General features: G+C 67.4%; 90 protein-coding genes, 2 tRNA genes and 1 pseudogene. 46 read left to right on the forward strand and 47 right to left on the reverse strand.

The features are described from left to right. Positions 1 to 337 (reverse strand): GNAT family N-acetyltransferase (locus tag A7X97_RS04165; protein ID WP_146260229.1); only part of this gene is annotated, 337 nt, incomplete at its 3' end. A 127-nt stretch (positions 338 to 464) separates the two neighbouring features. On the opposite strand from A7X97_RS04165, the gene A7X97_RS04170 reads away from it, so the two are divergent. Next, entirely contained in the window at positions 465 to 875 is a 411-nt protein-coding gene (locus tag A7X97_RS04170) for a DUF3592 domain-containing protein (protein WP_269777698.1), read from the forward strand. Between the two features lie 137 nt (positions 876 to 1,012). Here the strand turns inward: A7X97_RS04170 and A7X97_RS04175 are convergent. Next, positions 1,013 to 1,105, reverse strand: a tRNA-Ser gene (locus A7X97_RS04175). A gap of 143 nt (positions 1,106 to 1,248) precedes the next feature. Between A7X97_RS04175 and dnaX the strand changes: the two genes are divergently transcribed. The 4 genes from dnaX (at position 1,249) to A7X97_RS04195 (ending at position 4,733) form a co-directional block, all read left to right on the forward strand. After that, entirely contained in the window at positions 1,249 to 3,297 is a 2,049-nt protein-coding gene (gene dnaX, locus A7X97_RS04180; protein WP_088497824.1) for a DNA polymerase III subunit gamma/tau, read from the forward strand. Positions 3,298 to 3,303: 6 nt separating this feature from the next. Next, complete coding sequence (locus A7X97_RS04185) at positions 3,304 to 3,624, forward strand: YbaB/EbfC family nucleoid-associated protein (protein WP_019659509.1); 321 nt, start codon at positions 3,304 to 3,306, stop codon at positions 3,622 to 3,624. A gap of 82 nt (positions 3,625 to 3,706) precedes the next feature. Next, positions 3,707 to 4,306 carry a recombination mediator RecR gene (recR, locus tag A7X97_RS04190; protein WP_005415496.1) on the forward strand — a complete coding sequence of 200 codons (600 nt, stop codon included), beginning with the start codon at positions 3,707 to 3,709 and terminating at the stop codon, positions 4,304 to 4,306. A 67-nt stretch (positions 4,307 to 4,373) separates the two neighbouring features. Next, positions 4,374 to 4,733: a histidine triad nucleotide-binding protein gene (locus A7X97_RS04195; RefSeq protein ID WP_088497817.1), complete on the forward strand. Its 360-nt coding sequence runs from the start codon at positions 4,374 to 4,376 to the stop codon at positions 4,731 to 4,733. Between the two features lie 76 nt (positions 4,734 to 4,809). Here the strand turns inward: A7X97_RS04195 and A7X97_RS04200 are convergent, their stop codons facing one another. Genes A7X97_RS04200 through A7X97_RS04215 form a run of 4 tightly spaced genes read right to left on the reverse strand, consistent with a single transcriptional unit; the run spans position 4,810 to position 9,176 of the window. Beyond that, positions 4,810 to 5,337 (reverse strand): Slp family lipoprotein, encoded by a 528-nt coding sequence (locus A7X97_RS04200; protein ID WP_088497816.1) that lies wholly within the window; start codon positions 5,335 to 5,337, stop codon positions 4,810 to 4,812. Then, on the reverse strand, positions 5,334 to 7,283 hold the full coding sequence (locus A7X97_RS04205) for a transglutaminase TgpA family protein (protein WP_088497815.1): 1,950 nt from the start codon (positions 7,281 to 7,283) through the stop codon (positions 5,334 to 5,336). Before A7X97_RS04205 ends, A7X97_RS04200 begins: the two co-directional genes overlap by 4 nt. Further along, a complete protein-coding gene (locus tag A7X97_RS04210; protein ID WP_061480523.1) occupies positions 7,276 to 8,199 on the reverse strand; it encodes a DUF58 domain-containing protein in 924 nt (307 codons plus the stop codon). The genes A7X97_RS04205 and A7X97_RS04210 overlap by 8 nt, the downstream gene beginning before the upstream one ends. Positions 8,200 to 8,222: 23 nt before the next feature. Next, on the reverse strand, positions 8,223 to 9,176 hold the full coding sequence (locus tag A7X97_RS04215; RefSeq protein ID WP_072168236.1) for an AAA family ATPase: 954 nt from the start codon (positions 9,174 to 9,176) through the stop codon (positions 8,223 to 8,225). Between the two features lie 42 nt (positions 9,177 to 9,218). Between A7X97_RS04215 and A7X97_RS04220 the strand changes: the two genes are divergently transcribed. Then, positions 9,219 to 11,054, forward strand: coding sequence for a glycosyltransferase family 39 protein (locus tag A7X97_RS04220; RefSeq protein ID WP_111007627.1), 1,836 nt, complete (start codon positions 9,219 to 9,221; stop codon positions 11,052 to 11,054). A gap of 102 nt (positions 11,055 to 11,156) precedes the next feature. Here the strand turns inward: A7X97_RS04220 and A7X97_RS04225 are convergent, their stop codons facing one another. Beyond that, entirely contained in the window at positions 11,157 to 11,726 is a 570-nt protein-coding gene (locus tag A7X97_RS04225) for a Maf family protein (RefSeq protein WP_088497812.1), read from the reverse strand. A gap of 113 nt (positions 11,727 to 11,839) precedes the next feature. On the opposite strand from A7X97_RS04225, the gene A7X97_RS04230 reads away from it, so the two are divergent. The 14 genes from A7X97_RS04230 (at position 11,840) to A7X97_RS04295 (ending at position 23,263) form a co-directional block, all read left to right on the forward strand. Further along, positions 11,840 to 12,349, forward strand: a complete 510-nt coding sequence (locus A7X97_RS04230) for a YceD family protein (RefSeq protein WP_049404889.1) — start codon at positions 11,840 to 11,842, stop codon at positions 12,347 to 12,349. 107 nt (positions 12,350 to 12,456) lie between these two features. After that, on the forward strand, positions 12,457 to 12,651 hold the full coding sequence (gene rpmF, locus A7X97_RS04235) for a 50S ribosomal protein L32 (RefSeq protein ID WP_005408308.1): 195 nt from the start codon (positions 12,457 to 12,459) through the stop codon (positions 12,649 to 12,651). A 91-nt stretch (positions 12,652 to 12,742) separates the two neighbouring features. Next, positions 12,743 to 13,720: a beta-ketoacyl-ACP synthase III gene (locus tag A7X97_RS04240; RefSeq protein WP_005415505.1), complete on the forward strand. Its 978-nt coding sequence runs from the start codon at positions 12,743 to 12,745 to the stop codon at positions 13,718 to 13,720. Between the two features lie 76 nt (positions 13,721 to 13,796). Beyond that, positions 13,797 to 14,579, forward strand: coding sequence for a BUD32 family EKC/KEOPS complex subunit (locus tag A7X97_RS04245; protein ID WP_072168233.1), 783 nt, complete (start codon positions 13,797 to 13,799; stop codon positions 14,577 to 14,579). Between the two features lie 147 nt (positions 14,580 to 14,726). After that, positions 14,727 to 15,671, forward strand: a complete 945-nt coding sequence (gene fabD, locus A7X97_RS04250; protein WP_072168232.1) for an ACP S-malonyltransferase — start codon at positions 14,727 to 14,729, stop codon at positions 15,669 to 15,671. Positions 15,672 to 15,752: 81 nt separating this feature from the next. After that, on the forward strand, positions 15,753 to 16,496 hold the full coding sequence (fabG, locus tag A7X97_RS04255) for a 3-oxoacyl-ACP reductase FabG (protein ID WP_005408312.1): 744 nt from the start codon (positions 15,753 to 15,755) through the stop codon (positions 16,494 to 16,496). Positions 16,497 to 16,648: 152 nt separating this feature from the next. Further along, positions 16,649 to 16,888 (forward strand): acyl carrier protein, encoded by a 240-nt coding sequence (gene acpP, locus A7X97_RS04260; protein ID WP_061480516.1) that lies wholly within the window; start codon positions 16,649 to 16,651, stop codon positions 16,886 to 16,888. 140 nt (positions 16,889 to 17,028) lie between these two features. After that, complete coding sequence (gene fabF / locus A7X97_RS04265) at positions 17,029 to 18,291, forward strand: beta-ketoacyl-ACP synthase II (RefSeq protein WP_061480515.1); 1,263 nt, start codon at positions 17,029 to 17,031, stop codon at positions 18,289 to 18,291. Positions 18,292 to 18,392: 101 nt separating this feature from the next. Beyond that, positions 18,393 to 19,757, forward strand: coding sequence for an aminodeoxychorismate synthase component I (locus tag A7X97_RS04270; protein WP_088497811.1), 1,365 nt, complete (start codon positions 18,393 to 18,395; stop codon positions 19,755 to 19,757). Positions 19,758 to 19,989: 232 nt separating this feature from the next. Then, positions 19,990 to 21,051 (forward strand): endolytic transglycosylase MltG, encoded by a 1,062-nt coding sequence (mltG, locus tag A7X97_RS04275; RefSeq protein WP_072168230.1) that lies wholly within the window; start codon positions 19,990 to 19,992, stop codon positions 21,049 to 21,051. Continuing rightward, positions 21,048 to 21,713, forward strand: a complete 666-nt coding sequence (gene tmk, locus A7X97_RS04280; RefSeq protein WP_072168229.1) for a dTMP kinase — start codon at positions 21,048 to 21,050, stop codon at positions 21,711 to 21,713. The genes mltG and tmk overlap by 4 nt, the downstream gene beginning before the upstream one ends. After that, positions 21,710 to 22,666, forward strand: a complete 957-nt coding sequence (locus tag A7X97_RS04285; protein ID WP_072168228.1) for a DNA polymerase III subunit delta' — start codon at positions 21,710 to 21,712, stop codon at positions 22,664 to 22,666. Before tmk ends, A7X97_RS04285 begins: the two co-directional genes overlap by 4 nt. Further along, on the forward strand, positions 22,663 to 23,016 hold the full coding sequence (locus A7X97_RS04290) for a PilZ domain-containing protein (protein WP_005412452.1): 354 nt from the start codon (positions 22,663 to 22,665) through the stop codon (positions 23,014 to 23,016). The genes A7X97_RS04285 and A7X97_RS04290 overlap by 4 nt, the downstream gene beginning before the upstream one ends. 172 nt (positions 23,017 to 23,188) lie before the next feature. After that, positions 23,189 to 23,263 (forward strand) — tRNA-Val (locus tag A7X97_RS04295). Positions 23,264 to 23,348: 85 nt separating this feature from the next. Here the strand turns inward: A7X97_RS04295 and A7X97_RS04300 are convergent. Together A7X97_RS04300 and A7X97_RS04305 are read right to left on the reverse strand one after the other, a co-directional pair. Then, a complete protein-coding gene (locus A7X97_RS04300; RefSeq protein ID WP_005415515.1) occupies positions 23,349 to 23,912 on the reverse strand; it encodes a hypothetical protein in 564 nt (187 codons plus the stop codon). A 52-nt stretch (positions 23,913 to 23,964) separates the two neighbouring features. Continuing rightward, entirely contained in the window at positions 23,965 to 24,372 is a 408-nt protein-coding gene (locus A7X97_RS04305) for a hypothetical protein (RefSeq protein ID WP_111007628.1), read from the reverse strand. 566 nt (positions 24,373 to 24,938) lie between these two features. Between A7X97_RS04305 and A7X97_RS04310 the strand changes: the two genes are divergently transcribed. Beyond that, positions 24,939 to 25,319 (forward strand): tautomerase family protein, encoded by a 381-nt coding sequence (locus tag A7X97_RS04310; RefSeq protein WP_005415517.1) that lies wholly within the window; start codon positions 24,939 to 24,941, stop codon positions 25,317 to 25,319. A gap of 34 nt (positions 25,320 to 25,353) precedes the next feature. On the opposite strand, the gene A7X97_RS04315 is transcribed toward A7X97_RS04310, so the two are convergent. Beyond that, positions 25,354 to 26,451 carry an XVIPCD domain-containing protein gene (locus tag A7X97_RS04315; RefSeq protein ID WP_088497805.1) on the reverse strand — a complete coding sequence of 366 codons (1,098 nt, stop codon included), beginning with the start codon at positions 26,449 to 26,451 and terminating at the stop codon, positions 25,354 to 25,356. Between the two features lie 40 nt (positions 26,452 to 26,491). Continuing rightward, positions 26,492 to 27,067: a hypothetical protein gene (locus A7X97_RS04320; protein ID WP_111007629.1), complete on the reverse strand. Its 576-nt coding sequence runs from the start codon at positions 27,065 to 27,067 to the stop codon at positions 26,492 to 26,494. Between the two features lie 241 nt (positions 27,068 to 27,308). On the opposite strand from A7X97_RS04320, the gene A7X97_RS04325 reads away from it, so the two are divergent. The 3 genes from A7X97_RS04325 to A7X97_RS04335 all read left to right on the forward strand — a co-directional run bounded on the left by A7X97_RS04325 (position 27,309) and on the right by A7X97_RS04335 (position 31,489). Then, entirely contained in the window at positions 27,309 to 27,704 is a 396-nt protein-coding gene (locus tag A7X97_RS04325) for a DUF2946 family protein (protein ID WP_072168223.1), read from the forward strand. A 129-nt stretch (positions 27,705 to 27,833) separates the two neighbouring features. Beyond that, positions 27,834 to 29,972: a TonB-dependent receptor gene (locus tag A7X97_RS04330; protein ID WP_072168222.1), complete on the forward strand. Its 2,139-nt coding sequence runs from the start codon at positions 27,834 to 27,836 to the stop codon at positions 29,970 to 29,972. Positions 29,973 to 29,983: 11 nt separating this feature from the next. Further along, positions 29,984 to 31,489 carry a PepSY domain-containing protein gene (locus A7X97_RS04335; protein ID WP_072168221.1) on the forward strand — a complete coding sequence of 502 codons (1,506 nt, stop codon included), beginning with the start codon at positions 29,984 to 29,986 and terminating at the stop codon, positions 31,487 to 31,489. Positions 31,490 to 31,498: 9 nt separating this feature from the next. Here the strand turns inward: A7X97_RS04335 and A7X97_RS04340 are convergent, their stop codons facing one another. Then, the gene (locus A7X97_RS04340) at positions 31,499 to 32,632 is read right to left on the reverse strand and encodes an MFS transporter (RefSeq protein WP_111007630.1); all 1,134 of its coding nucleotides are present in this window, start codon (positions 32,630 to 32,632) and stop codon (positions 31,499 to 31,501) included. A gap of 11 nt (positions 32,633 to 32,643) precedes the next feature. After that, the gene (locus A7X97_RS04345; protein ID WP_111007631.1) at positions 32,644 to 33,420 is read right to left on the reverse strand and encodes a DeoR/GlpR family DNA-binding transcription regulator; all 777 of its coding nucleotides are present in this window, start codon (positions 33,418 to 33,420) and stop codon (positions 32,644 to 32,646) included. Positions 33,421 to 33,576: 156 nt separating this feature from the next. Between A7X97_RS04345 and smqnr the strand changes: the two genes are divergently transcribed. Continuing rightward, positions 33,577 to 34,227, forward strand: a complete 651-nt coding sequence (smqnr, locus tag A7X97_RS04350) for a SmQnr family pentapeptide repeat protein (RefSeq protein WP_409349629.1) — start codon at positions 33,577 to 33,579, stop codon at positions 34,225 to 34,227. Between the two features lie 3 nt (positions 34,228 to 34,230). On the opposite strand, the gene A7X97_RS04355 is transcribed toward smqnr, so the two are convergent. Together A7X97_RS04355 and A7X97_RS04360 are read right to left on the reverse strand one after the other, a co-directional pair. Further along, positions 34,231 to 34,905: a class I SAM-dependent methyltransferase gene (locus tag A7X97_RS04355; RefSeq protein ID WP_111007633.1), complete on the reverse strand. Its 675-nt coding sequence runs from the start codon at positions 34,903 to 34,905 to the stop codon at positions 34,231 to 34,233. Between the two features lie 87 nt (positions 34,906 to 34,992). Further along, positions 34,993 to 35,691, reverse strand: a complete 699-nt coding sequence (locus A7X97_RS04360) for a glutathione S-transferase family protein (protein WP_111007634.1) — start codon at positions 35,689 to 35,691, stop codon at positions 34,993 to 34,995. 115 nt (positions 35,692 to 35,806) lie between these two features. On the opposite strand from A7X97_RS04360, the gene A7X97_RS04365 reads away from it, so the two are divergent. Beyond that, positions 35,807 to 36,736, forward strand: a complete 930-nt coding sequence (locus A7X97_RS04365) for a LysR substrate-binding domain-containing protein (protein WP_111007635.1) — start codon at positions 35,807 to 35,809, stop codon at positions 36,734 to 36,736. 25 nt (positions 36,737 to 36,761) lie between these two features. Here the strand turns inward: A7X97_RS04365 and A7X97_RS04370 are convergent. After that, positions 36,762 to 37,686: pseudogene (locus A7X97_RS04370) on the reverse strand (LysR family transcriptional regulator). Positions 37,687 to 37,793: 107 nt separating this feature from the next. On the opposite strand from A7X97_RS04370, the gene A7X97_RS04375 reads away from it, so the two are divergent. Continuing rightward, entirely contained in the window at positions 37,794 to 39,311 is a 1,518-nt protein-coding gene (locus A7X97_RS04375) for an MFS transporter (RefSeq protein ID WP_088497794.1), read from the forward strand. A 278-nt stretch (positions 39,312 to 39,589) separates the two neighbouring features. On the opposite strand, the gene A7X97_RS04380 is transcribed toward A7X97_RS04375, so the two are convergent. Then, on the reverse strand, positions 39,590 to 39,994 hold the full coding sequence (locus tag A7X97_RS04380) for a GFA family protein (protein WP_072168213.1): 405 nt from the start codon (positions 39,992 to 39,994) through the stop codon (positions 39,590 to 39,592). Between the two features lie 170 nt (positions 39,995 to 40,164). Between A7X97_RS04380 and A7X97_RS04385 the strand changes: the two genes are divergently transcribed. Next, the gene (locus A7X97_RS04385) at positions 40,165 to 41,139 is read left to right on the forward strand and encodes an Lnb N-terminal periplasmic domain-containing protein (RefSeq protein WP_111007636.1); all 975 of its coding nucleotides are present in this window, start codon (positions 40,165 to 40,167) and stop codon (positions 41,137 to 41,139) included. Then, entirely contained in the window at positions 41,139 to 43,160 is a 2,022-nt protein-coding gene (locus A7X97_RS04390; protein ID WP_072168211.1) for an esterase/lipase family protein, read from the forward strand. The genes A7X97_RS04385 and A7X97_RS04390 overlap by 1 nt, the downstream gene beginning before the upstream one ends. 87 nt (positions 43,161 to 43,247) lie before the next feature. Here the strand turns inward: A7X97_RS04390 and A7X97_RS04395 are convergent, their stop codons facing one another. Then, positions 43,248 to 44,669 carry an MFS transporter gene (locus A7X97_RS04395; protein ID WP_111007637.1) on the reverse strand — a complete coding sequence of 474 codons (1,422 nt, stop codon included), beginning with the start codon at positions 44,667 to 44,669 and terminating at the stop codon, positions 43,248 to 43,250. Positions 44,670 to 44,698: 29 nt separating this feature from the next. Here A7X97_RS04395 and soxR point away from each other — a divergent pair, with 29 nt between their 5' ends. Further along, a complete protein-coding gene (gene soxR, locus A7X97_RS04400) occupies positions 44,699 to 45,133 on the forward strand; it encodes a redox-sensitive transcriptional activator SoxR (RefSeq protein WP_005415534.1) in 435 nt (144 codons plus the stop codon). 78 nt (positions 45,134 to 45,211) lie between these two features. Here the strand turns inward: soxR and A7X97_RS04405 are convergent, their stop codons facing one another. After that, positions 45,212 to 45,814, reverse strand: a complete 603-nt coding sequence (locus tag A7X97_RS04405; RefSeq protein WP_072168209.1) for a short chain dehydrogenase — start codon at positions 45,812 to 45,814, stop codon at positions 45,212 to 45,214. A 98-nt stretch (positions 45,815 to 45,912) separates the two neighbouring features. Here A7X97_RS04405 and A7X97_RS04410 point away from each other — a divergent pair, with 98 nt between their 5' ends. Further along, positions 45,913 to 46,788: a LysR family transcriptional regulator gene (locus A7X97_RS04410; RefSeq protein ID WP_072168208.1), complete on the forward strand. Its 876-nt coding sequence runs from the start codon at positions 45,913 to 45,915 to the stop codon at positions 46,786 to 46,788. Between the two features lie 60 nt (positions 46,789 to 46,848). Here A7X97_RS04410 and proC read toward each other — a convergent pair whose 3' ends face one another. Together proC and A7X97_RS04420 are read right to left on the reverse strand one after the other, a co-directional pair. Next, positions 46,849 to 47,670, reverse strand: coding sequence for a pyrroline-5-carboxylate reductase (gene proC / locus A7X97_RS04415; RefSeq protein ID WP_072168207.1), 822 nt, complete (start codon positions 47,668 to 47,670; stop codon positions 46,849 to 46,851). Between the two features lie 18 nt (positions 47,671 to 47,688). Beyond that, on the reverse strand, positions 47,689 to 48,366 hold the full coding sequence (locus A7X97_RS04420; RefSeq protein ID WP_005415538.1) for a YggS family pyridoxal phosphate-dependent enzyme: 678 nt from the start codon (positions 48,364 to 48,366) through the stop codon (positions 47,689 to 47,691). Positions 48,367 to 48,453: 87 nt separating this feature from the next. On the opposite strand from A7X97_RS04420, the gene A7X97_RS04425 reads away from it, so the two are divergent. The 3 genes from A7X97_RS04425 (at position 48,454) to A7X97_RS04435 (ending at position 51,837) form a co-directional block, all read left to right on the forward strand. After that, complete coding sequence (locus A7X97_RS04425; protein WP_004147099.1) at positions 48,454 to 49,491, forward strand: type IV pilus twitching motility protein PilT; 1,038 nt, start codon at positions 48,454 to 48,456, stop codon at positions 49,489 to 49,491. A 98-nt stretch (positions 49,492 to 49,589) separates the two neighbouring features. Beyond that, complete coding sequence (locus tag A7X97_RS04430) at positions 49,590 to 50,732, forward strand: PilT/PilU family type 4a pilus ATPase (protein WP_005415539.1); 1,143 nt, start codon at positions 49,590 to 49,592, stop codon at positions 50,730 to 50,732. A 121-nt stretch (positions 50,733 to 50,853) separates the two neighbouring features. Next, complete coding sequence (locus A7X97_RS04435) at positions 50,854 to 51,837, forward strand: aldo/keto reductase (protein WP_049411038.1); 984 nt, start codon at positions 50,854 to 50,856, stop codon at positions 51,835 to 51,837. Positions 51,838 to 51,892: 55 nt separating this feature from the next. Here A7X97_RS04435 and A7X97_RS04440 read toward each other — a convergent pair whose 3' ends face one another. Continuing rightward, positions 51,893 to 52,792, reverse strand: a complete 900-nt coding sequence (locus A7X97_RS04440; protein WP_111007638.1) for a LysR family transcriptional regulator — start codon at positions 52,790 to 52,792, stop codon at positions 51,893 to 51,895. 397 nt (positions 52,793 to 53,189) lie between these two features. Between A7X97_RS04440 and A7X97_RS04445 the strand changes: the two genes are divergently transcribed. Further along, positions 53,190 to 53,402 (forward strand): DUF4287 domain-containing protein, encoded by a 213-nt coding sequence (locus tag A7X97_RS04445; RefSeq protein ID WP_014646220.1) that lies wholly within the window; start codon positions 53,190 to 53,192, stop codon positions 53,400 to 53,402. Positions 53,403 to 53,511: 109 nt separating this feature from the next. Then, complete coding sequence (locus A7X97_RS04450; RefSeq protein ID WP_005415543.1) at positions 53,512 to 54,219, forward strand: YitT family protein; 708 nt, start codon at positions 53,512 to 53,514, stop codon at positions 54,217 to 54,219. An 82-nt stretch (positions 54,220 to 54,301) separates the two neighbouring features. Here A7X97_RS04450 and A7X97_RS04455 read toward each other — a convergent pair whose 3' ends face one another. Together A7X97_RS04455 and A7X97_RS04460 are read right to left on the reverse strand one after the other, a co-directional pair. Beyond that, positions 54,302 to 54,847 carry a DNA-3-methyladenine glycosylase I gene (locus A7X97_RS04455; protein ID WP_072168202.1) on the reverse strand — a complete coding sequence of 182 codons (546 nt, stop codon included), beginning with the start codon at positions 54,845 to 54,847 and terminating at the stop codon, positions 54,302 to 54,304. Continuing rightward, positions 54,844 to 56,637 carry a DUF4153 domain-containing protein gene (locus A7X97_RS04460; RefSeq protein ID WP_088497787.1) on the reverse strand — a complete coding sequence of 598 codons (1,794 nt, stop codon included), beginning with the start codon at positions 56,635 to 56,637 and terminating at the stop codon, positions 54,844 to 54,846. The genes A7X97_RS04455 and A7X97_RS04460 overlap by 4 nt, the downstream gene beginning before the upstream one ends. A gap of 91 nt (positions 56,638 to 56,728) precedes the next feature. On the opposite strand from A7X97_RS04460, the gene A7X97_RS04465 reads away from it, so the two are divergent. From A7X97_RS04465 to A7X97_RS04480, 4 genes are all read left to right on the forward strand, one after another. Beyond that, positions 56,729 to 57,295, forward strand: a complete 567-nt coding sequence (locus A7X97_RS04465) for a YqgE/AlgH family protein (protein ID WP_072168200.1) — start codon at positions 56,729 to 56,731, stop codon at positions 57,293 to 57,295. Beyond that, on the forward strand, positions 57,288 to 57,782 hold the full coding sequence (gene ruvX, locus A7X97_RS04470) for a Holliday junction resolvase RuvX (RefSeq protein WP_088497786.1): 495 nt from the start codon (positions 57,288 to 57,290) through the stop codon (positions 57,780 to 57,782). The genes A7X97_RS04465 and ruvX overlap by 8 nt, the downstream gene beginning before the upstream one ends. A 16-nt stretch (positions 57,783 to 57,798) precedes the next feature. After that, a complete protein-coding gene (locus A7X97_RS04475; protein WP_111007639.1) occupies positions 57,799 to 58,749 on the forward strand; it encodes an aspartate carbamoyltransferase catalytic subunit in 951 nt (316 codons plus the stop codon). Between the two features lie 145 nt (positions 58,750 to 58,894). Continuing rightward, the gene (locus tag A7X97_RS04480; RefSeq protein ID WP_111007640.1) at positions 58,895 to 59,386 is read left to right on the forward strand and encodes an REP-associated tyrosine transposase; all 492 of its coding nucleotides are present in this window, start codon (positions 58,895 to 58,897) and stop codon (positions 59,384 to 59,386) included. A 120-nt stretch (positions 59,387 to 59,506) separates the two neighbouring features. On the opposite strand, the gene A7X97_RS04485 is transcribed toward A7X97_RS04480, so the two are convergent. The 16 genes from A7X97_RS04485 to A7X97_RS04560 form a co-directional block, all read right to left on the reverse strand. Further along, complete coding sequence (locus A7X97_RS04485) at positions 59,507 to 60,304, reverse strand: carboxylesterase family protein (RefSeq protein ID WP_111007641.1); 798 nt, start codon at positions 60,302 to 60,304, stop codon at positions 59,507 to 59,509. Between the two features lie 71 nt (positions 60,305 to 60,375). Then, complete coding sequence (locus A7X97_RS04490; protein ID WP_061479786.1) at positions 60,376 to 60,642, reverse strand: hypothetical protein; 267 nt, start codon at positions 60,640 to 60,642, stop codon at positions 60,376 to 60,378. A gap of 105 nt (positions 60,643 to 60,747) precedes the next feature. Beyond that, positions 60,748 to 62,109 (reverse strand): magnesium transporter, encoded by a 1,362-nt coding sequence (gene mgtE, locus A7X97_RS04495; RefSeq protein ID WP_049410631.1) that lies wholly within the window; start codon positions 62,107 to 62,109, stop codon positions 60,748 to 60,750. A 126-nt stretch (positions 62,110 to 62,235) separates the two neighbouring features. Next, entirely contained in the window at positions 62,236 to 64,005 is a 1,770-nt protein-coding gene (gene ptsP / locus A7X97_RS04500; RefSeq protein ID WP_111007642.1) for a phosphoenolpyruvate--protein phosphotransferase, read from the reverse strand. A 2-nt stretch (positions 64,006 to 64,007) separates the two neighbouring features. Continuing rightward, complete coding sequence (locus A7X97_RS04505; protein WP_005408385.1) at positions 64,008 to 64,277, reverse strand: HPr family phosphocarrier protein; 270 nt, start codon at positions 64,275 to 64,277, stop codon at positions 64,008 to 64,010. Continuing rightward, positions 64,270 to 64,662: a PTS sugar transporter subunit IIA gene (locus A7X97_RS04510; protein ID WP_111007643.1), complete on the reverse strand. Its 393-nt coding sequence runs from the start codon at positions 64,660 to 64,662 to the stop codon at positions 64,270 to 64,272. The genes A7X97_RS04505 and A7X97_RS04510 overlap by 8 nt, the downstream gene beginning before the upstream one ends. Positions 64,663 to 64,967: 305 nt before the next feature. Continuing rightward, complete coding sequence (rapZ, locus tag A7X97_RS04515) at positions 64,968 to 65,852, reverse strand: RNase adapter RapZ (RefSeq protein WP_005415554.1); 885 nt, start codon at positions 65,850 to 65,852, stop codon at positions 64,968 to 64,970. Positions 65,853 to 65,879: 27 nt separating this feature from the next. After that, a complete protein-coding gene (hprK, locus tag A7X97_RS04520) occupies positions 65,880 to 66,830 on the reverse strand; it encodes an HPr(Ser) kinase/phosphatase (RefSeq protein ID WP_005408388.1) in 951 nt (316 codons plus the stop codon). Beyond that, positions 66,827 to 67,279: a PTS sugar transporter subunit IIA gene (locus tag A7X97_RS04525; protein WP_072168192.1), complete on the reverse strand. Its 453-nt coding sequence runs from the start codon at positions 67,277 to 67,279 to the stop codon at positions 66,827 to 66,829. The genes hprK and A7X97_RS04525 overlap by 4 nt, the downstream gene beginning before the upstream one ends. A gap of 21 nt (positions 67,280 to 67,300) precedes the next feature. Then, positions 67,301 to 67,618: a ribosome hibernation-promoting factor, HPF/YfiA family gene (gene hpf / locus A7X97_RS04530; protein WP_005415556.1), complete on the reverse strand. Its 318-nt coding sequence runs from the start codon at positions 67,616 to 67,618 to the stop codon at positions 67,301 to 67,303. 58 nt (positions 67,619 to 67,676) lie between these two features. Continuing rightward, on the reverse strand, positions 67,677 to 69,098 hold the full coding sequence (locus tag A7X97_RS04535) for an RNA polymerase factor sigma-54 (RefSeq protein WP_111007644.1): 1,422 nt from the start codon (positions 69,096 to 69,098) through the stop codon (positions 67,677 to 67,679). A gap of 40 nt (positions 69,099 to 69,138) precedes the next feature. After that, positions 69,139 to 69,858: an LPS export ABC transporter ATP-binding protein gene (lptB, locus tag A7X97_RS04540; RefSeq protein ID WP_005415558.1), complete on the reverse strand. Its 720-nt coding sequence runs from the start codon at positions 69,856 to 69,858 to the stop codon at positions 69,139 to 69,141. Then, positions 69,858 to 70,424: a lipopolysaccharide transport periplasmic protein LptA gene (lptA, locus tag A7X97_RS04545; RefSeq protein ID WP_088497781.1), complete on the reverse strand. Its 567-nt coding sequence runs from the start codon at positions 70,422 to 70,424 to the stop codon at positions 69,858 to 69,860. The genes lptB and lptA overlap by 1 nt, the downstream gene beginning before the upstream one ends. Positions 70,425 to 70,525: 101 nt before the next feature. Continuing rightward, positions 70,526 to 71,101, reverse strand: a complete 576-nt coding sequence (gene lptC / locus A7X97_RS04550; RefSeq protein ID WP_005415560.1) for an LPS export ABC transporter periplasmic protein LptC — start codon at positions 71,099 to 71,101, stop codon at positions 70,526 to 70,528. Further along, positions 71,098 to 71,646, reverse strand: a complete 549-nt coding sequence (locus A7X97_RS04555; protein WP_049415164.1) for a KdsC family phosphatase — start codon at positions 71,644 to 71,646, stop codon at positions 71,098 to 71,100. Before A7X97_RS04555 ends, lptC begins: the two co-directional genes overlap by 4 nt. Before the next feature lie 66 nt (positions 71,647 to 71,712). Further along, positions 71,713 to 72,714, reverse strand: coding sequence for a KpsF/GutQ family sugar-phosphate isomerase (locus tag A7X97_RS04560; RefSeq protein ID WP_061479792.1), 1,002 nt, complete (start codon positions 72,712 to 72,714; stop codon positions 71,713 to 71,715). Between the two features lie 54 nt (positions 72,715 to 72,768). Between A7X97_RS04560 and A7X97_RS04565 the strand changes: the two genes are divergently transcribed. Genes A7X97_RS04565 through A7X97_RS04575 form a run of 3 tightly spaced genes read left to right on the forward strand, consistent with a single transcriptional unit; the run spans position 72,769 to position 74,606 of the window. Next, positions 72,769 to 72,999: a BolA family protein gene (locus tag A7X97_RS04565; protein WP_005408396.1), complete on the forward strand. Its 231-nt coding sequence runs from the start codon at positions 72,769 to 72,771 to the stop codon at positions 72,997 to 72,999. Positions 73,000 to 73,020: 21 nt separating this feature from the next. Further along, positions 73,021 to 74,292, forward strand: a complete 1,272-nt coding sequence (murA, locus tag A7X97_RS04570; RefSeq protein WP_088497780.1) for a UDP-N-acetylglucosamine 1-carboxyvinyltransferase — start codon at positions 73,021 to 73,023, stop codon at positions 74,290 to 74,292. Continuing rightward, a complete protein-coding gene (locus tag A7X97_RS04575) occupies positions 74,289 to 74,606 on the forward strand; it encodes a hypothetical protein (protein ID WP_032957609.1) in 318 nt (105 codons plus the stop codon). The genes murA and A7X97_RS04575 overlap by 4 nt, the downstream gene beginning before the upstream one ends. A 122-nt stretch (positions 74,607 to 74,728) precedes the next feature. Here A7X97_RS04575 and A7X97_RS04580 read toward each other — a convergent pair whose 3' ends face one another. From A7X97_RS04580 to purM, 7 genes are all read right to left on the reverse strand, one after another. Further along, positions 74,729 to 75,412, reverse strand: a complete 684-nt coding sequence (locus A7X97_RS04580; RefSeq protein ID WP_005415565.1) for a DUF3108 domain-containing protein — start codon at positions 75,410 to 75,412, stop codon at positions 74,729 to 74,731. Positions 75,413 to 75,414: 2 nt separating this feature from the next. Next, entirely contained in the window at positions 75,415 to 76,236 is an 822-nt protein-coding gene (locus A7X97_RS04585; protein ID WP_072168187.1) for a DUF3108 domain-containing protein, read from the reverse strand. Positions 76,237 to 76,304: 68 nt separating this feature from the next. Further along, complete coding sequence (gene purN / locus A7X97_RS04590) at positions 76,305 to 76,964, reverse strand: phosphoribosylglycinamide formyltransferase (protein ID WP_111007645.1); 660 nt, start codon at positions 76,962 to 76,964, stop codon at positions 76,305 to 76,307. Beyond that, on the reverse strand, positions 76,961 to 77,623 hold the full coding sequence (locus A7X97_RS04595) for a DUF2238 domain-containing protein (RefSeq protein ID WP_111007646.1): 663 nt from the start codon (positions 77,621 to 77,623) through the stop codon (positions 76,961 to 76,963). The genes purN and A7X97_RS04595 overlap by 4 nt, the downstream gene beginning before the upstream one ends. Before the next feature lie 39 nt (positions 77,624 to 77,662). Further along, positions 77,663 to 78,085, reverse strand: a complete 423-nt coding sequence (locus A7X97_RS04600) for a hypothetical protein (RefSeq protein WP_005415569.1) — start codon at positions 78,083 to 78,085, stop codon at positions 77,663 to 77,665. Continuing rightward, complete coding sequence (locus tag A7X97_RS04605) at positions 78,082 to 78,570, reverse strand: hypothetical protein (protein WP_111007647.1); 489 nt, start codon at positions 78,568 to 78,570, stop codon at positions 78,082 to 78,084. Before A7X97_RS04605 ends, A7X97_RS04600 begins: the two co-directional genes overlap by 4 nt. A 21-nt stretch (positions 78,571 to 78,591) precedes the next feature. Further along, positions 78,592 to 79,650: a phosphoribosylformylglycinamidine cyclo-ligase gene (gene purM, locus A7X97_RS04610; protein WP_111007648.1), complete on the reverse strand. Its 1,059-nt coding sequence runs from the start codon at positions 79,648 to 79,650 to the stop codon at positions 78,592 to 78,594. A gap of 99 nt (positions 79,651 to 79,749) precedes the next feature. On the opposite strand from purM, the gene A7X97_RS04615 reads away from it, so the two are divergent. From A7X97_RS04615 to hda, 3 genes are read left to right on the forward strand one after another with little or no spacing between them, the layout of a single operon-like run. Next, positions 79,750 to 80,889 carry a DUF2066 domain-containing protein gene (locus tag A7X97_RS04615; protein ID WP_111007649.1) on the forward strand — a complete coding sequence of 380 codons (1,140 nt, stop codon included), beginning with the start codon at positions 79,750 to 79,752 and terminating at the stop codon, positions 80,887 to 80,889. After that, the gene (locus A7X97_RS04620; protein ID WP_005415573.1) at positions 80,886 to 82,055 is read left to right on the forward strand and encodes an AI-2E family transporter; all 1,170 of its coding nucleotides are present in this window, start codon (positions 80,886 to 80,888) and stop codon (positions 82,053 to 82,055) included. The genes A7X97_RS04615 and A7X97_RS04620 overlap by 4 nt, the downstream gene beginning before the upstream one ends. Beyond that, entirely contained in the window at positions 82,055 to 82,762 is a 708-nt protein-coding gene (gene hda, locus A7X97_RS04625; RefSeq protein WP_053500213.1) for a DnaA regulatory inactivator Hda, read from the forward strand. Before A7X97_RS04620 ends, hda begins: the two co-directional genes overlap by 1 nt. Positions 82,763 to 83,180: the final 418 nt, after the last annotated feature.

An 83,180-nucleotide genomic window follows, 5' to 3' on the forward strand; every position in this document is an offset into this window, starting at 1 on the left:
TATCGGGCGGCACGGCGATGCGCTTGATCGAGGGATCCGCTTCGGCCTGGCGCAGGCGCGCGAGTGCCAGTGTGCGGCCCAGCCCCTGGCGGTGCAGCGCGCGCTGCACCATGCCCCAGCAGAAGCCGGCGCTGCCGTCGCCACGGCGCGAGAGGCCACCACAGGCGACGACGTTTCCATCGCGCTCGATCACCTGGAATGCACAGCCCGTGGCCTGCTCGCGCAGGAAGCGTTCGAAGTCGCTGCGCTCTTCGGGCGCGAAGTAGGTGGGTACGTTGCTGTCGAAGATCGACAGGCAGGCGCGTGCGTCGGCGGGTTGGTAGACACGAAGGTTCATGCAGCCACCATAGCGTGCGGAGGGGGCTGGGTGGCCTCTGGGTTATGCTGTCGGGCAACGGGAGTGACCGCGCGGCAGGATCCGCCGGCCCCATTCGTCTTCCCGCCTGCAACGGAGCTGCCCAGCGATGCCCGACCCTTCTTTTTTCCGGACTGCCCAGTTGATGCGCGGTCTGCTGTTTGGCGTGGTGGGTCTGTTGATCCTTGCCGTGGCCGCCTTCGAGGTGACACATCGTCTTGAGTTCCTGGAGGTCGCGCAGGCCGTTGATGGCCAGGTTGAGCGCCTGAACGCCGGCGGATCGCATCCGCAGGTCGCGTTCACCACCGCGACCGGCCAACGCGTCTCGTACCCGCAGGGCGGCATGATCTTCGGCTATGAGCCTGGGCAGCCGGTACGCGTGCTTTACGACCCGGCGCAACCGCGGCTGGAGCCGGTCCTGGATACGTTCGGTGCGCTGTGGGGAATGACGGTCGTGTGGGTGCTGCTGGGGCTGGCGTTCGTCGGCGCCTGCGTGCGGAGACTGCTCCGGCGCAGATGACCTGCGGCGGATCGCGCGCCGTCGGCGGGCCGGCCGTTGGACCGGCCACGACGGCAGGGCCTGTTCAGTCCGGTAGCACCTGCGGCGATTCCCGCCAGCCAAAAAAAGCCGCCCACTGGGCGGCTTCTTCATTTATCTGGCGGAGAGAGGGGGATTCGAACCCCCGAAGCGCGGTTTAGACGCTTACACACTTTCCAGGCGTGCTCCTTCAACCACTCGGACACCTCTCCGGATCCTGCCATCGGCAAACGCCTCAGCAGGGGCGCAGATTCTAGCGGGCGGCGCGGCCGGACACAAGCACCCCGGCCAGGCAACACATACGGGGGCGATGTTGGCGAAGGGGCTGGACAGGCATGGCACAATGGAACTTCCGATGGAAAACGGTGGCCTGATGTCCTATCTCGTCCTTGCCCGCAAGTGGCGTCCGAAGCGTTTTGCCGAGTTGGTGGGCCAGGAACACGTGGTCCGTGCGCTCAGCAATGCGTTGGACAGCGGCCGTGTCCACCACGCGTTCCTGTTCACCGGTACCCGTGGCGTGGGCAAGACCACCATCGCGCGCATCTTCGCCAAGTCGCTCAACTGCGAGCAGGGCACCAGTGCCGACCCGTGCGGCCAGTGCGCCGCCTGCCTGGACATCGACGCCGGTCGCTACATCGACCTGCTGGAAATCGACGCCGCGTCCAACACCGGCGTGGACGACGTGCGCGAGGTGATCGAGAACGCGCAGTACATGCCTTCGCGCGGCAAGTACAAGGTCTACCTGATCGACGAAGTGCACATGCTGTCCAAGGCGGCGTTCAACGCACTGCTGAAGACGCTGGAAGAGCCGCCGGAGCACGTGAAGTTCCTGCTGGCCACCACCGACCCGCAGAAGCTGCCGGTCACCGTGCTCAGCCGCTGCCTGCAGTTCAATCTCAAGCGCCTGGACGAAGACCAGATCCAGGGCCAGATGACCCGCATCCTGGCGGCGGAAGAGATCGAGGCCGACGGCAGCGCCATCGTGCAGTTGGCCAAGGCCGCTGACGGCAGCCTGCGTGACGGCCTGTCACTGCTGGACCAGGCGATCGCCTATGCCGGCGGCGCGCTGCGCGAGGATGTGGTGCGCACCATGCTGGGCACTGTGGATCGCACCCAGGTGGCGGCGATGCTCGATGCGCTGGCCGAGGGCGATGGCCCGCGCCTGCTGCAGGTGGTGGTCGCGTTGGCCGAATTCTCGCCGGACTGGAGTGGCGTGCTGGAAGCGCTCGCCGAAGGCCTGCACCGCATCCAGGTGCAGCAGCTGGTGCCGGGTGCCGCCGTCGCGGAAGGCCTGGATGTCGCATCATTCGCCGAGCGCCTGCGCCCGGAAGTGGTGCAGCTCTGGTACCAGATGGCCTTGAATGGCCGTCGCGACCTGCCACTGGCACCGAGCCCGCGCGCCGGCTTTGAAATGGCGGTGCTGCGCATGCTGGCGTTCCGCCCGGCCGCAGCGGTACCGCCGGTGCCGAAGGCCGTCGACGGTGCGGTGGGAGGCACGCCGGGTGGCAACGCTGCCGGTGGTGGCGCCCATGCCGGAAGCCATGAAGCGACGCCGGCTGCTGCCGTCGCTTCGGCCAGCCCGGCCGTGGCGGCGCAGGTGGCCGCTCCGGCGGCTGCACCGCGCGAACCTGAACCCGAACCCGAGCCGGCCCCGCAACCGGAGCCGGATCCGACGCCTGAACCCGAGCCGGTTCCGGTGGAAGAACCCGTGTCACCGCCGCCGGTGAAGGCCGAGGCGCTGGCGCCTGCCATCGCTGCAGAGGCAAGCGATGACCTGCCGCCGTGGGCCACCGACGAAGCCGAGGCGCGGGATGGGGCTCTGGCGGCCGAGATGGCCGGCCCGGATGCCGCCATGGTCGCGCCCTGGCATGAACCGCCGGCTCCCGCCGCGGATCCAGGCGAGCCTGCGCCGCCGGAGCGTTTGTTCCGCGCCGAAGGTATTGCCATTGCGCCGGCCGAACCGGCTCCGGCGCGTGAGGCCGCACCGCAGGAAGGTGTCAGCGAGCTGGCCACTGCCGAAGACTGGCTGGACCTGGTCGCCAACAGCGGTCTCAGCGGCCCCTCGCGGCAGCTGGCTGCCAACGCCGCCTTCATCAGCTGCCAGCACGGGACCTTGAAACTGGGCCTTTCGCCCGGATTTGAGTACCTGCGCTCGGAGCGCGCGCTGGCTGCCCTGGGCGAGATGCTGGAGAAGGCCCTTGGCCAGGCGCCGAAGATCGTGGTCGAGACCGTGGAAACCGAACACGTTCCGGCCGAGACCCTGCATCAGCGTGCCGACCGCCAGCGTGGCGAGCGGCAGCAGGTGGCAGAGGCCGTTTTCATGGACGACCCGGAAGTGCAGGTGCTGATCCAACAGCACGGTGCCCGGGTTGTTTCCGATTCCATCCGTTCTTTTGACGAGTAAGACACTATGCGCGGCAATATCGCCCAACTGATGCAGCAGGCCCAGAAGATGCAGGAAAACCTGCAGAAGGCCCAGGAAGAAATCGCCAGGATCGAAGTGACCGGCAGTGCCGGCGGCGGCATGGTCAGCGTGACCCTGACCGGCGCCAAGGAATGCCGCAAGGTGCGCATCGACCCGTCGCTGACCAGCGACCCGGAGATGCTGGAAGACCTGATCGCCGCCGCCTTCAACGATGCCTCGAACAAGATCGATGCCGAGTCGAAGTCGAAGATGGGTTCGGCCACCGCCGGCATGCAGCTGCCGCCGGGCATGAAGCTGCCGTTCTGATTGCCAGCGTGGCATCCGTGCAAGCGGGTGCCACAGAATCTGTAGCCGTCGAGCTCGCTCGGCGCCATCAAAGCATGCCGCCGTGTCCGCACCCCTGCTTGAACAACTGATCGACGCACTGCGGGTGCTGCCTGGCGTAGGCCAGAAGACGGCGCAGCGCATGGCCTACCACCTGCTAGAGCGCGAGCGCGAAGGCGGCCAGCGCCTGGCCGAAACGCTGGCCTTGGCGGTGGAGCGTATCGGCCACTGCGCGCAGTGCCGCGACTTCAGCGAAACCGAGCTGTGCCCGACCTGTGCCAACAGCAGCCGCGAGCGCAGCCAGCTGTGCGTGGTCGAATCGCCGGCCGATCGTCTCGCGATCGAGAACGCGACGGGTTTTCGCGGTGTCTACTTCGTGCTGCAGGGCCGGCTGTCGCCGCTCGATGGCGTCGGCCCGCGCGAGCTGGGCCTGGAGCAGCTGGAGCAGCGGCTGGCCGAAGGTGAGGTACAGGAGCTGATCATCGCCACCAGTGCCACCGTCGAAGGCGAAGCCACCGCGCATTACCTTGCGCAGCTGGCGCGCGCGCGCAAGGTGCAGCCCAGCCGGCTGGCACAGGGCCTGCCGCTTGGCGGCGAGCTTGAATACGTTGACCGCGGCACGCTGTCGCACGCGTTCGGGACGCGCAGCGAATTCCGCGATTGAGTACCACCCGGGCATCACCCGGCGCGGCCGGCCTACAATGCGGAAGACACTCCCGCCGAGGCCGACCATGAGCAACGATACCCTCTTCAGCAAGATCATCCGTCGCGAGATCCCGGCCACCATCGTCTATGAGGATGACGAGGTGCTGGGCTTCAAGGACATCGCACCGCAGGCGCCGGTGCACGTACTGTTCATTCCGAAGAACGAGATCATCCCGACCCTGGACGACCTGCAGCCGTCGCAGGCGCACCTGGTCGGCAAGCTGGCCCTGGCCGCTGCCGAATACGCGCGCCGCGAGGGTTTCGCGCAGGACGGCTACCGCATTGTGATGAACTGCCGCGAACATGCCGGGCAGACCGTGTTCCACATCCACATGCACCTGCTGGCCGGCGCGCCGCTGGGGCATTTCGGTACGCCGGGGCGTTGAAGCCCTGTCCATGCATGCGTGGATGAAAAAGGCCGCCCGAAGGCGGCCTTTTCCGATCATGCAGGGTGGGTGGCGATCACCACCAGCCCCAACGGCCGTAGCCACCCCAGTACGGGCCCCACGGACCGGGGCCCCACGGGCCATAGGGGTAGGGCACCACATCGACCTGGCGCTGTTCCGGCCACAGGTAGATCACATCGGCCGACAGCTTCGGCAGGCGGTAGTCGTAGTCCCCGATGCGGGTGTTCTGGTAGCCGTCGATCTTGCCGATGAAGGTCACGTCACGCCCGGCTTCAAACACGGCCGGGTCGTAGAAACCGGCGCGGCAGGCAATGAAGCGGCCGTCGCTGGCGTCGGACGAGGTGGTGTTCGGGCGGCCACTGGCGTTGAGCGGGCGCGAGATCATCTGGAAGCAGGTCTCGCCCTGGCCGGGCTTGGTCTCGATGATGCGGCCGCCCCATCGGACCGGCGTGCCGACCTGCTGGGTGGCGACCGAGTCGCGCGGGGAAATAAGGCTGAACTGTCCCTGCAGCGGCTTGGGTGCCGTGGCACAGGCCGACAGGGCCAGCGTGGCCACAGCGGTGAGGAGGAACTTGGTGTTCATGGGGAGGCTCCGGAAGTCGGGCGATGCCTGCGCAGGTCCCGCAATAATGAAGCGAGGTCGGTGCAAGTTCCAGCGTAGCGCGCGTCGGCGAAACGCTGGCTGAGCGCGAGCAGGGTCGGGGCGGGTCGCTGCCGGTGAACCCGCTGTGCCCAGTCCTGTGCGGTTTCGTGCGGTTCGCGGGCCAGGCCAAGGCGCGCATACTGCCGCCCGAGCCGGTGCCAGGCGCGCAGCAGCGGGTCGCGCTCGCGCTCGCCGCGGGCCAGCAGCCAGGCCATCCACGCCAGTGCCAGCAGGGCGGCGACCACGAATCCGGTCACCAGCTGCGCCGGCCCGAGGTCATCCAGCCCGAACGGCTTGAGCAGTTGCTGCTGGCGGCGTGCATCGAAGGACAGCACCAGGTCGTTCCAGCCGCGGCGCAGCCAGTCACCCATCTGCCCCAGCTGCAGCCAGCGCTGTTGCAGTGGGGTATCGGTGCCGGCCTGCAGGCGGTCGTCCAGGGTGTCCAGGATGCGTTCGGGTGCCACGGCGGCAGTCGGGTCGACCCGCACCCAGCCGCGTTGCGGCAGCCAGACTTCGGCCCAGGCGTGGGCATCCATGCGACGCACCACCCAGTAGTCGCCGATGCGGTTGCGGGTGCCGCCTGCGAAGCCGGTCACCACCCGGGCCGGAATGCCGGCGTTGCGCATCAGCACTACGAAGGCCGAGCTGAAGTGCTGGCAGAAGCCGGCCTTGTAGTTGAACAGGAAATCGTCGACCGGATCGCGCCCCGCCACCGGTGTATCCAGCGTGTAGGAGAAGTCGCGGGTGATCCATTGCAGCGCACGGCGGACGATGGCCTCGTCATCGCTGCCGGCCTCCTGCCGCCATTGCCGCGCGAGCTGGGCGGTGCGCGGATTGAAGCCGGGCGGAAGCTGCAGCGCCGCGCGGCGCAGGTAGGGCGACAGATCGGTGTCGAACCGTTGCGGCGGCGCCGAATGCAACCGCCAGCGGCTGAGCGCGGACAGCGTGCGGTCGCTGCGCAGGCTCATGTCGGCATCGAAGCTGCTGCCCTCCGGTGCGCGGCTGGGCAGGTCCAGTGCCACCAGCAGGCGACGGTCGGTGGGCTCGTAGTCGATCTGGTAGTCCCAACCCTGTGCGGCGGTTTCGACTACCGGTGCGGGGCGCCCGGCCGTCGCGCGATCGCGGCTCCAGCGGTGGCCGTCGAACGACGTCAGCACCGGGCCGCGCCAATAGCGCTGCGCAGGCTCGGGCACCGCGCCGAAAAACTGCACGCGCAACGCCGGGGTGTCGTCGGCCATCAGGTCCAGCCACTGGTCCGGCGCCATGCTGTCAGCCAGGCCCGGTGTGCCCACCGCTCGCTCGGGTACGCCCCACAGCGGCGTGGACAAGCGCGGGAACAGCCAGAAGCAGGCCAGCGCGAGTGGCAGGCCGATCCCCAGCAGGCGGCCGACGCCACGCAGTTGTCCGCGCAGCGGCAGGCGAGGGCTGTGGCCCTCGTCCAGGGCCAGGCGTTGCAGGGCCAGCAGTGCGGCAACTGCGGCCAGCGCTGCCAGCCCGGTGGTCAGCGGCCCCTGGTCGAGCAGGAAGGCCGCGAACGGCGAGAACAACGCGAAGCCCAGCAGGCTGCGCGCATCGCGCAGGTTGCGCAGCTCGCTGGACTTGATCGCCAGCATCGCTGCCAGCAATGCGCAGCCGGTATCGCGGCCCGGCCGCACCATGCCCATCTGCCAGACGATGGCGGCAAGCATGGCCAGCACCAGCAACAGGCGGACCGGCATCGGCAGCAGCCGCCGCCATGAAAGCGCAGCGGTCAGCACGGCGGCGATCGCGATCACGCTGGCCAGCACCGGCGGCAGCTGCAGCAGCAGTGGCAGCAGCGCCAGCGCTGCGCTGGCCAGGGTCCAGCTGCGGGCGTTGCGGTCGAGCAGGACGGCAGGCTCAGTCATGGGGCATCAATGCCAGTGCGCGCAGGCACAGGTGGTGGTGGCTGGCACCCTGGCCGGGCCCCAACGGCGGATGGGCCGGAAGCAGCAGCGTATAGCGACGGCCTTCGCGTTCGGCCATGTCGACCCAGCGTGCCAGGCGTGCGATGCGCGCTTCATGGCCCAGCGCTGCCAGCGTGCGCCAATCCAGCACCACTTCGATGCCGATCGGCTTCTCGTACTCGCGTACCAGCAGGCTGTCGCGGCGCGCCGAGTGTTTCCAGGCAATGCTGCGCGGAGCATCGCCGGCACGATAGGGGCGCAGCTGATGCAGCTCTTCGCCCGTGGCGTGGGCGCGGGTGTGCAGGGGATCGCTGCCACTTTCAGGGAGGGGCGGTGCCTGGGCCTCGGCCAGCGGGTAGACCAGCAGCGGTTGCTCCGGCCACACCCACGACCATGCCCGCACCAGTCCCAGCGGCTGCGTGCTCGACAGGCGGATGCGGGGCAGTTCCAGCCAGCCGCGGCGCTCGCTGGGAACATCCAGCTCCACTTCGCCGCGACCGTGTGCAGGCAGTGCAACCCAGGCCTCGCTTGCGCCCAGCTGCAGGTGCAGCCCGTGGCGCGCGCGCGGGTCGCGCAACGAAAGGTCCACGCGCAGGCGCAGGGGATGCCCGGCCGGTACTGGTTCGGCGGAGATTGCATCGATCTGTATGCCGGACAGTTGCAGGTGCGCGGCGATGGCGCTGGCGATCGCTGCCGCGGCCAGCAGCAGCGCCAGCAGCAGGGCCGGGTTGTTGTTGTAGTTCAATGCGCCCAGCAGCATCGCCGACAGCAGGGTGGCGACGAACAGGCCGAAGCGTGTCGGTAATACGTAGATGCGATGACGGTCCAGGCGCTGCGGCAGGGCTTCGGGCCTGCGGGGGCGTGCCAGCAGCTGCATGCGTGCCCAGCGTGTGGCCACCTTCAGTCCACCGCGACGGTCTGCAGGATCGCCCGCGCCAGCGCCGGCCCGGAGCTGGATTCGGCTTCGGCCACCAGGCGATGGCCGGCCACCGCCACGAACAGGGTCTGCACGTCTTCGGGCATCACATGCCCGCGGCCGAGCAGCAGCGCATGTGCCCTGGCGGCACGCAGCAGGGCCAGTCCCGCGCGCGGTGACAGGCCTACGCGCACGCCGGCATGGTGTCGGCTGCGGGTCAGCAGCGCCTGCACATAGTCGATCAGCGCGTCGCTGGCATGCACCTGGCCAACCGCTTCACGCAATGCACGCACCTGGGTGTCGTCCAGCTTTGGCACCGCGCGTGCGATCAGGTCGCGGCGATCACTGCCGCGCAGCAGCTCGCGCTCGGCCTGCGCGCTGGGGTAGCCCATCGCCAGCCGCAGCAGGAAACGATCCAGCTGCGAGTCCGGCAACGGGAAGGTGCCGGACAGGTCGACCGGGTTCTGCGTGGCGATGACGAAGAACGGGTCGGGCAGTGGATGTGTCTGTCCATCCAGTGTGACCTGCTGCTCGGCCATCGCTTCCAGCAGCGCACTCTGTGTCCGCGGCGGTGCACGGTTGATCTCATCGGCCAGCAGCACGTGGGTGAACACCGGGCCGGGATGGAACTGGAACTGGCGGCTGCCGGCCTCGTACACCGAAACGCCAAGTACGTCCGCCGGCAACAGGTCGGAGGTGAACTGCACGCGCTGGAAGCTGAGACCGAGGCTGCTGGCCAATGCGTGCGCCAACGTGGTCTTGCCCAGCCCGGGCAGATCCTCGATGAGCAGGTGGCCGCCAGAAAGCAGGGCGACAAAGGCCAGCCTGACTTCCGGCACCTTGCCCAGCACCAGTGCGTTCACCTGATCCTGTGCCTCCCGCAGGGCCTGGCGCAGTTGATCGGTTAGCATGCTGGGATTGGGGGACGAGGCTGGCATGATCGTCTCAGGTCTGGAATCCATTCGATTATCCATAGAGCAATGCAAGGCGAACAGCGCGCGCGGGCGATTTTTCTCTGGTTGTGGACGCTGATCACAGCGGCCAAGCTGGTGGTGGCCGCGCGCCTGCCGCTGTTCGTCGATGAGGCGTTCTATTGGCAGGAAGGCCAGCACCTGGCCGCTGCCTATTCCGACCTGCCGGGGCTGACCGCCTGGCTTGCACGCCTGGGCGTGGAGATCGGTGGCCATCACGTACTCGCATTGCGCCTGCCGTTCCTGGCCATCGGCGCGCTGCTGCCGATGCTGGTGGTGCGCATCGCCACGCGCTGGTTTGGCAACGTGGCCGGGTGGCAGGCGGGCAGCCTGACCCTGCTGATGCCGTTGTCGGCCACGCTGGGCCTGCTGGCCGTGCCGGACGTACCGATGGCGCTGGCGGCGGTGATCTGCCTGCACGCCGGCGCGCGCCTGCTGCACAGCGTGGATGCGTCCTCGGCGATGAAGCTGGCGCTGGGCCTGCTGATCGGTGCGCTCAGCCACTACCGTTTCATTGGTGTCATCGGTGTCGGCTTCATTGCGCTGCTGGCGTTGCCGCAGGGCCGTCGCATGCTGGCCGATCCGCGCGTATGGGTGGCGCTGGCGGTGGGCGTGCTGGCCTGGCTGCCGTTGCTGGCGTGGAATGCCGACAACCACGATGCCGGCCTGAAGTTCCAGGTGGTCGAGCGCCACCCGTGGGCGTTCGAGTGGGAGGGGCTGTGGTTCCTGGTGATCCAGCCGATGCTGGTGACGCCGATCCTGTGCATCGCGATGTGGAAGGTCGCCCTGGCGGGTACCCGCAGTGGCGGTGGGGCGCGGGTGCAGTGGCGCTATTTCGGCCTGGTGGGCGGGGTGTCGACGCTGGGCATCTTCCTGCTGGGCTTCTTCACCGATGTCGAGCGGATCAGTTTCCACTGGCCCTTGCCAGGCTACCTGGCGTTGCTGGTGGCCGTGCCGGTGGTCCTCAACGGTTGGCCGCGCTGGTTGCGCCGTACCGGCTGGTGGCTGGCCGCTGCAGGTACCGTGCTGGCGTTCGGCTACTACCTGATGGCGTCCACGCCGGCACTGCGCGAGCAGATGGCCGGCAGCAAGTACTACCCGCGCAACTTTGCCGGCTGGCAGCCACTGGCCGTGGCGGTGCGTGACGAACTGCGGCAGATGCCACCGGGTACGCGTGTCCTGGCGGGCAACTTCAAGGTCGGTGCCGAACTGGGCTTCCAGCTGGGCAATGGCGATATCGAGGTGCTGCCACATCCGCTCAACGACAAGCATGGGCGCACCGCACAGCTGGCGCAGTGGGACCTGCTGCACGAAAGCCCGCGCAGTGTGCCGATGCTGCTGGTGCTTTCACCCAGTGACCAGCGCTACCGCGACCTGCTGGCGCGCTATCACACCATCTGCGAGCAGGTGGGGCCGCTGCCTGCGCCGCGGGTGGTCAGCAGCGATCATGGTTTCCAGCGGTTCCTGCTGTTCCGGCTGCCGGCCAAGCGTGCACAGGGGCCCTGCGTAACACCCGCGATGGCCTGGCTGGATGCGCCGTCCAACGGTGAGAAGGTCTCCGGAACGCTCGCCATCAAGGGCTGGGCATTCAAGGATGGGGTCGGGCTGGCGCGGGTTGAAGCGCTGGTTGATGGCCGCTCGATCGGTGACGCGCGTTACGGGCGCGTGTTCGACGTTCGCCCCGCCTGGCCGGACAGTACCGATCCGCAGCATCCGGCGGTGGGCTTCGACGCGTCGCTGGACACCACCACGCTGGCGCCGGGCCGGCACTGGCTCGGCCTGCGCCTGCACGGGCGCGATGGCAGCGTGGAGGCGTGGCAGGAGCAACCGTTCGAGGTTCGTTGAGGTCCTCTGGTCCTGTGGAGCGGAGCCGATGCTTGGCTGCTTCCGAATCAGATGGCAGGCAGCCTCGAAAAAGGCAGCCGGGCATGGGCTCGGCTCTACCGTTCAGGGCACCGCGAATCCGGCCCTGCGCAGCAGGCCGCACAGCGCGATCAGTGGCAGGCCGACCAGCGCGGTCGGGTCGCGGTTGTCGATCGCCTCGAACAGGCTGATGCCCAGGCCCTCGCACTTGAAGCTGCCGGCGCAGTCCAGGGGTTGCTCGGTGGCGACGTAGCGGGCGATCTCCCGCGAGTCCAGCGCGCGGAAGTGCACTTCGGTCAGATCCAGGGCGGCGAGGGATTCTCCATCCCGCCTGAGACTGATTGCCGTGTGAAAGCGTACCGTCTGCCCGGACATCGCCACCAGCTGCGCACAGGCCGCCTCGACCGTGCCCGGCTTGCCCAGCGGCTGGCCGTTCAGGTCGGCGACCTGGTCCGAGCCGATCACCCAGGCACCCGGATGGCGCGTGGCGACATCGGCCGCCTTGGCGGCGGCCAGGCGCGTGGCCAGGGCCAGCGGCCCCTCGCCGTTCAACGGCGTTTCATCCACCTCCGGGCGTGCGCAGTCGAAGGGCAGGCCCAGCCGTTGCAGCAGTTCGCGACGGTAGCGGGAGGTGGAGGCCAGGACCAGTGACATGCGAGAATACCGGGGCAGGGTGCGGCAGTCTGGCCCGCCGGCAACGCCAGCAGCAAGTCCTGTATGGCGGGCATTTGACAGCGGGCGGTGCGATCCTTAGTATTCAGCGGCTTATGTCCGCGAACGTGCCCGAAACGCTGGATGCCTGGCGGATGGTTGTAGCGCGAAGGCGCTTCGACGGTCAGGTCTCCCTGGCTGAATTGACCCGCCTGCAGGGGTTGGTCGCAGATACCGACGGCGAGTGTGTCTACTCGCTTGAATTCGGTCGCGACGACGTCTTGCGGGTATCCTATGTGGAACTGACCATCGACACCGCGTTGCCGCTGACCTGTCAGCGCAGCATGCAGCGATTCCTGTTGCCGGTGAAGGTGACCCAGAGGCTTGGCCTGATCCGCGACGAGGACGAGGAATCGTCCCTGCCGGAGGAATACGAGGCGTTGCTGGTGCCGGAAGACGGCCAGCTGCGTCCGCTGGACCTGGTCGAGGACGAGCTGGTGCTGGCGGTGCCTGTGGTGCCGCTGTCGCCCGACGGTGAAGCAGTCGACAAGGACTGGGCACCGAGCGAAGAAGAAACAAAGAAGGCCAACCCGTTTGCGGCGTTGGCGGCATTGAAGAAACAATAGCAGCCGGTTGTCGTCGGCGGCTGCGGCGAAAGCGAAAAGTGTGCTGGGCGCTGGCGTCCTGTGCGACGAAACGACGAAGCAAAACGAACCGAGTTTGGAGCAATCCCATGGCTGTCCAGAAATCCCGTGTTACCCCGTCCCGCCGCGGCCAGCGCCGTTCGCATGACGCCCTGAGCGCCAAGCAGCTGTCGACCGACCCGACCACCGGCGAAGTGCACCTGCGTCACCACATCACTGCTGACGGTTTCTACCGCGGCAAGAAGGTCATCCAGACCAAGACCTCGGCCGTCGAAGAAGATTGATGTGCCGGGAAGGCCGCTGCCCCCGGGCAGCGGCCTTTGCCTTCTTTCCCGGGCGTGCCGGTGATCGGCGGCCCGCGCAACAGGAAACATGATGAGCAAGCGGATCTATTCGAGGATCGCGGGCACCGGCAGCTATTTGCCGGAGAAAGTCCTGACCAACGCCGACCTGGAAAAAATGGTCGAAACCTCGGATGAGTGGATCCAGTCGCGCACCGGAATTCGTGAACGGCACATCGCGGCCGAAGGCGAGACCACCAGCGACCTTGGCTACAACGCCGCCCTGCGCGCGCTTGAAGCCGCAGGCATCGATGCCTCGCAGCTCGACATGATCGTGGTCGGCACGACCACGCCTGACCTTATTTTCCCGTCCACCGCGTGCCTGATCCAGGCCAAGCTCGGTGTGGCCGGGTGCCCCGCCTTCGACGTCAACGCAGCCTGTTCCGGCTTCGTGTTCGCGCTGGGCGTGGCCGACAAATTCATCCGCTCCGGCGACTGCAAGCACGTGCTGGTGATCGGCACCGAAACGTTGACCCGCATGGTCGACTGGAACGATCGCACCACCTGCGTGCTGTTCGGTGATGGCGCCGGCGCCGTCGTGCTCAAGGCCGACGAAGAGACCGGCATCCTCAGCACCCACCTGCATGCCGATGGCAGCAAGAAGGAACTGCTGTGGAACCCGGTCGGCGTTTCGACCGGCTTCAAGGATGGCGCCAATGGTGGCGGCACCATCAACATGAAGGGCAACGACGTGTTCAAGTACGCCGTCAAGGCGCTGGACTCGGTCGTGGACGAGACCCTGGCCGCCAACGGCCTGGACAAGTCCGACCTGGATTGGCTGATCCCGCACCAGGCCAACCTGCGCATCATCGAAGCCACCGCCAAGCGCCTGGACATGTCGATGGACCAGGTCGTGGTGACCGTCGACAAGCACGGCAACACCTCGTCCGGTTCGGTGCCGCTGGCGCTGGACGCCGCCGTGCGTTCGGGCAGGGTCGAGCGCGGCCAGCTGCTGCTGCTGGAAGCCTTTGGTGGCGGCTTCACCTGGGGTTCGGCCCTGCTGCGCTATTGATAGTGCAAGTTACGACAATGTGAAGTCTTGTCGTTACGGCCCTTCGGGGCCGTAACGCGTTTAAGGAGGACCTGTCATGGTTGAGCCCATCGTCATCGAAGGGCAACGTGCCTGGCTGAAGCAGTACGGCAAGGGAAGCCGGGCGCTGGCCCTGGGCCTGCTCAATTTTGTTGCCCGTCGTTTCCATCTCGACGCCCTTCGTCCTCCTCCGCACCGTGGCGGCGACGCCGCGCGCGAAACCGAGGCCCGCCGCCTTGCAGAGCTGCAGGCCCAAGGCGTGAACGTGCCGAACGTGCTGGGCACCGGCCATGCCGCGCTGGTAATCGGCGACAACGGCAGCTCGTTCAATACCTGCCTGCGCGAAGCCGACGAAGCAGGTCGTGATCGGCTGGTGATGGCGGCGATGCAGGCCATTGCCCAAGCGCATGCGCGCGGCGCCTATTTTGGCCAGCCGCTGCCGCGCAATCTCACCTGGGATGGGCAGCAGGTCGGCTTCATCGATTTCGAGGAAGATCCGCTGGAAGTGATGGACCTGTCCGAAGCGCAGGCCCGCGACTGGCTGATGTTCGGCTATGGCGTGGCCAAGTACTACGCTGATCGCCCCGAACATCTGCAGGCGATGATGGCCGAGGCGATGGGCGAGGCCCAGGCGCCGGTGCGCGAGCACGTGCATGCGGTCAGTGGCCGCCTGCGCAGCCTGGCCAGGGTCTGCATGAAGCTGGGCCGCTCAGCGCGCGCGCTGGCCCATTCGATCTTCATCACCCACGGTGCCAGCACTGCTGGCGTGCTGATGCTGGTGGGCCTGTGCGTGGATTTCCTCGCCGACGGCGATCTGGACGTGCTGCAGCTGTTCTGCTGATCGTTGGCCGGGGTCAGATCCCATTTCCCGTGGAAAAGGGATCTGACCCTGTCATTGCTCCATACGCCTGCATACGCGCACGTACAGACGACACAGCGGATTCCCCCTTATCATGGCCCGCTTCGATTGCAACAAGCGGATGACCGCGTGACCGTATCCACCCTCGCTTTTGTCTTCCCCGGCCAGGGCTCGCAGTCTGTGGGCATGGTGGCCGAGCTGGCCGAACTGCACCCGCAGGTGCGTGAAGCCTTCACCGAGGCATCCGATGGTGCCGGCGTCGACCTGTGGGCGCTGTCCCAGGGCGGCCCGGAGGAAATGCTCAACCGTACCGAATACACGCAGCCGGCCCTGCTGGCCGCGAGTATCGGCGTGTGGCGTGCCTGGAACGCCGTGGGCGGTCCGCGCCCGTCGGTGCTGTCCGGCCACAGCCTGGGCGAGTACACCGCCCTGGTTGCCGCCGGCGCGCTGAGCCTGCATGACGGTGCGCACCTGGTGCGCCTGCGTGGCCAGCTGATGCAGGAAGCGGCGCCGGCCGGTGTCGGCGCCATGGCCGCCGTGCTCGGTGCCGAAGACCAGCTGGTGCTGGATGTCTGCGCCGAAGCCGCAGGCAGCCAGGTAGTGGTGCCGGCCAACTTCAATTCGCCGGGCCAGATCGTGATCGGTGGCGACGCCGATGCGGTCGACCGTGCGCTGGCGCTGCTGGCCGAGAAGGGCGTGCGCAAGGCGGTCAAGCTGGCCGTCAGCGTGCCCTCGCACACCCCGTTGATGCGCGAAGCGGCCAACCGCCTGGCCGAAGTGATGGCCGGCCTGTCCTGGCAGGCGCCGCAGCTGCCGGTGGTGCAGAACGTCGATGCCCAGGTGCACGACGGCGTGGACGCCATCCGCACTGCGCTGGTCCAGCAGCTGTATCAGCCGGTGCAGTGGACCGGTTGCGTGCAGGCGTTGGCCGCCCGCGGCATCACCCAGATCGCCGAGTGCGGCCCAGGCAAGGTGCTGACCGGCCTGGTCAAGCGCATCGACAAGGCCATCGACGGCCGTCCGCTGGCCACGCCGGGCGACTTCGAAGGCGCCCGCGAGGCATGGTCGGCCTGACCTTCCCTGTTCCTGCCGACCGTACCGGTGGCCGCTGCAAGCGGCACGGTGCGGCGGCCGCTCCCGTCTGAGGAAAACATCATGAGCAAGCCCCTGCAGGGTGAAATCGCACTGGTCACCGGTGCCAGCCGTGGCATTGGCGCCGCCATCGCCGATCTGCTGGCCGCCCAGGGCGCCACCGTCATCGGCACCGCCACCACCGAATCCGGCGCCGCCGCGATCGGTGAGCGCCTGGCCGCCCACGGCGGTCACGGCCGCGCGCTGAACGTCACCGACGCCGCCGCGCTGGACAGCGTGCTCGATGGCATCGCCAAGGAATTCGGCCCGATCTCGATCCTGGTCAACAATGCCGGCATCACCCGCGACAACCTGCTGATGCGCATGAAGGACGAGGACTGGGCGTCGATCATCGACACCAACCTGACCAGCGTGTTCCGTACCAGCAAGGCGGTGATGCGCGGCATGATGAAGGCGCGCAAGGGCCGCATCATCAACATCGCATCGGTGGTGGGCGTGACCGGCAATGCCGGGCAGGCCAACTACGCGGCCGCCAAGGCCGGCATCATCGGCTTCAGCAAGTCGCTGGCCAAGGAAATCGGCTCGCGCGGCGTCACCGTCAATGTTGTCGCACCCGGCTTCATCGACACCGACATGACCAAGGCGTTGCCGGAAGAAGCGCGTACCGCGCTGATCAACGACATCGCCCTCGAACGCCTGGGTTCGCCGGAGGACATCGCCCATGCGGTGGCGTTCCTGGCCAGCCCGGCTGCCGGTTACATCACCGGCGAAACCCTCCATGTGAACGGCGGCATGTACATGCCGTAAGCAAGGGGCGCAGGGATTGCGCCGCAAGTGGTTGATCTGCTGAGGTTTTTGCTGCAATGCAAGGCCGCGCCGGTTTCCACTACACTATCCCACGGCCATCGCCCTTGATGGCGACCACTTTTGAACCACAACTCCATCTGGAGCGAGATCCCATGAGCACCATCGAAGAACGCGTCAAGAAAATCGTCGTCGAACAGCTTGGCGTCAAGGAAGATGAAGTCACCAACAGCGCATCGTTCGTCGATGACCTGGGCGCTGACTCGCTGGACACCGTCGAGCTGGTGATGGCCCTGGAAGAAGAATTCGAGTGCGAGATCCCGGACGAAGAAGCCGAGAAGATCAGCACCGTGCAGGCCGCCATCGACTACATCACGGCGCACGTCAAGGCCTGATGTCAGACGGCAGTGCGCGCGGGTCTCCGCTCGCCGCGCACCGCACCCCATGGGGCCGCAGTTGCGGCCCCGTGTGTTTGAGCATCACACCGAAGCAAACCGTGTTACCCGATTGAACCTTCGGGTCAGGAGAATCAGCAATGAAGCGTCGCGTCGTCGTAACCGGCCTGGGTATCGTCTCGCCGTTGGGCAATGATCTGGCCAGCAGCTGGGAAGGCATCACCCAGGGTCGTTCGGGCATCGGTCCGCTGACCAACGTTTCTGATGCCTACCTGGACCGGTTCACCACCAAGATTGCAGGTGAGGTCAAGGGCTTTGACATCACCGCCGACAACGAACTGTTCGGCAAGTACCGGGTCAGCGGCAAGGATGCCAAGAAGATGGACCCGTTCATCCATTATGGCCTCGGTGCCTCGTTCATGGCCCTGCACGACTCGGGCCTGGAGATCACCGACGCCAATGCCGAGCGCATCGGCGCCATTGTCGGCGCCGGCATTGGCGGCCTGCTCGGTATCGAAGAGCAGACCATCGAGTTCCATGAGGGCAAGAAGATCTCGCCCTTCTACGTGCCCAAGACCATCATCAACATGCTGCCGGGCCAGCTGAGCATCATCGCCGGCCTGAAGGGGCCGTCGTTCTCGGCGGTGTCGGCGTGCGCGACCTCGAACCATTCGATCGGCACCGCGATGCGTATGATCCAGTACGGCGACGCCGACGTGATGGTGGTGGGTGGTGCCGAACGTGGCTCGTCGCCGACCGCCGTGGGTGGCTTCTGCGCGATGAAGGCGATGAGCACCCGCAACGACGCCCCGGAACAGGCCTCGCGCCCGTGGGACAAGGACCGTGACGGCTTCGTGCTGGGCGACGGCGCCGGCATCCTGATCCTGGAAGAGTACGAGCACGCCAAGGCCCGTGGCGCGAAGATCTACTGCGAACTGGCCGGCTTCGGCGCCAGCTCCGACGCGTACCACATGACCGCCCCGAGCGAGAACGGCGAAGGTGCCGCGCGCTGCATGGTCATGGCGATGAAAGACGCCGGCGTGACCCCCGAACAGGTGGGTTACCTCAACGCGCATGGCACGTCCACGCCGCTGGGTGACCTGGGCGAGACCATGGCGATGAAGACCGCTTTCGGCGACCACGCCTACAAGATGATGGTCAGCTCCACCAAGTCGATGACCGGCCACCTGCTGGGCGCGGCCGGCGGCGTGGAAGCGATCTTCTCGGTGATGGCGCTGCAGGACAACGTCATTCCGCCGACCATCAACCTGCAGCAGCCGGGCGAAGGCTGCGACCTGGACTACGTGCCCAACGAAGCACGCCAGGCCAAGGTTGACGTGGTGATGTCCAATGGCTTCGGCTTCGGCGGCACCAACGGCACGCTGATCTTCAAGCGCGTCTGACCGGGTTGTAGCGTCGGGCCATGCTCGACTGAACGTGCATTACGCACGAGGAGGCCGCCGCAAGGCGGCTTCCGTGCATCTGAATCCCTGAACTGGCCATCATGACCCACGCACCGCTGATCCACCCGCTGCCGCACCCGATCGATCTGCTGGCCCTGCAGCAGCACGACCCGGCACGCTTCCCGCTGCTGATGGAATCCACCGCCTCGGGCACCGCCCAGGGCCGCTGGAGCCTGCTGCTGGCCGCGCAGGGCGATTGCCTGCGGCTGGATGCCGATGGCCAGGTGCGCGACCTGCAGGGTGCCGCGCAGCCCGGCACGTTCCTGCAGGCGCTGGATCGCGCCTGGCAGCACGAACGCCTGCCGCACGACGGCAGCCACAGCCTGCCGTTCCGTGGCGGCTGGGCGTTGATGCTGGACTACGAAGTGGCCAGCCAGATCGAACCGGTGCTGCCGGCGCGCGCGCGCGAGGACGGCCGCCCGACCGCGCTGGCGCTGCGCTGCCCGGCCGCCGTGCTGCATGACCACCAGAACGACGCCAGTTTCATCATCGCCGAAGCCGGTGAGCAGGCCCTGCTGGAGGCGCTGGTGACCTTGGCGTCGCAGGCGCTGCCGGAGGCCGGGCAGGGCTGGCAGCCGCCGCAGTCGGTGGGCGAGGATGCGCCGCAGCGCTTCACCGACGGCGTGCGCCGGGTGATCGACTACCTGCGTGCCGGCGATGTGTTCCAGGTGAACCTGTCGCGGCGCTGGAGCGCGCAGTTCGCCGCGCCGGTCAGCCCGCAGGCGCTGTACGCGCAGCTGCGCCGTGCCAACCCGGCACCGTTCGCCGGTTTGTTCAGCGCGCACGGCCGCCACGTGGTCAGCTCCTCGCCGGAGCGGCTGGTGTCGGTGCATGCCGGCCACGCGCAGACGCGTCCGATTGCCGGCACGCGTCCGCGCTTCGAGGGCGACGATGATGCCGCGCGCATCCAGGAGCTGGTCGGCCACCCGAAGGAGCGTGCCGAGCACGTGATGCTGATCGACCTGGAGCGCAACGACCTGGGCCGTATCTGTCTGCCCGGCACCGTGGTGGTCGATGAGCTGATGACCGTGGAGAGCTACGCGCATGTGCACCACATCGTCAGCAACGTCAGCGGCCACCTGCGTCCGGAGGTCACGCCCGGCGAGGTGATCGCCGCCACGTTCCCGGGCGGCACCATCACCGGCTGCCCCAAGGTGCGCTGCATGCAGATCATCAGCGAGCTGGAGCAGGTGCCGCGCGGTGCCTACACCGGCGCGTTCGGCTGGCTGAACCGCGATGGCGACCTGGACCTGAACATCCTGATCCGTACCGCCGAAGTGGATGGCCACGAGGTGAGCTTCCGCACCGGTGCCGGCATCGTGGTTGATTCGGACCCGGACAAGGAACTGGACGAGACCCGCGCGAAGGCCCGCGGCCTGCTGCGCGCGCTCGGCCAGCAGGGGTAGTGCCGGGCGCTGGCCGGCAACGCCATTCCCCCACGGTGGGTGCCGACCGTTGGTCGGCACGGAGTCCTCCATGGCCATTCATCCACGCATGGCGTGGATCTACTGATCGCCGCGCCAGGCATGGATTGTGGTGGGTGCCGACCGTTGGTCGGCACGGCGACGCCACCCCGGTCATGACCCCAATCCACCGGCACGGTATCCTGCACGACGGAATCGAGTTCAGAGGTAGTCCATGGCGGGAGCCAAGCGCGGGTGTCTGTTCGTGGTAACGCTGGTGGTGGTGCTGGCCGCCGTCGTGGCCGGCGCGGGCGCGTGGTTCTTCTACCAGCAGACCCGCTTCGCCGATGCCCCGATCACCCCGTCCGCCGAGAGCGTGGTCATCGCCAGCGGCGATGGCATGAACAGCGTGCTGCGCAAGCTGCGCGATGCCGGCGTGGACGAGGGCCAGGACGCCCAGTGGCAGCTGCTGGCGCGCCAGCTCGATGCCGCCGGCAAGCTGAAGGTGGGCGAGTATGCGCTCAGTGGCGAGCTGACCCCGCGCGAGCTGCTGCTGCGCATGCGCGCCGGCAAGGTGCTGCAGCACCGCGTCACGATTGTCGAGGGCTGGAACATCCGCCAGCTGCGTGCCGCACTCAAGCGTGCCGAACCGCTGCTGCACACCACTGACACGCTTGATGACGCCGCGTTGATGCAGCGCCTCGGCTTCGGTGGCCAGCATCCGGAAGGCCGCTTCCTGCCGGAGACCTACGTCTACCAGCGCGGCGACAGCGATCTGGACGTGCTCAAGCGCGCCCACGCCGCAATGGAAAAGGCGCTGGACGAGGCCTGGGAAAGCCGCGCGCCGGACCTGCCGATCAACACGCCCTACGAACTGCTGACGCTGGCCTCGATCATCGAAAAGGAAACCGCGCTGGCCAGCGAGCGCCCGCAGATTGCCGGGGTGTTCATGCGCCGCCTGAAGATCGGCATGCGCCTGCAGACCGACCCGACCGTGATCTACGGCCTCGGTGCTGCGTATGACGGCAACATCCGCCGTCGCGACCTGACCACCGACACCCCCTACAACACCTACACCCGTGCCGGCCTGACCCCGACCCCGATCGCCATGCCCAGCCGTGACGCGCTGATGGCGGCCGCACAGCCGGCGCCGGGCGACGCGCTGTACTTCGTCGCCGTGGGCGATGGCAGCGGCGCGCACGTGTTCTCGCCCAGCCTGGACCAGCACAACGCCGCCGTGGCGCGCTACCTGCAGCAGCTGCGCCAGCAACGTACCCAGGAGACCCCGGCGCAATGAGTCCCGCGCTGCTTCGCCACCCGCGTTTCGTCAGCCTGGAAGGCGGCGAGGGCGCGGGCAAGACCACCGCCATCAATGCCATCCGTGAGTGCCTGCGCGGCCACGGCCACGAGGTGGTGCTGACCCGTGAACCCGGCGGCACGCCACTGGCCGAGCGCATCCGCGGCCTGGTGCTGAAACCCGATGCCGAGATCGCCGCCGAACCGCTCAGCGCCGAAGCCGAGCTGCTGCTGGTATTCGCCGCGCGCGCGCAGCACGTGCGCCAGGTGATCCAGCCAGCACTGCAGCGCGGCGCCTATGTGCTGAGCGATCGTTTCACCGATTCCAGCTATGCCTACCAGGGCGGTGGCCGTGGCCTGGATCCGCAGTGGATTGCCGATCTGGAGCGTCGCGCGGTCGGCCTGTTGCCGGGGCTGACCCTGCTGCTGGACGTGGACGTGGCCATAGGCCGCGCGCGCGCCAACGGCCGTGACCTGTGGCCGGACCGCATCGAGAGCGAGCAGGACGATTTCTTCCAGCGCGTGCGCGAAGTGTTCCGCAGCCGCGCACAGCAGGACCCGCAGCGCTTTGCGTTGATCGACGCCGGCCAGGTGCAGGAACGCGTGGCCGCCGACGTGGTTGCGCGTGTCGAGCGCTGGCTGCAGGGCGGGGAGGGCGCATGAGTACCTTTTCACCGTGGCAGCAGCGCGCGTTCGAGCAGACGGTGGCCGCGCTCGACGCCGGTCGCCTCGGTCATGGCCTGCTGATCTGCGGTCCGGCCGGGTTGGGCAAGCATGAGGTGGCGCTGGCGTTGGCCGACCACGTGCTGGCGCAGGGCGATGCAGCCCACGCCACGCGCACGCGCCAGCTGATCGCAGCGGGTACACACCCGGACCTGCAGCTGGTCAGCTTCATTCCGAACAAGAGCGGCGACAAGCTGCGCACCGAGATCGTGATCGAGCAGGTGCGCGAGATCACCGACAAGCTGGCGCTGACCCCACAGTACGGCGTGGCGCAGGTGGTGATCGTCGACCCGGCCGATGCGATCAACCGCTCGGCGGCCAACGCACTGCTGAAGACGCTGGAAGAGCCGCAGCCCGGCCGCTACCTGTGGCTGATCAGCAGCGACCCGGCACGCTTGCCGCAGACCATCCGCAGCCGCTGCCAGCGCCTGGAATTCAAGTTGCCGCCGCCGCACGAAGCACTGGCCTGGCTGCAGCAGCAGGGCCATAGCGAGGCATCGGCGCGCGAAGCGCTGGACGCCGCCCGCGGCCATCCCGGCCAGGCCGACAACTGGCTGCGCGAAGACGGCCTGAGCCTGCGCCGCGAAGTCGGTCGAGATCTGGAACAGCTGGTCACCGGCAAGACCGGCGCGGTGGAGCTGGCGCAGAAGTGGTGCGGTGACGACAACGCGGCGCTGCGCCTGCGCTTTGCCGCCGACCTGGCACTGGCCCAGGCCAGCACCGATGCCTTGACCACGCCGGAGCGATTGCACAAGCTTGCAGCCTGGTTCGATGCGGCCAACCGCACCCGCGACCTGCTGCGCACCACGGTGCGTGCAGACCTTGCGGTGGTCGAGTTGCTGCTGGCCTGGAACAAGGTGAACGAGCGGCCTGCCGCAAGGGGAAATCGATGAGTGCCAGCAACGCCCGCCAGGGCATCCTGTCCCTGGCCGTGAAGGACAAAGCCGCGCTGTACAGCGCGTACATGCCGTTCGTGAAGAATGGCGGCATCTTCGTGCCCACGCCCAAGCGCTACTTCCTGGGCGACGAGGTGTTCCTGCTGCTGACCCTGCCCGATTCCAGCGAGCGCCTGCCGGTGGCCGGCAAGGTGATCTGGGTGACCCCGGCAGGCGCGCAGGGCAACCGCACCGCCGGCATCGGCGTGCAGCTGGCCGATGGTGCCGAAGGCGAGGGCGTGCGCCACAAGATCGAGACCCTGCTGGCCGGGCTTACCGGCTCGGACAAGCCGACCCATACGATGTGATTCCGGTAGCGCCGGGCCATGCTCGGCGGAACCACCGAAACACGCGTACCCCGCTGTTCTGTAGAGCCGAGCCATGCTCGGCTGCACATCCCGAGACACCCGTGAACACGAATGTGAAAAAGTGTTGACGGCCTCTGAAAAGCCCCTATAATGAGCGGCTCAGCAACACACCGGGCGGTTAGCTCAGCGGTAGAGCATTGCCTTCACACGGCAAGGGTCACAGGTTCGATCCCTGTACCGCCCACCATGTTGCAGAACGAAAGAAGCCTCCAGAAATGGGGGCTTTTTTGTTACCAGCGATCCAGCAGGATCAGCTGGAAGCACACGCCCTTTCAGCCGTGCCGCTCCAGCAGCTCGCGCGCGATCATCGCAGTGGCATCCAGCAGGTCATGGCCGCTACCCGCCTGCACCACCACCGCCAATAGGCTACGGCCCACCTCGGCATTGCCGCTGGTCAGTTCCATCTCGCCCTCAAAGCACAGATCGGCCAACCATTCATGGGCCTGCTGCAGCCCGCGCTTGCGGACGCGGCGGAACTCCGCGAGCAGCTTCGCCTGGCCGGCCTCCTGCTCACCGTCGGCCAGCAGGCCGATGGCACCGCCGTGCGCCGCGCGCCAGAGGGCCGGTAGCGGGCGACCGTTCGCGTCCACCACGTCCGGCGAGAACTGCGCGCAGTACATTTCGTAGCGCTTGCCCGCTGTGCTGCGGGGCACGATGCCGGCTTCGGCCAGCAGGCGTTCGGCTTCATCCAGTGTGCTGAACTTCAAGCGCAGCAGTGCAGGGCGGCTCAGCTGTTGTGCCAGCGCGTGCTGGTTGGCGGCGAACCAGACGTTCCAGCCCACGGTTGCGCGGCCTTCCAGTGCGGCCTTGAAGTATTCCAGGTGTTCGGCGTCCATTGCGGTCTCCTGCGCTCACTGCGCGATTGTAGCGGGAGCGTACCCGGGCCGGTCAGGCGTCGCCGCCGGAGAGGCAATGATGTGCCTCGCGCACCAGTTGTCGGGCGGCCACGATCAGTCCGTCGATATGGAAGGCGCCCAACTGTTCGTCCGGGCCACCTTCGTTGCGCGCATGGTCGGCGGCCTGCAGCAGGTCGAGCAATGCGCCGAGGCCAGATAGCGAGCGGCGCAACGAAGCGTGATTGCTGGCGCCGAGGGTGAGGCTGATGCACGGCTGTCCGTCATCACCGTCGGCCTGGTTGATCGCATTGAGACGGGCGAAGAAAGTGGGCAGCTGCGCGGACAAATTCTGCGCGTCCAGGGCGCACTCGATCTCGCGTGCGAGGTCCCCGGGCACGTCGGCTGCGACGTCGCCGATAAGCGCGTGCAGGCGGGGATGGACGGCGGTGCGGTTGGTCATGGTGAAACCCTCACTGGCGTAAGGCCACCTTCCCGAGTGAAGGTGGCGGACGGTGCGGGTTGGCGTACCAAGGCAAACGAACTCCCATCGAGAAGAAGGCCTGGCGGACCTGTCGATCCCCACGCACCGGCCGCCATTGAAGGCAATCGGTGCATTCTCTCTGCTGCGACGTAAACCGCAGCGATGGGTGTTCATTCGTTTATTCGAGACGCCAATCCCGGCCAAGGCGTCTTGCCTCGGCGCGGGGATCTTCAAGCCGGGCAATCACATCGGTCTGTAAGGAAAATTCTCAACTGTCCCTAGGCAGGCCAGACGTTCTCCGATGTGTGTCGTTCGACACGCGCGAGTAGTGCGGCCCATCACTGATGGCGCGCATCGCCGCCCCTACCGACCGTGCACAAGACGACTCCAGAGCGGCGCCGCCATGGCAATCGCGTCACCCCGCGCGGCGGAGGCGGGACCATGCCACGCATGGAGCCAGAGGGTTCCATCCCTGCGCTGTCCCGCGGCCCCGGGCAGGCGTAGTCTCAGCCTGTCGTCGTACCCATCCACTCTGGAGTGCCACCATGCCGCTTGCCCGCATCGATCTCCGCAAAGGTAAATCCGCCGACTACCTGCAACGCGTCGGCGAAACCATCTACCAGGCCATGCGCGCGGTGGGCGTTCCGGAAAACGACCGCTTCCAGATCTTCCAGGAACACGCGCCCGGCACGCTGATCTACGACCCCGGCTACTTGGGCGTGGATCGCACCGACGACTTCATCTGCATCCAGATCACCTGGAACGAAGGGCGCACGCTCGAGCAGAAAAAGGCGTTGTACGCCGGCATCGCCGATGGACTGCATGCGGCGGTGGGCATCCGCCGCGAGGATGTGTTCATCAATCTGGTGGAAGTGAAGAAGGAGAACTGGTCGTTCGGGAACGGTCAGGCGCAGTACGTGAGTTGATGCGGGAACGGTGTCAGCGCCTGATGCGGCTGGGTCAGGCCATGCGCGGCGACGCCTGCTGTTGTGCCTGTTGCTCGTCCTGCGCCAGCCGACTTGCGTCGCGGGATTGCTGCTGCACATTGGCCTGCTGATACAGCGTATCCGCGTCGCCCTGCTGCGTATCGAGCAGGGACAGGCGCTGGCGATTGGCGGCTGGGTCCGGCGAGGCGGTGTCGCCGCTGCGATGCAGGAATACGTAGCCGGGTGCCTCGGCGGTGCTGTTTGAACTGAATGCCACCTGCAGCGTGTCCTTTTCGCTGAAGCCGGCCTGCACCGCCGCGTGGGTCAGATGGCCGGCCAGTCGTTCGTGCTCCTGTCCGGGGGGCAGTCCCTGCTGTTCGCTGGCCTGGGCGAGTGCGGTACGCACTTTCTGGTCCAAGGCATGAAGGCTGTGCCCCGGTGCGCGCGCGTCCGCAGCCAGACGCTCGCCCAAGGGGCCATCAATGCCATCGGTTTCGCTGAGCAGACGCTGCTTCAAGCTGCGCTCGGGCAGGGGATGAGTGGTGGTGCGGTTGAGTTCGCTGTTGGGGAAAGGCGGCTCAATGCTGTCCACGCCATGGATGTTGCGCAGCGGACGATAGCCGTCCTTGCCCTGTGACTGGACGCCCAGCGGAATGCGGACGTCTGGCAGCAATTGGCCAACAGGGCCGCCGATGCTGTTCACGTCCAGGCTGTGCTTGCGCTGGATGCCGGCATGATTCAATGCGCCCCAGGCGAAGTCCACACAGTTGTGGCGCACGTCGGCATAGTGCTTGCTGAAGCCGTGCGCCACTGGATCGTCGCCGAACGCCTTGAGCTTGTTGTACTGGGCTTCGGTGATTTCCAGAGAGCGCGTGTAATGCGGGTTCTTGTAGGTCTTTGCATCGCTGTCCACGATGTCGCCCGGTCCGTTCATGCTGCCGTGCTCGATCGGTGCAAAGCCGTAGCTCGCCGGATCTTTTCCCGGTGCTCGCAGGACGTAGAACATGTGCCCCGGCCCGGATGTCTGCGGGGAACCATCCGGATTACGCAGCGGCTGCTGCGTTACCGGGTCGAGAAGCGGTGTTCCCGGCGCCGCAATGACGATATCGACGATGTAGCGTGGCTTGTCCATGTGCGTGTGATCCTCCTGGAAGGTGTACGAAGGCGCTGCGCTACTTGGCGAGCGGACGCGATTCGTGAATCAGTATCCTGGCGCTTGCGCCACGAAGCGGTGCGATGTCTTCAACCGTGCTGATCTGGACCCGATAGCGGCTACGCGCCTGCAACGGCAGCAACGCGACATGGAGTCGATAGGCCCCGTCGCTGCCTCGTTGGGTCTGAGCGTAGTTCAGTCCCGCATCGCGGTGCCAGTCTGGCAGTGGCTGGCCAGATTGCGACTGTGCGATCTGGTAGGCGTCGGGGCTTGCCAGCGACTGCCACGTGCCGCCGGACCATTGCTGAAGTCCAACGCGTAAAGGAATGTGCAGGTCGCGCGGAGAAGCAGCATCTGGCGACGGGGAGACGTGCTGCAGATCCAGCTCCACCGCATATGTACGGTAGCTGGCAAAATTGCGCGTCGTGGTTTCGAACTCGAACTGCACCTGCTGGCCGGGCGTGTCCACGGCAATCGGCTGTGAGAGTTCCAGCGGCTCTGGCGGTGGGGGCGGCCCCTTGTCGGCGCAGGCGGCAAGCAGCGCGGTCAGGCCGAGCAGGCTGATGCGCTGCCAGTGTGTGATGCGGGTGGTCATGCGGATTCCTGTGGCTCCTTGCCGTGGCCAATTGAACCCTAACGTTGGCGAGGCAGAGCCCGCAAGCGCAGAGACCGCGGTGCGGTCCATTCACATGTCGCCGCGCGAGGCGAGCCCCTGCGTCACCGTGTCGCAGGGGGCAAACCCTGAACGCGGTCCAAGGTTGACCGTGGCCCCGTAGAATGGCGGCGTGCGTCATTCTGTCCTCCACCGCCGGTTTCAGGCCCTGGCATGGCTCGCCATGCTGCTGGTGCTGCTCGCCCCGCTGGTGAGCCGCTGGCTGGCGCATGGTCACGTGGCTGCCGCGGCACCGGTGGCGGCCATGGACCACGCAATGCACGCAGAGCACGCGCAGCACGCGATGGAAGGCCATCACGACCATCACGCGATGGCGATGCCGCACGGCGAGACCGCAAAGAAGCCGCCCGCCGATCCACATGCCGATCATGAGATGGGTGTGGACTGCGATTACTGCCTGATCGCTGCACGGCTGATCACCCTGCTGGTGGCGGCCGTGCTGCTGTTGGCGCCGATGGCACCGGTGTGCCGCGCACTGCGCGGCGCGGTGCGGGCGTTGCCGCAACGGATCAGCGGCACATTGGGCGCGCGTGGGCCGCCGGCACTGATGGCTGCCTGAGCCGCACGCGCGCTGCATTGAACGTTCCCCCATGAGGTTGCCGGCCACGGCCGGTGCCCGCACGCGCGTGTCTGTCCCTTTCTGATTGCTGCCCTGCCATTGCGGGGTGGCCTTGCATGCCGTGAACAAATGAAAACGAACCCCAACTCCGCGCGCCTGCGCCGGGCGACGCTGCCTGTCGCTTGCGCGCTGCTGCTGCACTCCGCTTCTGCCCTTGCTGCCGACGTGGCACCCCCGACCACGCTGGATGCCGTACGCGTGATCGATACCCGCAGAGGCGAGCTGTCCTCCACCGCCAGCGCCGGCTCTGCATTGGGCCTGAGCGTGCTGCAGACACCTGCCAGCCTGACGGTGATTTCGCGCGAACAACTGGAGCAGCGCGGCGACAGCAACCTCAACGATGCGATCAGCCGGGCGGGTGCGATCAGTGCCATGCCGCACCCGGGCAACGGCTTGAGCGCGCTTTCCAGCCGTGGCTTCACCGACGGTGCTTCGGTGATGCGGCTGTACGACGGGCTGCGCCAGTACGGCGGCGTGGGCATCACCTTCCCGTTCGATACCTGGTCGATCGAGCGCATCGAAGTGCTGCGCGGGCCGGCCTCGGTGATCCATGGCGATGGTGCGATCGGCGGGGTGATCAACATCGTGCCGAAGAAGCCCTCGCGCGGTGCCATCGAGAACGAGATCAGCGTGACCGTGGGCAGCGAGGACACCGCGCGGCTGGGCTTCGGCAGTGGTGGCGCGCTGGCGTCCGGGCTGGCCTACCGGCTGGATGTGAGTGGCAACTACAGCGGTGGCTGGGTCGACCGTGGCCGCAACAACGATGCGACGTTCTCCGGTGCGTTGCTGTGGCAGGCTCGCCCGGACCTGCAGCTGACGCTCACCCATGCGCAGGGCTACCAGCAACCGATGCGCTACTTCGGCACGCCGCTGGTCGAGGGCCGCCAGCTGGAGGCGCTGCGCCACCGCAACTACAACGTGGACGACAGCGAAATCCGCTTCCGCGACCGCTGGACGCAGCTCGATGCGCAGTGGACGCCGAACGCGAACGTTGACTGGCGCACGCGCCTCTACCAGATCGACAGCCAGCGCGATTGGCGCAACGCCGAGGCCTATGTCTACAACCCGCGAACCGGGTTGGTCGACCGCTCGGGTAACACCCAGATCACCCACAACCAGGACCAGACGGGGCTGACCTCGACGCTGCGCGCGCAGGGCAATGTGGGCGCTTGGGCGAACAGCTTCACGGTGGGCCTGGACGCCAACCGCGCGCACTTCAAGCACACCAATAACACCTATGCCGGCAGCTCGGGCCCGGTCGATCCGTTCGATCCTGTCCCGGGGCAGTTCGCCAGCGATGCGCCGAACCTGCCGCGCTATCGCAACCGTGCCGAGCAGTACGCGCTGTTCGTGGAAGACCGGTTGGCGCTGAGCGAGCGCTGGTCGGTGCTGGCTGGCCTGCGCCACGATCGCGCGCGCATCGATCGCACCGATCTGATCAGTGGCCAGAACGCGTTCTCGAAAACCTACAGCAGCACCGGCTGGCGCGCCGGCACGGTATTTGCGCTGCAGCCGACGCTGAGCCTGTATGCGCAGTACTCGCAGGCGGCAGATCCGGTCAGCGGGCTGCTGATGATCAGCCCGGCCAATGGAGCGTTCGATCTGGCCAAGGGGCGGCAGATCGAGGTGGGCCTGAAGCAGGCCTTCGACGGTGGCGAGTGGACGCTGGCGGCGTACCGCATCCGCAAGACTGGGCTGCTCAGCCGTGATCCGCTGGTGCCGGATCGCCGGGTGCAGGTGGGCGCGCAGACGTCACGCGGCATCGAGGCATCGTTAAACTGGGCGTTCGCGCCGCGGTGGTCGCTCGATGCCAATGCGACGGTGCTGAAGGCCGAGTTCGAGGAATTCCTGGAAACCACGGGTTCGCCGCCGATGCTGGTCTCGCGTGATGGCAACGTGCCGCCGAACGTAGCCGAGCGCCTGGCCAGTGCGTGGCTCAGCTGGCAATTCGCACCGGAATGGAGTGCGGCGGGTGGCGTTCGCTACGTCGGCAAGCGCTACGCTGACAACGCCAATACACTGGAGCTGCCCGGCTACAGCACCACCGATCTGGCACTGACCTGGCAGGCGGCACCGCGCACGCGGCTGTCCGCGCGGTTGTTCAACGTGTTCGACAAGGCGTACTACGCCACCGCGTACTACACCAGCACCCAGTGGCTGCTGGGGGCGGACCGGCGCGTCGAATTCACCGTCGACCATCGCTTCTGAGGGCGCTGGCGATGTCGCTGCGATCCACCGCCAAGCGCTGGACCTACCTGGTGCATCGTTGGCTGGGCATCGGCGGATGCCTGCTGATGCTGCTGTGGTTCGTCAGCGGCATGGTGATGCTGTTCATTGGTTACCCGAAGCTGACGCCCGGCGAGCGGCTGGCGGCATTGCCAGTGCTGGGTGAGGCCCGCGACCTGCAGGGGCTGTCTGTACTGCCGGCTGCTCTGCAGGCCGAGCCGGAGGCCGTGGCGCTGACCACGCTGCGTGGCGAGCCCGCCTATGTGGTGCGTAGTGGCAGCCACATGGGGGCCTGGTCTGCATACACCGGTCAGGCGCTGCCGCCGGTGTCGGCACAGCGCGCCGAAGCATCCGCTGCACAGTTCGCCGTAGGCCCGGCCTTCGTGGGAGCGATGCGCGTGGAGGAGGACCGCTGGACGCATTCGCGCGCATTGGATGTGCATCGACCGCTCTATCGCGTCGAGGTGGGCGGCGCGCAGCCGGGCGACCTGTATGTGTCCTCGCGTACCGGTGAAGTGGTGCTGGACGCCCCGCATGTGCAGCAGCGCTGGAACTATGTGGGCGCCTGGCTGCACTGGCTGTACTTCCTGCGCATGCAGTCGGTCGACCCGGTGTGGACGTGGGTGGTGATCGTGCTGTCCGCAATGTGCACGGTGGCGGTGATCAGCGGCATCGTGGTGGGAGTGTGGCGCTGGCGTTTCCGTGGGCACTATCGTTCCGGTGCGAAGACGCCGTACGTGGAGTCGTGGATGCGCTGGCACCATCTGATCGGATTGTGTGCTGCGGCCTTCGTGTTCACCTGGATCTTCAGCGGCCTGATGTCGATGAATCCATTGGGCGTCTTCAGCAGCACGCGGGAGGCGATCGATGTTGAGCACTACCGTGGCGGCGCGGTGGCGGTGGACGGTGCGCTGGGTGATCCTGACACGCTTCTGGCAGTGGCCGAAGCCGCGCGCTTTCAGCCGGTGGAGATTCAGTGGCGACGGATCAGTGGTGAACTGTTTGCGGTGCTGCTGGACGGGCAGGGTCATACTCGCATCGTGTCCGGCAGCAATGGGCATCTGCAGGTTACGCGGTTGCTGCCGGCAGCTTGGCTGCAGCAGAAGGTGCGTGCGTTGTCCGATGCACCGATGCAGGGCTTCGTGGTGCAGCATGCAGCGGATGCGTACTTCTATCCGCGTGCGCCCGAGGCCATGAATGGTGCAGCGGTACGCCGCTTCCCGGTGGCCGTGGTGGACTTTGGTGATGCCGAGGCGACGTGCGTCTATCTCGACCTGGCTACGGGCGATCCGTTGCTGACGATGGGTCATCGCGAGCGGGTGGGGCGCTGGTTGTTCTACTTCCTGCACAGCTGGGATCTGCCTGCGATGCTGCGCCAGGAAGGTGTCCGGTTGGCGGTGTTGCTGCTGCTGAGCGCTGCTGGCACCGCGCTGTGCGCCACGGCGACGGTGATCGGCTATCGGCGCGTGCGGATGAAGCTGCGCCGTAGGCGGCGTTGATGCGCCGCGCTACACCTGCAGCCAACGCGTGGACACGGCCACCAGCAACAAGGCCGTGGCCACGCCGATGAACGCGGCGATCAGGCCGAAATGATCTGCGGCGAAGCCGATCAGCGCCGGGCCGGCAAGGATGCCGGCAAAGCCGAGCGTGGACACGGCAGTGATCGCCAGTGCGCCGGGCATGCGGGTCTGGTGGCCGGCCATCGAGAACAGTGCGGGGGCGATGTTGGCGCAACCGAGGCCGACCAGCACATAGCCCGCCAGCGACGCCTGCCACGGCGTGACCAGGGTCAGCACCAGTACGCCCGCGGCGGCGAGCAACGCGCCGAACACGATCGCGCGCTGGCGGCCCACGCGTGCCACCAGTGCATCGCCGAACAGGCGCGCGACGGTCATCGTCAGGGTGAAGGTCACATAGCCGATGCCGGCGAGGCTGGCATCGACGCGGCGCACGTCGCTGAGAAATACCGCGCTCCAGTCGAGCATCGCACCTTCGCCGAGGAAGGCGACGAACGCCAGCACGCCGATGAACAGCACGATGCCGTGCGGCAGGACCAGCATGGGCGTGTCATGCGGCATGCGTTCGCTGTGCCAGTACGCCGCTGACAGCAGCATCACCAGCAGCATGGCACCAACGCCGACCAGCACGGATACCAAGGGAGGCAGATGGGCAGACAGCAGCACGGTCATGGTGGCCGCGCCGAGGAAGCCGCCGATGCTGAAGAAGGCATGGAAGCCGGACATCATCACGCGCCGTGCTTCGCGCTCGACAATGACCGCCTGCACGTTCATCGTGCAGTCCATCGCGCCCACGGCGGCGCCGAACACGAACAGAACCAGCCCGAGTGTCCAGGCCGAAGCGGCCAGGGCCAGGCTGGGCACGGTCAGGCAGATCAGCAGACTGCTGGCCACCATCACCCGGCGGCAACCGAGGCGCGCGGCCAGCACACCGGACAACGGCATCGCCAGCAGCGAACCGGCACCGAGGCAGAGCAGCACCAGCCCCAGCGTGGCGTCATTGATCCCGGTGCGTGCCTTGGCGAACGGCACCAGGGTGGCCCACAGCGCGGTGGCGAAGCCGGGAATGAAGAACGCAGCGCGGGTCGCGTGCTGTTCGGCACGCGCGCGGTTGGCAACGGACATGAGCGGTACGGTCAGGGCGGAGTGGGGTGTACCGCGATGCCTGCGGCGCGGAAGCGTGCCGCCAGCGCCGGCGGGGCCGAGGTGGTGAGCACCAGGTCGTCGATCTCGTCGAGGCTGGCAATCTGCCAGTTGCCGCGTGCACCGAGCTTTTCAGTAGTGGCGGCGACGATGACGCGGCTGCTGCACGCGACCATCGCGCGCTTCAGCTTGGCCTCTTCTGCATCCATTGCCCATACACCAGTATCGCCGTCCACCGCGCAGGGGCCGGGCAGGTACACGTCGGCGCGCAGGCGCTGCACCTGGCCCAGTGCTTCTGCGCCGACCGCACCGCCGCCGCTGGCCAAGCGGCCGCCGATCAGCTGCACCAGGGTGCCTTCAAGCGTACTGGCGGCGGTGGCGATCTGCGGGGCATTGGTGATCACGGTCAGCCCGAGAGCGGGCGGCAGCTGCTGGGCGATCGCCAGGTTGGTTGAACCGGCATCGAGCAGTACAACCTGATTGGGTTGCAGCAACGCGCACACGCGTGCGGCCAGCTCGGCCTTGTCGCCGCGGTCGCGGGTCAGGCGCTCGCGCAGCGGGCGTTCCTTGGGCGGCGGCAGCACGGCGCCGCCGTAGACACGCTGGCACAGGCCCTGTGCGGCCAGCTCGCGCAGGTCGCGGCGGATCGAATCTTCGGAGACGGCATAGCGGCGCGCCAGTTCGGCAGCGACCACGCGGCCCTGCTGGCGCAGCTCCTCAAGGATCTGCCGGGTGCGCTGGGCGGGGAGGGGGCTGGGGTCTGAGCTCATGCCATAAGTCTGCACGTTCGTGCATTAACGTGCAACACCGTGCATCCGGTATTGGGGGGCACGGGGCGGCTGGACTGCCGGTGAATCCGCCCGCGCCCACGTCTATGGATCGCCCTCGCGGCCCGGCATGATGGCGGGACTCCTGGCATGGAATCCCTGATGTCCCACACCGTTCACCGCAAGCTGCGCATCGGCGCGGACCAGTACACCGGCCAGAAAGTGGTCGATCAGCAGTTCCACGAGTGCGATTTTTCCGGCGTGGACCTAACCGGCACCGAGTTCATCAACTGCAGTTTCTACGATGCCGACAGCCGTACCGGCTGCCGCTTCAATGGCGCCACGCTGAAGGAAGCCAGCTTCCGCAGCTGCGACATCAGCATGTGCCACTTCAATTTCGTCAAGGCATTGGGCCTGGAAATCAGCGAGTGCCGCGCGCAGGGCGCGGATTTCAGCAGCGCCAGCTTCATGAACCAGATCACCCCGCGCAGCGGGTTCTGCAGCGCCTTCATCAAGAAGTCGAACCTGCGCTACGCCAATTTTTCGCGGGTGACGCTGGAAAAGTGCGAGCTATGGGAAAACCGCTGGGACGGTGCAAACGTGAGCGGCGCCAGCTTCGCTGGCTCGGACCTGTCCGGTGGCCAGTTCGAGGGTGTCGATTGGAACAGCGCCAACTTCACCGACTGTGACCTGACCCACTCGGAGCTGGGTGAGCTGGACCTGCGCAGCACCAACCTGCGTGGCGCCACGCTGGATCTGCAGCAGGTGGCGCTGTTGATGCAGCGCATCGGCATCACCGTGGTGCCGTAGGCTTCACCCGGCGTACGCCACCCAGCCCCTGAAGCTGAAGCCTGCATAGAACAGCTCCACGCGGTCGAAGCCGGCCTCCTGCAGCAGCGCCACTTCCTGTTCGGGCGCCAGCAGTGGCAGTCGCTCGGCAATGGCGTCGATCGCGCGCTGTGCATCGGCGTGGGCAACACCCGAGGCTTCGGCGAACGCGGCGTAGCGCTGCAACCAGCGCAGCTTGCCGTCCGGATCCTGCGGCACGCTGTGGTGGGCCACCACCAGCGGCGCGCCGGGCTGCAGGCGCCTGTGCAGCTCGCGCAGCGTGTGCAGGCGCTGCGCGGCATCGAGGAAGTGCAGGGTCAGCAGGCAGCTGGCACCATCGAAGCGCACGTCCGGGGCATCGTCGATGTAGCCTTCCAGCAGCTCAACGCGTGCGTTCAACGGGCCCAGTGTCTGCTCGGCCAGCGCGAGCATCGGCGCGGCCGGATCCACGCCCAGCAGCTGCCAGCCCGGTTGCGCCTCGGCAAAGGCCTTCAGCTCCAGCCCACCCCCGGCACCGAGTACCAGCACGCGGCCCTGCGCGGGAACGCGTTCGGCCAGCAGCAGGCGGCTCATCTGCTGCAGGGCGAGGAAACCGGGCACCTGGCGCAGCGGTGCTTCGGCATAGCGGGCCACCGCCTGCGGATCGGAGAACGTGGACATGCGCGGATTCCTGCAGCAGGGGACATACCACCGTAGCGCGGCGCGCAAGAGGCATTGCGCGCCGCTGCCGCACAGGCAGGGCAGGACTCAGGCCGCCGCGGCCTCAAGCACGTCTTCCAGCCGCACCTCGCCGAGGAAGCCACCGCTGCTGGTAGCCGGCCGCTGTGCTTCGACGGCGTGGGCGAACTGCACGCCGGCGTCGTCCTGCAGGCGCTCGAACAGCTGCTGCACCCTGGGGAACTCGCGGCGGTCGACCACCTGGTGGTAATCGTTCCAGCGGGCGATGCCGACGAAGTAGGCGTCGGCGAAGCTGCGCTGCTCGCCCAGCAGCCACGGGCCTGTGCTGAGCATCTGCTCCAGCGCCTGGTGGGCCTGGCGCACCTTGGTGGTGCCATAGGCACGCAGCGCCTTGCCGTCATCGCCCTCGGCGTGTTCCAGCGCGTGCCAGAGCGGGGCGTAGGCACCGAAGAAGCTGGTGTTGAGATAGGCCAGCCGGTGGTTGAGGCGGTCGAAGCCGGAGGTGCCCTGTGCGAAGCCCAGCCCCTGCGCGACGCCCTGGGCGGCCAGGTGGTTGAGGATGGCCAGGCTCTCGCTGAGCAGTTCGCCCTGCGCGGTGCGCAGAGTGGGGGTTTCGCCCAGTGGATTGAGGCGGCGATAGTCTTCGCCCTGCACCTGGCCGGGCATGTCGATACGGCACAGGTGATACGGCTGGCGCAGCCATTCCAGCGCAACGATGGAGCCGAACGAGCAGCCCGAGGGCACGCCGTAGAAGAGGACAGGGGTCATGGCAGGTTTCCGGTTCAAGCCGCGATGCGGCGGGTGAGGAAAGCGTGCCTGCGTGGACATTGCCCCGGAAGCGGTTCGAATGGCATCCTGAAGTCCATACCTGTGGACGTTGCGCATGCTCAACCTCAACGATCTGGCCCTGTTCGTGGCCGCAGTGGAGCAGGGCGGTTTTGCAGCAGGCGGACGCCATCTGGGCCTGCCGCGCTCGACGTTGAGCAAGCGCGTGGCGCTGCTGGAAGAACACCTCGAGGTACGGCTGCTGCAACGCAGTTCGCGGCGCTTCGCGCTGACCGAAGTCGGCCAGGCGTTCTTTGATCGCGCACGCGCGGCGTTGTCCGAGGTGGAGTCCGCCGAGGCCATCGTCCGTGACCGCCAGGCCGAACCGAGTGGCACCGTGCGCATCAGCGCTTCGATTCCGGTGGTGCAGGGCGAGCTCGCCGTGTGCCTGCCCCCGTTGGCCCGCCGCTATCCGCGGCTGCGCATCGAAGTTGAAGTGAGTGATCGTTTCGTCGACCTGGCGCAGGAAGGCATCGACATTGCCTTGCGCAGCCACTTCGGTCCGCTGCCGGATTCCGGTCTGGTGCAGCGCTCGCTGAGTAGAGAACGCATCGTGCTGGTGGCGTCGCCTGGCTATCTGGCAGGCGCGCCAGCAGTGGATACGCCCGAGCAGCTAAGCGCGCATGCCGGCCTGCTGACGGCGCGCCACGCAACGCGCTGGACACTGCACGGCACCGACGCCCGCACCGTGCAGGTGGAACCGCAGGTGGCGCTGGTCGGCAATGAGTCGCAGCTTCTGGTCGCGGCGGCCGAAGCGGGCCTTGGCATCACGGTGTTGCCGCACAGCCTGTGTGCCGCAGCGATTGCGGCCGGCCGCCTGCAGCAGGTCCTGCCGGCGTGGCATGCCGGCGAAGTGACCACCAGCGTGCTGCTGCCGCATCGTCGTGGACAGTTGCCGGGCGTGCGCGCGGTGGTGGATGCGCTGGTCGCGCATTACCAGCTCAACGCAGCGCCAGCGCCCAGGGAGAAAGGCGACGGAGGGGATTAAGTCGTTTCGGGCACAGTAGGGCCGATTACGACTTAATCCCCTCCGTCCCCTTTTTATGAGGCGTTCTGGAACAGGTTCGCGACGGCATAGTCGATGAACACCCGCAGGCGTGCACTGGGATGGCGCCCACCGGGCCATAGCAGCGAGAACTGGCCCTGGCGCGTAGGTAGTGTGGGCAACACCTGTTGCAGGCGGCCGTCGGCCAGCGCGTCGGCGGCGAGGAAGTCGGGCATCCAGGCCAGGCCCATGCAACCGATCGCAGCGGCCAGCACGGCTTCCATGTTGTTGCAGGTCATCGCCGTGGAAAGGCGCGCCCCGGCGTCGCCTTCGATGCCCGGCAGCTGCCACGGATGCAGTTTTCCGGTGGTGGGGTAACGGAAGCGCAGCGCGGTGTGCAGGCGCAGGTCGCCTACATCGCCGGGAATGCCGTGCGCCTTCAGATACCCCGGTGCCGCACAGAGGATGAAACGAAAGTCGCCCAGTCGCCGTGCGGTCAGGCTGGAATCGGCCAGCTCGCCGCTGCGTATCACCGCGTCCAGCCCTTCGCTGACCACATCGACGATGCGGTCATTGAACTCCAGTTCCAATTGCACCTGCGGATAGCGTTGCTGGAAGCCGGGCAACACCGGCAGCAGGAAGCGGTAGCCGATGGTGGGCAGGCCGATGCGCAGCAGCCCACTTGGAGCGTGCTGTCGTTGCGCCAGGTCCGCCTGCGCTTCGGAAAGTTCATCCAGTGCGCGGCGGCAGCGCTGCAGCAGCAGTTCGCCTTCGTCGGTGAGGTGCACGCGGCGGGTGGTGCGCTGGAACAAACGGGTGCCCAGGTTCTGTTCAAGGCGGGCGATGCGCTTGCCTACCGCCGAGGCGGACAGGCCGAGTACGCGGGCGGCGCCGACGATGCTGCCCGCCTCTGCGGTTCGGACGAAGGCGAGCAGAGCAGAGATGGAGTCCATGACCGACATGATTGCGGAACATATGGCCGCAATCAACGTCCATAGAGCCTGTTTTTCAGGAATAACGGCCCGCTCATCATCAATGCCCCTGATGGAAGGAGGCCCGCATGGCCCCGGATTCGACGTTCCCTGTACCTGCCCAGACGCCGCAACGCTGGACGCTGCTTGCGGTTTGCCTGGCCGCGCTGGCGCTGCCGTTGTCCTTCACCGCCGGTGCCGTCGCGGTGCCGGTGCTGGCCCGCTCCGCAGTGGCATCGCCCACTGCGCTGGCCTGGGTGACCAACGCCTTCATGCTCACCTTCGGCAGCCTGCTGCTCGCTGCCGGTGGCCTGGCTGATCGCCATGGCCGACGGCGGATGTTCCTGCTGGGCACGGCCGGCTTCACCGTCGCGACGGCCGCTGTATGCCTGGCGCCTACGCTGCTGTGGCTGGATCTTGCGCGCGGCCTGCAGGGCGTGGCCGCCGCCGCAGCGCTGGCCTCGGGCACCGCTGCGCTGGCGCAGGGCTGGCAGGGACCGAGGCGTGCCCGTGTCTTCGCCCTGCTGGGCACGACATTCGGTGCGGGCTTGGCGCTGGGGCCGCTGCTCGCGGGCCTGCTGCTGCAGGCGCTGGGCTGGCGCAGCGTGTTCGCTGCGGGCGGTGTGCTGACGTTGGCGGCGTTCGCCCTGGCCGCGCGCGCGTTGCCCGAAAGCCGGGGCGAGCGCGGACGGCTGGACATCGCCGGCATGCTGGGCTTCAGCCTGATGCTGGCGGCATTGACCCTGGCCCTGCTGTGGCTGGGAGAGTACGGCCTGCACGCCGGTCGCGTGCAGCTGGCGCTGTTGGCGACGCTGCTGTTGGGCGGCGCGTTCGTCTGTACCGAACGGCTGCATCCTTCCCCGTTGCTGGACCTCTCACTGTTCTGGCAACCGGCGTTTCTCGGCGTCCAGCTGCTGCCGGTGGCGACCTGCCTGGGCTACGTGGTGCTGCTGGTCGTGTTGCCTCTGCAACTGCTGGGCGTGCATGGCCAGAGCACGACGCTGGTGGGACTGCAGATGCTGGCGCTGTCCGCGCCGATGCTGATGCTGCCGATGCTGGCCGCGCGTTGGGCGGAGCGCGTTGGAAGCGCACGGCTGTGCACGCTGGGGCTGCTGGTGTGCGCCTCTGGCCTGTACCTGCTGTCGCGCCATGCGACGCATCCGTCGCCCTCGCAGTGGGTGCCGTTGCTGATGTGGGTCGGTGCAGGCACGGCCTTGCCGTGGGGGCTGATGGATGGGCTGTCGGTGAGCGTGGTGCCTGTACAGCGTGCGGGCATGGCCGCCGGCATCTTCGGAACCGTGCGGGTAGCAGGCGAAGGTATCGCCCTGGCCGCAGTGACGGCGCTGCTGGCGATGGTGGTCGACCAGCAGCTGCATGGGGCATCGCCCGCGTCGTTGGCGCGTGCCGGTGCCTATCTGGCGAGCGGGTCCCGCGACCAGGCGGCGGCACTGCTGCCGGCGATGAGCGCTGAGCAGCTGCAGCAGGTCAGCGCCAAGGCGCTGGCAACACTGCTGCGTGTACTGGCGCTGCTGACGGCTGTGTGTGCTGTGTTGTTGCACCTGTTGCTGCGGAAACGCAAAGGCATGTTGGCCGAGCATACGGCGTAGCAGGCTCATCGCCCCCTCCGCCGTCATCCCGTTGTCGTCTTCCGCTCACACCGCCCATGCCCACCCAGGTCTAATGTCGATCGTCCCCGTCCCCCACGGAGACCCGCCATGTGGCTGCTCGACCATCTCTGGCCCAGCCGTCGACCGCTTCCTCCCCCAGTCGCGGATGCGCCGCAGGCGCCGCCACGCCGGCCTTGGCTGAAACGACCCGCGCGGGCGGGGCGCAGCGGCATGGCGCCCTGGCAGAAGATCGCCACGCCGCCGCGGCGCACGCGCCACTAGTCGCTGCGGTCTGACGGGTGATTGATCCCGTCGCTGACCGGAATGACCCCCAGCGCGAACGGGTCGATGCCTTCCAGGCAGGCCACGTTGTAGCCGTACTCGTCCGGGTTGGAGCGGCGCCGGTGATGGGTGTAGATGCCGCACACGCCGCAGAAGTAGTGCTCCGCCACATGGGTGTTGAACTGGTACTTCTGCAGGTGATGCTGCCCGCGCACCACCTGCAGGCCCTGACGGGGGACGCTGGCGGCGATGGCGCCACGGCGGCGGCACATCGAGCAGTCGCAGCGGCGGGGATCGACGATCCCGTCCGGCAGGTCCAGCAGCAGCTCGACCGTGCCGCAGTGACAGGTTGCGCGGTGCCGGGGTTGGACCGGAACGCCGGCCACGGAAGTGATGCCCATCGTTGCTCCTGTGTGATTCATCTGGCCGCGGGGCCGCCGCAGACGGTGCGCCGGCGTGCCTGAACGGGCCGTAGATGCCACGGTGAACCCGCTTGTGGCTAACTATGCGGCTTCGGGACCGCGACAGGATGCCAGTGAGAGCCGCAGGACGTTGGATGACAGGAAGTGCCATGGCGCTGGCAGCGTTGTGGGTGACCGGGCTGCTGGCTTACCAGATGCCCGGGCCGGGCTGGCTGGCGAACGGTATTGCCGTGCTGTGGCTGCTGGCTGCGCTGTGGGCCTCGTGGCGGGTCGCGCGTGGCCGCAGCAGCCGTCGCCTGGGCCTGGCGTTCGGCGCTTCGCTGGCGCTGGCTGGCCTCTGGTGGCTGCTGCTGACCCCGCGCCAGGACCGCGTATGGGCCGACGACGTGGCCCAGCGCCTGCATGTGGTGTCCTTCGACGGGCGCCACGTGGTGTTCGACAGCGTGCGTGATTTCACCTGGCGCAGCGAAACCGACTACGACGCGCACTGGGTGCGCCGCGCGTACGATCTTGACCAGCTGCGCTCGGCCGACCTGGTGCTGTCGTACTGGATGGGCCCGGCGATCGCCCACACCCTCATCTCGTTTGGCTTCGAGGATGGGCGCCAAGTGGTGTTCTCGCTGGAGATCCGCAAGGAGCGCGGCGAATCGTTCTCGGCACTGGGCGGCTTCTTCCGCAGGTTCGAGATGACCCTGGTGGCCGCGGAGGAAACCGACATCATCCGCACCCGCACCAATGCGCGCGGTGAGGACGTCTACCTGTACCGCCTGCATGGCATGGACCGCGCGCAGTTGAAGGAGCTGTTTGCCGCGTACATCGCACAGGCACGCGAACTGGATGCCAAGCCGGGCTTCTACAACACGCTCACCAGCAACTGCACCACCATCGTCTTCGACCTGGCCCGCCATATCGCGCCGCGCCTGCCGCTGGACTACCGCCTGCTGCTGTCCGGGTACCTGGCCGAGTACGCACAGGAAGTGGGTGCGTTGACCCCGGGTGTGCCGTACGCCGAGCTGCACGACAAGGGCCGCATCACCCAGCGTGCGTTGGACCTGGGCAGCGGCAAACACTTCTCCACCGTGATCCGCCAGGGCGTGCCTGGCACCGAGCAGGACCCGCAGTAATGACTCGACTCCTCCTGATCCGCTGGCAGCGTGCGCTGCCGGTGTTGTTCGCCGCCTTCCTGCTGCTGGGCAGCAGCGGTTGCGCGATGGTCACCGTCAAGCAGGTCAAATCCAGCGATTCGCTGGTCAACAAGCGTGCCGACGTGCTCAATACCGGCAAGCTCAGCCCCGCCGCGCGCGAGACGCTCAGCGCGGCAGGCCTGGACGAATCGCAGTGCGAGAAGGACTTCCTGGTCTGCCGCAGCACGCTGCTGATGACCGACGATCTCAATGTCGAGCAGCGGCTGTCGGCGCTGTCCGAACTGTGGGTGAAGGCCGCGCTGGCGCTGACGCCGAAGAAGACCGCAGCCGGTGATCCGCCGATGAGCGACGCAGCGCTGGACGCCTGGCTGGAAGCCGCGCGCTACGCCTATGCCTACCTGTTCTACAGCGGCCGATCGCCGTCCGACCGTGCCTTCGAGGACCGGCAGACACAGGTGCGCGACTACTACAACTACGCCGCCGAGAAGGCAGCGGTGGTGCTGTTCGTCCGCGCGCGCGCCGCTGCGTTGGCTGGCGAGGACTACACGAAGCCGATCGCGGTTGGCAGCTGGTCGCTGGCCTCCAACTACCAGCAGCTGAACCTGAAGAGCATTCCCGCACAGCTGGTGCCGGCCGGCACGGTCAGCTTCGTCGGGCTGCGCAGTACTTATCGCCGTGATGGCTTCGGTGCCGAGCTGGTGATGGTGATGGACCCGCCGAAGCTGGTCGCACCGGTGATCGCGCCTGAGGGCCCGAAGGCCGAGACACCGCAGGATGACGAAGAGGGCGCACGCCGTGGCCGTCGCCACCGGCATGACGATTCGGTGCCCGAGTTCAGCGAGATGTCCTCGATCAACGTCACCGCGTTGCTGCGTTTCGAAGGCAGCAGCCTGGACGATGTGATGCGGACGCGCCGGGTTGAACTGGATGCCTATTCGCCGGAAGCCACCGAGCGCATCACCCTGCACGGCGAGCAGGTGCCGCTGGCCGGCAATTTCACCGCAGCCTACGGCCTGTGGCTTGCCCAGAGCGGCTTCGCCCGGCAGTCACTGCGCACCCTGTTCGGCATGAGCGAGGGCATCGGCGAGCCACACATCTACCTGATGCAACCGTGGGACCCGAACCGCCGCATCATCTTCATGCTGCACGGCCTGGCCAGCAGCCCGGAAGCCTGGGTGAACCTGGCCAACGAGATCATGGGCGACCCCGAGCTGCGCCAGCAGTTCCAGGTGTGGCAGGTCTATTACCCGACCAACGCACCGATCGCGCTGAACCGCTACGAGATCGCCAACGCGTTCAACGACACGCTGAAGCACTTCGATCCCAATGGCAGCACTCGTGCATCGAAGGATATGGTCTACATCGGCCACAGCATGGGCGGCGTGCTCGCGCGGCTGCTGGTGAGCGATTCCGGTGACGTGCTGTGGAACGACCTGCTGGCCAACTATGACCTGAAGGGCGAGCGTCTGAAGCGCGTGCAGAACAAGCTGGGGCCGTTGCTGCATTTCAAGGCACAGCCGAACGTGGAGCGTGCGATCTTCATCGCCGCTCCCCACCAGGGCACGGACATCGCCGGCAACAAGGTCGGGCGCCTGCTGGGCCGGCTGGTGCGCCTGCCGCTGACCATTCTCGGCAAGTTCGAGGACGTGTTCATGGCGCTGGCGCAGGCCGAGCAGCAGGTCGATGGCACGGCCAAGCCGAAGATTCCCAACAGCATCGACAACCTCAAGGCCAGCGATCCGTTCGTCAAGGCCGCAGCGCAGCTGCCGATCGAAGCGGGACTGAAGTACCACTCGATCATCGCCCAGCGCAAGCCGGAGCTGCCGGTGGACAAGTCCGATGACGGACTGGTGCCGTACTGGAGTGCGCACCTGCCGGGTGCACAGTCGGAGAAGGTGATCATTTCCGGCCACAGCGTGCAGGAGACCCCGCAAGCGGTGCTGGAAGTGCGGCGCATCCTGCACCGGGATATCGATGACGTGGGGACGGGGACCCGGTAGTGCCGGCCGCTGGCCGGCACTCTCCGCGCACGCGGGAATCCCGTGATGGTGCCGGCCAGCGGCCGACACTGCCGAAACCGGGCGACGCTACACCCGCCGCGCGATCACCGCGGCCAGCACCGCCAGGCCGAAGGTGATCGCCAGGCACAGCAGGTAGCCGGTGTGCGGCGCGCTTTCCACGAACAGCGCGAACAACGCACCGGAGACCGCCAGCGCGGTGGTCACCGACAGGGCCTCGCTCAGCTGCAGGGCCGACGTGTTGGCACCCTGCTCATGCGCTGCTGACAGCGAAAGCGTGAGTACCGAGAGGCTGGCGTAGATCATGCCCATGCCGAAACCGGTGACCGTCCAGCCCACCAGGGCCACCGGCAATGGCACTGCATTGAACAACACCGCAAGCGTTGCGGCGATGCCGACCGTCATCATCGCCGTGCCGACGCGCAGCAGCTGCTGGCGTGACCAGCCGCGCTGCTGGTGACCCTGCAGCCAGGAGCCAGCGAACCAACCGAGTGCGCCGAGGCTGAGCACCGCGCCGGCCCAGCTGGGCGGGAGCCCGCGTTCGCGCTGAAGCAGCAGCGGCAGGTAGGCTTCGCAGGCGAAGAATGCGGCGGCGGCGATGCCGCGCAGTGCGATCACGCTGGGCAGGCCCCTGCGCAGGATCAGCGTTCCGGCCGGCAGCAGGCGATGCACGCATAGCAGCTGCGCCAGCATCGCCACGCTGATGCAGAGCAGGGCGGTCGGACCGTGCTGCTGGCCGCCGAAGTACAGCAGCAGCGCCGCCAGCGATGCACCACTGGCCCAACGTACGACGTTGCCGCGCCCCTCGTCGTCGTTGCTGTCGGCGGAGGGTTGCATGCGCGCCAGCGCAGGCCGCAGCAACAGGGCAGCAGGGACTGCCAGCAGCGGCACCGCCAGGAACACCCAGCGCCAGCCGAGATGCTGGACGATCAGGCCGCTCAGCGCCGGGCCGACCATCGAGGGCACCACCCAGCCCGCCGAGAATGCCGCGAACACCTTCGGCCGCAGGTGCTCGGGGTAGCTGCGGCCGACCATCACGTACAGCGAGACCGAAATCGCGCCCGCACCCAGGCCCTGCAGCAGGCGCCCGGCCACCAGCATGCCCATGCGCACGGCGAAGCCGGCCAGCAGCAGGCCCAGCACGAAGCAGGCCAGGCCGTACCACAGCGGCCGTGCCGGGCCCTGGCGGTCGGCCCAGCGTCCGGCCAGGGTCATGCCGATCACGCTGGTGGCCAGTGTGCCACCGAAGGCCAGCGCATACAGGCGCAGGCCGCTGAGTGCTTCGGCCACCGTGGGCATCGCGGCCGCGACGGCCAATGCTTCGAAGGCGTGCAGCGCGACCAGCGCGACCATGCCGAGGGTGGTGGCGCGGTAGCGCGCGGACAGGATCGATGTGTCAGCCGGCAGGCGGGTGTCGGCGGGAGAGAGGGTCGGGGTCATACCGGTCAGGGGCGGGCCGCGCTTGTCAACGGGCGGCGAAGATAGCAGCATGCCACCTCAACTATAGTTGAGGTCAAGCAATGGCATCCCAGGAACTCAGCGTTGGCGAGGTTTCCCAGCGCAGTGGCGTGGCCGTTTCCGCACTGCATTTCTACGAGCGCAAGGGGCTGATCAGCAGCCTGCGCACCTCGGGCAACCAACGCCGTTACAGCCGCGACGTGCTGCGCCGGCTGGCGGTGATCCGCGTTGCGCAGCGGGTGGGCATGCCACTGGAAGCGGTCGGCCGCGCCTTCGAGAGCCTGCCTGAAGGCCGTGCACCGACCAAGGCTGACTGGGCCAAGCTGTCCGCGCGCTGGCGCACCGAGCTGGAAGAGCGCATCCACATGCTGCAGCTGCTGCGCGATGAACTGACCGGCTGCATCGGCTGTGGCTGCCTGTCACTGCAGCATTGCCGCCTGGCCAACCCTGGCGACGTTCTCGGCGAACGCGGCGATGGCCCGATGCGCTGGGAATGAAAAAGGGGACGCGCTCCCGGTAGCGCCGGGCCATGCCCGGCGGACGAAAACGACTTGATCCCCTCCGTCCCCTTTTTCTTACCAGACCGTGATCGTCTCGCCGCTCTGGATGCCTTCCACTGCACGCTGGAAGGCCAGTGCGGCGCGTTGTGCGCTTACCGCTTCGAAGCCCGGGAAGTAGGGGCCGTAGGCCGCCATTGATTCGATCAGTACGTTCGGGCTGACCACGTTGATGCGCAGGCCGCGCGGCAGCAGCTCCAGTGCGGCGGCGCGCACGAAGCCTTCCAGTGCGGCATTCACTGCGGTGGCGTTGACGCCGTCGCGGATCGGCTGCGCGCTGATGATGCCGCTGGTCAGGGTGATCGAGCCACCGGCATTGAGGTGGTGCTGCGCGGCCAGTGCCAGCCGCACCTGTCCCAGCAGCTTGTCCTGCAGGCCGATAGTGAACTGCTCGGGCGTCATCTCCTGCAGCGGTCCGAAATGCACCGAGCCGGTGGTGGAGATCACCGCATCGACTGCACCGGTGCGGGCGAACAGTTCGGCGACGCTGGCGTCGTCAGTCAGGTCCACACGCAGTTCGCCACTGCGGCGGCCGGCGGCGAGAATCTGATGCTGTTGGCCGAGCTGACGGGCGACTGCCTGGCCGAGGGTGCCGCTGGCACCGACGAGGAGGATCTTCATGGCCGTTCCTTGCGTGTGGGAGTGAGCGCAGTCTGCGCCGTCACAGCGTGGTTAGGTAAGCGGCGTATGATTCGCAGATTCCTAACTCTGGATTAGCAATGGATGCCCTTCGCTGCATGCAGGCCTTCGTGGCAGTGGCCGAGCGCGGCAGCTTCGCCGGCGCCGCCGAACAGCTGCAGGTGTCGGCGGTGATGGTGGGCAAGTACATCCAGCAGTTGGAAGCACATCTGGGCACCGCGTTGCTGCAACGGAACACCCGCCGCCAGCGCTTGACCGAAGCCGGCAGCGCCTACCTGGCCGGGTGCCGGCAGGTGCTGGAGCAGGTGCAGCAGGCCGAGGCCGATGTGGCCGGCCTGCAGGTACAGCCGCGTGGCCTGTTGCGGATAAGCGCGCCCACCACCTGGGGCAGCTGCGTGCTGGCGCCGCAGCTGGCCGGCCTGCTGCGCGCGCAGCCGCAGTTGAATATCGAGCTGGACCTGAGCAACCGCCGCGTGGACCTGATCGAAGATGGCTTCGACGCGGCGATCCGGGTCGGGCCGTTGCCATCGCAGGAGGTGGTGGCGCGGCCGCTGCCGCCGTATGCGATGAGCCTGTGCGCGGCGCCGTCTTACCTGCGCAGGCGCGGCACGCCGCGAACACCGGATGACCTGCAGGGGCACGACTGCCTGAGCCATCTGGCCTGGCGCGGCGGGCATGGCTGGCAGTTGGCCAACGGCGAACAGGTCGACTGGGAGGCACGGCTGAGCAGCAACGATGGCTTCGCATTGCGCGAAGCCGCCGTAGCCGGGGCCGGGCTGGTACTGCAGCCCACCGCACTGCTGGCGGCGGAGATCGCGGCAGGGCGGTTGAAACCACTGCTGCGCGACTACCTGCCGGAACCGCGGCCGATGCACCTGATCTACCTGCCCGATCGACGCCCGCGCCCCCGTTTGCAGTGCTTCGTCGATTTCGTCATGACCACGTTGGGGCAATGATCATCGGGTTAGATCGGGTCAGACCCCTTTGCCTCGGCAAAGGGGTCTGACCCCAGGGGATCAATCATTCGCAGCAGACAATTCCTGTCCACGCACCTGCGCGGCGCGCAGTGCTTTGTCCACCAGTGCCTCGAAGCCGCCAGCCTGGAAGCTCTCGATCGCGGCCTGGGTAGTGCCGTTGGGTGACGTCACGCGTCGGCGCAGCTCTGCGGGGCTCTCACCGGCCTCATCCAGCATGCGCGAGGCGCCCAGCAGGGTCTGCACCACCAGCGTGCGCGCGGCCTCGGCCGGCAGGCCCTGGGCAATGCCCGCCGCTTCCATCGCTTCGGCCAGCAGGAACACATAGGCCGGCCCGCTGCCAGACACGGCGGTGACCGAATCCATCAGTGCCTCGCGTTCGATCCACACCGTGCGCCCAGCGCTGGCCAGCACCTGTTCGGCCTGCGCGTGCTGCTGCGGATTCACCGAGGGCGTGGCATACAGGCCGGTCACGCCGGCGCCGAGCAGAGCGGGGGTATTGGGCATTGCGCGCACCACCGGCAGGTTGCCACCCAGCCAGCGCTCCAGCTGTGCGCTGGTGATGCCGGCAGCGATCGACACCACCAGCGGCCGGTTTGCCTGGGCCAGTGCCTGCAGCGACTGGCAGACCTCACGCAGCACCTGCGGCTTCACCGCCAGCAGCCAGGTGCTGCCTTGTGCGCCGGCATCGGTGGCGTTGTCGTGTACCTGCACGCCGAAGTCGGCAGCCAGCGACTCGCGCAGCGCTGCAACCGGTTCGGCCACATGGATGTGCGCGGCGGGCACGCCCTGGCGGATCAGGCCGGCGATCAGGCTGCGGGCCATGTTGCCGCCGCCGATGAAGGTGATGGAATCAGCTGCCATGGAAGTCTCCTTGGAAAATCAGGCCGGGCGCGCGCGCGCGCCGAACAGGGCGGTGCCGATGCGCACCAGGGTGGCGCCCTCGGCGATGGCTTCGGCGTAGTCGCTGCTCATGCCCATCGACAGCGTGTCGACCTGCGCGCGCTGGGCGGCCAGCGACTGGAAAAGTGTGCGCATGCGCACGAACGCATCCCGACGGCGCTCCACCTCGGGCCACGGCGCAGGAATCGCCATCAGGCCACGCAGGCACAGCGAGGGCTCGGCGGCAATCGCTGCGGCCAGCCCCTCGACATCCTCCGGTGCACAGCCGTGCTTGCTCGATTCATCGTCGATGTTGACCTGGATCAGCACATTCAGCGGGCCGCGTGCGGCCGGGCGATGGCGCGCCAGCGCCGTTACCAGCTTGGGCCGGTCCACGCTCTGCACCCAGTCGAAATGGGTGGCCACCGCCTCGGCCTTGTTCGACTGCAGGTGGCCGATCAGGTGCCACTCCAGCGCCAGGTGCTGCAGTGCCTGCATCTTGGCCAGCGCTTCCTGCACATAGTTCTCGCCGAAGGCCTGCTGGCCCTGTGCGGCCAGCGCGGCCACGGCCTCGGCCGGTTGGGTCTTGGACACGGCCAGCAGGCGCGGATCGGGCCGGCCGGCCGCCTCGGCGGCGGCATGCAGGTTGCTCAGGATCTGGGGCAGGGGAGTGGCCACGTAACGCGTTCCGTTGAATCAGGAGGCTATACTGCCGCCCGGGGAAAGATCCTTCCAGTCGAAGCCGTTATTGGGGAGTAGCCGCTCATGGATATCGCCGAACTGCTGGCGTTTTCCGTAAAGAACAAAGCGTCCGACCTGCACCTGTCTGCAGGCCTGCCGCCGATGATCCGCGTGGACGGCGACGTTCGCCGGATCAACATCCCGGCCCTGGACCACAAGCAGGTCCACGCGCTGGTGTACGACATCATGTCCGACAAGCAGCGCCGCGATTACGAGGAATTCCTCGAAGTGGACTTCTCCTTCGAGATCCCGTCGCTGGCGCGCTTCCGTGTGAACGCGTTCAACCAGAACCGCGGCGCCGGTGCGGTGTTCCGTACCATTCCGTCCGAGGTGCTCACCCTCGAGGACCTGGCCTGCCCGCCGCTGTTCCGCGAGGTAATCCAGCAACCGCAGGGCCTGATCCTGGTGACCGGCCCGACCGGCTCGGGCAAGTCGACCACGCTGGCGGCGATGATCGACTACATCAACAAGAACGAATACGGCCACATCCTCACCGTCGAGGATCCGATCGAATTCGTGCACACCTCGCAGAAGTGCCTGATCAACCAGCGCGAAGTGCACCGTGACACGCATGGCTTCAACGAAGCACTGCGCTCGGCACTGCGTGAGGACCCGGACATCATCCTGGTCGGCGAACTCCGCGACCTGGAAACCATCCGCCTGGCACTGACCGCCGCGGAAACCGGCCACCTGGTGTTCGGCACCCTGCACACCAGTTCGGCGGCCAAGACCATCGACCGTATCATCGACGTGTTCCCGGCCGGCGAAAAGCCGATGGTGCGTTCGATGTTGTCCGAGTCGCTGCGTGCGGTGATCTCGCAGGCACTGCTGAAGAAGGTCGGCGGCGGCCGTACCGCGGCGTGGGAAATCATGGTCGGCACCCCGGCCATCCGCAACCTGATCCGCGAGGACAAGGTGGCGCAGATGTACTCGGCCATCCAGACCGGCCAGCAGTACGGCATGATGACCCTGGACCAGCACCTGCAGGACCTGGTCAAGCGCAGCCTGATCACCCGCAACCAGGCCCGCGAGTACGCCAAGGACAAGCGCCTGTTCGAGTAAGGCGGGACAGCGACGGGCGGCGCGCGCAATGGCGCGGCCGCTCCGTGTTGTTTCCTCCACCGACCGTTACCTGGTAAACCGCTTTCCGGGAGCCCGCCGTGAACACCACCGCGACCACCATCGATTTCACTTCGTTCCTCAAGCTGATGGCGCACCAGCGCGCCTCTGACCTGTTCATCACTGCGGGTATGCCACCGGCGATGAAGGTCAACGGCAAGATCTCGCCGATCACGCAGACGCCACTAACGCCGCAGCAGAGCCGCGACCTGGTCCTCAACGTGATGACCCCGGCACAGCGCGAGGAATTCGAGAAGACCCACGAATGCAACTTCGCCATCGGCCTGTCCGGTGTCGGCCGTTTCCGCGTGAGCTGCTTCTACCAGCGCAACCAGGTCGGCATGGTGCTGCGTCGCATCGAGACGCGCATTCCGACCGTGGAAGAGCTGAGCCTGCCGCCGATCATCAAGACGCTGGCGATGACCAAGCGCGGCATCATCCTGTTCGTCGGTGCCACCGGTACCGGTAAATCGACTTCGCTGGCGGCGATGATCGGTTACCGCAACCAGAATTCGACCGGCCACATCATCACCATCGAAGACCCGATCGAATTCGTGCACAAGCACGAGGGCTGCATCATCACCCAGCGCGAAGTCGGCATCGATACCGACAGCTGGGAAGCTGCGCTGAAGAACACCCTGCGCCAGGCGCCGGACGTGATCATGATCGGCGAGGTGCGTACCCGCGAAGGCATGGACCACGCCATCGCGTTCGCCGAAACCGGCCACCTGGTGCTGGCCACGTTGCATGCCAACAATGCCAACCAGGCGATGGACCGCATCGTCAACTTCTTCCCGGAAGACCGCCGCAACCAGCTGTTGATGGACCTGTCGCTGAACCTCAAGGGCGTGGTCGCGCAGCAGCTGGTGCCGTCGCCCGATGGCCGCTCGCGCAAGGTGGCGATGGAGATCCTGCTGGGCACGCCACTGGTACAGGACTACATCCGCGACGGCGAGATCCACAAGCTGAAGGAAGTGATGAAGGACTCGGTCCAGCTGGGCATGAAGACCTTCGACCAGAGCCTGTTCGAGCTGTACCAGGCCGGCGAGATCAGCTACGAGGACGCGCTGCGTTACGCCGATTCGCAGAACGAGGTGCGCCTGCGCATCAAGCTCAGCCAGGGCGGCGACGCGCGCACCCTGTCGCAGGGGCTGGATGGGGTGGAGATCTCCGAAATCCGCTGACCTGGCCGGCAACGGTCATGACCGGATTGATGAATTCCAGTCATGACCGACTGCCGTCCAGCCGGCTCAATCCATCGCCGCCGCAGGCGTATCGTCAGCACTCCCCCTCTGGAGTACGACGATGCAGACACGTGAACTCGGCCGCAGCGGCCTGAAGGTTTCCGCCCTGGGCCTGGGTTGCATGGGCCTGACCCATGCCTACGGCCAGCCGGTCGAACCGAGCCAGGGCATCGCCCTGCTGCACGCTGCCGTCGAGCGCGGCGTGACCTTCTTCGACACCGCCGAGGTGTACGGCCCGTACACCAACGAAGACCTGCTCGGCCAGGCCTTGGCGCCCTACCGCGACAGGCTGGTGATCGCCACCAAGTTCGGCTTCAAGGACGCGCGCACCGATGCCGGCCTGGACAGCCGCCCGGAGAACATCCGTGCCGTGGCCGAAGCCAGCCTCAAGCGCCTGCGTACCGACCATATCGATCTGTTCTACCAGCACCGCGTCGACCCGAACGTGCCGATCGAGGATGTGGCCGGCACCGTGCGCGACCTGATCGCCGAGGGCAAGGTCGGCCACTTCGGCCTGTCCGAGGCGAGCGCTGCCACCGTGCGTCGCGCGCATGCGGTGCAGCCGGTCACCGCCGTGCAGAGCGAGTACTCGCTGTGGTGGCGCGAACCGGAGCGTGAGCTGCTGCCGACGCTGCAGGAGCTGGGCATCGGCTTCGTGCCGTTCAGCCCGCTGGGTCGCGGCTTCCTGACCGGTGCGATCAACGCCGATACCACCTTCGACGCCAACGACTTCCGTAACAGCGTGCCGCGTTTCGAAGTGGAGGCGCGCCGCGCCAATCAGGCGCTGGTGGATCGCATCAGCACGATTGCGGCAGCGCGCGGTGCGACGCCTGCGCAGGTCGCACTGGCCTGGCTGCTCGCGCAGGCACCGTGGATCGTGCCGATTCCGGGCACCACCAAGGTTCATCGCCTGGAAGAAAACCTGGGCGCGGCCGACCTGCAGCTGGCGCCGGAAGAACTGCAACGCATCGCGCAGGCGCTGGACGAAGTGTCGATCGTTGGCGAGCGCTACAACCCGCAGCGTGCGGCGCAGGCGAAGGGTTGATCACCAGGTGGGTGCGGACCGTTGGTGGTGGGTGCGGACCGTTGGTCCGCACTCCTCAACGTCCCATCGGCCCGCGCAGCGCATCAAGCACCGTCCGCATCGCCACGGTCACGTGGCGGCGCGAAGGGTAGTACGCGTAGTAGCCATCGAAGTGCGGGCACCAGTCGTCCAGCACTGATTGCAGCCGGCCATCGTCCAGCATCGGCTGCACCTGGTCTTCCGGCAGCCAGGCCAATCCGCTGCCTGCCAGCGCAGCGGTGCGGGTCATGCCCATGGTGTTGAACGTCCACTGGCCGCTCACGCGCACGCTCAGTTCATTGCCGTCCTGGCCGAAATCCCACGGCATCAGCCCACCATGCGTGGGCAGCCGCAGGGTCACGCAGTTGTGCCCGGCCAGGTCGTCCGGATGCCGCGGCACCGCGTGCTGGCGGAAGTAGCTGGGCGCCCCGACCACGCGCATGCGCAGCGGCGGGCTGATCGGTACGGCGATCATGTCGCGCGCCAGCCGCTCGCCCAAGCGGATGCCGATGTCGTAGCGCTCGGCCACGATGTCGGCCAACCCGTAGTCGGCCGCCAGTTCCACCTTCAAATCCGGATACTGCTGCAGCAGCGGCGCCAGCCTGGGCCAGGCGATGTACTCGGCAGCGTGGCCGGTGGCATTGATACGGATGGTGCCGGCCGGGCGTTCACGGTACTCGGCCAGCGCGGCCAGCCCGTCCTCGATCTCGGCCAGGCGCGGGGCCAGGGTATCGAGCAGGCGGGCACCGGCTTCGGTGGTCGAGACGCTGCGGGTGGTGCGGGTCAGCAGGCGCACGCCCAGGCGCTGCTCCAGTCCGCGCATGGCATGGCTGAGCGCGGACTGGGACACGCCCAGCTGGGCGGCAGCCTTGGTGAAGCTGCCCTCGCGGGCAACGTGGACGAAGGCCTGCAGGTCGTTGAGATTTTCGCGGGGCATGCGGGAATGATACGGCCGGGCTGCGCCCGGCACCTGCTTCGAGCCAAGGCAACGTCAACGTCAAATGCGTACATTCCGTGGGATGGCGTGGTGGGTCCGGCTGAGGGGGACGCCGTCCGTGTGGCTCGGTCGCGCTTGCTCGTGTGCGCTGTCCTGCGCACACGGCAAGACCGGGGTTGGGCGTCCTGCCCAACCCGCCCGAGGCATGCCTCGGGCCCATGGCGCTCACGCCCCCGCAACCTGAGCCAGCCCGCCTTCGACAGTTTCCCGCGAGCTGTTGGAACGGCATTCTGCTTTGGTGGGTGCCGACCGTTGGTCGGCACCGGGTCAAACGTGTGGGTATGTCGATTTCAGGGACTGTGGTTCGTCGAATGAATGACTTCAACGGGAGCTGCAGATGAGCACTGACACCAAGCCGAAAGGCCCGGCCTCGTATTTCCCCTCCATCGAGAAGACCTACGGGCAGCCGGTGGCGCACTGGTTCGGGCTTCTGGCGGGGAAGAAGGGCCTGAAACACATGGAACTGGTCAGCTTCCTGAAGAGCGAGCACGGCTTGGGCCATGGCCACGCCAACGCGCTGGTGGCGCACCATCTGGCCGGCAAGGGGTGACCGGCGGCCGGCGGAGCGGGCTGGGGCGCATTCAGCTGAACGATTTCATCTGCAACTGTCATGCAGATCGTGTCTAATACCGCTCCCCACCTGCTGTTCCCCCACCCGCATGTCCCTTCCCTCCCATGGCCCCGCGCCGTGCGACGACGCTGACGGCCACCTGGTCACCGCCGGTCCGCTGACCCCGCCGCCCGACAGCGCCGGCACCACCGCCGACGACAAAGCGCTGCGTCACTCGATCGCCGAGGACGTGCAGGGCATGGTGCTGGCCACGATGGTGGCCTCGCTGGGCCTGGCCATCTTCGCCAAGGGCGGGCTGATGATCGGCGGCATGGCGGGCATGGCCTTCCTGCTGCACTACGCGATGGGCTGGAACTTCGGCCTGGTGTTCGTGCTGGTCAACCTGCCGTTCTACTGGGTGGCGCTGCGGCGCATGGGCTGGGAATTCACCCTGAAGACCTTCGCTGCGGTCACCGCCTGTGGCGTGCTGACCGACCTGCTGCCGCGCTGGATCGACTTCTCGCACATCAACCCGCTGTACTCGGCGATCGTAGGTGGTGCGTTGTCCGGCCTGGGCATCCTGTTCTTCATCCGCCACCGTGCAAGCCTTGGTGGCATCGGCATCCTGGCGGTGTACCTGCAGCGCACCCGTGGCTGGAGCGCGGGCAAGGTGCAGATGTCCTACGACGCCTGCCTGATGGTGGCCGCGTTCTTCGTGTTGTCGCCATCGAAGGTGCTGTACTCGGCCATCGGCGCGGTGGTGCTCAGCCTGGTGCTGATGTTCAACCACCGCCCCGGCCGCTACATGGGCGTGTGACGTTCAACGGTGTTGCCGGCCAGCGGCCGGCACTACCTGAACCCATGCATGGCAGCGCCGGGCCATGCCCGGCGGATATCCATCAGCGGGCGGCGGCCTTCAACCACGGCGGCGACAGCATCAGCAGCCGCGCATGCACCGGGCAATCCTCGGCGTGCGCACCGGGCAGGTAGCCCAGGCTCATCAGGAATTCGCCGGTGATCTCGCCGCCGGTGAAGCGGAACGTCTTCTTGAACAGCTTCACCCAGTCGGCCTTGCTGCGCGGGTGGTGTGCATCCAGCCACGCCGCGAAGCTGCCATGGCTGGCCCGCAGCTGCTGGATCACCTGCGCGTTGTGGATCGCCGCCAGCACCTTCAGCCGGTTGCGGATGATGCCCGCGTCCGACAGCAGGCGCTCGATGTCCTGCTCGGCATACGCGGCCACGCGGTCGACATCGAAGCCGTCGTAGGCCGCGCGGAAGCCCTCGCGCTTCTTCAGGATCGTTTCCCAGCTCAGGCCGGCCTGGTTGATTTCCAGCACCAGCCGCTCGAACAGCTCGCGCTCGTCACGCTGCGGGAAGCCGTACTCGTTGGCGTGGTAATAGTCGTGCACCGGATGGCCCGGGGCGATGAGGCAGTAGCCGCTCATGGGGAAGGCTCGTTGGAATCGGATTCGGATTCGGGATCGATGGCCACCGCAGGGTGCCCGCCGATGGACAGCATCGGCCAGCGCGGTGGAATGAGCGTGAGCCTGCCGTCACGCAGGGCCTGGTTGATCGTCTCGGCCTGGCCGCTGACGGTGCCGAACAGCGCACCGGCCCGGCGCCACTGCGAATCCTTGCCACGTGCGTAGAGTACGCAGTCCGGTCCACGGTGGGTGTTCAGCTCGCACAGCAGCACCTCGCCGGTACCATCGCCGTCCAGGTCGCGATGCACGATCAGGCAGTCGCGCTCGCTCTGGGCGCAGGATTCGCCATTGATCGATCGGGTGGCCAGAGCTTTCCACCAGTCGTCCGGTGGCGAACTGGATCCCTTGGCCAGCTTCAGCGCGCGCTGAAGCGCGGCGACGTCCTGCGGCCCCTTGTCGAGGCGATGGCCGTCGTCCCAGCGTGAGGTGCGTGCCAGTGCTGCAGCGATCACCTGTGGCGCGTTGGCATCAGCGGTGATGGCCGGATCGCGCTGCAGTTCGCGCAGCGCCTGCACGCCACGGCGCCCCAGATCGAAGCGCAGCACGTTGACGTCGCTGCTGGTGATCGCCGGCGGGTCCGCGCGCAGCCGCTCCAGTTGGCTGGACAGGGTCAGCCGCACCGGGTCCAGCAGGGGCGAGTTGCCCAGCAGGGCCAGTGCCAGCACCGCCCAGCACATCCAGCGGTTGACCGGCTCCAGCATCTGCAGCCAGCGGCGCTGCCGGCGCAGCACCGCCAGCGCGTAGCCCACGGCATAGCCGGCCGTGGCCAATGCGACGAGTACCGCCCAGAAGCGATCCAGGGTCCAGCCGTACTGCGCCACGCGCAGGCCCAATGCATACAGTGCCAGCGCGGCGTAGACCGGCAGCGTCAGCAGGCTGGCTTCGACCAGCCTGCGCAGCACCAGAGGGTAGGAGACACTGTCTTCCCCCTGCTGGTAGACCGCATTGGTGAACGTCACCAGCAGCAGCGACACCACCACCAGCAGGCTGGCGGCCGAACGGGTCTTCCACAGCGGTTCCAGCCCGGTAAGCGGCAGGCTCAGCACGAACAATACGGCGATGAACGACAGCAGCGGCAGCAGCCCACGGCAGATCGCGAACAGCACCTGGCGGGTGATCTGGATCGCACGGTGCTGGGTGCGCCCGATCAGCACGCCGAACCCGGCCAGGCTGCCGGTGGCCAGTGCGATGAAAGCGTCCTGCCGGAACAGGTCGCGGAAGACATTCACGTCCAGCAGTTGGAACAGCGCTGCCCACAGCCACAGCAGCAGCCAGGTCAGCCCGGTGAACAGCGCCGCCAAAGCGAGGGTCAAACCGTTCTGCCAGGCGCGCTCGAACAACTCGGGGTAGCTGGCGCGCCAGTGCCCATGCTGCAGCTGGAACTGCCACCAGGGCAGGGCCACGAACACCGCCACGCCCATGCCCAGGGTCAACGGAAACTGCAGCGCGCCCGATTCCAGTGCGGTCTCGCCATTGAGGTTCCAGCCGATCCAGGCGGCCAGCGCCAGCACCACCGCCGAGCCGAGCGCGGCCTGCAGCCACAGGCGGCGCTGGCCCAGCTCGACCAGGCTCAGCGCCACCGCGCTGGGAATGGCCAGCACCCAGGCGTACCAGCAGTAGCGCCAGCCGATATCGCGGAACGGCCAGGCATCGGACAGCTCCTGCGCGGCGTACAGCATCAGGCCCTGCAGCAGGGCGATCAGGACGATGGCGCTGCGTGCCGGCAGGGTCAGGGGCGATGAAGATGGCATCAATGACCTTCCGTGGCAAAGCACCATCCTAGCCCATCGCGGTTCGGCGCCATCGCGCGACCATCCCGCCCCCAGCAGGTAGAATGGGCCCATGCCTGTAATGCCGACCTCCCTTGCCGATCACCTGCTCGTCGCGCTGCCGTCGCTGCTCGACGCGACCTTTGCCCGCAGCGTCGCGCTGATCTGCCAGCACGACGAGAACGGGGCGATGGGCGTGCTGGTCAACCAGCCTTCCGAATACACGCTGGGTGAAGTGCTCGCGCAGATGGACATCACCACCGGTGATGGCGAGCTGCAGGCGCGCATGGTGCTCAATGGCGGTCCGGTGCATCCCGAACGCGGCTTCGTCATCCATGACGACGCGCGCGCGTGGGATTCCAGCCTGACCGTGGGCCACGGCCTGTACCTGACCACCTCGCGCGACATCCTCGAAGCGATGGCGCGTGGCGAAGGCCCGGCCAATGCGGTGGTCACCCTCGGCTGTGCCGGCTGGGGCGCAGGGCAGCTGGAAAGCGAGCTGTCCGAGAACAGCTGGCTGACCGTGCCGGCCGATGCCGAGCTGGTGTTCCAGCTGCCGCTGGAGCAGCGCTGGCAGGGAGCGGCTTCGCGCATCGGCGTGGACCTGTTCCGGCTGACCGACTACAGCGGCCATGTCTGAGCCCATCACGCCCGCCCCGGTTCCTGCTGCGCCGGCGATCCGCCGTGACGGCACAGTTCTGGGTTTCGATGTTGGCTCGCGACGCATCGGCGTGGCCATCGGCAGTGCTTTCGCCGCCCATGCGCGCGCGGTGGCCGTGGTCGATGTGCACGGCAACGGCCCGGACTGGACCGCGATCGAACGCCTGCTCAAGGAATGGAGGCCCGACGGCCTGGTGGTCGGCGACCCGCTGACCCTGGACGGCCAGGACCAGCCCAACCGCAAGCGTGCGCAGGGCTTTGCCCGCCAGCTGCGGGAACGCTTCAAGCTGCCGGTGGTGATGATCGACGAGCGTTCCAGCTCGGTCGAGGCGGCCCGCCGTTTCGCCGTCGAGCGCGCCGAAGGGCGCAAGCGTCGCCGTGATGCGGCCGCCCTCGACGCCGTGGCCGCGGCGGTGATCATCGACCGCTGGCTGTCGTCCCCCGACGACGCCACCCCCATTCCCTGACTGCACGACTCCCGCCATGACTGCCCAGCAAATCGATGCCTCCGGACGCCTGCGCCACCTGCTGACCCTGGAGGGCCTGCCGCGCGAAACCCTGCTGCAGCTGCTCGATCGGGCAGGGCAGATCCGCGACGCCGCAGTCGGCCGTGTCGGCAACAAGCGCCACGTGCTGGCCGGTTCGGCGGTGTGCACGCTGTTCTTCGAGCCGTCCACGCGCACCCGCAGCTCGTTCCAGCTGGCCGCGCAGCGCCTCGGGGCCGATGTGCTGAACTTCGATGCCTCGACCTCGTCCACGCGCAAGGGCGAAACCGCCTGCGACACGCTGCGCAACCTGGAAGCGATGGGCGTGCGCGGCTTCGTGGTGCGACACCCCGATGACGGCGCCGTGGCCGCGCTGGCCGAGGCGGCGGGCGAGGGCACCGCACTGATCAACGCCGGCGACGGCCGCAGCGCGCACCCGACCCAGGGCCTGCTGGACATGCTGACCCTGCGCCAGGCCAAGGGCCCGGATTTCTCGAAGCTGAAGGTGGTGATCGTCGGCGACGTGAAGCACTCGCGCGTGGCGCGCACCGACCTGCACGCGCTGCGCACGCTGGGCGTGGGCGAGATCCGCGTGTGCGGCCCGCAGTCGCTGCTGCCGGACGACGAGACCCTGAAGGGTTGCGTGGTCGGCGATGATTTCGACGCGATGCTGGAAGGCGTCGACGCGCTGATGATGCTGCGCCTGCAGCGCGAGCGCATGGAAGAAGGCCTGGTGCCGTCGCTGGAGCAGTACCACGCGCAGTATGGCCTGACCCGCGCGCGCCTGGCGCGTGCCGGCAAGGACACTGCGGTACTGCACCCGGGCCCGATCAACCGCGGCGTGGAAGTGACCGACGACGTGGCCGATGGCCCGCAATCGTGGGTGCTGCGCCAGGTCGCCAACGGGGTCGCCGTGCGCATGGCCGTACTGGAAACCTTGCTGGGCTGACCACTTTGGTGGGTACCGACCGTTGGTCGGCACTGAACCATCAGTGCGGTGAAGTGCGGGCCTGGCCATTGAATGGTTTCGGGCCTACCTGTATTGACGTGTTGCCCGATAGAAGAGAGATACCGGCAGGCGCACGCTTGGGCCCATGAACCGCGCACGCCTACGCCTTGGCCGCCATTCCCGGATCGGGCAATCCTACATCCTGACCACCGTCACCCAGGAACGTCGACGCTACTTCGATGATGCCACTGCGGCACAGGAGGTGATGGATGTGTTCCGTCGCGTTGATGATGATGGCCTGACGCACTCACTTGCCTATGTGGTCATGCCGGACCACATCCATTGGCTTGTTGAGATCCGTGCGTTCTCGCTGGACTACATCATGCAACGCTTCAAATCGAGCAGTGCATTGCGGATCAACCGCATGCTGGGCAAGACAGGACCATTTTGGCAATCGAGCTATCACGATCACGCCATTCGTTCTGAAGAATCACTGTTTCGCCATGCGATGTACATCGTCGCCAACCCGGTCAGGGCGAACTTGGCGAGCTGCGTGGGAGAGTATCCGTATGCCTGGTGCCGATGGGAGATTGATGGGAGTTACCAAGCAATGGATTACCCCGAAGCGGAGAGATAGTGCCGACCAACGGTCGGCACCCACCAATACCCAAGCCGACCAACGGTCGGCACCCACCAATACCCAAGCCGACCAACGGTAGGTATCCACCAACAGATGTTTCCCAGCAGAAGCTGCGGTTCAGCGCTTCTGCGCGAACAGCCATGCCCACATTGCCGGGTCCGCGTAGGTGGCGTCCCAGGCATTGTGGTTGCCTTCGGGGTACTCGGTGTAGCGCACGTCACGCGCGTTGGCGTTCTGGAATGCGGCGTGCAGCCGGCGGTCGTCATCCGGCGGCACCACGTTATCCAGCGCACCATGGAAGATCCAGATCGGTGTGTGCCGAAGCCGCTTGGCGATCACGGCATAAGGATCGGATTCCTGGGCCACCTCTTCGACGAACAGGGTCGGACGCACCGCGCGCGGCGCCAGCACTGCGCCGCATACTGGCACGATCGCGGCGAAGCGCCCGGGTTGATCCAGCGCGATGTTCCAGCTGCCATAGCCGCCCATCGACATCCCGGTCAGGTACTGCCGCGAGGGATCGGCACCGAACTCGGCGATGGTGGCGTCCAGGGCGGCCAGCGCAACGCGGTTGTTGCGCCCGCTCCATTCCTGGCGGCCCGGCACCTGCGGGAATACGGCCAACGCGGGGAAGTCGGCCGCGTGCCTGCGCAGGTGCGGCCCCAGCCCGGCATGGGTCTGCTTGACGCCGTCGCCGCCACGCTCGCCGGATCCATGCAGGAACAGCACCACCGGCAGTGCGCCAGGCGTGCGCGCCGCGGCTGCCGGAATGAACACCTGGTAATAGGCGGTACGGCCATCCACTTTCACCGCACGCGATTCGAAGCGGCCACGTGTGCTGTCCGGGTGCGAGGCGCAGCCGGCCATCATCAGGATCGCCAGCATCGGCAGCCAGCGCATCATCGTACGGACCATCGACGTTCCCGGAGCGGTGGGTTCAGCCGCATCCTAGTCCGCCGCAGGTCAACGCGGCATCATGGGCCGCATCACTGCGGGCGCGGGAAGCTGGCGATGATATCCAGCTGTTCCTGGGCTTCGGCATTGCCGCTGGCGGCGGCGGCCTGCACCTGCGCCATGTCCGGGTGCAGCACCACCAGCAACGGGTTTTCGCAGACCGGGCAGTCGTACTCGGTGGCGTCCTCGTCCAGCTCCATCTCCATGGCACGCGAGCTGCCCTTCCATTCGCAGGCTGGGCAGGTGTGCTGCTGGTCGCGCCAGCCGGGCTGGAAATAGTTTTCGATCGTTGTTGCCATGAGGGTCCAGTTGGAATCGGGTCAGAGCCCCGCGCTGCGGGGATCCGACCCTGGGTCTTGGTGTGGGTCGGAGCTCCGCGTTGCGGGGATCCGGCCCGGCAGGGATCAATGCAGCAGCACCAGCGTGGCCAGGCCGAGGAAGGTGAAGAAGCCCATCGAGTCGGTCACGGCAGTCAGGAAGATGCCACTGGCCAGCGCGGGGTCGAAGCCGAAGCGTTTCAGGGTCAGCGGCACCAGCACGCCGGCCAGTGCCGCGAACAGCAGGTTGCAGGTCAGCGCGATGGCGATCACCGCCGACAGCCCGGGCGAGTGGAACCAGACCAGCACGATCAGCCCCAGGATCGAGCCGAGCAGCAGGCCGTTGAGCGCGGCCACCCGCACTTCCTTCCACAGCAGCGTGCGCGCGTTGGAGGCGCCCACCTGGCCCAACGCCAGGCCACGCACCATCAGCGCCAGCACCTGGGTGCCGGCATTGCCGCCCAGGCCGGCCACGATCGGCATCAGCACCGCCAGCGCCACCAGCTTGTCGATCGTGCCCTCGAAGTGGCCGACCACGCTGGAGGCCAGGAAGGCCGTGCACAGGTTGATCGACAGCCACATCAGGCGGCGGCGCATGGCGCGCCAGACCGGGCTGAACAGGTCCTCGTCCTCGTCCAGGCCGGCGGCGCCCAGCGCCTGGTGCTCGGCCTGGCCGCGGATGATGTCGACCACGTCATCGATGGTGATGCGGCCAACGAGGATGTTGTTCTCGTCCACTACCGGCGCGGAGATCCAGTCATGGTCGGAGAACTGCCGTGCCACTTCCTGGTCGCTCTCGCCGACGTCGATGGCCGGCTGCTCGTCGTCGATCAGGCGGTTGATCGGGGTGGTGTCCTCATGGGTCACCAGTGCCGCCAGCGACACCCGGCCGAGATACTGGTGCCGCCGGCTGACCACGAACAGGTGGTCGGTGTGGTCCGGCAATTCGCCGCGCAGGCGCAGGTAGCGCAGCACCACGTCGACGTTGACGTCGGCGCGCACGGTCACCACGTCCGGGTTCATCAGGCGGCCGGCGCTGTCCTCGGGATAGGACAGCACCTGTTCCAGCCGCTCGCGGTTCTCGCGGTCCATCGACTTGAGAACTTCATCGATGACCGTATCCGGCAGGTCTTCGACCAGGTCGGCCAGATCGTCGATGTCCAGGTCTTCGACCGCGGCGATGATCTCGTCCGGGTCCATGTCCGCGAGCAGGCTTTCGCGCACGTCCTCGCCGACGTGGACCAGCACCTCGCCGTCGTCTTCAGGATCGACCAGGCCCCACACCACCTCGCGCTTGCCCGGCGGCAGCGATTCAAGCAGGTTGCCGATCTCGGCCGGGGCCAGGGTGTTGACCAGGCGACGTACCGGGCCCAGCCGGCCGCTGTCCAGTGCATCGGACAGCATCCGCAGTTGGCGCGCAGTCTTGTCGTGGCGTACAGCTTCAGCCATCGCAGCTCCCGCGGGATAAGAAAAGCCGCGATCCCGGCAAGGATGCGGCAACAGGGGTGTTCAGCGCGTCATTATCGCAAGGCGATGTTTCAGCGCATAGCCGCCGGATGGCACCACCCTTGGCGCTCAGGCCGTTTCCGCCACCAGCGCCAGCCAGCGTTCGATGGCGCGGCGGTCGCGCGCGGCCAGCAGTTTCGGTGCACGGGCGCGCAGTGCGCCCAGGTCAGCGTCGCGTATCGCGCGGCGTACCTCCAGCAACGTACCGGGGTGCAGGCTGAACTCGCTCAGGCCCAGCGCCAGCAGCAGCGGGGTCATCCGGGCATCACCGGCCATCTCGCCGCAGACCGCCACCGGGACGCGGTGACGCGCGCCGGTCTCCATCACCATCTGCAGCAGCCGCAGCACGGCCGGGTGCAACGGTGAATACAACTCGCCCAGCGCCTCGTTGTTGCGGTCGGCAGCCAGCAGGTACTGCACCAGATCGTTGGTGCCGATCGACAGGAAATCGACCAGGTCGATGAAGCTCTCCAGCGCCAGCGCAGCGGCGGGGACTTCGATCATCGCGCCCAGCGGTACATGGTCGGACACCATGTGGCCTTCGCCGCGCAGCTGTTCGGTCAGTTTGAGCATGCGCCGGCGCACGGCCAGCAGCTCCTCGCGGGTGCTGACCATTGGCACCAGCACGCGCAGCTTGCCGTACGCAGACGCGCGCAGGATCGCGCGCAGCTGGGTGTCGGCCACCTTCGGCCGTGCCAGCGACAGGCGCACTCCGCGCAGGCCGAGTGCAGGGTTCTCTTCGTTGCTCAGGGTCAGGCCGGTACGGTCGGCCTTGTCCGCGCCCAGGTCCAGCGTGCGTATGGTGACCGGCCGCCCGCTCATGCCCAGCGCGGCATCGCGGTAGGTCTGGAACTGCTCTTCTTCGTCCGGCAGCTCATTGCGCTGCAGGAACAGGAATTCGGTGCGGTACAGGCCGAGCCCCTGCGCGCCCAGTGCATGTGCCTGGGTCACGTCTTCCAGTGATTCGGCATTGGCCAGCAGGGCAATGTCGACCTGGTCGCGGGTACGACTGGGCTTGCTGCGCAGGCGGCCGAGCTCGCGCTGCTCGCGCGCGTGCTCCTTCAGCCGGACGCGGTAGTCCCGCAGGTTGTCGGCCTGCGGGTTGACGGTGATGCTGCCGTCGGCGCCATCGATGATCAGCACATCGCCATCGGCGATGCGGCTGAGCAGCTGCGGCACGTTGACGATCAGGGGCAGGTGCAGGCTGCGCGCCAGGATCGCGCTGTGCGACAGCGCGCTGCCGGCGGCCGTGACGATGCCGACCACGCCCTGTGCCTGCAGCTGCGCCAGCTCGGAGGGCGCGATGTTGTCGCAGACCAGGATCTCGCCGGCCAGGCCTTTCACCGCCGACGGCCGTTCGGGTTGCAGGAAGGCGTGGATGCGCCCGATCACATGGTCGAGATCGTCCATGCGGCTCTTCAGATAGGCATCGTCCATGCCATCGAAGACCTTGGCCAGGCGGTCGCGCTGCAGGCGCAAGGCATAGCCGGCGCTGTACGGGCCGCTGCGGATCAGCTCGTCCAGGCCGTGCAGCAGCTCGGGGTCGTCCAGCAGCAGCGCGTGCAGGTCGAGGAACTCGCCCACTTCCTGGTTCAGGGCGCCATGCAGGCGCTGGCGCAGCTCGTGCATTTCCGTACGCGCGGCATCCAGCGCCCGGTGCAGGCGCGCCAGTTCGGCCTCGACCTGGTGGGCGGCCACGCGCTGCTCGGCCACCTCCAGCGCATGCGGGAGCCGCACGCGTGCCCGGCCCATCGCCGTTCCGCGCGCGGCGCCGTGGCCGGCCAGCAGCTGTACCGGCCGTTGGCCGGAAGGGACCTGGCTGGCGCGTGCGCGCGGCACGCTCAGCTGTCCTCGTCGAAGCGGCGTTCGAACAGGCCGACCACCGCTTCCATCGCGGCGGCTTCGTCCTCGCCGTTGATGCGCACGGTGACCGGGGTGCCCTGGCCGGCGGCCAGCAGCATCACGCCCATGATGCTCTTGGCGTTGATCTCACGGCCCTTGGCGGCCATGGTCACGTTGCAGCGGAACGGTGCCAGGGTCTGCACCAGCTTGGCGGTGGCCCGGGCATGCAGGCCCAGGCGGTTGCTGACGGTGAGTTCTCGTTCAAGCATCGTCGACTATCGCTCCATTACGGGTACCCGCCGCGGCTGTGGCGGGCAGTTGATCCAGTCCCTGTTCCGGATAATTCATCACCCGCAGCAACATCGGCAGGCTCAGCGCCGATACCCGGCGAACCGGGGTCCCCAGCCGGGCCAGCTGCCCGGCAAGGTTGGCGGGGCTGGCGCCGTACAGGTCGGTCAGGATCAGCACGCCGTCACTTCCATCGACCCGCCGCAAAGCGGCCGAGGCGAGCGGGAGCAGGGCGTCCAGGTCTGCGTCGAACGGTACTTCGAAAGCTTCGGTTTTCAGCGGCAACTGCCGCAGGAGCCGGGTCGCCACGTCAAGCAGGGCGGTCCCGACCCCGGGATGTGTTACGAGGAGAATGCCACAGGTCATTACTGCACGTTAACAGGTCAAGGTGAATCGGCGATAGCAGCAGATGAGGGGTACTGTGTCCCGTATTCAGTGTTGCTCGGGTCGGGGCCCTTTTTCATTGAAAAAGGGATCCGACCCCATGCGTTTTTCGATGCCTGGCAGCGATTCATCCACGCATGGCGTGGATCTACCGTGTCGACCAAGGTCGACACCTACCCACACCGCCCCGCCATCCCACGGAATGCCGCTTTTGCTTTTGCTGTTGCTGTTGCCGGCCAGCGGCCGGCACTACCAACGGGTGCCGGGCGCAGCCCGGCCGACCACCCTCAATCCTGTTCGCGGTGGTAGGTGGCCACGTCCTGCCAGCCCATCTCGCGGGCGTGCCGGGCCATGCGCTCGGCCAGAAACACCGAGCGGTGCTTGCCGCCGGTGCAGCCGAACGCCACGGTCACGTAGCTGCGGGTGCCATCCCCCAGTTTCGGCAGCCAGGTATCCAGGAAATCCATCAGCTGGGCCAGGTAACGCTGCACGTCGGGCTGCGCTTCCAGATAGTCGCGCACGCCCGGCTCGCGGCCGCTCAGCGCGCGCAGGTCCGGGTCCCAGTGTGGATTGGGCAGCACCCGCGCATCGAACACGAAGTCCGCCTCGGCCGGTACGCCGCGCTTGTAGGCGAATGATTCGAACAGCAGCGACAGGCCGGTGGCATGGTCCATCGCGAACTCGGTGATGATCCGCCGCCGCAGCTGGTGCACGTTGAGGGTACTGGTATCGATCACCGCATCGGCCTCGCGGCGCAACGGTGCGGTCAGCTCGCGCTCGCGGGCGATCGCTTCGGGCAGCGACAGGCCCAGCTGGCTCAGCGGATGGCGACGGCGGGTGTCGGCGTAGCGCTTGAGCACCGTTTCGTCGCTGGCCTCGAAGAACAGTACCTTCACTTCCACGCCGGCGTCGGTGGCCAGCTGCCGCCAGTCGCCCAGCTGGCTCAGGTCGGCCTGGCCGCGGACATCGATGCCTACGGCCAGGCGGCGCGGTGCGCTGCCGTCGTGGTTGGCCAGCAGGCTGCGCACGAAGTCCGGCAGCAGGTGGATCGGCAGGTTGTCCGAGCAGTAGTAGTCCTGGTCCTCGAAGGTCTTCAGGGCGACGGATTTACCCGAGCCGGACAGGCCGCTGACGATGATCAGGGTCGGGGCGGTGGGGATTGCGGTGCTCATGGACAGGCTCTTCGAGGGGCAGGAGGATCAGGGTGTTCGCCGTTCCAGCAGGTTGCTGTGGCGGGCGATGAACATGGCCGCCGGATCAATGCCCTTGGTGCGCAGGATGTGCAGGCGGGTGGCGGCTTCGGTGAGCACGGCCAGGTTGCGGCCAGGCATCACCGGCAGGGTGATCAGCGGAACGTCCAGGTCCAGCACATGGCGGGTGCCCGAGTCGCCGGTCAGACGCTCGTAGCCATGCGGGGTGGGTTCGGTCATCGGCTTGGTCAGGTGGACGATCAGCCGAAGGTACTTGTTCTTCTTTACAGCCGTGTCGCCGAACATCTCGCGCACGTTCAGCACGCCCAGGCCGCGCACTTCCAGCAGGTCCTGCAGCAGTTCGGGGCAGGTGCCGTCGAGTACATCCGGGGCGATCTGGGTGAACTCGGGGGCGTCGTCGGCGACCAGGCGGTGACCACGGCTGAGCAGCTCCAGTGCCAGTTCGCTCTTGCCCGACCCGGCCTCGCCGGTGATCAGCACGCCAATGGAATAGATCTCCATGAACACGCCGTGCAGGATCACCCTCGGTGCGAGCGTGCGCGCCAGGTGGTAGGACAGGTGGTTGAGCAGTTCGTGGCCGCGCTTGGGCGACAGCCACAGCGGCGTGCCGGATTCATCGGCGGCGGCGCGCAGGTCTTCCGGGCAGGCCTGGTTGCGGGTCAGCACCAGCGCAAGCGGGTGCGACTGCATGATCTTTTCGATGGTCTCCCAGCGCTGGCGCGGTTCCAGCGCATCCAGCCAGGACAGTTCCTCGGTGCCCAGGATCTGCACCTTGTTGGGATAGATGGCGTTGAGGTAGCCGGCCAGCGAGGGACGCCGCGAGACGGTATTGCCGGCCTCCAGCTCGCGCTTCTCACCGGATTTTCCTGCGGCCCAGCGCAGCCCCAGCCGCTCGCGCTGCTGTTCGAACAGTTCACGGGCGGTGATGCTGGTATTCATGCGGCGCTCGCAGGTGGGGTCATGTCCAGCGCCTCGCGCAGGGCCCGGGCATCGCCGGCCTCACGCAGGGCCTGGCGGATATCCGGCGCGGAAAACAGCTCGGCCAGCTCGGACAGCAGCATCAGGTGCTGGTGGGTGTAGTGGGCGGGGACGGCCATCGCGAACACCAGGTCCACCGGCTCATCGCCGCCGAAGTCGACCGGGCTCGCCAGACGCAGCAGGGCGCCACGGGGGCGGTCCAGGGTCGGCGCGCGGCCGTGGGGGATGGCGATACCGTGGCCGATCGCGGTGCTGCCCAGGGCTTCGCGCTGGCACAGGTTCAGATAGATCTGTTCGGCATTGGCCTGGCGGCAGGCCAGCAACCCGGCGGCGGCCTGCAGGACGCTGTCGCGGTCGGTGGCCGCGCAGAGCTGGGTCTGCACGGCCGCCAGGAGGTCAGTCAGGGGCATGTCTGCGGGGAACGGTGGCGATCAGCCACCATTGTCACCCACCGGCAGCGGTGCGTGCTGCTGTTTTTTCTCCTTGTGCTTGATGACCAGGCGGTCAAGCTTGTCCGCAAGCAGGTCGATCGCGGCATACATGGTCTGGCCGCCGGCCTCGGCGTGCAGGGTCTGCCCCGGGATGTTGAGGCTGGCGTCGACGTGGTGTTCGGTCTTCTGCAGCTTGAGGGTCACCCGCGCTTCGCAGTGCTGGTCGAAGTGTTTTCCGATCCGGGCCAGCTTCTCCTCCACATAGGACTGCAGGGCCGGGGTGACTTCGACGTCTTTGCCAAACGTTTCGATGCGCATCGGGTTTCTCCTGTGTTCGGATGTGCCAATGAACCTCTCCGCCGGGCGCGGCGGTGCGTCAAGCGATTCTGACCCTTTCGTGCGAGGCGGAGATGTTCATGGCTTCACGATACTTCGCCACGGTGCGTCGCGCTACTGGAATTCCCGACGATTTGAGCAGGTCAGCCAGCTTGGCGTCAGAAAGCGGCTTGCGCGGGTTTTCGTCGTCGATCAGGCGCCGGATCATCGCCTGGATGGCGGTGCTGGACGCCTCGCCACCGCCTTCGGTATCGATGCCCGAGGCGAAGAAGGCACGCAGCGGCAACGTGCCGCGCGGTGTGCGCACATGCTTGCGGGCGATCGCGCGCGACACCGTCGACTCGTGCAGGCCCAGTTCGGCGGCGATCTCGCGCAGGGTCAGCGGACGCAGCGCCTGTTCGCCGAACTCGAGGAAACCGGCCTGCCGCAGAATCAGGCTGCGTACCACCCGCAGCAGGGTTTCACCGCGCTGCTGCAGGCCCTTCAGCAGCCAGCGCGCCTCCTGCAGCTGGCCACGCAGGTAGCCGGCGTCGGCCTCGCCACAGCGGCGGATCAGCTGTTCGTAGCCACGGTGGATCACCACCTTCGGCCCGGCATGGGCGGCCAGCGCCGCGCGCCAGATGCCGTTCTGCCGCCACACCACCACGTCGGGCACCACGTAGGTATCCTGCGAAAGCGGCGCGATCTGGGTCCCCGGACGCGGGTCCAGCGAGCGCAGCAGGGCGACCGCTGTCTCGACCTCGTCCAGCGGCTGTTTCAGTTCATGGGCCAGACCGGCGACGCCACTGCGTGGCAGTCGTTCCAGCGGGCCTGCGGCAATCTGCCGCGCCAGCGCCAGGCCCGCGGTGTCGCCAGGCAACAGATCCAGCTGCAGCTGCAGGCATTCGCCGAGCGTGCGCGCGGCAACGCCGACCGGGTCGAAGCGCTGGATGCGATGCAGCACCGCAAGGATTTCATCCTCATCGGCATGAACCGACGGCAGCAGGGTTTCGGCGATGGTGGCCAGCGGTTCGCGCAGGTAACCGTCGTCGTCCAACGCATCGATCAGCGCAGCGCCGATGCTGCGGTCGTGCATGGAAAGATGCGACAGGTGCAGCTGCCACAGCAGGTGGTCGGCCAGCGTCTCGGTTTCGGCCACGCGCTCGGCGGCGCTGCCGGCGTCATCATCATCGTCGAAGCTGCCGCCACTGCCGGCAGCGCTCCAGTCGAGCTCGGCCGGTGCCCAGTCGTCGCCATTGTCGGTGCGTTCGGCCGGCGTGTCGGCGTCCGTGTTGTCGCCGCCTTCATTGGCGGCACTGCTGTCGTTGCTGTCGGCCCAGTCCAGCAGCGGATTGCTTTCCACGGCCTGGGCAATTTCAAGCTCCAGCTCGGTCGTGGACATCTGCAGCAGCTTGATCGCCTGCTGCAGCTGGGGGGTGAGCACCAGCTGCTGTCCCAACGATGTCTGCAGCCGAGTCTTCATGCCTGTGCCGAATGGAAGGAAAGGGACCCAGCACCTGCGGTCACAGCTTGAAGGAATCCCCAAGGTAGACGCGACGTACGTCAGCGTTGTCCAGGATCGCCTCCGGCGAGCCCTGGGCCAGCACGGTACCCTCGGCGAGGATATACGCGCGGTCGCAGATTCCCAAGGTCTCGCGCACGTTGTGGTCGGTGATCAGCACGCCGATGCCACGCTGCTTGAGATGGGTGACGATGCGCTGGATTTCGCCCACCGAGATCGGGTCGACACCGGCAAACGGTTCGTCGAGCAGGATCAGGCGCGGCTGCGCGGCCAGTGCGCGGGCGATCTCGCAGCGACGACGTTCGCCACCGGACAGGCTGGCACCGAGCTGGTCGGCGACATGGCCCAGCTGCAGCTCGTCGAGCAGGCTGTTCAATTCGCGCTCGCGGCCGGCCGAATCCAGGTCTTCGCGCAGTTCAAGCACCAGGCGGAGGTTGTCGGCCACGGTCAGCTTGCGGAACACCGACGGCTCCTGCGGCAGGTAGCCCACGCCCTGCTTGGCACGGGTGTACATCGGGTCGCTGGTGATGTCCTTGCCGTCGAGCACGATGCTGCCTGCATCGGCGGCGACCAGGCCGACGATCATGTAGAAGCAGGTGGTCTTGCCGGCACCGTTGGGGCCGAGCAGGCCGACCACTTCACCGGCGTCGAGGGTCAGCCCGAAGTCCTTGACGACTTCGCGCTGCTTGTAGCGCTTGCGCAGGCCCTTGGCGACGAGCATTACTTCTTGCTCCCCGCCGGCTTGGCCGGCGTGCTGGCCGGAGCCGCCGCCTTGGGTGCGGCGGCCGGCTGTGCCGCCGCGTTCTTGTTCTTCGGCGGAATGACAGTGCGCACGCGGCTGCCATCGCCACCGGAGTTCATCTCCCCGGTGCGGGTGTTGTAGACCATGCGCTGGCCGGCATTGGTGCCGCGCGCGCTGGTGACCTTGTAGCTGCCGGTCAGGGTGATGATCTCGGTCTTGATGTCGTAGTCGATGCGATCAGCCACCGCGTCCATCCAGGTGCCGTCGTCGAGCTGCTGCTTCATCGTGGCCTGCTTGCCGGTGAATACCGCACGCACGGCCTCGCCGTCCTTGAGGTAGATCTCCGCTTCGGACGCGCGGATGTCCAGCGTGCCCTGGGTAACGGTTACGCCCTGCGAGAGCACGGTCTTGCCATCGCCGGTGAGCACGCCCGACTGAGCGCCCGAGTCGATGGTCATGTTCTCGTTGCGGTCGGTGGACTTGGCAAAGCCAACGCTGGGAACAAGGAGACCGAGCGCGAGTACGGCTGCAAAGGGAATCTTCATCGGGGTCCGTTCTACCGGTGGGGCCGTCCGGGAAACCGGCGGCGGGTGGGTGGGCCGCCTTCCTTGCGCCGGTCCGGGGACGTCGCAGGAGGGTGGCGGAATCAGCGTCGGGGCGTGTATCGGCCCTTGGACTGGCTGAGGAAATGATACGTGTTGTTCTTCGAATCCACCTCGAAGCCCACGCCGGACTGTTCCATGCCGGGACGGGTCATGGTGACCCGCGCATCGGTGCGGGCACGGTTCTCCTTCGGGAACACGTCCAGGTGGTCGGTGCGGAACGTGGTCGGCACCACGCCCGGATCGGCCGGACTGTCGCCAGCGACATTGCCGCGCAGCTTCATCTCGTCGCCCTTGGCGCTGAGCCAGCCGGTCTCGGCGCGCAGGGTCCAGTGCTTGCCATCCTTGTCCGGCATCTCGAACAGTGGGGTGGCGATGTTGATGGTCTGGTCGCCGCGCTGCCGTTCCAGCCGCGGTGCGCGCAGGGTGGTCGATTCCTTGCCCTGCTCATCCAGTGCGACGATCTGGAAGTCGTGCAGGATGTAGTCCACGCCGGCGTCCTGGCCGGCAGTGGCCGGGCCCTTGTCACGGTTGCGCAGGGCGGCCCAGCTGCTGAGCAGGGCCGCCAGCAGCAGGCCGATGCCGAGCACGGTGCGCCAGTTCAGGGTGGGCAGGTTCATGCGCCGAACCTCGCCAGGACCGCGTCCACATGGCCCTGGGCGGCCAGCAGGATGTCGCACAGTTCACGGGCGGCGCCACGTCCGCCATCGGCGCGGGTCTGCCAGTGCACGCGCTCGGCGATCCACGGGTGGGCGTTGGCTGGCGCCACCGCCAGGCCGACCGCGCCCAGCGGCGCCAGGTCCGGCAGGTCGTCGCCCATGAAGGCCACCTGCTCCAGGCCGATGCCATGCTGCGCACACAGCGCCTGCACGCTGGCCAGCTTGTCGCCCACGGCGATCTGGGTGTCGATGCCGAGGTCGGCGCCGCGCTTGAGCGCGGACTGGCTGTTGCGCGCGGTGATCAGCACGGGATGGATGCCGTGCTGCTGCAGCAGTTTCAGGCCCAGACCGTCCTGCACGAAGTACGCCTTGCTCTCGTTGCCGTCCTTGTCGTAGTACAGCCGACCGTCGGTGAGGGTACCGTCCACGTCGAAGCAGGCCAGGCGGACGCGGGCCGCAGCGGCATGCAGGTGGGCGGGGAACGCGGGCAGCGGGGACCAGGGCATCAGGCGATCAGGCTCGGTGGGGGCGTGTGGGGCATTACAGACTGAATGGGGTCTACGGACTGTCGGTTAAACCACCCGGGCCCGCAACAGGTCATGAATGTTCAGGGCGCCGACCGCACGGCCCTGGCCATCGACCACGATCAGGCCGTTGATTTTCTGGGTCTCCATCTGCCGCGCGGCCTCTACGGCCAGCTGGTCGGCACCGATGGTGCGCGGGTTGCGGGTCATCACATCGGCGATCTTCGCGGTGCGCACGTCCAGCGCGCTGTCCAGCGCCCGGCGCAGGTCGCCGTCGGTGAACAGGCCGATCAGCACGCCATCGGCGTCGACCACGGCGGTCATGCCGAGCCGCTTGCGGCTCATTTCCACCAGCGCCTCGCTGAGGCTGGCATCGGCGCTCACGCTGGGCAGGTCCTCGCCGGTATGCATGACATCGGTGATGTGCAGCAGCAGGCGACGGCCGAGGCTGCCGGCCGGGTGCGAGCGGGCGAAGTCGTCGGCGGTGAAGCCGCGTGCGTCAAGCAGGGCTACGGCCAGCGCATCGCCCATCGCCAGCGAGGCGGTGGTGCTGGAGGTCGGCGCCAGCGCCAGCGGGCAGGCCTCGGCCGGCACGCTTACATCCAGGTGGATGTCGGCGGCGGTGGCCAGGCTCGACTGCGGGCGGCCGGTCATGGAAATCAGCACGTTGCCCTGGCGCTTGAGCACCGGCAGCAGCATCAGCACCTCATCGGACTCGCCCGAATAGGACAGGGCCAGCACCACGTCGGCTTCGGTGATCATGCCCAGGTCGCCGTGGCCGGCTTCGCCGGGATGCACGTAGAACGCCGGTGTGCCGGTGGAGGCCAGGGTGGCGGCGATCTTGCGGGCAATGTGGCCGGACTTGCCCATGCCGGTGGCGACCACCCGGCCGCGGCTGGCCAGGATCGCCTCGCAGGCCTGCTGGAAGGCCTCGCCAAGGCGGTCGGCGACGGCATCCAGCGCCTGCCGCTCGATCTCGAACACGCGGCGGCCACTGGCGACCAGGCCGGCAGGGTCGACGGAACGGGGGGGCAACAGGGATTCGGCCATGCGGACGCCACGCAGCGGAAGTAGAATGGAGGCACATTTTATTAGGAAAGCCCGTTGGACGCCGACACCATCCGCAATCTGATCGAAACCGGCCTGCCTGGCGCCCGCGCCGATGTGCAGGGCGATGATGGCGTGCATTTCGAAGCGACCGTGGTCTGCGAGGCCTTCGCCGGCAAGATGCCGCTGGCCCGCCACCGCATGGTCTATGCCACGCTGGGCGACCTGATGGGCGGCGCGATCCACGCGCTGGCACTGAAAACCGTGACCCCGGCCGAAGCCGGCTGAACCGCAGAAGATCCCGAATACATGGCCAAGATCGTTGTGACCGGCGGCGCTGCGCTGCACGGTGAAGTGAGCATCTCCGGCGCCAAGAACGCCGTCCTCCCCATCCTCTGCGCGACCCTGCTGGCCGATGAGCCGGTGGAGATCACCAACGTGCCGCACCTGCACGACGTGGTCACCACGGTGAAGCTGCTGGGCGAGCTGGGTGCCAAGGTCACCATCGACCAGGGCACGCTGTCGCGTGGCAGTGCGATCGTGGTCGACCCGCGTTCGGTCAACCAGCACGTTGCGCCGTACGAGCTGGTCAAGACCATGCGCGCCTCGATCCTGGTGCTGGGCCCGCTGCTGGCCCGCTTCGGCGCGGCCGAAGTGTCGCTGCCCGGCGGCTGCGCGATCGGTTCGCGTCCGGTCGACCAGCACATCAAGGGCCTGCAGGCGCTGGGTGCCGAGATCGTGGTCGAGAACGGCTTCATCAAGGCCAGCGCCAAGCGCCTGAAGGGCGGCCATTTCACCTTCGACATGGTCAGCGTCACCGGCACCGAGAACGTGCTGATGGGCGCGGTGCTGGCCGAAGGTACCACCATCCTCGACAACTGCGCGATGGAACCGGAAGTGACCGATCTGGCGCATTGCCTGATCGCGCTGGGCGCGAAGATCGAAGGCCTGGGCACTGCCCGCCTGGTCATCGAAGGCGTCGAGCGCCTGTCCGGCGGCCGCCACGAAGTGCTGCCCGACCGCATCGAAACCGGTACCTTCCTGGTCGCTGCGGCGATGACCGGCGGCAAGGTCACGGTCAACCGTGCGCGCCCGAACACCATGGACGCGGTGCTGTCCAAGCTGGTCGAGGCCGGCGCGAAGATCGAGACCACCGAAGACACCATCACCCTGGACATGCAGGGCAAGCGGCCGAAGGCGGTCAACCTGACCACCGCGCCGTACCCGGCGTTCCCGACCGACATGCAGGCGCAGTTCATGGCACTCAACTGCGTGGCCGACGGGGTGGGCGTGATCAACGAAACGATCTTCGAGAACCGTTTCATGCACGTCAATGAACTGCTGCGCCTGGGCGCGGACATCCAGGTTGAAGGCCACACCGCCATCGTGCGTGGCAGCGAGCACCTGAGTGGCGCACCGGTAATGGCCACCGACCTGCGTGCGTCGGCGTCGCTGATCCTGGCCGGCCTGATGGCCAGCGGCGAGACCACCATCGACCGCATCTACCACCTTGATCGTGGCTACGAGAACATCGAAGAGAAGCTGTCTTCGCTCGGTGCCACCATCCGGCGCGTGCCATGATCCTGCGCGGCAAGTTCAGCCCGCGCCGCAAGGCGCTGCTGGCTCTGGTGCTGATCGTGCTGGCGTGGCTGGGCTATGCCTGGTACGCCAACATCGCCATCACCCAGGGCATCGAGCAGAAGGACATGGACTGGAATGGCGACGGCACGGTCTCGCGTGACGAGATCATCGAATCGTTCTACGCGGTCGCGGTGAACGACAGCCAGGACGGCAACCGCCATTGCCGTACCTTCGTCTGGCGCAGCACCGGCGAACAGATCCGCGTGGACTGCCGCACCGAGTTCAAGCCGGCCGCGGCCGAGGAAAAGAAGTAAGAACAACGCCCGCGAAAGCGGGCGTCTTCTTTTGGCAGTGCCGGCCGCTGGCCGGCAATCCCGTCAATCTCGTGGAGCACTACACAAATGCCGGCCAGCGGCCGGCACTACCGGTTCGCCGGTCAGTTCATCGCCTTGATGGTCAGGTCCAGCGCATCGCGGCCGCTCTCACGCTGCAGCATGCGCGCCGGCACCGGGAATTCCGGCACGATCCAGGCGATCAGCTCCTTGTTGCCGTCGGCACGCGAGACCTTGGTGGCCTCGTAGCTCTTGCCGCCCACGGTGATCGATTCCTTGCCGATCACGCGGTAGGTCATGTTCTTGATGCGGCCTTCGTCGACCATGCGATAGGTCAGCGGCTTGCCGGCGGCCAGGTCGCGGGCGATCGCCAGATTGATCAGCAGCGCGTCCATGTCGCCCGTCTTCAACGCGATGGGGCCCGCACGGTCCGGCTTGATGTCGCCGGTCCAGGTGGCCTGGTTGCTGGTCCAGTTGTAGTTGGCCTGCACATTGCGCTTCTTCACCAGCAGTGCCGAACGGTCCTGGCTGCTGAGCGGGCGCAGCTGGCCACGCACCTCTTCGAACACGGTGCTCTGGCTCAGGTCGGCCAGCTGGTTCTTCACCTGCAGCGTGTAGCGCCACTTGTTGGCTCCCTCGCTGCTCAGCGTCATGCTGCCATTGGCCTGCATGCCCATGTAGCTGGCCAGGTAATCGGCCTTGAATGGCTGCAGGGCCATGGCCGGCAGGCTGGCCACCGACAGTGCGGCTGCAGCGATCCAGGTGAGGGGGCGGGTCAGGGTGCTCATGCTCAGACTCCTTGGTACTCGATCAGGCGCAGATCGACGCGGTCTTCGCCGTCTTCGCGTTGCAGGATGCGCACCGGGGTGGGGACACCGTTGGCGATCCAGAGGATGGTTTCGTTGTTGCCGCCGTTGGTCCGGTAGACCCGCAGCGCGTTGTAGGACAGGTCGCCGACCTCGACATTCTCGGTCTGCGGCGCGGCCTGGTAGTCGTGCTGGCGGACCTTGCCCATGTCCACGTAGCGATAGTGCATGGTGGCGCCCGGGCGGGCATCACGCATGATCGCCAGATTGATCAGCAGCGCGCTCTGGTCGCCCGGCTGCAGCGCGATCGGTTGCGCACGTTCCTTCTTGACGTCGCCGCTCCACTGCGCGGTGCCGGCCTGCCAGTTGTACGTGCCGACCGCTTTCTTGCCCAGGAACAGGCCCTTGCGCACCGTGCTCTGGCTGAGCGGCGCATAGACGCCGCTGCGCTCTTCGAACACCGTGCTCTGCTCGATGTTCAGGCCCAGCACGCTGGCGAAGCCGCGGCGGCCGACCACCTGCATGTCCACCCGCCACTGGTTGCCGCCGGTGTGGGTGACCTGCATGCTGGCGTCGCCGGCCTCCTTGCCTTTGTAGAAGGCCTGGTAGGTCGCGGTGAACGGCTGCAGCGGCGGCGGCTCCCAGGCCAGCGCCGGCGGCATCGGCACGGCCGGTTCTGCGGGCGGCTGTACTACGGGCGCCGGCTGCGCAGGGGCCGCAGGCGCTTGCACCTGGCCCCAACCCACGCCGGGAAGCACGACAAGCGACAGCAGCAATGAAGTGGACAGCAGGGTCGTGGTCTTCATGGAGGACAGGAGCTGCAGGAGGGGGGCAGGATGCCAGCCCCGCAGTCAGCGGGGCGTGTGCGTGGGCGTTACCGGTTCAGGTTCCCGGCGGAATCTAGGGCCAGTGGGCTAAACAGGGGGTGACCGTCCAGGTGCGGCTGCCCCTCCCGTTCAGTCAGGCGGCCGGCGCACAGCAGCTGGAGGGTGGCGATCAACAGGGGATGCTCCACCGCCAGCACGCGCGCGGCCAGGCTGTCGGCGTCATCGCCGGGCATCACCGGTACCCGTACCTGGGCCAGCACGGCGCCGGCATCCAGTTCGGGAACGACCAGATGCACGCTGGCCCCGTGCTCGGCATCGCCGGCGTGCAGCGCTCGCGCATGCGTATCCAGCCCTTTGTGCAGTGGCAGCAGGGAGGGGTGGATGTTGACCAGGCGGCCATTGAAGCGCTGCACGAAGGCTGCGCCGAGAATGCGCATGTAGCCGGCGCAGACGATCCAGTCCGGCGCGACCGCGGCCAGTGCATCGCCCAGGGCCTGCTCGTAGGCGGCGCGGTCGTCGAATTCCTTCGGCGCATGTGCCCAGCGCAGGCGTGCACCGACCCGTTGCAGCGCGGCGGCGGCTGGGCGGTCGGAGAACACGCCGACGATCTCGGCGGGCAGGCGGCCCGCTGCGATGGCATCGAGGATGGCCTGCAGGTTGCTGCCGCGGCCGGAGGCGAGCACGGCAATGCGGGTGGGCGTGGTCATTGCCGGGCACTCCGGCGGATCAACGGCCAGGTCAGCAGGCTGCCCACGGTCGCCAGCAGCATGTCGGCGTGCGCGTCCCACATGTCGCCCTGCTGCCCGTTGTAGGCCTCGGCGGCGTCGGGCGAAAGGGCCAGTGCGATGGCCCACTCGAACCACTCGTAGACCAGGCTGGCGCACATCACTGCCATCACCGCCAGGGTGAAAGCCTGGCCGCGGCGCAGCGCCGGCCAGGCATGGCGTGCCAGCTGCAGCAGCGCAGGCGTGAAGCAGACGCCGAACAGGAAGTGGATAAGCCGGTCGAAATGATTACGCTGCCAGCCAAACGCCACATTCGGCGACCAGCCGGTCAGCGCCTGCGCCCATGCGTCGTAGGGCACGTTCGAGTACAGCCAGCGCGCAGCCACGCAGTGCAGTGCAATGAAGCCGCAGATCGCGATGAAGGCACCGTTGCCCAGCCAGCCACCCCGGCGGTCGACCCATAGCAGTGCGGCCAGCCCGATCACGGTCAGGGTGCTGTGCAGGGCCTGCTCGGTGGGCCACAGCGGGTGGATCCAGCTGATCGCGAACACCGCCAGCACGGCGGCGAAGGCCAGCTTCTTGGGGCCCGTGAAACGGGAAGCGGCAGGCGAGGCGGTCGTGGAGAGGGCAGGCGCGGACATGGGGAGTCGATCAGGGGAGGGGGACGTCTGCCGGCAAGCTCAGACGCTGAGATGGTCGCCACGGTCGAACAGTGCGGCCATGTCAGGCTTGGACAGGAACACCCAGGCATAGGCGGTCAGGGCCATGCCCAGCGGGCCAGCCAGTACCGCCAGCCAGGCCGCGCGCTGGCACCAGGCCAGCCCGGTGCGGCGCGACAGCAGGCGTGCGGTGTGCAGCTGCACGACGCCAAGCGCGGCAGCCAGCAGCGAAATGACCCCGTACACCGTGGCCAGTACCGCGCCATCGGCCAGCCCGCGTGAGCTGGCGACCAGGCCGATGAAACCGAGGAACGCCAGCGCGGCCATCCAGTGGAAAACAGCCAGCGCGTAGAACAGCACCTTCAGCGTCTGCAGGTGGCTGGCCAGCTGCAGCTGCGCCAGGGTCTGCTGCGGCAGCGGCGGTGGTGCGCCGGGTGTCGTCATGTCGTTGCACCCCTTGCATCGAAGGCGGCCTTGACCTGCGGGCGCAGCAGCGTAACCAGGGTGAATACCCCCAGAACGGTGCCCAGCGGCGCGCACAGGCAGAGCAGGCCGGCCACGATCAGGCACAGCAGGTGGCGACGACGCTGGGCCAGGCAGCGTCCGGCCTGGATGACGAATGCGGCCATGCCCAGGCCACCGGCGACGAACACGGTCCCCAGCACCGTGAACACCCAGCCGAACAGGCGCTGTTCGGCCGGCGACGAGGGCTGGCCCCCGGAGTTCATCGGCAGATGGCCGCTCAGCGCACTGATGCCGAGCACGATGTACAGAATGAAAAACAGCGAGAGCAGCGCGATCAGGCCGCCGAACACGTAGTGCGCGATGGACAGCGCGCGCAGGTGGTCAGCGTCCTGCCTGCTGAAGACCGGCACGGCCGCCAACGGCGGCGGTACCGGGATGGGTGCCAGGGGGGGCGTTGCGTCCATGCGGGCTCCTCGGGGTCGGGTTCAGCCGATGCGGACGCGCTCGGCGCCTTCGGCGGTGACCACCTGGCCGATGGTCCAGTGCTCCAGGCCCTGCGCCTTGACCGCCTCGGACACCGCAGCCACCTGGTCCGGCGCGACGATCAGCACGAAGCCGATGCCGCAGTTGAAAGTGCGCCACATCTCGCTGTCGGCCACCGCGCCTTGCTTCTGCAGCCACTGGAATACCGGCGGCAGGGTCCAGGACGAGGCCTGGATGTCCAGGCCGAGGCCGTCGGGCACCACGCGGATGATGTTCTCGGTCAGGCCGCCACCGGTGATGTGGGCCATGCCGTGGATGGCGTCGCCGTGCGACTTCAGCAGCGACAGGATCGGCTTCACGTACAGGCGGGTCGGTGCCATCAGCGCATCGACCAGCTTCACGCCACCTTCCAGTTCCAGGTCGGCCGGGCGGCCGGCGCGGTCGTAGATGCGGCGCACCAGCGAGTAGCCATTGGAATGCGGGCCGGACGAGGCGATGCCGATCAGCACGTCGCCGGCGGCCACGCTGGCGCCGTCCTTCAGCTCGCTCTTCTCGACCGCAGCGACCGTGAAGCCGGCCAGGTCGTACTCGCCCGGGGCGTACATGTCGGGCATTTCAGCGGTTTCACCGCCGATCAGCGCGCAGCCGGCCTCGGTGCAGCCGTTGGCGATGCCGCCCACCACCGCTGCGGCGGTGTCGATGTCCAGCTTGCCGGTGGCGAAGTAGTCCAGGAAGAACAGCGGCTCAGCGCCCTGCACCAGCACGTCGTTCACGCACATCGCGACCAGGTCGATGCCGATCGTATCGTGGCGGTTCAGCTGGTGGGCCAGCTTCAGCTTGGTGCCCACGCCGTCGGTACCCGACACCAGCACCGGCTCGCGGTATTTGTTGGACAGGTCGAACAGGGCGCCGAAGCCGCCCAGGCCGCCCATCACTTCCGGGCGGAAGCTGCGCTTGACCAGGGGCTTGATCCGCTCGACCAGCGCGTTGCCGGCGTCGATGTCGACACCCGCGTCACGGTAGGTGAGGGGGGAGGGGGCGGAAGACGGGGTGTTGGTCACGGGCGTCGGCGCTGGCAGGGGTTGAACGAGCGATTTTAACAGGCCGCATTGGCGCAAAGGCCGTATTCGGGCAACAATTCCCCCGGATTCGTCGAGCCAATGGATGTCCTGATGCGCCGCAGCCTGATTCTGACCCTGCTCCTTGCACTGAGCCTGCCGGTGGCCACGATGGCCCAGAGCGGCCTGCGCACCGAGGGAGATGTTGCCACCGCCTCGGGTGCGTACGAGGCCGAAGTGCCCGTCAACAGCCAGGCCGAAGCCGATCGCAACGGCGCCCTGGCCCGTGCCCTGAGCGTGGTGCTGGGCAAACTGTCGGGCGACCGCAACGTGATGTCCCGCCCCGGCGTGGTGCAGGCGCTGCGCAACGCCAAGGACTACGTGGCCAGCTACGACTACAAGCAGGACCAGAGCGTGGGCGCCAGCGGCGCGCCGAGCTTCAGGACCCTGCTGGTGGCCCGCTTCCGCGAGGATGACGTTGACTCGCTGGTCTCGGCGCTGGGTCTGCCGCTGTGGCCGCAGCCGCGGCCGAAGCCGGTGGTGTGGTTGGCCGTCGACGACGGCAGTGGCCCGCGCCTGGTCAGCGTGCAGCAGGCCAACGCCGCCCGCCCGCTGCTGAACCGCGCCATCGAGCGGGGTTACAAGCTCGGCCTGCCCAGCGGCGGTGCCGCCGAACAGGCGCTGGCCGGTGCCATCTGGCGCCAGGACAGTGCCGCCGTGGCCCGCGCCTCGTCGCGCTACGCGCCGCCGATGCAGCTGATCGGCAAGCTCTACCGCGCCAACGGCGGCTGGCAGGCGGACTGGGTGTTCGTCGACAACGGCCGTGAGCTGAACAAGTGGACCAGCAAGGACGCCAACGCCATGCGCGCGATGGCCGCCGGTGCCGACGGCGCCGCCGACGCGCTGGTCAGGCGCTATGCCAAGGCGGGTGCCGCCGTCGGCCAGGCCGGGACCTACCGCGTGGTGGTCACCGGCATCAACAGTGCCGACGACTACCTGCGCCTTGCCGCCGGGCTGCGCGAGGTGCCGGTGGTGCGCAATGTCACCCCGCTGCACGCCTCGGCCGGCCAGCTGGAGCTGAGCCTGGAGATGACCACCGGCCTGGCCGGCTTCAACCGCATGCTGGGCGACAACGGCGTGCTGGTGCCCAGCGCGACGCTGCCGGCCCTGCCGATCCCGATCGATGACACCACCGGTGCCCCGGTGGCCGCGCCGGTCAGCAACGAGTACCGTTTGCGATGACCCTGACCCCGGAAGCCGAAATCGCGCAGTTCCTGCGCCGCCTGAAGTACATCCTGTTCGCCGGCCTGGTCGGCTGGGTGGTGTGGCTGCTGGCACCGATCCTGACCCCGTTCGTGCTGGCGCTGGCGCTGGCGTGGCTGGGCGACCCGCTGGTGGACCGCATCGAGGCCACCGGCCGTTCGCGCATGACCGGCGTGGTGCTGGTGTTCGCGGCGATGGTGCTGGTGATCGTGGCGCTGCTGCTGGTGCTGGTGCCGATGATCGAGCGCCAGATCACCACCCTGATCGCGGTCGCGCCGCAGGCACAGGCGTGGCTGATGGAGAAGGGGATCCCCTGGTTCGAGCAGAAGACCGGCCTGGAAGTGATGCAGTGGCTGGATCCGGACCGCCTGATCGAATGGGTGCGCAGCCACTGGCAGCAGGCCGGCGGCTTCGCCACCACATTCATGGGCTACGTCTCGCGTTCGGGCTTTGCGATGGTGACCTGGGTGGTCAACATCCTGCTGCTGCCGATCCTGGCGTTCTATTTCCTGCGCGACTGGGACAAGCTGGTCGAGCGGGTGGCGTCGGTCATTCCGCGCAACCAGATCGGCACCATCAGCGCGTTGGCGCGCGAGTCCAACGAGGTGCTGGGCGCGTTCATCCGCGGACAGTTCCTGGTGATGCTGGCATTGGGCGTGATCTATGCCGGCGGCCTGTCGCTGGTCGGCCTCAAGCTGGGCTTGCTGATTGGCCTGATTGCCGGCCTGATCAGCTTCATACCGTACCTGGGCGCGACCACTGGCGTGCTGATGGCGGTGATCGCGGCACTGGTGCAGGCGCAGGGCTTCGACCTGAAGCTGCTGATCCTGGTGGGCGTGGTGTTCACCGTGGGCCAGCTGCTGGAAAGCTACGTGCTGACACCGCGTATCGTCGGCGACAAGATCGGCCTGCACCCGGTGGCAGTGATCTTTGCGGTGATGGCCGGCGGCCAGCTGTTCGGCTTCCTCGGCATGCTGCTGGCGCTGCCGGTGGCGGCGGTGACCAATGTTCTGCTGCGCTATGCGCATCAGCGCTACCGACAGAGCGAGCTGTACGTGGGCGAGAAGCCGGCGATCGTGCTTGATGGCGTAGTGGACGCCCCCCATATCATCGTTCCGAACGACAAGGGCCCCGACCTGAAGTGATGGGTGTGCCGCAACTGCCGCTGGCCCTGCATTACCCGCGGGACCAGCGCCTGGAGACCTTCATCGGCGCGCCGGATGGCGCGCTGGCGCAGCTGCGCGCGATCGCGGTTGGCGCCAGCCACGACTGGGTCTACCTGGAAGGTGCGGCGGGAACCGGCAAGACCCACCAGGCGCTGGCGATGTGCTCCAGCGCCGAGCAGGCCGGGCGCTTGCCGACGTACGTGCCACTGGCCAGCGCCGCCGGCCGCGTTCGTGCAGCGCTGGATGGGCTGGACGCACGCGAACTGGTGGCGCTGGACGGGCTGGACGAGGTTGCCGGCAATCGCGAGGACGAGATCGCGCTGTTTGATTTCCACAACCGCGCGCGCGCTGCAGGTGTAACCGTGCTGTACACGGCGCAGAAGGCGCCGGGCGAGCTGGGCCTGGTGCTGCCGGACCTGCGTTCGCGCCTGGGCCAGTGCGTGCGCGTGCTGCTGCAGCCGCTGGATGAGGAAGGTCGTGCTGCGGTGCTGCGCGAGCGTGCACTGCGACGCGGCCTGGCCATCGACGAAGCGGCCATCGAATGGCTGCTGTCGCACACCGGCCGTGAGCTGGGTGGATTGATCACCCTGCTGGACTGGCTGGACCGCGAATCGCTGGCGGCGAAGCGGCGGATCACCGTGCCGTTCCTGCGCCAGGTGCTGGAAGAAGGCCGGCCTCGTTACTGAGGGTGGGGTTTGTTGGCAGGGCTGCGCCCTGCACCCGCAGAAGCAACGTCAACGTCAAAGGCTGGCTTCCTGAGGGGAGGCGGGGTGGCTCAGGTTGCGGGGGCGTGAGCGCCATGGATGGCGCGATCGAGGCTACATGGACGTACTTGCGCCGTCCCCCGCAACCTGAGCCACCCCGCCTTCGACAGGTTCCCGCGATCTGCCGGGACTGCGTACTGCACTGCTGACGGCTGTTGGTGGGTATCGACCTTGGTCGACACGTGTCTTGCTTGTGGTGGGTGACGACTGTTGGTCGTCACCGGAGCAAGCGCAGCGAAGCGACCCGCTTTTGCTTTTCTTTCCTTTCTTCCGTGGCTGGACGCCCACGGAAACTGTCAGAGGCCGGGCGGGTGGGCCATGCAGGGGCGTTGGCGCCATG

It is taken from the genome of Stenotrophomonas sepilia (genome assembly GCF_003244875.1).
GTDB classification, from domain to species: Bacteria; Pseudomonadota; Gammaproteobacteria; order Xanthomonadales; family Xanthomonadaceae; genus Stenotrophomonas; species Stenotrophomonas sepilia.

Coding starts and splice junctions, on each gene's coding strand:
- A7X97_RS04595 (WP_111007646.1), bottom strand. CDS start 77,623: ATGTCCGCGCCTGCCCTCTCCACGACCGCCTCGCCTGCCGCTTCCCGT.
- hda (WP_053500213.1), top strand. CDS start 82,055: ATGGGTGTGCCGCAACTGCCGCTGGCCCTGCATTACCCGCGGGACCAG.
- A7X97_RS04215 (WP_072168236.1), bottom strand. CDS start 9,176: ATGCCAGCCTCGTCCCCCAATCCCAGCATGCTAACCGATCAACTGCGC.
- A7X97_RS04410 (WP_072168208.1), top strand. CDS start 45,913: ATGGATGCCCTTCGCTGCATGCAGGCCTTCGTGGCAGTGGCCGAGCGC.
- A7X97_RS04360 (WP_111007634.1), bottom strand. CDS start 35,691: ATGACCCCTGTCCTCTTCTACGGCGTGCCCTCGGGCTGCTCGTTCGGC.
- hpf (WP_005415556.1), bottom strand. CDS start 67,618: ATGCGCATCGAAACGTTTGGCAAAGACGTCGAAGTCACCCCGGCCCTG.
- A7X97_RS04300 (WP_005415515.1), bottom strand. CDS start 23,912: ATGGACGCCGAACACCTGGAATACTTCAAGGCCGCACTGGAAGGCCGC.
- lptA (WP_088497781.1), bottom strand. CDS start 70,424: ATGAAGATTCCCTTTGCAGCCGTACTCGCGCTCGGTCTCCTTGTTCCC.
- A7X97_RS04195 (WP_088497817.1), top strand. CDS start 4,374: ATGAGCAACGATACCCTCTTCAGCAAGATCATCCGTCGCGAGATCCCG.
- soxR (WP_005415534.1), top strand. CDS start 44,699: ATGGCATCCCAGGAACTCAGCGTTGGCGAGGTTTCCCAGCGCAGTGGC.
- A7X97_RS04620 (WP_005415573.1), top strand. CDS start 80,886: ATGACCCTGACCCCGGAAGCCGAAATCGCGCAGTTCCTGCGCCGCCTG.
- A7X97_RS04340 (WP_111007630.1), bottom strand. CDS start 32,632: ATGTCCGTTGCCAACCGCGCGCGTGCCGAACAGCACGCGACCCGCGCT.
- fabF (WP_061480515.1), top strand. CDS start 17,029: ATGAAGCGTCGCGTCGTCGTAACCGGCCTGGGTATCGTCTCGCCGTTG.
- A7X97_RS04345 (WP_111007631.1), bottom strand. CDS start 33,420: ATGAGCTCAGACCCCAGCCCCCTCCCCGCCCAGCGCACCCGGCAGATC.
- A7X97_RS04585 (WP_072168187.1), bottom strand. CDS start 76,236: ATGAAGACCACGACCCTGCTGTCCACTTCATTGCTGCTGTCGCTTGTC.
- purN (WP_111007645.1), bottom strand. CDS start 76,964: ATGACCACGCCCACCCGCATTGCCGTGCTCGCCTCCGGCCGCGGCAGC.
- A7X97_RS04315 (WP_088497805.1), bottom strand. CDS start 26,451: ATGGACAAGCCACGCTACATCGTCGATATCGTCATTGCGGCGCCGGGA.
- A7X97_RS04560 (WP_061479792.1), bottom strand. CDS start 72,714: ATGGCCGAATCCCTGTTGCCCCCCCGTTCCGTCGACCCTGCCGGCCTG.
- A7X97_RS04465 (WP_072168200.1), top strand. CDS start 56,729: ATGCCTGTAATGCCGACCTCCCTTGCCGATCACCTGCTCGTCGCGCTG.
- A7X97_RS04440 (WP_111007638.1), bottom strand. CDS start 52,792: ATGCCCCGCGAAAATCTCAACGACCTGCAGGCCTTCGTCCACGTTGCC.
- A7X97_RS04390 (WP_072168211.1), top strand. CDS start 41,139: ATGACTCGACTCCTCCTGATCCGCTGGCAGCGTGCGCTGCCGGTGTTG.
- A7X97_RS04355 (WP_111007633.1), bottom strand. CDS start 34,905: ATGTCCACGTTCTCCGATCCGCAGGCGGTGGCCCGCTATGCCGAAGCA.
- lptB (WP_005415558.1), bottom strand. CDS start 69,858: ATGCTCGTCGCCAAGGGCCTGCGCAAGCGCTACAAGCAGCGCGAAGTC.
- A7X97_RS04210 (WP_061480523.1), bottom strand. CDS start 8,199: ATGCAGCTGCTGGCACGCCCCCGCAGGCCCGAAGCCCTGCCGCAGCGC.
- A7X97_RS04330 (WP_072168222.1), top strand. CDS start 27,834: ATGAAAACGAACCCCAACTCCGCGCGCCTGCGCCGGGCGACGCTGCCT.
- A7X97_RS04455 (WP_072168202.1), bottom strand. CDS start 54,847: ATGAGCGGCTACTGCCTCATCGCCCCGGGCCATCCGGTGCACGACTAT.
- acpP (WP_061480516.1), top strand. CDS start 16,649: ATGAGCACCATCGAAGAACGCGTCAAGAAAATCGTCGTCGAACAGCTT.
- ruvX (WP_088497786.1), top strand. CDS start 57,288: ATGTCTGAGCCCATCACGCCCGCCCCGGTTCCTGCTGCGCCGGCGATC.
- A7X97_RS04445 (WP_014646220.1), top strand. CDS start 53,190: ATGAGCACTGACACCAAGCCGAAAGGCCCGGCCTCGTATTTCCCCTCC.
- A7X97_RS04170 (WP_269777698.1), top strand. CDS start 465: ATGCCCGACCCTTCTTTTTTCCGGACTGCCCAGTTGATGCGCGGTCTG.
- A7X97_RS04380 (WP_072168213.1), bottom strand. CDS start 39,994: ATGGGCATCACTTCCGTGGCCGGCGTTCCGGTCCAACCCCGGCACCGC.
- mltG (WP_072168230.1), top strand. CDS start 19,990: ATGGCGGGAGCCAAGCGCGGGTGTCTGTTCGTGGTAACGCTGGTGGTG.
- proC (WP_072168207.1), bottom strand. CDS start 47,670: ATGGCAGCTGATTCCATCACCTTCATCGGCGGCGGCAACATGGCCCGC.
- A7X97_RS04185 (WP_019659509.1), top strand. CDS start 3,304: ATGCGCGGCAATATCGCCCAACTGATGCAGCAGGCCCAGAAGATGCAG.
- A7X97_RS04555 (WP_049415164.1), bottom strand. CDS start 71,646: ATGCCCTGGTCCCCGCTGCCCGCGTTCCCCGCCCACCTGCATGCCGCT.
- A7X97_RS04475 (WP_111007639.1), top strand. CDS start 57,799: ATGACTGCCCAGCAAATCGATGCCTCCGGACGCCTGCGCCACCTGCTG.
- A7X97_RS04510 (WP_111007643.1), bottom strand. CDS start 64,662: ATGACCTGTGGCATTCTCCTCGTAACACATCCCGGGGTCGGGACCGCC.
- A7X97_RS04240 (WP_005415505.1), top strand. CDS start 12,743: ATGAGCAAGCGGATCTATTCGAGGATCGCGGGCACCGGCAGCTATTTG.
- dnaX (WP_088497824.1), top strand. CDS start 1,249: ATGGAAAACGGTGGCCTGATGTCCTATCTCGTCCTTGCCCGCAAGTGG.
- A7X97_RS04310 (WP_005415517.1), top strand. CDS start 24,939: ATGCCGCTTGCCCGCATCGATCTCCGCAAAGGTAAATCCGCCGACTAC.
- A7X97_RS04485 (WP_111007641.1), bottom strand. CDS start 60,304: ATGGTCCGTACGATGATGCGCTGGCTGCCGATGCTGGCGATCCTGATG.
- A7X97_RS04230 (WP_049404889.1), top strand. CDS start 11,840: ATGTCCGCGAACGTGCCCGAAACGCTGGATGCCTGGCGGATGGTTGTA.
- A7X97_RS04305 (WP_111007628.1), bottom strand. CDS start 24,372: ATGACCAACCGCACCGCCGTCCATCCCCGCCTGCACGCGCTTATCGGC.
- hprK (WP_005408388.1), bottom strand. CDS start 66,830: ATGAATACCAGCATCACCGCCCGTGAACTGTTCGAACAGCAGCGCGAG.
- A7X97_RS04580 (WP_005415565.1), bottom strand. CDS start 75,412: ATGAGCACCCTGACCCGCCCCCTCACCTGGATCGCTGCAGCCGCACTG.
- A7X97_RS04320 (WP_111007629.1), bottom strand. CDS start 27,067: ATGACCACCCGCATCACACACTGGCAGCGCATCAGCCTGCTCGGCCTG.
- rapZ (WP_005415554.1), bottom strand. CDS start 65,852: ATGAGCACCGCAATCCCCACCGCCCCGACCCTGATCATCGTCAGCGGC.
- A7X97_RS04605 (WP_111007647.1), bottom strand. CDS start 78,570: ATGGACGCAACGCCCCCCCTGGCACCCATCCCGGTACCGCCGCCGTTG.
- A7X97_RS04385 (WP_111007636.1), top strand. CDS start 40,165: ATGGCGCTGGCAGCGTTGTGGGTGACCGGGCTGCTGGCTTACCAGATG.
- A7X97_RS04615 (WP_111007649.1), top strand. CDS start 79,750: ATGGATGTCCTGATGCGCCGCAGCCTGATTCTGACCCTGCTCCTTGCA.
- A7X97_RS04200 (WP_088497816.1), bottom strand. CDS start 5,337: ATGAACACCAAGTTCCTCCTCACCGCTGTGGCCACGCTGGCCCTGTCG.
- A7X97_RS04205 (WP_088497815.1), bottom strand. CDS start 7,283: ATGACTGAGCCTGCCGTCCTGCTCGACCGCAACGCCCGCAGCTGGACC.
- fabG (WP_005408312.1), top strand. CDS start 15,753: ATGAGCAAGCCCCTGCAGGGTGAAATCGCACTGGTCACCGGTGCCAGC.
- A7X97_RS04435 (WP_049411038.1), top strand. CDS start 50,854: ATGCAGACACGTGAACTCGGCCGCAGCGGCCTGAAGGTTTCCGCCCTG.
- A7X97_RS04460 (WP_088497787.1), bottom strand. CDS start 56,637: ATGCCATCTTCATCGCCCCTGACCCTGCCGGCACGCAGCGCCATCGTC.
- A7X97_RS04405 (WP_072168209.1), bottom strand. CDS start 45,814: ATGAAGATCCTCCTCGTCGGTGCCAGCGGCACCCTCGGCCAGGCAGTC.
- tmk (WP_072168229.1), top strand. CDS start 21,048: ATGAGTCCCGCGCTGCTTCGCCACCCGCGTTTCGTCAGCCTGGAAGGC.
- A7X97_RS04365 (WP_111007635.1), top strand. CDS start 35,807: ATGCTCAACCTCAACGATCTGGCCCTGTTCGTGGCCGCAGTGGAGCAG.
- A7X97_RS04225 (WP_088497812.1), bottom strand. CDS start 11,726: ATGTCACTGGTCCTGGCCTCCACCTCCCGCTACCGTCGCGAACTGCTG.
- A7X97_RS04425 (WP_004147099.1), top strand. CDS start 48,454: ATGGATATCGCCGAACTGCTGGCGTTTTCCGTAAAGAACAAAGCGTCC.
- rpmF (WP_005408308.1), top strand. CDS start 12,457: ATGGCTGTCCAGAAATCCCGTGTTACCCCGTCCCGCCGCGGCCAGCGC.
- A7X97_RS04535 (WP_111007644.1), bottom strand. CDS start 69,098: ATGAAGACTCGGCTGCAGACATCGTTGGGACAGCAGCTGGTGCTCACC.
- A7X97_RS04325 (WP_072168223.1), top strand. CDS start 27,309: ATGCTGCTGGTGCTGCTCGCCCCGCTGGTGAGCCGCTGGCTGGCGCAT.
- A7X97_RS04220 (WP_111007627.1), top strand. CDS start 9,219: ATGCAAGGCGAACAGCGCGCGCGGGCGATTTTTCTCTGGTTGTGGACG.
- A7X97_RS04480 (WP_111007640.1), top strand. CDS start 58,895: ATGAACCGCGCACGCCTACGCCTTGGCCGCCATTCCCGGATCGGGCAA.
- A7X97_RS04490 (WP_061479786.1), bottom strand. CDS start 60,642: ATGGCAACAACGATCGAAAACTATTTCCAGCCCGGCTGGCGCGACCAG.
- A7X97_RS04450 (WP_005415543.1), top strand. CDS start 53,512: ATGTCCCTTCCCTCCCATGGCCCCGCGCCGTGCGACGACGCTGACGGC.
- A7X97_RS04395 (WP_111007637.1), bottom strand. CDS start 44,669: ATGCTGCTATCTTCGCCGCCCGTTGACAAGCGCGGCCCGCCCCTGACC.
- A7X97_RS04270 (WP_088497811.1), top strand. CDS start 18,393: ATGACCCACGCACCGCTGATCCACCCGCTGCCGCACCCGATCGATCTG.
- A7X97_RS04290 (WP_005412452.1), top strand. CDS start 22,663: ATGAGTGCCAGCAACGCCCGCCAGGGCATCCTGTCCCTGGCCGTGAAG.
- A7X97_RS04505 (WP_005408385.1), bottom strand. CDS start 64,277: ATGCTTGAACGAGAACTCACCGTCAGCAACCGCCTGGGCCTGCATGCC.
- A7X97_RS04600 (WP_005415569.1), bottom strand. CDS start 78,085: ATGACGACACCCGGCGCACCACCGCCGCTGCCGCAGCAGACCCTGGCG.
- A7X97_RS04335 (WP_072168221.1), top strand. CDS start 29,984: ATGTCGCTGCGATCCACCGCCAAGCGCTGGACCTACCTGGTGCATCGT.
- A7X97_RS04525 (WP_072168192.1), bottom strand. CDS start 67,279: ATGCCCCTGACTGACCTCCTGGCGGCCGTGCAGACCCAGCTCTGCGCG.
- A7X97_RS04285 (WP_072168228.1), top strand. CDS start 21,710: ATGAGTACCTTTTCACCGTGGCAGCAGCGCGCGTTCGAGCAGACGGTG.
- A7X97_RS04245 (WP_072168233.1), top strand. CDS start 13,797: ATGGTTGAGCCCATCGTCATCGAAGGGCAACGTGCCTGGCTGAAGCAG.
- A7X97_RS04375 (WP_088497794.1), top strand. CDS start 37,794: ATGGCCCCGGATTCGACGTTCCCTGTACCTGCCCAGACGCCGCAACGC.
- mgtE (WP_049410631.1), bottom strand. CDS start 62,109: ATGGCTGAAGCTGTACGCCACGACAAGACTGCGCGCCAACTGCGGATG.
- lptC (WP_005415560.1), bottom strand. CDS start 71,101: ATGAACCTGCCCACCCTGAACTGGCGCACCGTGCTCGGCATCGGCCTG.
- murA (WP_088497780.1), top strand. CDS start 73,021: ATGGCCAAGATCGTTGTGACCGGCGGCGCTGCGCTGCACGGTGAAGTG.
- A7X97_RS04575 (WP_032957609.1), top strand. CDS start 74,289: ATGATCCTGCGCGGCAAGTTCAGCCCGCGCCGCAAGGCGCTGCTGGCT.